General features: G+C 68.2%; 87 protein-coding genes and 1 pseudogene (1 of these 88 running past the window's edge). 47 read left to right on the forward strand and 41 right to left on the reverse strand.

Annotation, left to right across the window (positions count from 1 at the left end; genetic code table 11):
• The 4 genes in view from CBM2588_RS28340 to CBM2588_RS28355 are tightly spaced (at most 54 nt apart) and all read right to left on the reverse strand, a layout consistent with a single transcriptional unit that may run on beyond the window.
• A protein-coding gene (locus CBM2588_RS28340; protein WP_115683550.1) for a tripartite tricarboxylate transporter substrate binding protein crosses the window boundary here: on the reverse strand, positions 1-396 show its 5' portion. The gene continues 633 nt to the left of window position 1, outside the view; the window shows 396 of its 1029 coding nt (coding positions 1-396); its start codon is at positions 394-396; its stop codon lies beyond the left edge, outside the window.
• A gap of 42 nt (positions 397-438) precedes the next feature.
• The gene (locus tag CBM2588_RS28345) at positions 439-2910 is read right to left on the reverse strand and encodes a CaiB/BaiF CoA-transferase family protein (RefSeq protein WP_115683551.1); all 2472 of its coding nucleotides are present in this window, start codon (positions 2908-2910) and stop codon (positions 439-441) included.
• A 45-nt stretch (positions 2911-2955) separates the two neighbouring features.
• Positions 2956-6273, reverse strand: a complete 3318-nt coding sequence (locus tag CBM2588_RS28350; protein WP_115683552.1) for an acetyl-CoA carboxylase family protein — start codon at positions 6271-6273, stop codon at positions 2956-2958.
• A gap of 54 nt (positions 6274-6327) precedes the next feature.
• Entirely contained in the window at positions 6328-7878 is a 1551-nt protein-coding gene (locus CBM2588_RS28355; RefSeq protein ID WP_115683553.1) for an acyl-CoA carboxylase subunit beta, read from the reverse strand.
• A 187-nt stretch (positions 7879-8065) separates the two neighbouring features.
• On the opposite strand from CBM2588_RS28355, the gene CBM2588_RS28360 reads away from it, so the two are divergent.
• The 5 genes from CBM2588_RS28360 (at position 8066) to CBM2588_RS28380 (ending at position 15236) form a co-directional block, all read left to right on the forward strand.
• A complete protein-coding gene (locus tag CBM2588_RS28360; protein WP_231942307.1) occupies positions 8066-9820 on the forward strand; it encodes a sigma-54 interaction domain-containing protein in 1755 nt (584 codons plus the stop codon).
• Positions 9821-10142: 322 nt separating this feature from the next.
• Positions 10143-11741 carry an FAD-binding oxidoreductase gene (locus CBM2588_RS28365; RefSeq protein WP_115683555.1) on the forward strand — a complete coding sequence of 533 codons (1599 nt, stop codon included), beginning with the start codon at positions 10143-10145 and terminating at the stop codon, positions 11739-11741.
• Positions 11742-11769: 28 nt separating this feature from the next.
• The gene (locus CBM2588_RS28370; RefSeq protein ID WP_172583683.1) at positions 11770-12993 is read left to right on the forward strand and encodes a CaiB/BaiF CoA transferase family protein; all 1224 of its coding nucleotides are present in this window, start codon (positions 11770-11772) and stop codon (positions 12991-12993) included.
• A gap of 61 nt (positions 12994-13054) precedes the next feature.
• Positions 13055-14038, forward strand: a complete 984-nt coding sequence (locus CBM2588_RS28375) for a tripartite tricarboxylate transporter substrate binding protein (protein ID WP_115683557.1) — start codon at positions 13055-13057, stop codon at positions 14036-14038.
• A 175-nt stretch (positions 14039-14213) separates the two neighbouring features.
• On the forward strand, positions 14214-15236 hold the full coding sequence (locus CBM2588_RS28380) for a LacI family DNA-binding transcriptional regulator (protein ID WP_115683558.1): 1023 nt from the start codon (positions 14214-14216) through the stop codon (positions 15234-15236).
• 151 nt (positions 15237-15387) lie between these two features.
• Here CBM2588_RS28380 and CBM2588_RS28385 read toward each other — a convergent pair whose 3' ends face one another.
• The 5 genes from CBM2588_RS28385 to CBM2588_RS28405 all read right to left on the reverse strand — a co-directional run bounded on the left by CBM2588_RS28385 (position 15388) and on the right by CBM2588_RS28405 (position 21586).
• The gene (locus tag CBM2588_RS28385; protein WP_115683559.1) at positions 15388-16362 is read right to left on the reverse strand and encodes a Bug family tripartite tricarboxylate transporter substrate binding protein; all 975 of its coding nucleotides are present in this window, start codon (positions 16360-16362) and stop codon (positions 15388-15390) included.
• Positions 16363-16385: 23 nt separating this feature from the next.
• Positions 16386-18071 (reverse strand): dihydroxy-acid dehydratase, encoded by a 1686-nt coding sequence (locus CBM2588_RS28390; RefSeq protein ID WP_115683560.1) that lies wholly within the window; start codon positions 18069-18071, stop codon positions 16386-16388.
• Entirely contained in the window at positions 18068-19402 is a 1335-nt protein-coding gene (locus tag CBM2588_RS28395; protein ID WP_115683561.1) for an FAD-dependent oxidoreductase, read from the reverse strand. The genes CBM2588_RS28390 and CBM2588_RS28395 overlap by 4 nt, the downstream gene beginning before the upstream one ends.
• Positions 19403-19506: 104 nt before the next feature.
• The gene (locus CBM2588_RS28400) at positions 19507-20514 is read right to left on the reverse strand and encodes a LacI family DNA-binding transcriptional regulator (RefSeq protein WP_115683562.1); all 1008 of its coding nucleotides are present in this window, start codon (positions 20512-20514) and stop codon (positions 19507-19509) included.
• 196 nt (positions 20515-20710) lie between these two features.
• Positions 20711-21586: a LysR substrate-binding domain-containing protein gene (locus tag CBM2588_RS28405; protein WP_018008210.1), complete on the reverse strand. Its 876-nt coding sequence runs from the start codon at positions 21584-21586 to the stop codon at positions 20711-20713.
• A gap of 131 nt (positions 21587-21717) precedes the next feature.
• Between CBM2588_RS28405 and argH the strand changes: the two genes are divergently transcribed.
• Positions 21718-23223, forward strand: coding sequence for an argininosuccinate lyase (gene argH / locus CBM2588_RS28410; protein ID WP_115683563.1), 1506 nt, complete (start codon positions 21718-21720; stop codon positions 23221-23223).
• 61 nt (positions 23224-23284) lie between these two features.
• Positions 23285-24253, forward strand: coding sequence for a Bug family tripartite tricarboxylate transporter substrate binding protein (locus CBM2588_RS28415; RefSeq protein ID WP_115683564.1), 969 nt, complete (start codon positions 23285-23287; stop codon positions 24251-24253).
• A 215-nt stretch (positions 24254-24468) separates the two neighbouring features.
• On the opposite strand, the gene nfsB is transcribed toward CBM2588_RS28415, so the two are convergent.
• A complete protein-coding gene (nfsB, locus tag CBM2588_RS28420) occupies positions 24469-25122 on the reverse strand; it encodes an oxygen-insensitive NAD(P)H nitroreductase (protein ID WP_115683565.1) in 654 nt (217 codons plus the stop codon).
• 159 nt (positions 25123-25281) lie between these two features.
• On the opposite strand from nfsB, the gene CBM2588_RS28425 reads away from it, so the two are divergent.
• The 3 genes and pseudogenes from CBM2588_RS28425 to CBM2588_RS28435 all read left to right on the forward strand — a co-directional run.
• Positions 25282-26196: a LysR family transcriptional regulator gene (locus CBM2588_RS28425; protein WP_115683566.1), complete on the forward strand. Its 915-nt coding sequence runs from the start codon at positions 25282-25284 to the stop codon at positions 26194-26196.
• A 165-nt stretch (positions 26197-26361) separates the two neighbouring features.
• Positions 26362-26595, forward strand: coding sequence for a hypothetical protein (locus CBM2588_RS28430; protein WP_115683567.1), 234 nt, complete (start codon positions 26362-26364; stop codon positions 26593-26595).
• Between the two features lie 214 nt (positions 26596-26809).
• Positions 26810-26968, forward strand: a pseudogene (locus tag CBM2588_RS28435) (amino acid ABC transporter ATP-binding protein); the annotation flags it as partial.
• 53 nt (positions 26969-27021) lie between these two features.
• On the opposite strand, the gene CBM2588_RS28440 reads toward CBM2588_RS28435, so the two are convergent.
• Entirely contained in the window at positions 27022-27945 is a 924-nt protein-coding gene (locus CBM2588_RS28440; RefSeq protein ID WP_115683568.1) for a LysR family transcriptional regulator, read from the reverse strand.
• Between the two features lie 161 nt (positions 27946-28106).
• Here CBM2588_RS28440 and CBM2588_RS28445 point away from each other — a divergent pair, with 161 nt between their 5' ends.
• The 7 genes from CBM2588_RS28445 (at position 28107) to metC (ending at position 34281) form a co-directional block, all read left to right on the forward strand.
• Positions 28107-28871, forward strand: coding sequence for an SDR family oxidoreductase (locus CBM2588_RS28445; protein ID WP_115683569.1), 765 nt, complete (start codon positions 28107-28109; stop codon positions 28869-28871).
• Between the two features lie 206 nt (positions 28872-29077).
• Complete coding sequence (locus CBM2588_RS28450; protein ID WP_172583684.1) at positions 29078-29908, forward strand: transporter substrate-binding domain-containing protein; 831 nt, start codon at positions 29078-29080, stop codon at positions 29906-29908.
• A 170-nt stretch (positions 29909-30078) separates the two neighbouring features.
• Positions 30079-30822 carry an amino acid ABC transporter permease gene (locus CBM2588_RS28455; RefSeq protein ID WP_115683570.1) on the forward strand — a complete coding sequence of 248 codons (744 nt, stop codon included), beginning with the start codon at positions 30079-30081 and terminating at the stop codon, positions 30820-30822.
• Positions 30812-31624 carry an amino acid ABC transporter permease gene (locus CBM2588_RS28460; RefSeq protein ID WP_115683571.1) on the forward strand — a complete coding sequence of 271 codons (813 nt, stop codon included), beginning with the start codon at positions 30812-30814 and terminating at the stop codon, positions 31622-31624. Before CBM2588_RS28455 ends, CBM2588_RS28460 begins: the two co-directional genes overlap by 11 nt.
• Positions 31611-32483 carry an amino acid ABC transporter ATP-binding protein gene (locus CBM2588_RS28465; RefSeq protein WP_115683572.1) on the forward strand — a complete coding sequence of 291 codons (873 nt, stop codon included), beginning with the start codon at positions 31611-31613 and terminating at the stop codon, positions 32481-32483. The genes CBM2588_RS28460 and CBM2588_RS28465 overlap by 14 nt, the downstream gene beginning before the upstream one ends.
• The gene (locus CBM2588_RS28470; protein WP_115683573.1) at positions 32480-33103 is read left to right on the forward strand and encodes a cysteine dioxygenase family protein; all 624 of its coding nucleotides are present in this window, start codon (positions 32480-32482) and stop codon (positions 33101-33103) included. Before CBM2588_RS28465 ends, CBM2588_RS28470 begins: the two co-directional genes overlap by 4 nt.
• Entirely contained in the window at positions 33100-34281 is a 1182-nt protein-coding gene (gene metC / locus CBM2588_RS28475) for a cystathionine beta-lyase (RefSeq protein WP_115683574.1), read from the forward strand. The genes CBM2588_RS28470 and metC overlap by 4 nt, the downstream gene beginning before the upstream one ends.
• 83 nt (positions 34282-34364) lie before the next feature.
• Here metC and CBM2588_RS28480 read toward each other — a convergent pair whose 3' ends face one another.
• From CBM2588_RS28480 to CBM2588_RS28490, 3 genes are read right to left on the reverse strand one after another with little or no spacing between them, the layout of a single operon-like run.
• Positions 34365-35210 carry a transporter substrate-binding domain-containing protein gene (locus CBM2588_RS28480; RefSeq protein ID WP_439897472.1) on the reverse strand — a complete coding sequence of 282 codons (846 nt, stop codon included), beginning with the start codon at positions 35208-35210 and terminating at the stop codon, positions 34365-34367.
• 12 nt (positions 35211-35222) lie between these two features.
• On the reverse strand, positions 35223-36305 hold the full coding sequence (locus tag CBM2588_RS28485; protein WP_115683575.1) for a succinylglutamate desuccinylase/aspartoacylase family protein: 1083 nt from the start codon (positions 36303-36305) through the stop codon (positions 35223-35225).
• Between the two features lies 1 nt (position 36306).
• A complete protein-coding gene (locus tag CBM2588_RS28490) occupies positions 36307-38538 on the reverse strand; it encodes a rhodanese-like domain-containing protein (RefSeq protein ID WP_115683576.1) in 2232 nt (743 codons plus the stop codon).
• A gap of 223 nt (positions 38539-38761) precedes the next feature.
• Here CBM2588_RS28490 and CBM2588_RS28495 point away from each other — a divergent pair, with 223 nt between their 5' ends.
• Positions 38762-39748: a tripartite tricarboxylate transporter substrate-binding protein gene (locus CBM2588_RS28495; RefSeq protein WP_115683577.1), complete on the forward strand. Its 987-nt coding sequence runs from the start codon at positions 38762-38764 to the stop codon at positions 39746-39748.
• A 25-nt stretch (positions 39749-39773) separates the two neighbouring features.
• A complete protein-coding gene (locus tag CBM2588_RS28500; protein ID WP_115683578.1) occupies positions 39774-41411 on the forward strand; it encodes a rhodanese-like domain-containing protein in 1638 nt (545 codons plus the stop codon).
• A gap of 60 nt (positions 41412-41471) precedes the next feature.
• Here CBM2588_RS28500 and CBM2588_RS28505 read toward each other — a convergent pair whose 3' ends face one another.
• The 3 genes from CBM2588_RS28505 to CBM2588_RS28515 all read right to left on the reverse strand — a co-directional run bounded on the left by CBM2588_RS28505 (position 41472) and on the right by CBM2588_RS28515 (position 43780).
• Positions 41472-41900 carry a RidA family protein gene (locus CBM2588_RS28505; protein WP_115683579.1) on the reverse strand — a complete coding sequence of 143 codons (429 nt, stop codon included), beginning with the start codon at positions 41898-41900 and terminating at the stop codon, positions 41472-41474.
• Positions 41890-43035, reverse strand: coding sequence for a DSD1 family PLP-dependent enzyme (locus tag CBM2588_RS28510; protein WP_115683580.1), 1146 nt, complete (start codon positions 43033-43035; stop codon positions 41890-41892). The genes CBM2588_RS28505 and CBM2588_RS28510 overlap by 11 nt, the downstream gene beginning before the upstream one ends.
• Positions 43036-43120: 85 nt before the next feature.
• A complete protein-coding gene (locus CBM2588_RS28515) occupies positions 43121-43780 on the reverse strand; it encodes an HAD family hydrolase (protein ID WP_115683777.1) in 660 nt (219 codons plus the stop codon).
• A gap of 111 nt (positions 43781-43891) precedes the next feature.
• Between CBM2588_RS28515 and CBM2588_RS28520 the strand changes: the two genes are divergently transcribed.
• Complete coding sequence (locus tag CBM2588_RS28520; RefSeq protein WP_115683581.1) at positions 43892-44839, forward strand: LysR family transcriptional regulator; 948 nt, start codon at positions 43892-43894, stop codon at positions 44837-44839.
• Positions 44840-44978: 139 nt separating this feature from the next.
• Here the strand turns inward: CBM2588_RS28520 and CBM2588_RS28525 are convergent, their stop codons facing one another.
• The gene (locus CBM2588_RS28525) at positions 44979-45803 is read right to left on the reverse strand and encodes a substrate-binding domain-containing protein (RefSeq protein ID WP_115683582.1); all 825 of its coding nucleotides are present in this window, start codon (positions 45801-45803) and stop codon (positions 44979-44981) included.
• 39 nt (positions 45804-45842) lie between these two features.
• Positions 45843-46805 carry a Bug family tripartite tricarboxylate transporter substrate binding protein gene (locus tag CBM2588_RS28530; protein ID WP_115683583.1) on the reverse strand — a complete coding sequence of 321 codons (963 nt, stop codon included), beginning with the start codon at positions 46803-46805 and terminating at the stop codon, positions 45843-45845.
• Positions 46806-46929: 124 nt separating this feature from the next.
• Between CBM2588_RS28530 and CBM2588_RS28535 the strand changes: the two genes are divergently transcribed.
• Positions 46930-47832: a LysR family transcriptional regulator gene (locus CBM2588_RS28535; protein WP_115683584.1), complete on the forward strand. Its 903-nt coding sequence runs from the start codon at positions 46930-46932 to the stop codon at positions 47830-47832.
• 257 nt (positions 47833-48089) lie between these two features.
• Positions 48090-49034: a DUF808 domain-containing protein gene (locus CBM2588_RS28540; RefSeq protein WP_115683585.1), complete on the forward strand. Its 945-nt coding sequence runs from the start codon at positions 48090-48092 to the stop codon at positions 49032-49034.
• A gap of 271 nt (positions 49035-49305) precedes the next feature.
• On the opposite strand, the gene CBM2588_RS28545 is transcribed toward CBM2588_RS28540, so the two are convergent.
• The 4 genes from CBM2588_RS28545 to CBM2588_RS28560 form a co-directional block, all read right to left on the reverse strand.
• Positions 49306-49470, reverse strand: a complete 165-nt coding sequence (locus CBM2588_RS28545) for a hypothetical protein (RefSeq protein ID WP_172583685.1) — start codon at positions 49468-49470, stop codon at positions 49306-49308.
• Positions 49471-49601: 131 nt separating this feature from the next.
• The gene (locus tag CBM2588_RS28550) at positions 49602-50804 is read right to left on the reverse strand and encodes a hypothetical protein (protein WP_147298451.1); all 1203 of its coding nucleotides are present in this window, start codon (positions 50802-50804) and stop codon (positions 49602-49604) included.
• Positions 50805-50943: 139 nt separating this feature from the next.
• Positions 50944-52872: an adenylate/guanylate cyclase domain-containing protein gene (locus CBM2588_RS28555; RefSeq protein ID WP_115683587.1), complete on the reverse strand. Its 1929-nt coding sequence runs from the start codon at positions 52870-52872 to the stop codon at positions 50944-50946.
• The gene (locus tag CBM2588_RS28560) at positions 52860-54215 is read right to left on the reverse strand and encodes a FecR family protein (RefSeq protein ID WP_172583686.1); all 1356 of its coding nucleotides are present in this window, start codon (positions 54213-54215) and stop codon (positions 52860-52862) included. Before CBM2588_RS28560 ends, CBM2588_RS28555 begins: the two co-directional genes overlap by 13 nt.
• 215 nt (positions 54216-54430) lie before the next feature.
• Between CBM2588_RS28560 and CBM2588_RS28565 the strand changes: the two genes are divergently transcribed.
• Positions 54431-55150 carry a Crp/Fnr family transcriptional regulator gene (locus CBM2588_RS28565; protein ID WP_111516780.1) on the forward strand — a complete coding sequence of 240 codons (720 nt, stop codon included), beginning with the start codon at positions 54431-54433 and terminating at the stop codon, positions 55148-55150.
• Here CBM2588_RS28565 and CBM2588_RS28570 read toward each other — a convergent pair.
• From CBM2588_RS28570 to CBM2588_RS28615, 10 genes are all read right to left on the reverse strand, one after another.
• On the reverse strand, positions 55114-57543 hold the full coding sequence (locus CBM2588_RS28570; RefSeq protein ID WP_115683589.1) for a glycosyltransferase family 4 protein: 2430 nt from the start codon (positions 57541-57543) through the stop codon (positions 55114-55116). The genes CBM2588_RS28565 and CBM2588_RS28570 overlap by 37 nt on opposite strands.
• A 48-nt stretch (positions 57544-57591) precedes the next feature.
• Complete coding sequence (locus CBM2588_RS28575; RefSeq protein ID WP_115683590.1) at positions 57592-58617, reverse strand: glycosyltransferase family 4 protein; 1026 nt, start codon at positions 58615-58617, stop codon at positions 57592-57594.
• A complete protein-coding gene (locus CBM2588_RS28580) occupies positions 58614-60212 on the reverse strand; it encodes a methyltransferase domain-containing protein (RefSeq protein ID WP_172583687.1) in 1599 nt (532 codons plus the stop codon). Before CBM2588_RS28580 ends, CBM2588_RS28575 begins: the two co-directional genes overlap by 4 nt.
• A complete protein-coding gene (locus tag CBM2588_RS28585; protein WP_115683592.1) occupies positions 60202-61482 on the reverse strand; it encodes an ABC transporter ATP-binding protein in 1281 nt (426 codons plus the stop codon). The genes CBM2588_RS28580 and CBM2588_RS28585 overlap by 11 nt, the downstream gene beginning before the upstream one ends.
• Before the next feature lies 1 nt (position 61483).
• The gene (locus tag CBM2588_RS28590; RefSeq protein WP_115683593.1) at positions 61484-62263 is read right to left on the reverse strand and encodes an ABC transporter permease; all 780 of its coding nucleotides are present in this window, start codon (positions 62261-62263) and stop codon (positions 61484-61486) included.
• A 34-nt stretch (positions 62264-62297) separates the two neighbouring features.
• Positions 62298-63797: a mannose-1-phosphate guanylyltransferase/mannose-6-phosphate isomerase gene (locus CBM2588_RS28595; protein WP_115683594.1), complete on the reverse strand. Its 1500-nt coding sequence runs from the start codon at positions 63795-63797 to the stop codon at positions 62298-62300.
• Positions 63784-65283 carry a TolC family outer membrane protein gene (locus CBM2588_RS28600; RefSeq protein ID WP_172583688.1) on the reverse strand — a complete coding sequence of 500 codons (1500 nt, stop codon included), beginning with the start codon at positions 65281-65283 and terminating at the stop codon, positions 63784-63786. Before CBM2588_RS28600 ends, CBM2588_RS28595 begins: the two co-directional genes overlap by 14 nt.
• Positions 65283-66626: an HlyD family type I secretion periplasmic adaptor subunit gene (locus CBM2588_RS28605; protein WP_115683596.1), complete on the reverse strand. Its 1344-nt coding sequence runs from the start codon at positions 66624-66626 to the stop codon at positions 65283-65285. The genes CBM2588_RS28600 and CBM2588_RS28605 overlap by 1 nt, the downstream gene beginning before the upstream one ends.
• A gap of 11 nt (positions 66627-66637) precedes the next feature.
• Positions 66638-68410, reverse strand: coding sequence for a type I secretion system permease/ATPase (locus tag CBM2588_RS28610; RefSeq protein ID WP_231942309.1), 1773 nt, complete (start codon positions 68408-68410; stop codon positions 66638-66640).
• A 739-nt stretch (positions 68411-69149) separates the two neighbouring features.
• Positions 69150-70307, reverse strand: a complete 1158-nt coding sequence (locus tag CBM2588_RS28615) for a glycosyltransferase (RefSeq protein WP_115683597.1) — start codon at positions 70305-70307, stop codon at positions 69150-69152.
• A gap of 124 nt (positions 70308-70431) precedes the next feature.
• Here CBM2588_RS28615 and CBM2588_RS28620 point away from each other — a divergent pair, with 124 nt between their 5' ends.
• The 8 genes from CBM2588_RS28620 to CBM2588_RS28655 all read left to right on the forward strand — a co-directional run bounded on the left by CBM2588_RS28620 (position 70432) and on the right by CBM2588_RS28655 (position 80345).
• On the forward strand, positions 70432-71649 hold the full coding sequence (locus tag CBM2588_RS28620; RefSeq protein WP_231942310.1) for a glycosyltransferase family 4 protein: 1218 nt from the start codon (positions 70432-70434) through the stop codon (positions 71647-71649).
• Between the two features lie 98 nt (positions 71650-71747).
• Positions 71748-71978, forward strand: a complete 231-nt coding sequence (locus tag CBM2588_RS28625) for a hypothetical protein (RefSeq protein WP_172583689.1) — start codon at positions 71748-71750, stop codon at positions 71976-71978.
• Complete coding sequence (locus tag CBM2588_RS28630; protein ID WP_172583690.1) at positions 71975-72412, forward strand: GtrA family protein; 438 nt, start codon at positions 71975-71977, stop codon at positions 72410-72412. Before CBM2588_RS28625 ends, CBM2588_RS28630 begins: the two co-directional genes overlap by 4 nt.
• The gene (locus tag CBM2588_RS28635) at positions 72409-74088 is read left to right on the forward strand and encodes a DUF6311 domain-containing protein (RefSeq protein WP_147298452.1); all 1680 of its coding nucleotides are present in this window, start codon (positions 72409-72411) and stop codon (positions 74086-74088) included. The genes CBM2588_RS28630 and CBM2588_RS28635 overlap by 4 nt, the downstream gene beginning before the upstream one ends.
• A gap of 5 nt (positions 74089-74093) precedes the next feature.
• Positions 74094-75143, forward strand: a complete 1050-nt coding sequence (locus CBM2588_RS28640) for a glycosyltransferase family 2 protein (RefSeq protein WP_115683600.1) — start codon at positions 74094-74096, stop codon at positions 75141-75143.
• 984 nt (positions 75144-76127) lie between these two features.
• On the forward strand, positions 76128-76502 hold the full coding sequence (locus tag CBM2588_RS28645) for a helix-turn-helix domain-containing protein (RefSeq protein WP_115683601.1): 375 nt from the start codon (positions 76128-76130) through the stop codon (positions 76500-76502).
• 286 nt (positions 76503-76788) lie between these two features.
• Positions 76789-79977, forward strand: a complete 3189-nt coding sequence (locus CBM2588_RS28650) for a hypothetical protein (RefSeq protein WP_115683602.1) — start codon at positions 76789-76791, stop codon at positions 79975-79977.
• Positions 79978-80105: 128 nt separating this feature from the next.
• Positions 80106-80345, forward strand: coding sequence for a hypothetical protein (locus tag CBM2588_RS28655; RefSeq protein WP_115683603.1), 240 nt, complete (start codon positions 80106-80108; stop codon positions 80343-80345).
• 83 nt (positions 80346-80428) lie between these two features.
• On the opposite strand, the gene CBM2588_RS28660 is transcribed toward CBM2588_RS28655, so the two are convergent.
• The 5 genes from CBM2588_RS28660 to CBM2588_RS28680 all read right to left on the reverse strand — a co-directional run bounded on the left by CBM2588_RS28660 (position 80429) and on the right by CBM2588_RS28680 (position 85061).
• Entirely contained in the window at positions 80429-81352 is a 924-nt protein-coding gene (locus tag CBM2588_RS28660; protein ID WP_115683604.1) for an SMP-30/gluconolactonase/LRE family protein, read from the reverse strand.
• A 17-nt stretch (positions 81353-81369) separates the two neighbouring features.
• Complete coding sequence (locus CBM2588_RS28665; protein ID WP_115683605.1) at positions 81370-82341, reverse strand: Bug family tripartite tricarboxylate transporter substrate binding protein; 972 nt, start codon at positions 82339-82341, stop codon at positions 81370-81372.
• Between the two features lie 85 nt (positions 82342-82426).
• Entirely contained in the window at positions 82427-83362 is a 936-nt protein-coding gene (locus CBM2588_RS28670; RefSeq protein ID WP_115683606.1) for a hydroxyacid dehydrogenase, read from the reverse strand.
• Positions 83359-84042 (reverse strand): RraA family protein, encoded by a 684-nt coding sequence (locus CBM2588_RS28675; protein ID WP_115683607.1) that lies wholly within the window; start codon positions 84040-84042, stop codon positions 83359-83361. Before CBM2588_RS28675 ends, CBM2588_RS28670 begins: the two co-directional genes overlap by 4 nt.
• Positions 84043-84083: 41 nt before the next feature.
• A complete protein-coding gene (locus CBM2588_RS28680) occupies positions 84084-85061 on the reverse strand; it encodes a Bug family tripartite tricarboxylate transporter substrate binding protein (RefSeq protein WP_115683608.1) in 978 nt (325 codons plus the stop codon).
• A 96-nt stretch (positions 85062-85157) separates the two neighbouring features.
• Between CBM2588_RS28680 and CBM2588_RS28685 the strand changes: the two genes are divergently transcribed.
• The 3 genes from CBM2588_RS28685 to CBM2588_RS28695 all read left to right on the forward strand — a co-directional run bounded on the left by CBM2588_RS28685 (position 85158) and on the right by CBM2588_RS28695 (position 88821).
• Positions 85158-85931, forward strand: a complete 774-nt coding sequence (locus tag CBM2588_RS28685) for an IclR family transcriptional regulator (RefSeq protein WP_115683609.1) — start codon at positions 85158-85160, stop codon at positions 85929-85931.
• 273 nt (positions 85932-86204) lie between these two features.
• On the forward strand, positions 86205-87584 hold the full coding sequence (locus tag CBM2588_RS28690) for an amino acid permease (RefSeq protein ID WP_115683610.1): 1380 nt from the start codon (positions 86205-86207) through the stop codon (positions 87582-87584).
• 76 nt (positions 87585-87660) lie between these two features.
• The gene (locus CBM2588_RS28695) at positions 87661-88821 is read left to right on the forward strand and encodes a glycosyltransferase (RefSeq protein WP_231942311.1); all 1161 of its coding nucleotides are present in this window, start codon (positions 87661-87663) and stop codon (positions 88819-88821) included.
• Between the two features lie 9 nt (positions 88822-88830).
• On the opposite strand, the gene hpnA is transcribed toward CBM2588_RS28695, so the two are convergent.
• On the reverse strand, positions 88831-89838 hold the full coding sequence (gene hpnA, locus CBM2588_RS28700) for a hopanoid-associated sugar epimerase (protein ID WP_115683611.1): 1008 nt from the start codon (positions 89836-89838) through the stop codon (positions 88831-88833).
• Positions 89839-90056: 218 nt separating this feature from the next.
• On the opposite strand from hpnA, the gene ispH reads away from it, so the two are divergent.
• The 6 genes from ispH to CBM2588_RS28730 all read left to right on the forward strand — a co-directional run bounded on the left by ispH (position 90057) and on the right by CBM2588_RS28730 (position 96879).
• A complete protein-coding gene (gene ispH, locus CBM2588_RS28705) occupies positions 90057-91064 on the forward strand; it encodes a 4-hydroxy-3-methylbut-2-enyl diphosphate reductase (RefSeq protein WP_115683612.1) in 1008 nt (335 codons plus the stop codon).
• Between the two features lie 20 nt (positions 91065-91084).
• The gene (gene hpnH, locus CBM2588_RS28710) at positions 91085-92257 is read left to right on the forward strand and encodes an adenosyl-hopene transferase HpnH (protein ID WP_115683613.1); all 1173 of its coding nucleotides are present in this window, start codon (positions 91085-91087) and stop codon (positions 92255-92257) included.
• A 10-nt stretch (positions 92258-92267) separates the two neighbouring features.
• Complete coding sequence (gene hpnI, locus CBM2588_RS28715; RefSeq protein ID WP_115683614.1) at positions 92268-93557, forward strand: bacteriohopanetetrol glucosamine biosynthesis glycosyltransferase HpnI; 1290 nt, start codon at positions 92268-92270, stop codon at positions 93555-93557.
• A complete protein-coding gene (gene hpnJ / locus CBM2588_RS28720) occupies positions 93554-94978 on the forward strand; it encodes a hopanoid biosynthesis associated radical SAM protein HpnJ (RefSeq protein WP_115683615.1) in 1425 nt (474 codons plus the stop codon). Before hpnI ends, hpnJ begins: the two co-directional genes overlap by 4 nt.
• 62 nt (positions 94979-95040) lie before the next feature.
• Positions 95041-95856, forward strand: coding sequence for a hopanoid biosynthesis-associated protein HpnK (gene hpnK, locus CBM2588_RS28725; protein WP_115683781.1), 816 nt, complete (start codon positions 95041-95043; stop codon positions 95854-95856).
• Positions 95857-95865: 9 nt separating this feature from the next.
• Positions 95866-96879: a lysylphosphatidylglycerol synthase domain-containing protein gene (locus tag CBM2588_RS28730; protein ID WP_115683616.1), complete on the forward strand. Its 1014-nt coding sequence runs from the start codon at positions 95866-95868 to the stop codon at positions 96877-96879.
• A 27-nt stretch (positions 96880-96906) separates the two neighbouring features.
• Here CBM2588_RS28730 and CBM2588_RS28735 read toward each other — a convergent pair whose 3' ends face one another.
• Positions 96907-97551 carry an MlaC/ttg2D family ABC transporter substrate-binding protein gene (locus tag CBM2588_RS28735; protein ID WP_115683617.1) on the reverse strand — a complete coding sequence of 215 codons (645 nt, stop codon included), beginning with the start codon at positions 97549-97551 and terminating at the stop codon, positions 96907-96909.
• A gap of 187 nt (positions 97552-97738) precedes the next feature.
• On the opposite strand from CBM2588_RS28735, the gene CBM2588_RS28740 reads away from it, so the two are divergent.
• Together CBM2588_RS28740 and CBM2588_RS28745 are read left to right on the forward strand one after the other, a co-directional pair.
• Positions 97739-100387, forward strand: coding sequence for an MMPL family transporter (locus tag CBM2588_RS28740; protein ID WP_115683782.1), 2649 nt, complete (start codon positions 97739-97741; stop codon positions 100385-100387).
• Between the two features lie 35 nt (positions 100388-100422).
• Positions 100423-101307, forward strand: a complete 885-nt coding sequence (locus tag CBM2588_RS28745; protein WP_115683618.1) for an MlaA family lipoprotein — start codon at positions 100423-100425, stop codon at positions 101305-101307.
• Here the strand turns inward: CBM2588_RS28745 and CBM2588_RS28750 are convergent.
• Entirely contained in the window at positions 101223-101684 is a 462-nt protein-coding gene (locus CBM2588_RS28750; RefSeq protein ID WP_115683619.1) for an FKBP-type peptidyl-prolyl cis-trans isomerase, read from the reverse strand. The genes CBM2588_RS28745 and CBM2588_RS28750 overlap by 85 nt on opposite strands.
• Positions 101685-101893: 209 nt before the next feature.
• Here CBM2588_RS28750 and CBM2588_RS28755 point away from each other — a divergent pair, with 209 nt between their 5' ends.
• From CBM2588_RS28755 to CBM2588_RS28775, 5 genes are all read left to right on the forward strand, one after another.
• Positions 101894-103228 (forward strand): tetratricopeptide repeat protein, encoded by a 1335-nt coding sequence (locus CBM2588_RS28755; protein ID WP_115683620.1) that lies wholly within the window; start codon positions 101894-101896, stop codon positions 103226-103228.
• A gap of 81 nt (positions 103229-103309) precedes the next feature.
• A complete protein-coding gene (locus CBM2588_RS28760; protein WP_115683621.1) occupies positions 103310-103690 on the forward strand; it encodes a DUF6152 family protein in 381 nt (126 codons plus the stop codon).
• Positions 103691-103703: 13 nt separating this feature from the next.
• Entirely contained in the window at positions 103704-104216 is a 513-nt protein-coding gene (locus CBM2588_RS28765) for a DUF6644 family protein (protein ID WP_115683622.1), read from the forward strand.
• 443 nt (positions 104217-104659) lie between these two features.
• Entirely contained in the window at positions 104660-105679 is a 1020-nt protein-coding gene (locus CBM2588_RS28770) for a helix-turn-helix transcriptional regulator (RefSeq protein ID WP_115683623.1), read from the forward strand.
• Between the two features lie 164 nt (positions 105680-105843).
• Positions 105844-107473: Ig-like domain-containing protein (locus CBM2588_RS28775; RefSeq protein ID WP_147298453.1), on the forward strand; the 1630-nt coding region annotated here is incomplete at its 3' end.

Here is a 107473-nt window from a genome sequence, read left to right on the forward strand (position 1 = left end):
GAAGTCCTTCGGCGAATAGGTGCCCTTCTTGTAGATCTGCGGGTTGATGGTGATGCTGCTGGAGTTGGTCACCAGCAAGGTATAGCCGTCGGGCGCAGCCTTGGCGACCTCGCCCACGCCGATCAGTCCGTTCGCGCCCGCCTTGTTTTCCACTACCACAGGCTGGCCGAGGGACTTGGTCAGCCGCTCCGAAAGAACCCGGGCCACGGTATCCGTGAACGACCCCGCCGGAAAGGGAACGATCATCCGGATCGGCTTGTTGGGCCAGCCCGCATTCTGCGCCGCGGCCGGCGCGGCCATCGTCGTGGCCAGGATGCCAAGCGCGGCCGCCGCCACGCTGAGTTTGCCGGCCTTTGCGCCTGCCTGGCAGCGCTGGATCCATGTCGGTTTGTTCATGTCGTCTCCGTATCGTGAATGGTGTGCTGAATGCTTGCCGGCCTATGTCGTTTCCTTCGCGTGCTTTGGTTTCGCGACGGTGCCGGTGATGCCCTGTTGTGCCAGGAGTGCGATCCGGTCCGCGCTGAGCCCAAGCACGCGGCGCAGCACCGTTTCGGTGTGTTCGCCCAGCGTTGGCGCGACATGGCGGATGGGCACGGGGTCCGGCCCGGTCCTGAACCAAGCGGTGCTGGCTGTGTAGGTGCCGATGTGGGCGCGCTCGACTTCGCGCCAGAACCCGCGCGCGCGCAGGTGGGGGTCCTGCAGCACCTGCGACATGGGCCGCACCACGCCCGCGGCGATTCGGGCCTGTTGCAGCTGGTGCATTGCCGCTTCGGCGTCGCGGACCACGCACCAGGACTTGATCGCCTGCTCGATCCTGTCCGCCTCGGCGCGCCGTCCCGCGGCCTGCGCCAGGCGGGGATCGGCGGCAAGGTCCGCCCGGCCGAGCGCCCCGCACAGCGCGGGCCAGTCCGCATCGGTCACCGTCAGCACGATCCATGCATCGTCGCCTGCGCAACGGAAGCACCCATGCGGCGAATGCATCGGATGGCGATTGCCCTGCCGCGGCGACACGGCGCCGGTGACGGATTGCTCCAGCATGAACGGTGCGGCCATCGGCAGCATCGCCTCTACCTGCGACAGGTTGATGTGCCGCCCCTGCCCCGTCGTCTGCTGCGCAAACAGCGCAAGCAGGATCGCCGCGCCGCCGTTCAGGCCGCCGACGGGATCGCCATAGGCGTACGACGTCATGGCCGGCGGACCATCCGGGTGGCCCGTGTACAGCGGCAGCCCGCTGGCCTGCTCGAGCGTGCCGCCGTACGCACGGGTATTGCTCCACGCGTTGCCGAGTCCGAAGGCCGGCATCGACAGCATCACCAGCCGTTCGTTCCTGGCGCGCAGTGCTTCGTAGTCCAGGCCGAGCTTTGGCAGGACCTCGGCGGAGTAATTCTCGATGACCGCGTCGGCGCTTTCGACCAGCTGCAGCAGCAACTGCTTGCCTTCGGGGCGCGTCAGGTCCAGCGTGATCCCCAGCTTGTTGCGGTTCATCAGGTTGAAGTTCGAGTTCTTCTCGTACAGCCTGTCCCGATAGAACGCCTCGGTGAAATTGGCACCGCGCCACCAGTCGGGATAGCCGGTGCTCTCGACCTTGATGATCTCCGCGCCAAAGTCGGCCAGCGTCCGCGCCGCCAGCGGCCCCGCCCAGCCCATGGTCAGGTCGACGACGCGAATGCCCTGCAGCGGCAAGCGCTCGCCGGCCGTGCGCCTGAGGCTCAGGCGCGGGCGATGATCCAGTCCCGCGGTGCGGTAGTGCAGGTCATGCGCGCCCTTCGCCGGCGCATTGCCGCCGGGCAGCGGCCCCGCCGCATCGAGGCGCAGCGGCACCACCGGGCCCTCGAACGAGGCGCCGCCCACGGCGACCGGCACGAAAGCGCCGCGCTGCCGGTGCACTGCCTGGCCAAGCAGGGTCTCCATGGTCGGCACGATCACGGCCGGATGCTTCTTGTCGCCCAGGATCTCGAACCACTGCCGCGCCGTGCGCGTCAGGAAGGCAGGCCTCAGCAGCGCGTCGATCTCGTCGGCGCGTTCCATCCGTTCCGGGCCGCTGGCGTAGCGTGGATCGCTGCCGAGGTCCGGACGCCCGATGGCCTCGCACAGGCCCTTCCACTGCGGCAGCGTGTGCGTAAAGATGCCGATCCACCCTTCGGCGGTCTGGTAGATCCCGGCCGGATGCGTGCCGCAGAACCGGTTGACGCCAAGGCGCCGCAGCGGATGGCGCTGGTCCTGCACCATGCCCGCTTCCATCTCGACCACGCCGAAGACCGCTTCGTGGGCGCTCAGCACATAGCGGCGGCTGCCCTGCCCGCTTCCGATCAGCGCCGCGACGGCGGCCGAGAATGCGCTCAGCCCGACCACGATCGCCGACTGCACGTCGTGCGGCATGTGCGGCGGCCCCTCCGCGGGGCCGCTGCCGTGCACGGCGCCGGCGAGCGCGCGGCACACGGCTTCGGCGCCGGCGTAATGGCTGTACGGCCCGCTCTCGCCGAACCAGGTCAGTGCCACCTCGATCGGCTCGTGCCGTTGCGTGTCGCCGGTCGCCCGCTGCCAGACCGGGGTGCCGAGAATGCCAGGGCCTTCAGCCAGCGCACGGGCGTCCAGCACCACGTCGCACGTCAGCGCCAGCTGCGCCAGCCACGCGGCGTCTTCTACGTCCCGGTCGTCGGTGGCAACGCTTCGCTTGTTGGTATTCAGCCACGCAAACAACGCGCTTTCCGGCTGGCCGGCATCCGCTGCGCTGACCAGCGGCGGCATCCGCCGCCACGCGTCGCCGGCGGGGCTTTCGACCTTGATGACTTCGGCGCCGAAGTCGGCAAACAGCTTGCCCGCGTACGCCAGCGCCGGGCCGCTGCCGACCTCGAGCACGCGCAAGCCGCCCAGCGCCAGCTGCGCCGGGTCAAACCCATGCTTCATCATGGAACCCTCTTGTGCTGTGTGCAGCGATTGGTCGGGCACGGTGCTTTACCACGCATCGATGAATCCGCGGCGCTCCCTGCGGCCGCGCAAGTCCGCCGAGGCGATGCCCTGGGCGATCCACTTGCGGGTCTGCGCGGGGTCGATCACCGCATCGATCTCGACCGCGGCCGCGGTGTTGATCGCGTGGCCGCGCTCGTAGGACTGGGCCACCAGCCTGTCGAACAGCGCCTTGCGCTCGGGACCATCCGGCACGGCCTCGAGCTCCTTCTTGAACCCCAGCCTGACCGCGCCCTCCAGACCCATCGGCCCGAATTCGCCGGTCGGCCATGACACGGTAAAACTTGCCGAGCGGAAGCCACCGCCCGCCATGGCCATCGCACCCAGGCCATAGCCCTTGCGCAGCGTCACCGCCAGCAACGCGACCCGCAGCTTGGCCGCCGTCAGGAACATGCGCGACACGTGCCGCACCTGCGCCCGGGCCTCGCATTCCGGACCCACCATGAACCCCGGGGTGTCGATCAGCGAGATGATCGGCAGGCCGTGCGCGTCGCACAGCTGCATGAAGCGCGACGCCTTGTCCGCGGCGTCCGCATCGATGGCGCCGCCAAGGTGATAGGGGTTGTTGGCCATGATGCCGACGGGCTGGCCTTCCACGCGGGCCAGCGCGGTGTGGATGCCCGCGCCGAAGCCGGCGCGCAGCATCAGCACGCTGCCGACGTCGGCGATGCCCTCGATGGCCTTGCGGGTGTCGTACACGCGCAGCCGGTTCTCCGGCACGACATGGCGCAGCGCCAGCGCTTGCGGCGCGCTCCAGTGTTCCACGCGCCCCTGGAACATCGACAGGTAGTGCTTCGCCGCCTGCACGGCCTGGGCCTCGTTGTCGACCAGGATATCGACCACGCCGTTGGCAACCTGCACCGATGCGGGACCGACCTCCTCCGGACGGAAGACGCCGAGGCCGCCGCCTTCGATCATGGCCGGACCCGCCATGCCGATATTGGCCGACTTGTCGGCAATGATGACGTCGCAGCAGCCAACGAAGGCCGCGTTGCCGGCGAAGCAGCGCCCCGAGACAATGCCCACCACCGGCACATTGCCGCTCAGCTCGGCAAAGGCGGCGAACGACGGCTGGTACAGCCCGGACACCGAAGGGAAATCCACGTCCCCGGGCCGGCCGCCACCGCCTTCGCCGAACAGCACCAGCGGCAGCTCGTCGCGCAGCGCCACCTCGACGATGCGGTCGGTCTTGATGTGGTTGCGCTTGCCCTGCGTGCCGGCCATCACCGTGGCGTCGTAGGCCATCACCGCGCTGCGTGCCCGCTCCTTGCCCACCAGTTCGCCGTTGATATGGCCAATGCCGGTGATCAGGCCATCGGCCGGGGTGTTGACGATCAGGTCCTGCTGGCTGCGGCGCGAAGCCTGCGCGGCAAGCGCCAGCGCCCCGTATTCGACAAAGGTATCCGGATCGCACAGGTCGGCAACGTTCTCGCGCGCGGTGCGCTGGCCGCGCGAGCGGCGCCTGGCGACGGCATCGGGGCGCGCGGCGTCATCCAGGTAGGCATGCCGGTCCAGCACGCGCTGCAGGTCCGCGCGGATCGCATCGGGATCGGCCTGCTGCGCGGCGGCCACGGCGATGCCATCGGCCTCGAGCTGCTCCAGCACGATCAGCACCTGGTTTTCCGCAGCCAGCGCGCCCGGCTCCAGCCGCAGGTCGACCACGCGCCCGCCGCATTCGGCGACGATGGCGTGCTCCATCTTCATGGCGTCGAGCACCGCAACCGTCTGGCCGGGCTTGACGATTTCGTCCAGCGCGACGCCAATCTCCACCACCCTGCCCGTCAGCGGCGCACGGACCGCCACCAGGCCCTCGCCGATTTCCTCTTCCGCATCGGCGGGGCGCGGCGCGTGCGCCTGCGCAGCACGAGCCGCGCCGCCCAGCAAGGCTTCGTGCGCGCGTCCGGCCTGCGCCATGGCCTCCGCCGCCGCAGTCAGTTCGTGCACGATCGCCTCGAAGTGCCGGGTATGGACGTCCTGCGCGAGGAAATCGGCGCGCTGCACCAGCGCACGCAGCAGGTGGAGGTTGGTCGGCACGCCGGCGATGCGGAACTCCGCCAGGCTGCGCTGCAGGCGCCGTACCGCCGCGTCGAATTTCGGCGCTGCGCTGGTGACGATCAGCTTGGCCAGCAGGGTGTCGAAATTGGGCGACGGTTCATAGCCGGTGTAGCCATGGGAATCGACGCGAACGTCCGGGCCCGAAGGCGGATCGAAGCGCTCCAGCCGGCCGTGTGCGGGACGCGCCAGGCCCTGTGCATCGGTCATCTCCGCATTGATGCGCACCTGGATGGCATAGCCGCGGGCTTGCGGCGGCGCAGCGGGATCCAGGCCGAGATCGGCGAGCGCCTGCCCCGCGGCGATACCGATCTGCAGCGCGACCAGGTCGACGCCGGTGACCTGCTCGGTGATGGTGTGCTCGACCTGCAAGCGCGGATTGGCTTCGATGAAGACAAAGTCCTTCTGCTCGCCCGATTCGGTTTCCTCGACCAGGAACTCGAAAGTGCCCAGGCTCTGGTAGTTGACGCGGCGCGCCAGCCTGAGCGCCGCCTTGATGATCTGCTCGCGCAGCTGCGGCTTCAGCACCGGGCTGGGGGCAATCTCGACCAGCTTCTGGAAGCGGCGCTGCAGGGTGCAATCGCGTTCGCCGAGGGCAATCACGTGCGCGCCGTCGCCGGCGATCTGCACTTCGATATGGCGCGCGCGCGCAACCAGCCGCTCGGCGTAGACGGCATCGATGCCAAAGGCCGAGCCCGCCTCGGAACGGCAGCGCGCATAGGCTTCGGCCAGGTCTTCGCGCCGGCGTACCACGCGCATGCCGCGACCGCCGCCACCGCCGACCGCCTTGATCACCACGCCCGCGCCGCCTTGCTGGTCGAAGAAACTGGCGATGTCTTCCAGCGAGGCCGCGCCGCGCGTCGCCGGCATGACCGGCACGTCGCTGTCGGCCGCCAGTTCAAGCGCTCGCCCCTTGTCGCCGAACAGCGCGAGCTGCTCGACGGTGGGGCCGATAAAGCGGATGCCGGTGTCCTCGCAGGCCTGGGCAAAGTCCGCCCGTTCGCTGAGGAAGCCATAGCCCGGATGGATCGCATCGCAGCCGCATGCCTTGGCCGCGGCGATGATGCCTGCCATGTCGAGGTACGCCGCCGGCCCTGCGCCGTCGAGGGCGACGGCCTCGTCGGCCAGGATCCGGTGCAGCGCGCCCTGGTCGTCCTGCGAATAGACCGACACGGTCCCGATCTCGAGATCGCGTGCGGCGCGCAGCACGCGCAGCGCGATCTCCCCTCGATTGGCGATCAACAGCTTCTTCAATGCAGTCTCCTCTCTGTAATTCGATGTCCGTGGGTGCCCGAGTCCAGCGCGCGCTCAGGGCCGGATGCCAAAGCGGCTGATCCCGGCCTCGCGCAGCGGCGCCGCCAGGTTGGCGAACTCGCACAGCAGCGCGCGGGTGTCGCGCGGGTCGATGATGTCCTCGATGACGAAGGCTTCCGCGCTGCGGAAAGGCGAGGTCAGGCTGCGCACGCGCAGCTCGATCTCGGCGCGCTTCTGCACCGGATCGTCGGCGCCTTCGATCTCGGCCTTGTAGGCGACGTCGAGGCCGCCTTCGAGCGGCAATGCGCCCCAGTTGGCGGAAGGCCAGGCATAGCGGAAATTGAAGCGCCCCATGTGCTGGTGGGCGGCTGCCGACACGCCGTAGGCACGGCGCAGTAGCACCGAGCACCACGGCACCGTGGCCTGGTAGAGCGCCGACAGCGCGCGCACGCCGTAGCGCATGATCCCTGCCTTTTCGGCGTCCAGGCCTACCTGGAACCCGGCCGTATCGACCAGGTTGACCACCGGCAGGTGGAAGGCCTGGGCCATGTCGACGAAGCGCGTGAATTTCTCGGCGCTGTCGCTGTCCCAGCTGCCGCCATGGAAGGACGGGTCGCTGGCGATCAGCGCCACCGGCCAGCCATCCAGGCGGGCCAGCGCGGTGATGACGGCGCAGCCCCAGTGCCTGCCGATCTCGAAGCAGGAGTCGGCATCCACCAGGGCCTGCAGGATCGGCCGGATCTTGTAATCCGCCCGGCTGTCCCGCGGAATCGCCGACAGCAGCCATTCGTCGCGGCGCGCGGGGTCGTCCCCGGGCTCCCGGCGCGGCGGCAGCTCAAAGACGGAAGGCGGCAGATAGGACAGGAATTGGCGCGCGCGCGCGAAGGCCTCCTGCTCGGTGCCAACCTCATCGTCCACCACGCCGTTGCGGGTGTGGATCTGGCTGCCTCCCAGCTCGTTCTTGCTCAGCGCCTCGCCCACGCGGGCCACGACCGACGGCGGGCCCTCGCTGAACAGTTGCGAGGTTTCCCTGACCATCACCGAATAGTGGCTGGCGGCCACCCGCGCGGCGCCCATGCCCGCGACCGAGCCCAATGCCAGCGACACCACCGGCACCACCGACATGTTTTCCACCACGTGTTGCCAGACCTTCATGGTGGGGATCAGGGTATGGCCCTTGATCTCGATATTGCGCACCGAACCGCCGCCGCCGGTGCCGTCGACCAGCCGGATCATCGGCAGCCGCAGGTCGTGCGCCATCTTCTCGGCGTGGACCAGCTTGTCGCCGACTGCGCCCTCGTTGGCACCCCCGCGCACGGTGAAGTCGTCCCCCACCAGCACCGCCGGCCGGCCGCCGACCTGCGCGCGGCCCATCACCAGGTTCGACGGCACCAGGTCCACCAGCCGCCCGTTGCTGTCGTAGCGGCCGCTGCCGGTCAGGCCCCCGACCTCGCGGAACGAGCCCGGGTCCGCCAGGGCATCGATGCGCTCGCGCACCGTCAGCTTGCCGGCCGCCTTGTGGCGCTCCACCTTGCCTTCGCCGCCCATCCGGGCGGCGAGCCGTCGACGGTGGGCCAGTTCATCGATTTCGGGCTGCCAGCTCACTGACTTCTCCTGTGTCTTTACGCGGTACATAGTGTCGCCAACACTCCGCATGAGCCGTGCCAGCCACAGAACCGTCAATTACGCATTGATTTCATTGAATAAATACCGGGGCGCCGTTAGGATGTCCGCCACAAGCACACAAACGTGTCCGCAGCAGAGGCACGCATGGAGACATCAAGTGTCCTCAATGACGACACAACACATCGACGGAATAGCGCTCGGGGTGCTGGTCTGTTCTCGCGACGGGGCCCGGCTGGCGGCGATCGGAGCCTGTACGGACCCCGCCATCGCCGATGCGGCGCTCGCAGCATGCGCGCACGCCAAGACGCCGGGCCAGGGGCGCCGGCTTTTCCCCGTCGAGGCAGGCACGCGGCGATTTACTGGCCTGAGCATGGAAGACGGCGACCACCAGCTGATCGTCCTGCATCGCGCCGATACCCAGGCCGTGCTGCTCGACTTCCTCGGCACGGTGCCGTTCGCCGGCGCGATCCTGGACTACTTCCTGAACGACCCGTACCAGGCCATCACCGTGGTCGACAAGGCGGGACGGGTGCGCTTCATCAGCCCCGTCCATGAGAAATTCCTGGGCCTCGACACCGGCGCCGGCATCGGCCGTCCGGCCGCCGAGGTCATCCCCAATTCGCGGCTGCCGCAGGTGGTGGCCAGCGGCAAGGCGGAGATCGGGCAGTTGCAGCAGCTTGACGGCGCCACCCGCGTGGTCAACCGCATGCCGATCCGCCAGGACGGCGAGGTGGTGGGCGCCATCGGGCAGGTCATGTTCAAGGGGCCGGAAGCGCTGGTCCGCATGCACAAGGAACTGGTTGAATTGCGCTCCGAGGTGGCGCGCTACCAGCGCGAGGTCGATGGCCTTCGCCATGGCCTGCACGCACCGCAACCGACGTTCGGCCTGATCGGCGAAAGCGCGCCGATGCAGCGCCTGCGCCGCGAAATCCAGACCGTGGCCCGGCTTGACGTGCCGGTGCTGATCCTGGGCGAAAGCGGCACCGGCAAGGAACTGGTGGCCCGCGCCATCCACGGCGCCGGCGCCGAGCCGGCCAGCGCGCGGCCGCTGGTCAGCCTGAACCTGGCGGCACTGCCCGCAACGCTGATCGAGTCCGAACTGTTCGGCCACGCGCCCGGCGCCTTCACCGGGAGCCAGCGCCAGGGGCAGGCGGGCAAGCTTGAACTGGCGGCGGGCGGCACGGTCTTTCTCGACGAGGTCGCCGACATCCCGATGGAAATGCAGGTCAAGCTGTTGCGCGTGCTCGAAGACCACATGGTCGAACGCCTGGGCAGCCGCCGCGCGCAGCGGGTCGAGTTCCGGCTGGTCTCGGCCACCAACCGCGACATTCCCGAGCTGATCGACGCCGGGCGATTCCGCCTGGACCTGTACTACCGGCTCAGCGGCGTGGTGCTGCGCATTCCCGCGCTGCGCCAGCGGCGCGAGGACATCCCGGCGCTGCTGCAGCATTTCGTCGACGCCTTCTGCACGCGCAACGCCATGCCGGCGCCGGGCATCGACCACGAAGTGGCGCGTTACCTCGCCGGCCAGCCATGGCCCGGCAATGTGCGCCAGTTGCGCCAGCGCATCGAGGAGGCATTGGTGTTCTGCGATGGCCGGACGCTGCGCGTGGCGGACTTTGCCCGCGGCGAGTCGGCGCGCGGGCTAGCGGGACCGCAAAGCCAGCCCGCCGTGCATGCGCCCACGGCTGCGGATCCCTACGAGGCGGCCGCGACGGACGACCTGCCCTTACCCACTGCCGCACAGCGCTCGCCTGCCGAGCCCGCCGCGGGGATGCGGGAACTGGCCTATGCCGCGGTGACCGAAGCCGTCGCGCGCCACGGCGGCAACAAGAAACGCGCGGCCGAGCAGCTGGGGATTTCCCGCTCGCACCTGTACAAGATCCTGGAGCGCGGGCCGCACGCGTTGCGATCGAAATAGGGGCGTATCCGGATCCCAGAGAAAATGTCCCGGCAAGGCCGGGCCCATGCTGTGGCTGAGAGCCTGACTGGCGCAGCTGGCTCTTCTACACCCCGTGCCCTAACCGCTTCCATCCCTTGCCCCCCTTCTCCCCACGTCTTCCATCGTCGTCCCGCTTCCACTGAACATCCCGTTTTTCGCCCTTGACTTCATTCTCCCCTCGCCTACACTGATGTAATCGATTGCATTGCAGGTTTAGCGGTCTATGCTGCGGTTTCGCAGTATTTTTTGTACGAAAATGTAATCGATTACATTGCGCCAAAACCACACAGGAGACATCGACATGCAGGAACGCCGTCGGAAGTTTTATGGCTGGGGCTACGAAGGAGACACCGTCACGCCGCAGGAAATCTCGGAGTTCGAGGCCGCGTGGAGCCGGTTGCTGGGGGTCGAGCAATTCGAGGCCATGCCCTTCCCCACCGCGGACGAAATCGAACTTCGCGCGCCGCGCGTGCAGCCGCCTGCAACGCTGCGTGAGATCTGCACGACCGACCACTACGAGCGCCTTTATCACACCTATGGCGCCGGTACGGTGGACGTGGCGCGGGCCATTCGGAAGGAGTTCCCGAATCCGCCAGACGTGGTAGCGTATCCCCGGACCGAACAGGACATCGTCGATCTCTTCGACTGGTGCGGCCGCCAACAGCTTGCCGTCGTTCCCTACGGCGGCGGCTCCAGCGTGGTCGGCGGGGTGAACCCTCCGGAGCACGATCGCTACCGGGGCGTCCTCACGCTCGACCTGAAACACTTCGACAAGGTGCTGGAAGTCGACCAGACTTCGCAAGCCGCGCGCATCCAGGCCGGCGTGCTCGGGCCAAGCCTGGAACGCCAGCTCAAGCCGACCGGGCTGACCATGCGCTTTTTCCTGCAGGCATGGGAATTCTCGTCGCTGGGGGGCTGGATCGCGACCCGCGCCGCCGGGCATTTCGCCACGGCATACACGCAGATCGACGACCACATCGAAAGCCTCAAGGTGGTGACCCCCGCAGGCAACATCGAGTCGCGCCGCTTTCCGGTATCGGGCTCGGGCCCCAATCCCGACCGGCTGTTCCTGGGCTCGGAGGGCGCGCTTGGCATCATTACCGAGGCCTGGGTCAAGCTGCACCGCCGCCCGGTCTACCGCAAGCAGACCACGGTGCGCTTCCGCGACTATGCCAAGGCCGTCGAGGCGACACGGCTGCTGTCCCAGTCTGGCCTGAACCCCGCGAACGCGCGCCTGGTCGAGCGCGAGGAGGCAGCCTACACCGGCTCCAGCGACGGCTCCTATGACATCCTCGTGCTGGGCTTCGAGTCGGCGGATCACCCGGTCGATGCGTGGATGGCGCGCGCGCTGGAGATCTGCGCGGCGTGCGAAGGCGATTGGGAGACCGCTGCAACCAACGAGGAAGGTGCCGATTCGGCCACGGCAAGCTGGCGCAACAAGTTCCTGCGCGGCCCCTATCTGCGCGAGTACGCCATTGCACGCGGCGTCATGCGCGAAACCATGGAAACCGCCGTCACATGGGACCGCTTCGCCGCACTTCACCAGCACGTCAAGAACGAGACGCATCGCATCATCCGCGAAGTGACGGGGCGCCCGGGCTCGGTGACGTGCCGCTTCACCCACCTGTATCCGGACGGCCCCGCGCCCTACTTCACCTGGTTTGCCTATGGCGACAAGGCCCGCATTCCCGAGCAGTACATGGCAATCAAGCGGGTGGCGGAACAGGCCATGGTGGACGCCGGCGGCACCGTCACCCACCACCACGCGCTCGGACGGGATCATCGTCCCTGGTATGACAAGGAGCGGCCCGAGCTGTTCTGCACCGCGCTCAAGGCGGCCAAGCAAGCGTTCGACCCGAAGCAGATCCTGAATCCCGGCGTGCTGTTCGACCCGAGCTGAAGCCCGGGCATTCACAGGAGGCAAAACCATGGCAGGACCTTTGGAAGGCGTCCGGGTGCTCGACCTGAGCCGCATCCTTGCGGGACCGTGGAGCACCCAGTTGCTGTCGGACCTCGGTGCCGACGTGATCAAGGTGGAGCGGCCCGGCAGCGGGGACGATACGCGCGCCTGGGGGCCGCCCTTCCTTGCCCGGGAAGACGGCACCCTGACGGCGGAGTCGGCCTATTTTCTCTGCGCCAATCGCGGCAAGCGCTCGATCACCGTGGACGTCAGCAGCGAGGCGGGACAGACCGTGCTGCGCGAACTGGCTAAGACGGCCGACGTCTTCGTCGAGAACTACAAGTGCGGCGACATGCGGCGCTATGGGCTGGACTACGACACGCTGGCGGCGCTCAATCCACGCCTGGTGTACTGCTCGATCACCGGCTTCGGGCAGACCGGGCCGTACAGCCACCGGGCCGGCTACGACTTCGTGGTACAGGCCATGGGCGGGCTCATGAGCATCACCGGCGAGTGCGATGACCGCCCCGGCGGCGGGCCGCAGAAATGCGGCGTACCGATCTCGGACCTGATGACGGGGATGTACGCATCCGTGGCCATCGTCAGCGCCTTGTTCGAACGGGTCGGGAGCGCACGCGGCCAGTACATCGACATGAGCCTGCTCGACACGCAGGTCGCGTGGCTTGCGAACCAGGCGTCCAACTATCTGGTAGCGGGTGCCGAGCCACGACGTTGGGGGAACGCCCATCCGAACCTCGCGCCCTACCAGTCGTTCGCGACCAGCGATGGCGCGCTGATCGTTGCCGTCGGCAACGACCGGCAGTTCGGCGCCCTGTGCGACGCACTGGACCTGGGCGAACTGGCACGCGACGAGCGCTACGCGACCAACGCCGCACGCCTGAAGCACCGCGAGAGCCTGGTGTTCTTGCTGGCGGAGCGGTTCCGTGGCCGCGACACGGGAGGCTGGCTGGTCAAACTGGAAGCCGCCGGCGTGCCGTGCGGACCGATCCATACGATTCCGCAGGCCTTGTCGGATCCGCAAGTGCAGTCGCGCGGCATGGTGTTCTCGCTTCCCCATGGAAGCGGAGCGATCGCGCCACAGATCGCCAACCCGATCAAGTTCTCCCGCTCCACTGTCGAGTATCGGCGTGCGCCGCCGGTGCTCGGCGAGCATACGGACGACATCCTGAGCCGCGACCTCGGCTGGTCCGCGGACCGGATTTCGGGATTGCGCCGGGGGGGAACGATTTGAAGCGCAGGTAGCACAAGCGCGATCCCGAAGCAGGATCGCATCAGGAGACAGGAGACCCATCATGCATCGATATCTACGACAAGCGTCCGCCGCCCTGCTTTGCCTGGCAGCGATCTCCGCCTCGCCGCACGCGGCGGCCAAGGACTGGCCCGCCCAGCCGGTCCGGGTGGTCCTGCCCTATCCGCCCGGGGGCGCTTCGGATGTCACCGCCAGGCTGCTGAGCGCAAAGCTTAGCCAGGCTTGGGGAGAATCGGTCGTCATCGAGAACCGGCCGGGCGCCAACGGCATCATCGCCAACGAACTCGTGGCGAAATCGGCCGCGGACGGATATACGGTGCTGATGGCCAACCTTGGACCGAATGCCATCAATCCTGCGGTCTATTCGAAACTGCCTTATGACTCGGTCAAGGATTTCGCGCCCGTGATCCTGGCGACCACGGTTCCGCTGGTCATCGTCACGGCGGCGAACTCCCCCATCAAGGATCTGAAGCAACTGATCGCGATGGCCAAGGATAAGCCTGGCGAGATTACCTTCGGCTCGGCAGGCAACGGGGCGAGCAACCACCTGGCGGGCGAGCTGCTCAATACCATGGCGGGCGTCAAGATGGCGCATGTCCCTTACAAGGGCGACGCACCCTCGCTGACCGACGTGCTGGGCGGGCAGATCCATGTCGCGCTGCCGACGGCCCTGGCCGGCATGCCGCAGGTCAAGAGCGGCAAGCTGCGCGCGCTTGCGGTCACCAGCAAGAAGCGCCTCCCGTCCTTGCCGGATGTTCCCACGGTAGACGAAGCACTGGGCATTAGCGGCTATGAGGCCGTATCCTGGGGCGGCTTCATGGTGCCGACCGGCACCCCGGCGGCCATCATCACCAAGATGAATGCCGAGTTCAACAAGGCGCTGCAATATCAGGACATCCGGGAGAAGCTGCTGGCTCAGGGCGCCGAGATCGTCGGCGGCACGCCGGAGTCGTTTGACGCCTTCCTTCGCGCCGAACTTGCCAAGTGGAAGAAGGTTGCGGACGCTTCGAAGGTGCGGCTCGACTAGCCGCGGCAGGCGCCGGTCGCATGGCCTCGACCGGCGCTTGCATGGCGTTCCTGACCAGCGGACTTGTCCCTCGACGATACAATGCGGCGTCGGGCTGGGCCGCCAGGGCATCCTTGGACGGGCTCATCCTTCACTTCAACCTTGCTCTTCCCTTCGCTTTCGAGGCATGCCGAATATGGTCAACGTGAAACAGGTCGCTCTCCTTGCCGGCGTGTCTTCCGCCACCGTATCGCGCGCGTTGTCGGCACCTGAACTGCTGCGGCCTGAGACGCTGAAGCGCGTGCAGGAAGCGATTGCCAGCCTCGACTACGTGCCTTTTGCCGCTGCCCGGATCCTGCGTTCGGGACGGACCATGTCCATCGGCATCATCGCCCCGACGCTGATGAACGAACTGTACGCCAGAGCCGTGGACAGCCTGGAGAAGCAGCTCGAAGCGCTCGGCTATACCGTTCTTCTGACGTGCCATCGCGACAACAGCGAAATCGAGTTGCGCTGCGCGCGGGAAATGCTGGAGCGGCGCGTGGACGGCATCGCCATCATCGGCTCGCAGCACCACCCCGACGTCTTCTCGCTGATCCATAAGCACAATGTCCCCTATGTGCTGATGTGGGCAACGGATCGCGAAGGCAGCCATCCGACGGTTGGCTACGACAACCGGCTCGCGATGCGGCGGCTGACCGCCTATCTGGTAAACCTTGGGCACCGGGAATTCGCCGTCCTCCCGGGGCCGCTGCACACCCAGCACCTGTCGGTCCAGCGGCTCGAAGGCGTCAAGGACGTGCTCAGCGAACATGGCATTGCACTGCGCGAGGAACTGGTCCTGCCCACGCCCTATGAGGTCGAGCCGGCGCGCGCCGCGGCGCGCGCCTGCCTGACCAGTCCACATCGGCCTACCGCGCTGATCTGCATAAACGACTTCATCGCGGTCGCCGCCATCGCAGAGTGCCGCGCCCTGGGCCGGTCCATTCCGGACGATATCTCTGTGACCGGTTTCGGGGACTGGCAGGTCGCCGAACTTATCACGCCGACCCTGACAACCATGCGGTCGAATCCCGTGCGTATCGGGGAACTGACCGCGCGGAACATTATTGCGCAGATAGAAGGCGGGGCACGGCGGGACGATCTGCAGGACGAATTCGAGCCGGAGCTGATCGCTCGGGAAAGTACTGCTGCGGTGAAAATCATAGCGGCGCCTTAGTCCCGTGCGGGCGCGGAAAACAGCGCCCCAAATCGTAGAGGGGACTTTGGGCTTGCCGCTTTGCCGATGTCCCGTACAGCGCGACGGGACAAACGCAATCGGCCCTTGAGACCAGACCAGGTCTCAAGGGCCGTTCGCATTCCGGGCTGGCTTATTCAGCGACCACCTTTGCCGACTTCGCGACAGCGCCCCACTTGTCGGTTTCGCTCTTGATATAGCGGGCAAACTCGTCAGGCCTGGTTGCCACCACTTCGGCACCAAGCGTCGCCAACTGGCTCTTCACTTCCGGCATGGCAAGCACCTTCATCAGGGCGGCACTCAGTTGCTTGATGATTTCCGGCGAAGTTCCGGCGGGTGCAACGAGACCGCCCCACGAAGAGGCGTCGAATCCCTTAAGCACGGATTCATCGATTGTCGGTGCATCGGGGAACGCCGGCACGCGCTTCTTACTTGCCACAGCGATGAGCTTGAGCTTTCCTCCAGTCACGAAAGGACGCGCAGCAACGGCCGTAGTGAACATCATGGACACCTGCCCGGCCATCACATCGGTCAGAGCCGGGCCATCGCCCTTATAGGGCACGTGCATCATGTCCGTCTTCAGCCCAGCGTTGAACATCTCGCCAACCAGGTGATTGGAGGAGCCATTGCCGGCCGACGCAAAGGTGTACTTACCCGGATTGGCCTTGACTTCTGCCACCAGCCCCTTGATATCCGCCGCCTTGACCTTCGGTCCGGCCACCAGCACGATCGGCACCGTGGTGGTTTGCCCGATTGGGGCGAAGCTCTTGTTGACGTCGTAGCCGAGGTTCGGGTAGATCGACTGGCTGATCGCATTCGGGCCGACGTTCGCCATCAGCAGCGTATAGCCATCTGCCGGCGACTTGGCCACCATCTCAGCCGCGATATTTCCGTTTGCGCCGGGCCGGTTCTCGACCACAAAGGTGGCACCGGTGACTTCCTTCAGCTTCTCGCCCAGCACCCGCGCGGTCGTATCGGATGCGCCACCCGGCGGGTATGGCACAACAATGCGCACAGGCTTATCCGGGTAGGCTGCCATGGCGATGCCTGACGCCAAGGCCGAAGCCGCGATGGCCGCACGACACGCAGTTTTGATCAATGCATTCATGATGTGTCTCCTCCAAGTCTGGTTTATCGAGGATGGATGGGAATCAGTACCGCGCCCCTGGCGAGCGGCTTCACCGTCTTGCTGTAGATGTTCAGCCAGCCTTGCTCCGCAGCCCCCTGGATGGGTGCTGCGTCGACCCGACGCGAAGCCATCTCCTTCTCGTCGACAAGCAAGTTGATCTGCCGTCCGGGAATGTCGATCTCGATCTCGTCGCCATCCTTGACAAGAGCCAAGGGGCCACCGGCTGCGGCTTCGGGGCACACCTGACCGACCGCGACCCCGCGGTTCAAGCCAGATAGCTGGCCATCGGTCACCACGGCGACCTTGCCGTTGAAGCCCGCGCCTTCGACGGCTGCGACGAATGACGACGCCAAGGCCACGCCTGGACCGCCAATCGGCCCCATGCCACGCAGGCACGCTACGGTCCCCGCCGTGATACGTCCCTCCGCCAACGCCGCGATAGCTTCCTCCTGAGAATGAAACACCATCGCTTTGCCACGAAAGCTTTCCGCCTTCTCGCCGGCATTGCCGAGCTTGAGAATGCTACCCTCGGGTGCAAGTGATCCCTTCAGGATGACCAGCGACGGCTTGGTAGAGACGGGGTTGTCCAACGTGCGCAGGATCGACGGCGAAGGCGCCTCGTAATCGTCGAGAATTGCCTGCCACGTCTTGCCGGAGACCGTCAGGCACTCCTGCTCGATCATAGAGGTTAGACGCTTGATCGTCGCAAGGGTGCCACCCGCCGCTTCAAGCTCTTCCGTACGGTGCGGACCGTTGGGCTTGACGGTCGCAAGCAAGGGCACCTCGCGGCCAAGCCGGTCAAAGAGATCGTAGAGATCCACATCCGTTCCGGCTTCCTCCGCAACACCTTGCAGGTGGCGCAGCACGTTGATCGACGTCGACAGTGCCAATGCGACGCGCACGGCGTTCCGGAAGGCCGCCGGCGTCAGAATGCTGCGAGGCGTCAGACCTTCATTGACCATCTCGACAATGCGTGCGCCGGCGGCTCGGGCCTGGTCGACCATCGCCGGAGAGTTGGCCAGGACCGGACTGGCACCTGGCAGCGTCAGACCCAATGCCTCGCAGACGATGTGCATGGAGTTGGCAGTCCCAAGACCCGCGCACACACCGGGACTGCGCACGGCGCGCTTGCACATGCCGTCCAGGTCCTCGAAGGAGAGTTGACCGGTCACGTGCATGCCGACCTTCTCGAACACATCTTCGATGTCCACATGCTCGCCCTTGTACTGACCACTGGCCTGATAGCCGCAAATCACCACCAGTGTCGGAATGTCTAGCCGCGCAGCGGCCATCATTTGTCCGGGCGTCGTCTTGTCGCAGGAAGCCAGGCAGACCATGCCGTCGAGTTGTGCGCCCTCGACCTGCACCTCGATGTCGTTCACGATCAGATCGCGGGACGGGAGGATGTAGCGGCCCTGCTTGCCTGCGCTGGTAATGAAGTCGCTGGGGGCGGCGGTGCGGACCTCGAAGGGTACGCCCCCTGCCTCGCGGATCGCCGCCTTCACGTGGGCGGATACGCCATCGAGGTGACTGAAGCAGCTCGACAGCTCCGACGAGGTGTTGACTACGGCGATCTTCGGCTTGTCCAGATCGGCATCGCTCAGTCCCAGGGCTTGCCACTGGGCCTTGCGCAGTGCCCAACGGGTCGTACCCGGGGCGAAATTGCTACGGTATTTCGGGGAATTCATTGCAAGGCTCCAAGGAAGGCACCATTGTTTTCCAGCACATGCTGGATATCGGACGCCGGCACACGGTGAACGCTGATGCCCCGTGCCGCTGCCGTTGCAGCGGTATGCCCGGCCGCTTCGCCCATGGCGAAGCATTGCGCGGTGACTCTGATCGAGGCCTGCGCGCCATGAGTGGCCGATGCACAACGGCCAGCCACCATCAGGTTGTCGAAGCCTTCCAGCAGGAGCGAACGCAGGGGAATCTGGAAGTACGTGCCGGGCGGCAACCAGATCCATTTGGTCGCCCTGCCCGCAGCATGGTCCTCCATTGGCCATGCACAGCACCCGATGGCATCGTCGAAGCGCGCTCCTTCGAGAACATCCTTGTCAGTGAGGACGTAGCTACCGACGGTACGCCGACTTTCACGGATCCCGATCACCGCGCCCGTATCCATGACGAAGGCCGACTCGAATCCCGGCACGTACTTTCGGAATGCCTTCAGGTATGTGCAGACTTGTTGCCGCCCCGCAATCTCTGCCCGTGACATGACACTAAGGTCGAACGGGTTGGGCGATTTGCCGTCCACCGCCACTTTCGTGATGTTCAGATGCGCAAGCCCTGGCCGTTCGGCAAATATGCCGCCTGCGGTGCGAGGAAGGTCGTAGCCGTCGGCGACAGCCCGCTCAAGCCTTTCGCGAAGAGCCGGACGGCTCAAGCGGGCCAGCGAGTCGGTGTCTACGCCGCCGAACCGCACCATGGTGGTAGGAAACTGAAGATCGCCTTCCGAAATTTCGAAAGGCGCGCCGGCGAAGTTCACCAGGTCGGCATCGCCAGAGCAGTCCACGAACGACTTTGCCCGGATGGCGAGTCGCCCTTCCTTGGTCTCGATCAGCACGGCGTCCAGTTCGCGCGCTTTCATCGCGACCCCAACCACCAGTGCATGAAACAAGACCTCGACCTTTGCTTCCTGGACGAGTTGATCGAGGGCGACCTTCATGGCGAACAGGTCATAAGGCAGCGAAGCTGTCTCGAGCCATCGAGTCGTTTCCCCGAGGCCGTCAAGTGACCGCAGTCGCTCGATGACTTCGTTGCAGAACCCACCCACAATCTGCTGTATCTCTGTATCGGTGACCGCGTAGAGCCCACAGATGCTGCCCAGGCTCACCGAGGTCAGGGTGCCGCCTAAAAAGCCTTCGCGCTCAAGAAGCAGTACCTTGGCACCCGTCCGCGCCGCGGCAATCGCGGCGGCCACCCCGGCAGCGCCACCTCCAACGACGCAGATGTCTGCAGTGCGAAACACGGATGTAGACCGAGCTGGCTCGGACACCGCACCCAATGAATACGTAGTCATTCTATCCTCAAAAAAATGCGTGATGCCGGCTCCGCCCGCCAATCACGCTTCCCAGCTAGTTTGGTTACGTAGTCATTATAGGCGCAATCGGAAAACTGCCAAGCTCAGGATGTTGTGCGTCGCAATACGAGATCATTAGGGAGCACAAAGGTGTACGGGGCCAGGTCCGGCGTAGTCATACGACGCTGGAGCCGGTCTACCACCTGCTCGACCATGGCAGGCAAGGGCTGCTGGACAGTGCTCAAGCTGATGCACTCCCACCTCGCCATGGGAATATCGTCATAGCCGACGATCCAGAGGTCGCCCGGGACTTGCTTGCCACTGCGACGGGCGGCATCCAGCACACCGATCGCAACAATGTCATTGGTGCAGAACACTGCATCGACATCAGGTCGTTCAGCGAGCAGTGTCTGCATTGCCCGAAAGCCATACTCGTAGCTAAAGTCGGCGGCATCGGCCCGCACAAAGGCGTTCCCCTGGCTCAACGCGCCAAGCCCTTCCATGAAGCCTCGCTCGCGTTCGCGGATCGTGCTTGCCTTGGAACTCTTGCTGGACGCGGCCGAGATCAAGCCAATGCACTTTCTGCCCGCGGACACGAAATAGTCTGCAACCCGGCGGCCGCCGGCATAGTTGTCGCTCACGATGGTGTCGAACAAGTCGGTTCCGACAGAGCGATGGATCAGGATGATCGGCTTCTCGGCCGCGACTCGGGCCAGCATCTCCCTGGATTCATCCAGCGCGGCGGCAAAGATGACGCCATCGGTAGCGCTTTCGGCGAGCGCACGCACCGTTGCCTCGTCCATCTTTCCTTCGAGCTCCCAGACCGTTGTGCGGAAGCCCCGACTAGCGAGCCGATCAACCAATAGTTGGAGCAGCATCGGGTACAACGGGTTAGACAGGCTCGCGATCACCACCGCAACCGTCCCGCTGCGACGCGTCTTCATCTGTCGAGCCGCCGCACTGGGCGAATACTCGTAGTCCTGTATGACCTTCAAGACCCGCGCCTTGGTCTCCGGCTTCACCGACGGCAAATCCTGAAGCACACGGGAGACGGTGGTTTGTGAAACCCCTGCCAGGTTGGCTATGTCGATGCTGGTAAGCCGCTTGCTCATGGTGAGGTAGGAACTGCACACATTGCTGTCAATGCCCCGGATTCTAAACGAACCCTTCGAGGCCGCCCCGACACCGGAAGTGCCGCTGGTCCACAGGCCATTTTCACAATGAACTCATGGCGGATCCGGCCCCCACGCACTGGCGATACTGCCATGTACGGGAACGAACGGAGCCATCCCTCCAGCAGTTTTCAGCCTAGCCGGTAACTTTCCGCAAGCACGCCAGGAACCATTGCGCCAGCGCCGGCACCGGCCGCTGCGGATTGAACAGGATGTGGCTCTCGAAAGCGATCACCGGCTCGAACGGGATCGCCTTGACACCCGCCGGCTTCAGGCTGCGCACCACCAGCGGGTTGACCACGCTGACCCCCAGGCCCATGCCCACCATCGTGCAGATGGTGGCGGCGTAAGGGGTCTCCAGGGTCAGCACGCGCCGGTCTGCCGGCACGAACGCGGCGTCGACCGTGGCGCGGGTGCCGTCGCCATGCGTGAGCGAGATAAAGCGCTCGCCATCGAGGTCGCTGGCGTGCAGGCGGCGCTTGCGCGCGAGCCGGTGCGTCGCTGGCACGATGCACACGCCGTCCTCGCGGCGCAGCAACTCGCTGCGGATGCCGGTGGTTTCGGCCAGGTACGACACCAGCCCGATATCGCAGAAGCGCGCCGCGGTCCATTTGGCCACCGTGGGCGAATCATTGGTATGCACGGCGATCGGCACGTCCGGATAGCGCTCGCGGAAGGCCAGGATTGCCTGCGGCATCACGCTCATCGCGATCGACGGCACGGTGCCGATGCGCAGCGTGCCCACGCCGGATTCACGGATCGACCGGGCCGACGCGCGCAGGCTGTCGAGGCCGACGAAGGAGCGTTCGACATCGAGAAACAAGGCTTCGGCTTCGTCCGTCGGCGCGAGCCGGTTGCCGACGCGCTCGAACAGCCGGAAGCCCGCCTCGCGTTCCAGTTGCCCGATCACGCGGCTGATGTTGGGCTGCGAGGTATGCAGCTGCGCGGCGGCTTCGGTCATCGAGCGCGTCAGCATGACGGCGCGGAACGCTTCGATCTGCTTGTAGTTCATGGCTGGCGACGGTTGGGGGCAGCGGCTTCCACGCAGCATATCAAATCCGTATGGGCATGACGGAAATACTGATTTGACGATATATGCGACGGATTTCCATACTGGCTCCATCGTTTCGGAGATCACACAGCATGGAATCCAAAGTCAGCCGACGCCTGACCCAGCCCACCGCCGCCGAGGTATGCGAGCACATCTACCTGCCCCGCCTGATGCGCGAATTCGGCAGCGGCTTTCGCTACCTGACCGATATCAACCAGGCCCACCTGCTGATGCTGCATGGCACCGGGCTGGTCCCGGCTGACGTGGCCGCGGTGCTGGCGCAGTCACTGCTGCGCATCGAAGCGGAGGGGCCTGCCGCCGTGCCGCTGGATCCCGCGCGCGAGGACGCCTACTTCAACTACGAAGCCCACCTGATGCAGATGGCCGGTGCCGACGCCGGCGGCAGGCTGCATGTCGCGCGCAGCCGCAACGACATCCTGGCCACGCATGACCGGCTGCGTGCACGCGACCTGGCGCTGGATATCCTGGAAGCGATGCTTGCAATGCGCACGACGGCGCTGGAGCGTGCCGACGCCCATGCCGCGGTGGTGATGCCCGGCTATACGCACCTGCAGGCGGCCCAGCCGATCACTTATGGCTACTACCTTGCCGGCTTTGCCGAGTCGCTCGGCCGCGATATCGCGCGCATGGAGCAGGCGCTGGCGCGCCTGGATGCCTGCCCGCTCGGCGCCGGCGCGCTGGCCGGCACCGCCTTTGCGATCGACCGCGCGGCGACGGCGCACTGGCTGGGCTTCTCCACCCATGCGCCGAATTCGCTCGACGCCGTGGCCTCGCGCGACTTTGCCTGGGAGATGCTGGCGGCGATCACCGTGGGTGCGGTCAGCTGGGGCCGCGTGGCGCAGGACCTGTATGTCTGGGCCACGCCCGAGTTCGGCCTGATCGACTTCCCGGACAGCGTCGCCGGCACCTCCAGCATCATGCCGCAGAAGAAGAACCCGGTGGTGCTGGAATACCTGAAGGGCAAGGGCGGCCACATGCTCGGCCTGCTGACCGGCGCGCTCGCGGCGCTCAAGGGCAGCCATTTCACGCACTCGGGCGACGGCAACCGCGAGAGCATGCGCGGCTTCTGGGAGGCCGGCGACGAATGCCTGCGCTGCCTGTCCCTGCTGCGGCTGGTGATCGCCAACGCCACGCCGCAACGTGCCGGCATGCTGGCGCGCGCGCGCCGCGATTTCTCCACCGCGACCGACCTGGCCGATGCGCTGGTGCGCGAAGCCGGCATGTCGTTTCGCCAGGCGCATCACATCGTCGGTGCCGTGGTGCGCGACGCGCTCGACCAGCACCTGCCCGCCGACGAGATCAGCGCCGACATGGTCGATGCCGCCGCGATGCGCGTCGCCGGCCGCGCGGCCGGGCTGGATGCCGCCGCGGTCGCCCGCTGCCTCGACCCCGAACAGGGCGTTGCCGCGCGCATGGCCGCTGGCGGACCCGCGCCGGTACTGGTGCGCGCCAACATCGCCGCCCAGCGCGCCGCCACGCACCACGCCCGCGAATCCCTTGACGCCACCCGGGCCCGCCTCGACGCCGCGCGCGCGGCGCTGAAGCGCTCGGTCAACCACCTTGCATCACAAAGCTGAGCCGCGCCGCGCATCGCAGCCGGCATTGCCCTTATCCTTGTCCCACGGAGACCCTGCCCCCATGAAAACCATTGCACATGCCCTGGCTGCCACCTGTCTGACGCTGGCGACGAGCCTGGCCACGGCCGGCCCCTACCCCGACAAACCCATCCGCATGGTGGTGCCCTTCCCGCCCGGCGGCACCACCGACCTGCTCGGCCGCGTACTGGCCACCCGCTTGTCCGAAACCCTCGGCCAGCAGGTGGTGGTGGACAACCGGCCGGGCGCCGGCGGCACCATCGGCTCGGACCTCGTAGCCAAGGCGCCGGCCGACGGCTACACGCTGATGTTCGGCACGGTGGGCACGCAATCGATCAACGCCACCCTCTACCGGAAGCTGCCGTTCGATCCGCAGAAGGATTTCTCGCCGGTGGCGCTGTTCGCCGGCGTGCCCAACATCCTGGTGGTCAATCCGAACGTGCCGGCCAGGAACGTGCGCGAGCTGGTCAGCTATGCCAAGGCCAACCCTGGCAAGCTCAATATGGGCTCGGCCGGCAACGGCACCACCAACCATCTGTCCGGCGAACTGTTCAAGTCGATGGCGGGCGTCGAGATCGTGCACGTGCCGTACAAGGGCAGCGGCCCGGCGATGGCCGACCTGCTTGCCAACCAGGTGCAACTGATGTTCGACAACCTGCCGGGCTCGCTGCCGCATGTGAAGGCCGGCCGCCTGCGCGCACTGGCCGTGACCAGCGCCACGCGCTCGCCGGCGCTGCCCGACGTGCCGACCATGGCCGAGGCGGGCATTGCGGGCTATGAAGCCGACGTCTGGTTCGGCGTGGTGGGTCCGCGAGGGCTGCCGCCCGAGGTATCCACGCGCTTGTCGCAGGAAATCACGCGCATCGCGCAAGACAAGGCGATGCGGGACAAGCTGGTGCAGGCCGGGGCCGCGCCGCTGACTTCGACGCCGGAGCAGTTCTCGGTGCTGATCCGCCGCGATACGGACAAGTGGGCGAAGCTGGTGCGGACGTCGGGGGCGAGTGTGGATTGACGGGGACTGGTGGCGCTGGGTTGCCGGCGCCGGGCCTCATTCCTATATGCCGCGTGGATGATCTTGCCTCCACCATGCGAACTTCCCGCCATTATCTTTCCAATATCAACTCTGCCCGCCGCTGGTGGGCCAGAAGCCCGCCAAGGACGTGACACCTGAAGTTCGATACCGGGCGCGGGCGCAGGCCCAACCAGGCAACGATGGCTGAATCCGCCTCAGATATTGGTGAACACTACCTCTTTCGGCAGACGCGACTTCGGCAGTCCGGCATTGAAGTCCTGTTCGCTGCGGCGGCCCAGCGACACCAGTACGACGCTGGTGAGGCCACGCTCGCGCAGATTGAGTGCCGCATCCAGCGCCGACGCGTCGAAGCCCTCCATCGGCGTCGCATCGATCCCCAGCATGCCTGCGCCCAGCAGCAGACCACCAAGGGCAAGATAGACCTGTTTCTCCATCCATTGCGGCACATCGCGCAGCGCATAGCGATGCAAGTCCACATACGAACGACGGGTCTTGTCCTGACCTTCGCGAGCGCCTTCGATCTTGAACCGGCCGTCGCTTTCCTCCTGCGCCAGGATGGCGCGAAGATGCGCTTCGTCCAGGTCGGCACGCATGCACAGGGCGATCACGTGCGAGGCATCGACGATCTTCGGATGGTTGTAGGAAAACGTGCCAGTGGCCGCCTTGGCGATCGTCTCGCGCCCCTCGGGCGTCGACGCCACCACGAAGTGCCACGGCTGCGAGTTCACCGACGACGGGCTGTTGTGCAGCCAGGCGAGCAGCATGTCGACCTGTTCCTGGGGCAAGGTCTTGCCGCCTTCGTAAGCCTTGACGGTATGGCGGGAAAGTACGGCGTCAGTGAAATTCATGTTCTGCTCCAGTTCATGGTTCGGGAAACAAGGGAATTCGTTCAACTGCGACTGCGTGTCGTCCGGCCGGGGCGGCCCGGACTCGTTTGGCATTTTCGTCGCTGCGGCGCTGTCGAAAAACTGGGAGAATCCGGGAAGACTTTCACTATCAGAGTGAAAATGATCAGACTCGACGATCTGCAACTGTTTTTGCGAACCGCAGCGCTTGGCAGCTTCTCGAACGCCGCTCGCGAGGCCGACCTGCTACCGGGGCAGGTCAGCGCCGCCATCCAGCGCCTGGAGAAAGAGCTCGACATCCGGCTGTTCGCACGGTCCACTCGCAGCCTGCGGCTCACTGCCGAGGGCGAGCAGTACCTGCCGTATGCGGACGAGGCGCTGGCCAAGCTCAAGGAAGGCCGGGACCGCCTGCACGGCGAACAGCATGCATTACAGGGCACGCTGAAGATCGCCGCCCCGTCCGACCTTGGCCGCAATATCCTGCTGCCGCTGCTGACCGCGTTCCGGGAATCCCACCCGAAACTTGTGCTCCGGCTGTCCCTGTCCGACCAGGTCTCCGACGTCTTTCGCGACCCGGTGGACATCGCCTTCCGGTATGGCATGAACGAAGGCGCCACCTATGTCGCCCTGCCGCTCGCGCCCGACAATCGCCGCGTGCTGGTGGCGTCTCCGGACTACCTTCGGCGCCACGGCCGGCCCGCATCACTCGACGACTTGCTCGCGCACCAGTGCTTGCCCTATGTGTTGGGCGGCCGGGTCCATGACCGTTGGAGCTTTCCGAGCGCCGGCACGCGGCGGCAGATCACCGTCAAGGGCACGCTGATGTGCGACGACGCGGAAATCGCGCGGCGCTGGGCACTGGATGGACGCGGCATCGCTTACAAGTCCTGGCTCGACGTCTGCGATGACGTCGAAGAAGGCCGGCTGGAACTGCTGTTGCCTGATCAGCCTGGCGAGCCGGCGCCCCTCAACCTGGTCTGCCCGCATCGCCGTCAGTTCTCGCCCGCCGTCAGATACCTGCATGCCGCGCTGCTCGACCCACTGATGGCCATGAGCGCACGCAGGCGTGAACTGTAGCGATATCTGACCGAGCCCCATCGTGGTGAAGCATTGGCGTCAGCTATCTGGAGCAGCACTATTCCCCGTCCCCGGCATGACGCAGATCTGAAGAGGTTGCGGTAGCTCGAGGCACGAATCTTGCACAACCTTGGAAACCTTGCGACCATACAAAGGAGACGGATCATGATGAGCGAATCCGACTTTCGGCAACGGGTGAGGGAAACTCTTGTAGCCGACGTCCCGGTCGATGTGCGCAGGGCTTGGAGCGAAGCAGAACTGCGGACCTGGTGGGCGACCGTCTCTAGCGAAGATAGCGCGCTGGGCGCTTACCGCCCGCACGGTGATTCACCGCTAATCGAGCACGTCATAGAGATCTGCGAAGACCTGTTAGGCCCAGAGGCAAAGCAGACGTCCTAAATCTGCATCCGTCAGCCGCTACTTCAACAGCTGACGCGTCGGCCTCCCAACCCCACCTCATTCAGTCTTTGCCTTCTGAGTTCGGTCGACTTGCCCGGTTGGAAGCGGCCCAGCGCTTTCGCAAACCTTGCGTCGTCGCTTTCAGCCGTCTCATCGCTTCCAGCGAGGCGAGGAAACGTCGACCGGATTCAGACCCAGATCATCTCGAAGGCAGCTGATGGTGACGCACGAAATGCGCTTCGCGCGCGAGGTGTGCGACCGCGTAGTCTTCATGCATCAGGGCAAGGTCCACGAAACCGGCGCGCCCGATGCAGTGTTCGGCCGGCCACAGACGCACGAACTGCAGCAGTTCCTGGGAATGGTTGAGGCTTGACCTGCCGCGCAAACGCCAAGGGACTAATGGCGTGGGTATGCAGTCGCTCGACCTCAGCCTTGCTCCGGGCTAGCTGCCCACTCGTCCCAATACGGCGGACTTCCGATCGCCGCCCGCACGCATTCCGCAAAGGCGCGCAACCGCGCCGACACGCGGCGCCCTTCAGGATGGGCAATGTAGATGGCTTCCTGCTCCGCCTGCAAGCCGATCTCGATCACCGCCAGCGCGCCGCGCCGGATGGCCTCGCCAACGATAAAGGTAGGCAGCAGCGCGATCCCTACGCCGGCTTCGGCGGCGTCACGCATCATGTCGCCGTTGTTGACGCGCAGCGCGATGTGGGCACGGACGATCTCAATGCCGCTGGAGCCTTGCAGGCGCCAGTCGGCGGCGCCGCGATTGGCATAGTAGATGCCGCGGTGCCGCTTCAGCTCTTCCAGGGTGGCCGGGATGCCCATTTGGGCGAGATAGCCGGGTGACGCCACCAGCAGCCGACGACTGGGCGCCAATTGCCATGCCACCAGCCGTGAACTCTCCAGCGGTCCGTGCCGAACCACGGCGTCGTAGCTGTCGGTGGCGGCGTCGACGCGGCGGTCATCGAGATCGAGCGTCAGTTCCAATTCCGGGTGCTGCGCCACGAAGGGATAGAGTGCCGGCCCCAGGTGCATGCGGCCGAACGTGACAGGCGCGGAAATGCGCAGCGTCCCGGCCAGGCTGCCGCGCCGCTCGGCAACGTCGGTGACTGCTGCCTCCACCTCGCTCAGGATGCGGCTGGCGCGCTCCGCGAAAGCGGCGCCGTCATCGGTCAGCGTCAGGCGGCGCGTGGTGCGGCGCAGCAGGTTTGCGCCCACGGCTTTCTCGAGCTCGGCCAGGCGCTCGCTGACGACGGACTTGGAGAGGTTCAGGCGCCGGGCGGCCTCGCTGATGGAGCCTGCCTCGACCACGGCGGCAAAGCTCGCGACGCCTTCGAGCTTGATCATTGTTCTGGAAATCCGGAAAGTTGTTCCTTGAATTGCAGTCTAGTGCGAACCCAGGCCGTTGCCCATACTGGATCCACAAGGCAGCCGGATGTCCTGGCTGGCCAACACTGACACGGCGCCGCGCCCCTTACCCTGGCCGCGCGCCCGAATGGAGATCCATCATGGGACGCTTGTCTGACAAGGTTGCCCTCATTACCGGCGCCAGCTCCGGCATCGGCCGCGCAACCGCCTTGCTGTTCGCCGCCGAGGGCGCCAAGCTAGTGGTCGGGGCCCGCCGCCAGGCTGAACTCGACAGCCTGGTGGCGCAAATCCGCGAAGCTGGTGGCGAAGCTGTGGCACTGCCTGGCGACGTGCGGAGTGAAGATTACGCCAGCGCACTGGTGGCGTTGGCGGTGGAGCGCTACGGCCGGCTGGACATCGCCTTCAACAATGCGGGCACGCTGGGCGAGGGCGGCGCCAGCACCGGGGTATCCGCCGAAGGCTGGAACGACACCATCGCCATCAACCTGACAGGCTCGTTCCTGGGCGCCAAGCACCAGATCGCGCAGATGCTCAAACATGGCGGCGGCTCGGTGATCTTTACGTCGACGTTCGTCGGCTATACCGTTGCCTTCCCGGGGGTGGCGGCTTATGCGGCAAGCAAGTCCGGGCTGATCGGCCTGACTCAGGCACTGGCGGCCGAATTCGGGCCACAGGGCATCCGCGTCAATGCGATCCTGCCCGGCGCCGTCGATACGGACATGTATCGCAGCATGAACGACACATCGGAGTCGCAGGCCTTTATCACCGGCCTGCATGCGCTCAAGCGCGTGGCACGGCCGGAAGAACTGGCCCGATCGGTGCTGTACCTGGCGTCGGATGATTCGTCGTTCGTCACCGGCACTGCCTCGCTGGCCGATGGCGGGGTGTCTATCACGCGCACCTGAACCCGAACGTTTGCGGCGCGGACCGACCGGCCCGGCTGGGGCGATGCAAGGCCGCTTCAACTTCGACGCGCCCTGGCAACGCCACAGCGCACGCGCCAATGCGCCACGGACTGGCCAGGGCCCTGTATATCCATATCCGAAAGCCTTCTTTGTTTGCTGGGGCGCAGGGCGATAGCATCGTCTCCTCCTTGTTCTTATGCTCAGACATGCCCGCGCTCCCGCTCCTTCGCCTCGCCGCTGCCGCGGCACTGTCCTGCCTTTCCATCAACGCCGCCTGGGCAGATGCCACGCTGGATCGCATCAAGCAGCGCGGCAAGGTCTCCATCGGCGTGCTCGTCGGCGGCAGCCTGTTCGGCTCGATCGATCCCGTCACGCAACAGCCCGTTGGCTGGAATCCGGAGCTGGCCCGTGACCTGGCAAAACGCTTGGGCGTGGAAGCCGAACTGGTTCCGGTGCAGCCTTCCAATCGCGTGCAGTTCCTGCAACAAGGCAAGGTGGACCTGCTGATTGCGTCGATGGAATACAACCCCGAGCGCGGCGAGCTGCTGGGCTATGCGCCAACGCCGTTTTACCGCGTCGGCGGGACCGCAGCGGTGTCAAAGCGCAGCGGTATCGCCAAGTGGGACGACCTGCGCGGCAAGACCGTCTGCGCGTCGCAGGGCAGCAGCTACGTCAAGCCGCTGCAGGAGCAGTACGGCGCGCAGGTACGCGGCTTCAAGACCTCCGCCGAATCCTTGCTGGCTCTGCGAGGCGGCCAGTGCGTGGCCGCGGTCCACGACGCAACGCTGATCCACCCGCTGGTCCGCAGCAATGCCGACTGGACCGACTACGCCGCGCCGATTCCCACCGAGATCCTGCCGGCGCCGTCGGTGGTCTGGACCCGCAAGGGCGAGACGGACACCATCGCCGCCGTGGACAAGATCGTCCAGGAATGGCACCGCACGGGCTGGCTGATCGCCACGGAAAAGCGGCTTGGCATCACGCCGCCGCAGCCTCTGCTGCCCGAACTGCAAGCGCGCTTCAAGAACGCGTCCTGAGTGCGACCCTCGGGCCCGTGCGTTACGGCGCCCTTCTGCTATGAAAAGAGTCTTCCTTCCATCCCCGGCCATCTCGCCGGGCGACTTCGCCGTCTTTGCAGAGCGTAAAAGGCCATGAAGCCATGCCGACCTGGCCATGCGCCGCAGCCGGCGCAAGCGGAGGCGGCCGCATGACCGATATCCTCGCCTCGGTTGTCGCCACGCTCAAGCCGCTGGGGCTTGACTATGCCTTCGTTCTCGACGCGGGTGAACGTTCAGCGTTCCTGCGCGGCCTGGTCGTGACGCTGGAGCTTTGTCTGCTCACCATTCCCTGCAGCCTCGCCGCCGGCATCGTGCTGGCGGCGATGCTCACCTCGGGCCGCCGCGCCCTTGCCGCGCCGGCCCGCGCCTTTGTCGAACTCACGCGCAACACGCCCACGCTGGTGCAGCTCTACTGCGCGTTCCTGGTGCTCAACATGCTGATTACCCAGCAGCTGGCCAGCCGCGGCACCGCCAATCCGCTGACGCCCTTCGTCTGGGTGGTGATCGTGGTCTCGCTGCACAAGGCGGTGTTCCATGCCGAGGCGCTGCGCGCCGGTATCGAGGCGGTGCCGCGCATCACGCTGGAGGCGGCGCGTTCGCTGGCCTTCTCGCGGCGCCAGTTGCTGCTCCAGGTCGAACTGCCGCTGGCGGTGCGCTTTGCCTTGCCGGCACTGGTCAACAACGTGGTGGACCTGGTCAAGATGACTGCCGTGGCGTCGGCCATCGCAGTCGGCGACGTGACCTATGAATCCATCATGATCTGGACCCAGCGCGACAACGTGCTCGAACTGCTGTTGCTGATCCTGGCCTGGTTCGGCCTGCTGACCTGGCTGGTCAGCCGTGCAGGTCGCTGGCTGGAAAGCCAACTGAGGATGCCCGGCTATGGCCAGTGAATCGATTCTCCCGGCCGGCAGCGGCCGCCCGCCACTGCCGGCGCGCGCGCTGCGCGCCCCCTGGTGGCTCGCATGCGCCGCGGTGGCGGCATTGCTGCTGTTCTGGACCCTGGCCGGCAGTACCCCGGTGGCGCTGCGCAGCCTCTGGACCTGGACTCCTGCTCTGCTGCGCGGGCTGCTGGCCAATATCGAGATCAGCGTGTTCGCCATGGCGCTCGGCACCGTCGCCGGCCTGCTGATCGGCGCGCTGTCCTTGTCGTCGCAGGCAGCGCTGCGCGGGTTCACGCGCATCTGGGTGCAGGCGTTTCGCAACGCGCCGGTGCTGGTACTGGTCTATTTCACCACCTATGTGTTCCCGTTCGAGCTGCACCTGGTGCACTGGACATTTCCGTTCCCGGACTGGGTCAAGGTCGTGCTGGGCCTTGCGTTGCCGGCGAGCGCCAACGTTGCCGAGATCTTCCGCGGCGCGATCCAGTCGATCCCGAGCGCGCAATGGGAAGCGGCGCAGTCGCTCGCATTGCGCCGCCGCCAGATCTTCCGCCTTGTGGTGCTGCCGCAGTGCCTGCGGCGCATGCTGCCACCATGGATGAACCTGTACGCCAGCATCACGATGAGCACGTCGCTGGCATCGCTGGTCGGCGTCCACGACGTGGTCGACACCGCGCAGGTTGCCAGCAACACGGTGGCGCGCACCGACTTCACGATCCTGGTCTACTTCAGTCTGCTGGTCCTGTTTTTTGCTTACTGCTACCCGATCGCGCGCGCGACCCGTGCGCTGGAACGCCGCCATGAACGCCACTGAGTCCTTCCTGCGCCGGGACACCGGCAGCCACGCCGCGCCCCCGCTGGTACAGCTGCGCGACGTCCACCTGAGCTTTGGCGCGAACGCGGTGCTCAACGGCATCGACGTGGACGTGCGCCGCGGCGAAGCCGTCACCATCATCGGCCCGTCCGGATCCGGCAAGAGCACGATCCTGCGCTGCATCACCGGCCTGCTGCGGCCGCAGCGCGGGCAGATTCGCGTCGGCGACACCGCCGTCGAGACCTTGCGCGGCGAGGATGAGTTCATCGCATTGCGCAAGCGGGTCGGCTTTGTGTTCCAGCAGTACAACCTGTTCCCGCACCTGACGGTGCTGGAGAACCTGGTGCTTGCCCCGACCCGGGTCATCGGCCGGCCGCGCGCAGATGCCGAGCGCGAGGCGCGGGCGCTGCTCGCCAGGGTGCGGCTGTCGGACAAGGCCGGTGCCTACCCGGGCGAGCTCTCCGGCGGCCAGCAACAGCGCGTGGCGATCGCGCGCGCGCTGGCGATGCAGCCCGAGCTGATCCTGTTCGACGAGGTGACCTCGGCGCTCGATCCCGAGACCGTCGGAGAAGTGCTGACCGTGATCCGCGAGCTTGTCGAAGATGGCATGACCTGCGTACTGGTGACGCATGAAATGCGCTTCGCCGCCGAGATCAGCAACCAGATCTACTTTACCGAGGCTGGCCGCATCGTCGAGCACGGCCCGCCGGCCCAGATCTTCGGCAAGCCGCAGCACGAACGCACGCGCGCGTTCCTGCGCCGCGCGCTGGGCGCGATCCCCCGCCTGCCGGCCGAATTCGATGCCGCCTTCGCGCCGGCGCCTTCTCTCTACCCTGCTGACGGACTCTCCGCACCATGAGCCATTCCTCTCCCGCCGAACGCCAGGCCGCCCGCCGCAAGGCCGTGGCCGATGCACTGACCGACATCCGCCGCCTGGCTGCGGGCCAGCCCGACCGCGCCGCGCTCGATGCCGTTGCCAAGCGCCTGCAGGCGCTGGCCGTGCAGCGCGAACTCTTCACCCGCGAGGATTTTCCGCCGCCGGAGGAGACGGCCAGCGGCGCTTCGACGCGCTACCGCCTGAACCCCGATGACGGCGACGACGCCGCCGCGCTGTACCTGAACTCGATCCGTCCGGGCAAGACCACCATCCCGCACAACCACGACACCTGGGCCGTGATCGTTGCCGTGGAAGGCCGCGAGTTCAATCGGGTCTACCGCCGCACCGACGACCGCAGCGACCCGGCCTTCGCCCGGCTGGAAGTCGCGCGCGAACTGACGGTCGAGCCCGGCACGCCGATCGCCTTCCTGCCTGACGACATCCACAGCATCCATGTGGTTGGCGATGCGCCGACGTTGCATTTCCACTGCTATGGCCGCCCGCTTGAAACGCTGACGGGCCGTTACGGCGTGCATCCGGAAACTGGCGAAATCGTCAATTACAACGCCACGCAGATGCAGCCGAGCAAGGTGGTGGCATGAGCGAAGCGGGCAGACATACGCGCTTGCTGCATGCGGGGGCGCCGACGCTGCGCGACGGCGCAGGCCCGGTCAATGTACCCGTGGTGAGAACCAGTACGGTGCGCTTTGCCAGCCAACAGGCGCTGGAATCGCGCCAGCACCGCCGTGCCGCGGGCGAACGCATCGCCTCCTACGGCCGTCACGGGCTGGACACGCATGAGGCGCTGGAAGACGCGCTGACCACGCTCGAAGGCGGGCATCGCGCATTCCTGGCGCCTTCCGGGCTGTCGGCGATCACGCTGGTGCTGCTTGCCCTGGTTGGCCCCGGCGACCATGTACTGGTCTCCGACAGCGTCTATGCGCCCGTGCGGCGCGTCGACAAGACGCTGCTGCGGCGCCTGGGGGTCTCCGTCGAATACTTTTCGCCTGCGCATGACGACCTGGCCGCGCTGATCCGGTCGGAGACCAGGCTCGTCTACCTGGAATCGCCAAGCTCGTTGCTGTTCGAGGTGCTGGACCTGCCAAAGCTGGCCGCGGTGGCGCGCGATCGGGGCGTGCCGGTGGCCGTGGACAATACCTGGAGCGGCGGGTGGTTCCTGCAGCCCCTGAAGCTCGGCGCCAATATCTCGATCCAGGCCGCGACCAAGTATATTGCCGGGCATTCCGACGTGATGCAGGGCGCGGTGGTGGTGGACAGCCCCGCGCTGGCGGAACGCGTCGCCACCGCGCACGAGGCGCTGGGCCTTGCCATCGGCGCCGACGACGCCTACCTGTCGCTGCGCGGCCTGCGCACGCTGCCGTTGCGCCTGGCCCAGCACCAGCGCAATGCCACCGAGGTCGCGCAATGGCTGCAGCACCATCCCCAGGTGGGCCGCGTATTTTACCCGGCGCTACCCGAAGACCCTGGCCATGCGCTGTGGCAACGCGACTTCAGCGGCGCCAGCGGGCTGGTGTCGTTCGCATTCCGGAACGCCGGGGCCAGCGCGGCCAGTGCGTTCGTCGACGCGTTGCGGTGGTTCTCGATCGGCGCCTCCTGGGGCGGGTATGAAAGCCTGGCGCTGGTCGCCCCGCCGGAACGGCTGCGCGAACACCGTGCCTGGCAAGGCAATGCACCGGTGGTGCGGCTGCACGTCGGACTCGAAGACACACAGGACCTGCTGGCCGATCTGGACCGGGCCTTCCACCTCACACTGGCGTGATATGGGCTGCGCGCCGTGGTTGGACGCGCTCCACGTGTACAACCCGGCCGGGGCGCTCCGGCTATAGCCCCGGTCGCTGCAAGCTAGCGCTTGCCGGCATACTGCTGCTGCAGTTCCACCAGCAGCGGCGAGCGCGGCTCCAGGTCGAGGCGCGCCTCGAGCCCGATCAGCCAGCCGGAGCCGTGCAGGCGCTGCAGCACCCGGTCCACCGCCGCGGCGGTGTCCTTCTCGCCTTTGCGTACCCATGCCACCTGCGGCGCAGGATCGACCTCGTCGGGCAGCACGGCGTAATCCCGCCATTGCGGATCGCGGGCCACGAGCTGGTTCAGGGTCAGGCTCTCATGGACCGCGGCCACGCATGACGCGCCGCCGCGCAGTGCCAGCAGCGACTCCGCCATGCCCTTGAAGCCCTTGAGTTCGGCGCCGTAGGTGGCCGCCAGCGGCTTGGCGTAGCTGCTGCCCTGCGACAGGCACACCGATTTGCCGCGCAGGTCTTCCCAGCGGCGAATACCGCTGCCCTTCAGGAAGATCGCGGTGCCGCCGTTGCGGTAATAAGGGGTTGGAACATGGTCGAGCAGCGTGGTGCGCTCCGGCGTCAGCAGCATGCTGGCCACCAGCAGGTCGACCTTGCCTTGCTGGAGGAACTGCACGCGATTGGTGGGCAGCACCGGCACCAGCTCGGCCTGTACCGACAGTTCACTGGCGATCTTGCGCGCGAGTTCAGGGTTGAAGCCAACCGGCTTGCCGGTGCCCGGGTCGATCGAGCCGAAGGCGCTGTTGCCATTGACAATCACGCCGATGGCAATCTTGCCGCGCTCGCGGATGCGATCGAGGGTGGCGTCCGCCCTGGCGGCCGGCATCGCGGCACAGAAGGCGAAGGGCAGCATGGCGAGCGCCATGCGGCGCCCGAATGGTGGCGTCTGTTTCATCAGGAAGCCGGTTCAGGAATGAGGTGGTGGAAGATCGTCGGCGAGCTGATACAGGCAGTCGCCGCGTTGCGTCAGCGCGGGAACGCGCTTGCAGATGACCAGGCCGCCCGCCGGGAAATACACGGTCACCGGCTCGCGTTCGGGCCGCTCGGGTGTGTGCAGCCTTGCCGCAGGCTGCCCCGCTTCGACCCGTTCTCCGAGCTGCACGAGCGGCTCGAAGATACCGTCGTCGTACGCGTAGACATAGTGCCGCCCACGGTCCACCCGCAGCAGCCGCGTAGCATGCGGCGGGCCCGGCGGCACCAGCGGTCCTTCCAGCACCCCCAGATGCCCCAGCAGATGCAGCAGGCCTTGCCAGGCGCTGCCAAGCACGGCCGCGTCCACCGTGCCTGCACCGCCCAGCTCGGTCAGCAGTCCGAGCACGCCGTTGCGTCGCGCCGCGGCAAGCAGGCCTACCGGGTTGGGACTCTCGTTGACCAAGCCATGCGGCAGGCCAAATGCCGCCACCGCATCCAGCACGCGCCGATGGCGCACCGGATCGGCATCAGCCTGGGCGAACAGCGTCGCGCCGTGGTACTGGAGCGAGCTGCCGCCCGAATGCAGGTCGATCACCACATCCACGCGCGGCAGCAGGCTGCGCTCGATATAGTCGGCAATGACCTGCGTCGGGGTCCCGCGCGGATCGCCGGGAAAGCTGCGATTCAGGTTGCCGCCATCCAGCGGCGAGGTGCGCTGGCCGGCTTGCGCGGCCGGGTAGTTCGCCATCGGCAGCAGGATCAGGCGGCCCCGCACATGCTCGGCGGCCACTTCGCGAATCAGGCGCGACACCAGGATCTGGCCTTCGTATTCGTCGCCGTGATTGCCGGCCATTACCAGCACGGCGGGACCATCGCCCCTGCCGATCGATGCAGTCGAAGAAGGCGATGCAGTCGATGCGATCGATGCGATCGATGCGACCGGAACCGGCAGCCAGCCGTAGGCCGACCGGTGCACCGAATGCGGCAGGCGCAGGTAGCCCGACTGCTTGCCTGGACGTTCGAAATCGATCTCGCTATGGATCGGCGATGCGATCGGGGGGACATGCTCCGCGCTCATTTCAGTGCGCCAGCAACCGGATGCCGATGTCCCCCTCGCGCTCGAGCTGCGCAACCAGGCCGATCTCCCAGTCCAGGTACGCGCGGAAGCCCGCGTCGCGCTGCGCCACATCGGTATGGTGGTACGGGCTGTACCAGTAATCGTCCTCGCCGGTCAGCACGCCCTGCGCGCCGCTGCCGGTGGATAGCCCAGCGGCCGTCCAGGCCTGCGTGCCGCCGGCCAGGAAGCGCACGTCACGGCCGCTGCGCGCCGCCAGCTCCGCCGCCACGATGCGTGCGAGGACGCCGTCCGACGACGTGATCAGCACTACGTCATCGGCGCGAATCCGGGCAATCAGCGCCTCCAGCCGGTCTGGCACGGCGAACTGGGCGCCGGCAACATGGCGCTTCTCATAGGCGGCGCGGCGCTCGACGTCGAAGATGCGCGCACGGCCCGCCTGCAACAGCGCCTCGGCCTGCTGCACGGACACCGGCTGGGCTGCCGGCCGCGACGACAACACGCGCAGCGGCTCCGGGCCGGTGTCCACCGCGGCATCGGCCGGCGGGGCATACACGAACACCTCGTGCGCGCCCAATTGCGCCAGCCATGCGCCGGTGGTCAGCGCCCGCACACCATCCCAGTCGGCAAGCACGACCCGCGCATGGCGCGTTGCCGCGTATTCGTCCGTCGCCTGTACCAGTTGCCCGCCTGGCGCCCAGCGCCAGCCCGGCAGGTGGCCCGCCTCGTATTCGCCTCGCGTGCGCACATCGAAGCGATACAAGGTGTGCTCGCCGGCTTCGCGTTCCAGCCGCGCCAGGCCGGCATCATCGAGACGGCGCACGCCGGCGCGGGAGGCCACGGCCTCGGCACGGGCCCGGGCGGCGTCACGGGTCGCGCGGGCCGGCTCGGGCAGCGGCGTATGGCGTCCGTGCGCCAGCGTGCGGCCATTCAGCAGCCAGGCCATGGTGCCGTCCTTGAGCGAGACCACGGGGTTGGGCACCCCGGCGTCGATCAGCGTCTGGGCACCAACGATGCTGCGGGTGCGTCCCGCACAGTTGACCACGACCAGCGTTTCGGGGCGCGGCGCCAGCTCGCCGATGCGGTAGACCAGTTCCGCGCCGGGCAGGCTGTGCGCGAACGGCAGGCTGAAGTCGGCAAATTCCTCGGTGGTGCGGCTGTCTACCACCACCAGGTCATCGCCGCGCTCGAGGCGCTGCTGCAGTTCTTCGGCGCTGATCCATGGCGTGTGCTTCTGGTGCTCGATCACTTCGCCGAAGGCCTTGCTGGGCACGTTGCTGCCGCTGAAGATCTCGAACCCGGCCGCCGCCCATGCCTGCGTGCCGCCGGTCAGCACCGACACGTTGCGCCAGCCCAGGCGCAGCAGCTTGGCCGCGGCCTGGTGCGCCAGACTATCTCCGCCGTCGCCGCCATCGCCGCCATCGGTCAGCACGATGCGGGTGTCGCGGCGCGGCACCAGCCGGTCGGCCAGCAGCTCCAGCCGCCACAACGGGGCGGAGGCCGCAAGCAGCAGATGCCCGCGCACGAACACCCCGGTCTCGCGCACATCCAGCAGCGCGATCTCGTCGCCGTCGGCCAGCGCCGCCTTCAGCGCGAAGGCGTCGATGGCGGCATGGGCGATATGCCTGGGCGGCCCGAAATGCCGATAGCTGCCGCCCGCGGCGCCTTCGAACACCACGCGCCCGCTCAGCCGGTCCAGCGCCAGGCCATAGAAATGCAGGTGCAGGCCGGGCTCGTTGCCAACCAGCTCGATGGTATGGACGTCGTCGGGCAACAGCGTGACGGAGCGGCCGCTGACGACATCGCTGCGGCCGGTCTCGGTCAGGCGATCGCGTGCGGGGTCGTCGGTGGCCTCGCGACGATAAAAGACATTGCGCTCGTTGCCGGTGATGCCGGCAATGATGGCCCAGGTGGTGTGGTCATGCGGTGGCTGCGCCTTGCCAGGCAGCCCGGCCGACACGTACAGCGCATAGCGGCCATCGAGATCTTCGGAAAGGCGATAGACCTGCGCGGGATTGTCGGCCGAAACCGGAAACTGCGCCGAAGGGAACAAGTCGCGTTGCGCGCCCAGCCGCTCCAGCGCCCGCGCCACCGTTTGCAGCGTCTCGCGGTCGGCATGCGGGGCGCCCTCCAGGAACTGTCTTGCCTCGGCGATGAATGCGGCCACGGCCGCGTGGCGCCGGCTGGCAACGTCGCTGCCCGGCACAGCTGATGGGGAAAGGTTCGGTTGGGTCATGCGGCGACTGTAACGCCGCGACCAAAGCGGTGCCAAAGAAGGCTTTCGCGTATCGACATGCTGTCCGCTTCCACCCCGACCGGCCGTCGCCACCACGCACACCGCATATCCATAGGCTCAAACATTCGTTGGTGCGGTGCGGCCGGCTTCGTAAGCTTGACGGTCCGATTGGCCGTCATGCAAGCACCCACGACGGCCTGCAGGCTCTCCCCAGGTCATCACCATGCTCCGCCGCAACGTTCTCCGCGCCCTTCTTGTCTTTTCGCCAGCGGTGCTGGCTGCCCAGCCGCTTGCGGCAACCGCCGCCGACGCCGCGTTTCCCGCGCGGCCGGTGCGCATCGTGGTACCGGTGGCGCCCGGCGGCAGCGCTGACAAGCTCGCGCGCACCCTTGCCACCCGGCTCAGCGAAGTGTGGCAGCAGCCGGTGGTGGTGGACAACGTGGTCGGCGCCAGCGGCACCATCGGCGCGGCGCAGGTGGCCAAGGCCCGTCCCGACGGTCACGTGCTGCTGCTTGGCGGCGAAGGCGTGACGCTGAACGCCTCGCTGTACAGGAACCTGCCGTATGACACCAGCCATGCCTTTCGGGGCGTCACCAAGGCCGTGGTGAACCCGCAGGTGCTGGTGGTCAGGCCGGACCTGGGGGTAAGGAACTTCCAGGATTACCTGGCTCTGGCGCGCCGCAAGCCGGGGGAACTGGCACTCGGGCTGCCGGGCAATGGCGGCATCGCGCACGTCGCGCATGAGATGCTGTCGCGTCAGCTGGGCTTCAAGGTCAACTACATTCCCTATGCCGGTGGCGCGCCGGCTACGGTGGACCTGCTCGGCGGCCACATCGACGCCACCTTGATTACCCTGGCTGCCGTGACCGACTATGTCAGGGCAGGCAAGCTCACGGCGCTGGCGGTCACGACGCCCTATCGCTCCAGGGCACTGCCGCAGGTACCCACGCTGGCCGAAGCCGGGGCTGCGGGATTCTCGGTGGAGAGCTGGCAGGGACTGCTGGCCCCGGCTGCAACCCCGGCCGCCGTGGTGGACCGTATCAGCCGCGATGTGGCGGCGGTGCTGCACGCACCCGCCACGCGCAGCCAGCTCGAAGACGCGGGCTATGTCGTGGTCGCGTCGTCGGCGCAGGAACTGGACGCCACGCTGTCGCGCGACCTGCCCCGATACGCCGCCGTGATCGCCTCGTCGGGCATCGCCTTGCGCTGACAGCGTACATCCCCCATTGACTGACATGATCCATACCATCGACGCCACCACGCTGCGCAAGTGGCTGAATGACGGCCAGTCGCTGGCCCTGTTCGACGTGCGCGAGCATGGCCAGTACGGCGAAGGCCATCCCTTCTTCGCCGTGCCCCTGCCCTATAGCCGGCTGGAACTGGAAGCTGGCCGCCTGGCCCCGCGCCGCACCGAGCGTATCGTCCTGTTCGACGACGGTGCCGGCGACGTGGCAACGCGCGCGGCGCGGCGGCTTGCGGCACTCGGCTACGCTGACGTGACGCTGCTGGCCGGCGGTGCACCAGCGTGGGCGGCTGCCGGATACACCTTGTTCAAAGGCGTGAACGTGCCATCCAAGACGTTTGGCGAATGGGTCGAGCATATCCAGCACACCCCGCATCTGAGCGCCGATGCGCTGGTCGCACGCCGTGCCGCCGGTGAACCGTTCGTGCTCGTCGACGGCCGTACCGACGAAGAACACCGCAAGATGACCATCCCCGGCGCGCTGGGCTGTCCCAACGGAGAGCTTGCGCTGCGCCTGCCGGCGCTGCTGGCTGATCCGAACACGCCGGTCGTCGTGCATTGCGCGGGGCGCACGCGCAGCATCATTGGCGCGCAGACGCTCTTGAACCTCGGCCTGCCCAACCCGGTGCTCGCGCTCGAGAACGGCACGCAGGGCTGGTATCTCGCCGGCCATGCGCTGGAACACGGCAGCGAGCGGTTCGCCGACGCCGTACCCTCCGCCCCGCTCCTGCAGGCTGCGCGCGATCGATCCGCCCGGCTGCTGCAGCGCTTCGACCTGCCGTCGCTGTCGACGGCACAGGCCCAGCAATGGCTGGATGACGAGCGCCGTACGACCTACCTTTTCGATATCCGCACCGCGGAAGAATTCGCCCGGCGCTCGATCGACGGCGCCGTCCACGCCCCGGGCGGGCAACTGATCCAGGCCACGGACCGCTACATCGGGGTGCGCGGCAGCCGTGTCATCGTGTTCGACGATGACGGTGTGCGCGCCCCGGTGACCGCCAGCTGGCTGCACCAGCTTGGCTTTGAGAGCGCCGTCCTTGCGGCAGGGGTCGATGCCGCGGTCACGGTGCCGGCGAGGCCGCAGCCGGATCTTGGTGCGGGCCCGCGTGTACTCGGCGCCGAACAGCTGCGCGCGCTGCACGGCGAGGCCGCGGCGCTGGCGGTCATCGATCTGCGCGAGAGCGCTGCGTTCGATCAGGGCCACGCGCAAGGCTCGGTCTGGTCGATCCGGCCGCGCCTGCTGCAAACCTTGCAGTCGCTCGGTACAACGCCGGACGATCCGGTGGTATTGCTGGCGAGCGAGGCCGAGGTGGCCGCCCTGGCGTGGAAAGATCTGCTGGATGCGGGCTATGCCAATGTGTTCCGCACCGAGGCGGGCTACCAGACGTGGCTGTCGGCCGGTCTGGCGCAAGCCGTCGAGGCCGAGCCGTTGCCGCCGGCGGCGCGCATCGACTATCTGTTTTTCGTCCATGACCGCCACGAGGGCAACCAGGATGCCGCCAGGGCGTACCTGGCCTGGGAGACCGGGTTGATCGCCCAGTGCGAGGCTGATGAACTGCAAGGGTTCCGCGTTCCGGGGGATACGCGCAACCCGTCGTCCGAGAAGGGCGGGACAAAGCGCGCATAGCAAAAACCGGAATGCGTCACGCTTCGTCGACGTTTTTCCTCGCCAGGCCAGCCGCTCCCATCAAGCGTTCACGGCATCGCGCAACACGACCGCCACCGCTTCCACCTCGACCTTCAAGCCGAAGTGCAGCGCGCCAGTCGGCACCACGGCCCGCGCGGGCCGCGCCGCTCCCGCCCACGCGGCATAGACTTGGTTGAAGGCCGGCCAGTTCTCGATGCTGTCGATATAGACGCGCACCTGGGTCAGGCCCTCGATGCCGCTGCCCGCGGCAACCAGTGCTGCCTCCACATTGGCCAGCGCCTGTTGCGCCTGTGCCTCGAATGAGGCGTCGGCGAGCTTGCGTCCGTCCGATGCGAGCGGGAGCTGGCCGGAGACGAAGACCATACCGTTAGCGACCGTGGCGTGGCTGTAGTGCCCCGCGGGCGCCGCCAGCGTGGGGGGCTCAATGGTCCGTACCGCGCCATTCCGTTCGTTGCGATCACCAGCCATGCAATCGGCTCCATTGGGTGATCTCGCCATCCCCGGCGAGAGCCTGATACGTCGGGAACTGCGCACCGGTGGCGCAGGCATGGTTGGGCAGGATGCGCAGCAGCGTGCCGACCGGAAAGCGCGTGGCGATGTCGGCGTCAGTGGCGCCGTCGCGCGACACGATGCCATGTTCCTGGTTGGCGCCGCTGAGGATGTAGCCTGGAATCACCGCGCCATCGACTCCGCACACCTGGCCATAGCCGAAGTCGTGTTTCTGCTTCTGCGTGCCGCGGTCGCGGCTCATGGCCATCCAGCCAGCATCGACGATGGCCCAGCCTTTTTCGGCCTGGTGGCCGATCACGGTGGTCAGCACGCTGAGCGCGACGTCCTCGGTCGCACAGACGCCCACGTTGCGCATCACGAGGTCGAAGAAGACATAGACGCCGGCGCGCACTTCGGTCACCGCTTGCAAGCTGTTTGCGCTGAGGGCCGTGGGTGTCGAGCCCACGCTGACCACCGGGCACGGTAGACCGGCGTTGCGCAGCCGCTCGGCGGCAAGCACGCAGCCGGCCCGTTCCTGCTCGGCCATCGCGGCCAGTGCCTCGGGCGTGTCCAGGTCGTAGCTGGAACCGGCGTGGGTCATCACGCCACCGAGGCGCGCACCACCTTCATGCAATACGGCTGCGACGTCCAGCAGCGCCGGCTGGTCCGGGCGGATGCCGGAGCGGTGGCCGTCGGTATCGATCTCGATCCAGACTTCGAATGCTTCGCCATGCTCCGCACCGAAGGCAACGATGGCGCGTGCCGAGTCCACGCTGTCGGTCACGAGCTTGAGGTCACAGCCCCGCCGGCGCAGCGCCAGGACTTGTGGCAGCTTGCTGGCAACCATGCCTACGCCGTAGAGGATATCGGTGATGCCGTCGTCAAAGAAATGCGCCGCTTCTTTCAGCGTCGACACAGTGATGCCGCTGGCGCCCGCCAGGATCTGCGCGTGCACCACCGGCGAACACTTGCTGGTCTTGACATGCGGGCGGAAACGCACGCCAAGCGCATCCATGCGTGCCTGCATGCGATGGATATTTCGGTGCATGCGCACGGTGTCGATGATTGCTGCGGGGGTTTCCAGGGTCGTCAGCGATGCGGCGGAATGGGTCATATCGTCCTTGACGCGTTCAGTGCAGGAACTGCCTCTTTGCCTTCAGCGGCTCATCGTGGAAGGCATGCCTGTCATGTCGGCCTCCTTAGCGGCTTGCAGCATGAAAGGAGCGCAGCCACGGCAGGGCGGGCGCCAACGTCGAAAACTCGGCTTCCGGCGCCGGCGCGCCGGCGGGCAAGGCCAGGCCGACGCGGTTGTGCCAATACGTGCGCAACCCCACCGCCGCCGTACCGAACATGTCGTAGCCGGAACCCGCGACGAAGGCCGCATCCGCTGCCTGCGTGCCGAGCTGCGCCAGGGCCAGTCGATAGGGGCGCGGATCCGGCTTGTAGTACCCGGCTGCTTCGGAAGTGACCACGACATCCCAGTCGATGTCCAATAAGGCGGAAGCGCGGCGACCCAGGTGTTCGGAGCAGTTGGTCACGACTGCCAGCTTGCAATGCGGCCGCAGCGCCTGCAGCAGCTCGCGGGCGCCTTCCCACGGCGGCAATGCATCCCAGTGCGCTTCCAGCGCCTGTGGCGCGGTCCCCGGCAGGCCGACCTGTTCGGCTGCTTCCCTCACCAGCTGTTCGTAGCCCACGTAGGCGCCACAGCCGTAGGTCCTGCGCAGGTACTCGGCACGCCAGGCCCGGCCTGCGGCTTCAGAGCCGGCGGCGGCGTTCCATACGGTCCACGAGTCCAGCAGCGCGGTGAGAAGGTCGAACAGCACGGCACGAGGCCAGGCGGGCGCAGTGTTGGGGTCCATGAGTTCCTTTTGCGAAGGCGGCTTGCGCATGGTTGTCAGAGGTCCCCAATGTAGAAGCGATAAGGTGACTTGTGGTTAAATTTTGGAACATCAATCGTTAAGCTGAAGTGAATGATCCAGATCGAGGACTTGCGGCTGGTCGAGGCGCTCGCCCAGTCGCCTTCGCTCAGTGCCGCGGCGCGCGCGCTGAACGTGACGCCGCCGGCGTTGTCCGCGCGCCTGCGCAAGCTGGAGTCGACGCTCGGCCTCGCGCTGGCCACCCGCACTGCTCGGCGGCTGAGCCTGACGCCCGAGGGCGAACGCTTCGCGCGGGAGGCCGCGGCGCTGCTGGCTCAGCTCAATGCGCTGCCTGAGTCTTTCCGGCGCGAGGACAGCCGCCTCACCGGCACGCTGCGCATTGCCGCCCCCTTCGGCTACGGACGGCAACATATCGCGCCGCTGCTGGCGCGCTTTGCGCAGGCCCACCCTGGGTTGCGCTTGCAGCTGGATCTGCGCGAGACCCCCTGGCCCGACCGACACGACTCGGATGCCGTGATCCACATCGGCGCCGTGCGCGATTCATCGTGGATCGCCCGCACGCTCGCGCCCAATGCGCGCTGGCTGTGCGCCAGCCCGGCCTACCTGCGCCAGCACGGCACCCCCGCAGCGCCGCGCGAGCTGCTTGCGCACGCCTGCATCTGCATCCGCGAGAACGACGAGGACGTGACCCTGTGGCGCTTCCGACGACCCGGTGCCGGCGCCGGGCGGCGCCCATCGGCGCGCGAGACCGTGCGTGTAGTGCCCGCCTACACCAGCAATGACGGCAGCATTGCACGCCAGTGGGCGGAACAGGGCCTGGGGCTGGTGCTGCGTTCGGAATGGGACACGGCCGACGCGGTCGCGCACGGCCGGCTGGTGCGGGTGCTGGCCGACTGGGAATGCGACAGCGCGCCGGTGACATTGCTGGTGCCGACACGGCGCGGACGTACGGCGCGCGTGCAGGCCCTGATGCAGTTCCTGGAACAGGCGTTGGGAGCCGGGAAGCGGGAAAAGGCGCGCAGGGGCGCGCCCGAGGCATGACGAGCGAGCCGGCCGACGTCCGCCTCCGGCCGGCTAGCGCAAATACGTGCACGCGCACGGCGCGCACTTCGAGGCGGACATCACTGCGCTGGGGTACGGCCAGGACTGCATCGGGTCCCTGCCCGGAAGGCAACCTGGCTCAACGCTTCTGCCCCTGCCCCAGCTCCGGGGGCGCCGGGGGCGGCAGCGGCGTGGCCACGGGCTCCAGCCCGGTGCTGCTGACGATCGATGCCGCCGCCGGCGAGGCCAGGAATCGGATGAAGCGGGACGCTGCCGCGCTTTGCCGGCCCGCGACCGTTCCCGCGGAAAAGAACACCCTCTGCTGCAGCTCGGCGGGCAGCGGCCCCACGTAGTCCAGTTCCTTGAAGGGCAGCAGCTCGCTGACCTGCTGGAAGCCGATCTCGGCATCGCCCCGCGCCACCACGGCGCCGACGCGCTCGCTGTAGATCTTGCGCGCCTTGCCCTGGACCTGCTCGGCGACGCCAAGCCGGGCGAACAGCTCGGTGGAGAGGTAAGTCCCGCTGGCACTGGCGGAATAGGCGATGGACTTCGCGTTGAGCAGGGTCTGCTTCAGCGCCTCGGCCGTGCTGATATCCGGCTTGGGCGTGCCCTTGCGCACCGACATGCCGATCAGCGAGCGCGCCAGGTCGACCCGGCTGCCGGCGGCCACCTTGCCTTGCTCGACCAGCTTGTCCAGGCCCGAGTCCGCCAGGATCACGACATCGAAGCTCTCGCCGCGCGCCAGCCTGCTGGGGATGGAGTCGGGCGCATTGCCCATCGACGCGCCATAAGCGGTGATGACACGGTCCTGCGTGGCGGCCTCGTACAGCGGCACCAGTTGCTGGTAGGCCGCGGTAAAGCCGCCCGAGGTGATCACGCGGATCTCGTCGGCCCAGGCTGGCGCGGCCAGCCATAGCATGCATACCAGCAACGCGTGCCTGCCGGCAAGGATGTTCAGTTTCATGTGGTCTCCTCTGGTTCAGTATTGCGGCGCTGCCGCGCGTCAGTCTTCTTTCATGTTGGCGGCGCGCGCAATCGGGCCAAGCCGCGCTTTCTCACCGGCAAGGAACTTGGTGAAGTCGGCGCGGGTCCCGCCCATCGGCTGGATGCCTTGCGGAATCAGCCTGGCCCGCAGTTCAGGCGACTTGATGGCGGCATCGATGGCCTTGTTCATCTTGTCCAGGATCGCGTCGGGGGTACCGCGCGGCGCGAAGACGCCGGACCAGTGACCGATGAAGACGCCGGGATAGCCGAGTTCCGCGGTGGTGGGCACGTCCGGCATGGCGGCAATGCGCGTATTCCACGTCGACGCGATCGCTCGCAGCTTGCCCCCCTTGACCTGCGGCAGCACCACGACGCTGGCTTCGGAGGTCGCGTCCACCTGCTTGCCCACCACGGCGACCATGCCTTCCGAGCCGCTCTTGTAGGGAATGATCTCGAGTCTTGCGCCAGTGGCCAGTTTCAGCATTTCCGCCACGAAGTGCGGCGTGCTGCCGGTTCCCGCCGTGGCGAAATTCAGGCTCTTTGCGCTTTTGCTGCTGGCCACCAGGCTCTTGAGGTCCTTGATCGGCGAGTCGGCGGACACCACGATGACGGACGGGCTGACGGCCAGCATGGCCACGGGCACCAGATCCTGCTCCTTGTACGGGAGGTGGGACTTGATCATGGCGTTGGTGATCACGCCGGCGGCCGGTGCCAGGAAGGTGTAGCCGTCCGGGGCGGACTTGGCTACGTAGTCGGCACCCAGCACCGAGCCGGCGCCGGGCTTGTTCTCGACAACGATGGGCTGGCCAAGCTGCTTCGACGCCGCTTCGGCCACGGCGCGTGCCACCAGGTCGTTGGCGCCGCCGGGACCGAACGGCACCACGAACTTCACAGGCTTTGCGGGCCAGGCATCAGCCCAGGCGGAAAGGGTGCATGCGCTCAGCGTCAGGGCGAGCGCGAGATGGCGGACGGCGGGTTTCAAGGCAGGTCTCCGGGATGCGTATTGTGTCTGCGCTTTTCGGCACGACACGACGTCCCGATCAGGCATTGCAAGGGTAGTCACGCGCGACTATTCTGTGAATTGCAATGTTCTGATGATTTCATGCATGTCGCGCATCAATTTCGCCCTTGAAGATTTGCAGGCCTTTGTCGCAACCGCTGAAAAGGGCAGTTTCCGCATGGCGGCCGAGGCGCTGCATATTTCGCAACCCGCGCTGAGCCGGCGCATCGAAAAGCTGGAAACAACGCTGGGTTCGCGCCTGCTGGACCGGACCACGCGTCGGGTGGAGGTGACCCATGTCGGCCGCAAGTTCCTGGAAGAAGCCCGTGCCGCGCTCGATATCCTGGACCACGCTGTGTTCCGGCTCGGCGACGAAGCAGCGCTGCAACGCGGCCTGGTGACCGTGGCCGCGATACCGTCTGCTGCCCTGCATTGCCTTCCCCACGCGATCCGCGCGTTTGCCGGGCGGCATCCCGGCGTGCGCGTGCGCGTGGTCGACGAAAGCGCCAGCAGCGTACTGGCCAGCGTGCTGTCCGGAGAATCGGATTTCGGCCTTAACTTCATGGGCGCGCAGGAGCCCAATATCGACTTTCTCGCCATCCGCGCCGAACGCTACCGGCTGGCAATGCGCCGCGACCACGCATGGGCCGGCCGCGAACGCGTGGCCTGGCAGGAACTGGCCGGACAACGGATGGTCAGCGTGTCCCGGCACAGCGGCAATCGCGCCCTGATCGAAAACGCCATCGCCCATCTGGAACAGCGGCCGACCATTCACTACGAGGCCAACCACGTCGTGGGCGTGCTCGCGCTGGTCGAGGCCGGCCTTGGCATGGCCGTGCTGCCCGGCATGGCGGTGCCGCCAGATCATCCACGGCTTTGCGCCGTGCCGCTGGTCGAGCCGGATGTAGACCGCGTACTGGCGCTGATACGCCGTCGGGACAAGCCACTGCAGCCCGCAGCGCAGGCGTTGTACGAGACCATCGCGTTGTCGATGGCGGGTGATGCATGACGAAGGGGCCGGCCGGCGAGGTGCTCGCCGGTGCCGGACCGAACCCGTGTTCTACAATCTCGCCGGCTGCACCGGAAACCACACGGTACCGACGGCCCGCCCATGCGTCATGGCCACCATCGCCGACGCCAGGCGGCGAGCCGCTCAACCGGCGGCCGGTACGAAACCTGCTTGCACGACCCACGACACCGAGGAGCATGACCTGATGACAAACCGGCTGCATGAGCGGCAGCACTGCCGCGCGCGGAGGCCCTGACATGGCTGGTTCGAGCTTGCTGGTATTGATCGACGACATCGCCACCATCCTGGACGATGTCGCGGTCATGAGCAAAATGGCGGCCAAGAAGACCGCGGGCGTGCTGGGCGATGACCTGGCGTTGAACGCGCAGCAGGTCAGCGGCGTCAGGGCGGAGCGTGAACTGCCGGTGGTATGGGCGGTTGCGCTCGGGTCGATCCGCAACAAGGTGATCCTGGTGCCGGCGGCGCTGGCAATCAGCGCCTGGGCGCCCTGGGCCGTGGTGCCATTGCTGATGGTGGGCGGTGCGTTTCTTTGCTACGAAGGCTTTGAAAAACTGGCACACCGGTTCCTGCACAGCAAGGCCGAGGACGCCGCACACCACGCACGGGAAGTCCAGGCCGTCTCGGATCCCGCCGTCGACATGGTGGCGTTCGAGAAAGAGAAGATCAAGGGCGCGGTCCGCACCGACTTCATCCTGTCGGCGGAGATCATCGTGATTTCGCTGGGCACCGTCGCCAACGCGCCCTTCGGCCAGCGGCTCGCCGTCCTGTGCGCGATCGCGGTCATCATGACGGTCGGCGTCTATGGCCTGGTGGCCGGCATCGTCAAGCTCGACGACGCGGGCCTGTACCTGAGCAAGCAGGCGTCGGCGGGGCTCCGCGCGCTGGGCCAAGGCTTGCTCCGGCTGGCACCGTGGCTGATGAAGATCTTGTCGTTTGCCGGGACGGCGGCAATGTTCCTGGTGGGCGGCGGCATCCTGATGCACGGCATTCCGGCGATGCACCACGTGACCGAAGCCACGGCGCTGGCGGCGGCAGGAGTGGCGGCAATCGGCGGTGTGCTGGCGGTGCTGGCGCCGGTGTTGCTGGACGGCATTGCCGGCATCGTCGCCGGCGGGGTGGTGCTGGCGGCGGTAAGCGTGGTGAAGGCCGGCATGCGGGCGTTGCGGCCTTCGGCGCGCTAAGTGCGGCGGCCGGGCGCACTGTCGATGCGGCGGTTGACCCCACCTTGGTGGGATCTCGCACAGAACTGCCTGACGGTGTGACAGGTATCACCGACGTGGCCGGCATCCCCGCCTAGAATGCCGCGTAACGGTCGTCTACACGGCCGTTAATCCCCGCATTTTCCGCCAGTTGCTCCCCGGGCACTGGCGGCATTTTTTGCGTGCTGCGCCAGCCTGCCCTGAGGATGGAACCCGTGGCAGCCACGCCGCCGAGCGCACGGCAGCGTCCGGCTCAGTGCATCCAGTAGCCAGCAGCCAGCGCCACGGCAACGGCAACGGCAACGGCAACGGCAACGGCCAGCACGATAAGGACAGGCACGGTGCGGTTGCGGCGGGCCCGCCGCGGATAGCGATGGAATTCGCCCAGGCCGCCGTTGGTCAGTTTTTCCCAATCCATGAGACGCGCAAAGTTTCCATGTCAGGCGCAGCAGGCGATTGTGGCAGCGCGGGCCGCATGAAAATGTGTCCGCCGGCACAATCTCCGCCAGAACCGACTCTGCCTGCGGCATCGCATATTGCCCGCGCCGCTCAGAAGTCCATCAGCACGCCGGTGCTGACGGTGCCGGCACGATAGCGGAACAGGGGGATGGAATCGTCAGATTGCTGGTACAGGCCCTGGATATAGAACGAGAGATCCGGCGCATGGCGATAGGTGTAGCGCAGCAGGACCTGGCTGAGCACCTGGCGGCGGCGCGTGTCGCCGAACAGCGCGCGAAAGTACGGCTGGCGATCGCGCAGTTCCTGGCGCTGCGCGAGCGCCACCACCAGGTGGCGCGGTTGTGGCAGCCATGTCAGGGTCGCCAGGATGGCGTAGCCATCGCGGTCGCCGCCAGCGCGCTCGTAGCGCGCGAGGTCGCGGATGACGCCGACGGCGGCCGACACCTGCAGGTTCGGAGCGAGGTCCAGGCGCCCGCGCAAACGCAGGTCGTGGCGGCGCGCATCGAAGGCATGGCCGTCGGGATAGCGGTCGAGCGCCATGCTGGTATCGATGCCGACCCGGTAGGGCTTGCCGGCCAGCTGGCGCTCCGGCAGCCAGTAGCCCAGCAGCCCGCTGGCGCCATACTGGTAAGGCCGCCCGCCTAGCCAGGTATAGCCGAGCGCGGCCTGCCCCTCCACCAGGCCGGCGCCGGTTTCGCGGCCATAGTGGGCGGCCAGGCTTGCGCCGTACTGGCTATAGTCCTGCCGCTGGGCGTATTGGCGGAGCGAGGCGCCAACGGACACGTTCAACCCTTCGACCCCGCCGGTTCCCCAGTTCACGCTGCCGTCCATGCCGGCAAAGCGGTCGGCCTGTGCCAGCTGGGACGGCTGCAGCAACAGGTATGGCACCGGCGCCCCGGGCGCCAGCGGCACCAGCGGATCCCCCGGGCCATAGTTGGCGTTGGTGGTGTAGCCGGCCAGCAGTGAAATCTGGCCGCGCAGGCGCGGGTCCGGGCGCTTGCATCCGCCCCGCACGTAGGAGTCGATCAGCACCCGGATGGCCGGCGGCACATCGGTGCCCGCCTGCAGCTGGGAGAACTGCGTGAAAGCGCGTTCGCGCTCGCCCAGTTCGCACAGGGCAATGGCGATATCGAGCCGTGCGCCGGCGTGCGGCAGGGGCAGCCGCTCGACATCGAGCAGCAGCTGCCGCGCCGCGTCGAAGTCGCCGTCGCGCATCGCGCCATGGACGCGCTGGTAGAAGGACTCGTAGGCGCCGCCCGCGTCGAAGGCCGCCGCCGGCAAATCTGCCCCCATGCCCGCGGGGGATCCCGGCTGGTGCGGCGCCGCCCGATCGGGCATGGCCGGCCGCGCGGGAAGCAACGGCTGGGCCGCGGCACCGCACGCCCACACCAGCATTGCGCACAGACTCGCCCGCGTGCACCGGGCACGCGCATCACGCAACAGCCGGCTCCGACAGGTCGAAAGGCTGTGGGCACGGCCGCCCGCGGACCGCGTAGATCTGCTCGGCCCGGCTGCGTCCGCGCAGGCGCGCGCGACCAACCGGCTTCAGTACGTGGCCTTGTGCCAGGGCCGCGGTCCCCTCGCCCACCAGGAGGTCGGCCGAGACCGCCTTGCACAGGTCCTGGAGCCGCGACGCGATGTTGACCGTGTCGCCGATGGCCGTATAGCTCTTGCGCAGCGGCGAGCCGATCTCGCCCACCACAGCGTCGCCGCTGTGCAGCCCGATGCAGACCCGCACCGGCGCCAGCCACGGGCATGCCGCCTGCAGCCGCGCGTTCAGCGCCGGCATGCCGGACAAGATGGCGCAGGCGCAGGCCAGGCCGCGATCCGCGTGATCGGGCTGGTCGAGCGGTGCGTTCCAGAACGCCATCACCGCATCCCCGATGTACTTGTCGACCGTGCCGCCAGCGGCATGGATCTGCGCGGTCAGCGCTTCCAGCACGATCTCGGTCACCTTGACCAGCCGTTCCGGGGCCATGGTTTCGGCCAGCGCGGTGTAGCCCTCCATGTCGGCGAACAGCACGGTCACGGTCCGGCGCATGGGCAGCATCGCCTCGTAGCCGCGTTCGCGTAGCAGGGCTTCCATCACCGCCGGCGGCAGGTAGCGGCGGAAGCGGCGCTGGAACTGCCGCGCCTGCGCGCGCGCCAGCGCCCACTCAGCGGGCGCTTGCAAGACCAGCAGCAGGATCGCGGCCACCACGGGCAACACCGCTGCGCGCCCCGCGGCGCCCGGCGGCAATCCCAGCAGCACCAGCAGCCATAACCCGGCCATGCCGGTCAGGGCGCCATAGCTTGTCAGCAGGTTGCCGCCGCGCGACAGCCACGCTAGCCCGAGCACGGTAGCCACGGTCCAGGCCCAGCCCAGCCACGGCAACACCAGCCGCGGCGAGGGCGCGGCGGCCTCGGCCAGCAGCCAGTCGAGCATTTCGGCATGCGCCATCACGCCCGGCAGACGAGGGTCATGCGGGCTGACGACATGGTCCGACAGGCCCAGCGCCGATGCGCCGACCAGCACATAACGTCCCGCCAGCGCCTGCGCCGGCACGCGTCGGGCCAGCACGTCGACCGCGCTGAATACCGGGAACCCTTCGCTCGCATGGCGCCACGGGATGGGCACGAAGCCATCCGCCTCCCTGGCCTGCGCCAGCAGCGGCGCCAGCGTGGTCCAGGGCAGCGCCGCGGGCAAGCCGGGCCTTGCGCACAGCAAGGCGGCCGCGGCCAGCATCGGATACTGCTGCCCGGCATAGCCGATCACCGGCGCCATGCGCCGCACCACCCCGTCGGCGTCCACCTGGGGCGTGATATGGCCGACGCAATCGCCAGGAGCGGCGGCGAAGAAGTTGCCGAGATGGCCCGTCGCCGCCGGGGCCTCTGCCAGCCCGCCCCGCGCCGACGGCTCGGCGGGTCCCGGCAGCGCGCCGCCGGGGTGGCCGGCGCGTGCCGTTTGCTGCGTCAGGTAGAAGGCCTGTGAAAACACCATCCGGTGCCGTCTGGCAAGCGCAAGCAAGGCGGCATCGGCGGCGGCGTCCCGCGGTTCGGGGAACACCATGTCCAGGGCGACCACGCGGGCTCCGTGCCGGGTGAAGAGTTCTCCCGCCAGCCCGGCCACGACTTCGCGCGGCCATGGCCAGGGCCCGACGATGTCCAGGCTGGCCTCGTCGATCTCGACCACCGCGACATGCGCCGACTGGCCCGCGGACGGTCCCAGCCGCCAGCGCAGGTCGGCCATCAGGTCCTCCAGGCGGTGAAACCAGCGCGGCGACCACATGCCGCTGCCGAGCAGCGCGCAGGCGCCCAGTACCACGGCAAACAGACCCGGACGCAGCCAGCCGCGCGGCGTGGCCGCGCCTAGCGCCCCCAATTTGTCGCCCCGACAGCGGTCTGCCCGGAGGCGCCGATCTCGCTGCTGAACAGGTAGCCGGCCTGCGCCGCATCGGTGCCGGCCAGCGCGCCGCGCACGGTGGCGTTGCCCGCCGCCTGGTCGCTGCGCAGGATGCCGTCGCCCGTCACCGAGCCTTGCGCACGCATCTGGTGGCGGAGCTGGCCGGTGCTGACGGTCAGGCTTGTGTCGAAGCGGCGCTTGGCGAAATCGATCACCAGCGAGGGATCGGCGACGGTCGCCGCGGTCGCCTTGCCGTCGCCCACCACGTAGGCCTCGGCCCCCTTCAGCTGGAAGCCGAACACGCCCGTGACCGGCATCGTCATCGGCTCGCGCGTGTCGCGCACCATGGCGAAGGGGCCGAAGCCGCCCATCGCCACAATGTCGCGCACGCCGGCGCGCAGGTTGTCCAGGCTGGTATCCGCGGGCAGGTTGGCCAGGGCCTGGTAGCGGCCCCAGAACAGCTTCTGCGCCTCCGGCGGGGCGGGCGGCGGCGGGCGCACCACCGGCGGCTCCGGCACGGGCGCGGGAGCCGGGCGCGGCTCGGGCAGCGACCTGACGGCGTCGCCGAATGCGATCTCGTTGGCGGTGACCACCGCCGGGGAGCTCACCGCCGAGGTCTTGACCTGTCCGCCGGCGACGCTCCCCTCGTCCTTGCCGGGGGGCGCCACCGCCTCCGGCGACAGGTGCTGGAACTGCGGCCCGAGCAGCGTCGGCTGGGTCTCGCCATGGCGCAGCTGCAGGATGCTGCCGCCGGCCTGGCTCGACAGCCCCATGCCGCCATCGCACGGGCCCATGTCCGCGGGCCGGCAGCCTGCAAGGAACGGGGACATCACAATGCCGCCGGAACGCACGCTGGCACGCGTGGTGCGGGCGTCGGTGAAAACCGAGAAGTCAGTGCCGCGGATGCCGATCGCCGCCACCGGGGTGTTCATGCGGAAGCGCTCCCGCGCCGCCTGGGCGCCTTCGCCGGAGATGGTGCGCACCACGCCGCGGTTCAACCTGAGCTTGATCCGGGTATTGGCGGGCGCGGCGCTGTCGTAGGCGTAGGCCTCGATGGTCAGGCTGGAGTTCGGGCGCAGGCTGACAAAACCGCGGTCCACCGTGTTGACGTAGACATAGCCGTCGCTGCCGGTCTCCAGCGTCACGCCTTCGTGCAGCGCGCTGCCGGCCTGCAGCGGCTGGCGCTGGCCATGCGCCTCGACCCAGGCGCTGCCGGCCACCACCGCGATCTTGCCCACCTCGGCCGGTCCCTGCGCCCATGCCAATACCGCCCAGCCGATCGACAGGCAGCCGATCAGCATTCCCCGGATCATCGTTTTCATTGCAACCCCTTCTGACTTCGGTGCGGCCCTGGGGACGCACGCCGGCCCCTGTGCGGGTCGCCCCGGGGGCTCCCGCATCGTCGACAGGCTGGCGATGATGATGACCGAGCCATGCCCGGTGCTTTGTGACAGGAGTCACAAACGCGGCCAACGCGGACGTGTTAGCTTGGATGTGGGGTGACAGCTATGTAACGTCCATGTCTAGAATTTCAGCAATGAAGCCGCTTGAGCTGCTCAGGCGACAACGTCTCCTGGCCGGCCTGGATGACGAAACGCTGCTCGAGCTGCAGGCCGAGATCCGGATCCAGCGGTTTCGCAAGCGGGAATTTGTCGTTCACCACGGCGCCGCCGGCGATTCGCTGATGATGCTGCTGAGCGGCCGGCTGCAGGTCATCGCACTGGCGGAGGACGGGCGCGAAGTGGGGCTAGATTTCGTCGAGCCCGGCGACTATTTCGGGGAGCTGTCCATCATCGACGGCCTGCCCCGCTCCGCCTCGATCGTCGCCAGCGTCGATTCGCTGGTCGGCTTCCTGCCCCGGCAGAAGGCGAAGTGGTTGTTCTACAACCACCCCAGCGTGATCGAAACACTGCTGCAGAAGCTGTGCAACACGATCCGCCAGGCCTCCAGCTACCGTTCGATGCTCGGCATGAACCGGGCGTACTCGCGCGTCTATGCGATCCTGATGAGCGCCGCGCGCAACCCGACCGGCAACCTGGTCACGATCGAGAACCTGCCCAACCAGCAGGGCATCGCGATCATGGCCAATGTCAGCCGCGAGACCGTGTCGCGCGCGATCCACGCCCTGGTCAGCACCGGTATCGTCCAGAAAGACCTGCGCCGGCTGATCGTGCGCGAGCCGGTCATCCTGGAAAAGCTGGCCAAGGGCGAAGCCGAGATTCAGGTACGTAAGAAGCCCGAGGCAAAGGCGGCGTAGCGTTCGCCGATCTTGCGCCAGTCGCCGCTCGCGGCGACCTTGGCGCGCGCCGACGCAACCAGCGCGCCGTGGCGGCCGGCGTCGAGCGCGTGCGCGGCGCACAAGGCGCCGGCGAGGTCGTCGGCCTCGATCGGCACGAAGTCCTCCCACGCGGTCAGGCCGCTGCCGCGCGCGCCGAACGCCGTGCTCAGCACCAGCAGGCCGCTGGCCGTGTACTCGGCCAGCTTCAGGTTGGTGCCGGAGCCGGCCCGCACGGGATTGAGGCCGTAATCGGCCAGGCCGAGCCACAGCGACTTCTCGGCCGCATCGACCACCCCGAGCATGGCGACATTGCCGGGCCGCGCATCGGCGTCGATCATGCCGCAGACCGAGCCCATGATGGCAAAATCCAGCGCCGGGCTGCGCGCGGCGGCCGCCAGCACCAGCAAGGCGGCTTCGAGATTGGGTCCATGGGCACTGCCCATGAACAGGGCCAGTGGCCGTTCCTTGCCCAGGCGGTGCCCGCGGGCGTGGCGCTCGGCAACCGCCACGAACGGCGTCTCGGCGATCTCGATGCCGTTGGCCAGCACCGCCACCGGCGTTCCGTCGAGCTGGTACAGCTCGCGCAGCCGCTCGGCATCGAGCTCGCTGCAAGCGGTCACGCCGCACGCCTGCTCGGCGCACTGGCGCTCGAAGTGCCGCACCAGCTGGGCCGCCCACGCGTGCCGGCCATACATGCCCGCCTTCAGGTCGTACTCGACATTGTGCGCCTCGTACAGGTGCGGACGCGGCGCGCCGGCAGCCTGCAAGGCGGGGAAGCCGTACGGATGCGCGCAAACCGACAGCTCCGCGGTGCGCAGCTGCTCGCGCAGCGCCTCGAGCCACTGCGGCACGCTGTCGGGGTGCATGGCGGCGGCCAGGTCGCCCGCCGACACGCCAAGCTTTTGTTCGAGGTCGCGGGCCTGCTCGCGCAGGCGCGGCGTCACCGGCACCACCTCCTCCACCACCCCCGGCGCCAGCGGCCTGGCATGGCGCGGCATGGCGGTGTCCGCCAGGTTGACGAAGCGCACCTCGAACGCCTGCGCCAGGTGGCGGTACAGGCCGAACAGCCGCAGCTTGCCGCCGCTGACCACCGGCTCGACCGGGAACGTATTGACCACCACGATGCGGGGCTTGGCCGGGCGTGCCACATGCGCCGCGCAGGGCGCCGGCGCGCACGCCGAAGCAGCAGCGGGGGCGGCACCGGACAGCAACCAGTCGCCAAAAGCCTGCCAGTGGATCGCCGCCGCGCGTTCGCGCGCGCGCCGGCCCATCGCGGCGACGCCGGCCGGGTCCGCCGCAAGCCGCGCGATGGCCGCGCCTAGCGACTGCGCGTCGGGGGCCGCGATCACGCCATTGACGCCATCCTCGATCAGCTCGGTGGGTCCGCCGCTGTCGCTGACGGTCAGCACCGGCCGCCCGCACAGCATCGCCTCGAGCGTGATCAGGCCATAGTCCTCCTGGTACGGCACGAAGGGCACGAATGCCGCGCCAGCATAGGCCCGGGCCAGTTCCGCATCGGTCAGCCGGCCCAGGAACTGAATGCCGTCGTGGCACGCCGCGCGCGCGCGCAGGGCCTTTTCTTCCGGGCCGGCGCCGGCGATGCGCAGCGGCAGCGTCGCGCCGCTGCGCTGATAGGCATCGATCAGCAAGTCGATACGCTTGCCACCCACCAGCCGGCTCGCGGTGAAGATGCCGGCGTCGTCCGGCAGCGCGGCGGGCGCCAGTCCTTCCAGCCCGGTCGGGTGATGGCACACCTCGACCTGGCAGCCGGCCGGAAAATGCGACGCACGCTCGCGCACCGTGCGCGAGATCGCCGCGTAGCGCCGGATATGGCCGGGCTGCATGCCGATGCGGTCGAGCAGGTGCACCACCGCGCGCGCGAACGTGCCGGGAAAATGCAGCAGTTCCGGCGGCGCATCCGCGCGCGTCAGGGCGGCCAGCAGGGTCTCGGCCACCTCCGCGGCATCCAGGTTTTCGCCGCCGTGGCCCGCCAGCAAGGCGGCCTCCAGTCCCGGCGGCAGCCGCAGGCGCGCCACCGTGGCGGCGTCCGGCGGGCGCGCCAGGTGCGCCGGGCAAGTGTCATAGAGGCCGCGCAGCTTGTGCTGCAGGTAGACCATATGGTTGGGATGCCGGACCATCCACGCCGGGTACTTGGTGCTGATGACGAGGTCGAAATGGCTCAGGTCCAGGCGGGCGAAGGTGCGGTAGCTGCCGATCAGCTCGATCAGGTTGCGCTCCGGGCTCGGCAGCTTGATCAGCTCGGCCACCACGCCCGCACGCCGGTTCAGTTCGCGCAGCATGCCCCACCAGAGGTTCTCGGCGCCGCCGATGATAAAAGGCACCGGACTCGGTGCCACGATCGCTACTCTCATGTGTTCCGCTCTACCATGATGTGGTCAGTTGTCTTCACGGTGGGCCACTCACGAGGTCAGCGTCGCGACCACGTGTTCCCAGCCGATGCCGCGCGCCAGCAGCATCTGGCGGCCGGCCACGCCCATCTCGGCGGCCTGCTCCGGACGCGCCGCGATGGCCTCCAGCGTCGCGGCCAGCGCGTCCGGGTCCGGCGGCACCACCCAGCCGTTTTCCCCGTGCCGCACGAACTCGAGCGGCCCGCCGCCGTCGCTGCAGACCACCACCGGCTTGGCGGACAGCATCGCCTCGAGCGGCACATAGCCGTAGTCTTCGTCGCGCGCGGGAAAGCACACGGCAAGGGCGCGGGCGTAGAAGTGCAGCTTCTCCTGTTCGCTGATCTCGCCCAGCAGCGCCACGCGGTGGCCCACGCCCAGCGCCTCGATCCGCTGGCGCAGCATTTCCATCTGGCCGCCGGTGCCGGCCAGCACGATCGACAGGCCGCCACGCAGCCGCGCGGCGGCCTCGACCAGCAGCGCCTGGCGCTTGAGCGTCTCAAGCCGGCTCGGCATGAAGATGAACGGCAGCGCCGCTTCGCAGCGGAACTGCCCCACCAGCGGCGGCGGGTGATAGAGCGGCTCGGCTTCGATCTGGTTGTACTGCCACAGCCGCTGCGCCACGCGCTGCGAGTTGGCAAAGCGCCGGCGGGTGCGGGCAAGGCTGGCGTTGTCGAAGGCGATCACACGCTCGCGCAGGCGCCGCAGCGGCGGCGTGGCCGCGGCTTCGGCATACAGGTCGTACACGGCGCGATGCTGGTGCATCACCCACACGTGGTGATCCGGGTGCGCAAGCCCCCAGCCCGGGAACTGCAGGCTGATCACGCGGTCGATCTCGACGCCGTTGGGGCGATGCATATCGAGCGCGGCTGCGTGCGCCATGGCCTGCTCCACGGCGTGCTCCGGCCCGAAGCGAAACGGCAGCCGCAGCACCTCGAGCGTGTGCCCGGCCTCGCGCAGCGCGGCGGCGAGATTGGCGATGTGGTACTCGGCGCCGCCGTGCAGGAACGGCACCAGGTTCGCGGTCAGCAGGATCTTCACGGTGCGGCGGCTTCGTGCGGCGGCGCCGGCGTGGCCTTCGGCAGCAGCGGCTTGCGCGCGATCATGGCGTAGTCCTGCGGTCCGCACAGGTGGCCGTTGACACGTTCGGTCAAGGGGTCGTCGCCGGGCACCTTGGCCGCTGCCGGATAGGGATTGAGCCGCAGCACCTGCGGCGCCTCGAAGCCGTGGAATGCCAGCAGGAACGACAGCGACGTCGGCGTGACCGGATTGCGGTGGGAGAAGTCGTGATAGAAGGTATGGCTGCCCACCAGCAGGTTCTCCGGATTCGGCGTCTCGATCAGGATCGAGCCGCCCGGCGCCAGCACCCGCGCCGCGTTGGCGATCATCGCGTACAGCACTTCGAAAGGCAGATGCTCGACCACATGGAACGCCGTCACCGCGCCCAGCGCGGCGGCCGGCATGCGGGCCATGGCCTCAACGCCATCGCAGGCGTCGACCTCCAGGCCGCGGCCGCGGCAGAACGCCACCATGGTGCTGTTGAGATCGACGCCGCGCGCCGGAATGCCGCGCTCGGCCAGCAGTTCCAGCCATTCGCCGCGTCCGCAGCCGATGTCCAGCACCGGGCCGGGTGCCGCCTTGCGCAGGGCCTCGATCCAGTCGTCATAGGCGGACAGCTTGCGGCGGATCTCTTCGCGCGAGCCGCGGTTCGCGTTCTCGAAGGCCATGTAATAGGCTTCGATCTGCGCGCGCAGGTCCGCGCCGGGCGCGGCCTCGCCATGCACGTTGTCGCCACCGCCGTGGTGGGGCAGCAGGCCTGGCACGGGCGGCGCGGTGCGGCGCTCGCCCATGCGCGACAGGCGCTCATGGGTCAGCTCGGCCGAGAGCTTGTCGAGCTGGTCTTCCAGCACGTCGAGGCGCGCGCGCGCGTCGCGCTGTTCGCGCAGGGCATTCAGCACGCTGCCCGCGACCGCCTCGATCGGCTTGCGCCAGGCGCGCTGCGCGCGCAGCATGCCGTCGCGTTGCCGCTGCAACGCATCGGCAAGCCAGATCCCCGCCGCCTCGCGGCTGGCCAGGCGCTGCTCGTAGCGGCCGAAGGCGCGCCGCGCCGGTCCGCCCAGGCCCAGCCGTACCGCGACGCGGGCCGCCAGGTACCGTGCCAGCAGTCCGGCGCCGCCGGCCAGCCGTACGCCGCGGCGACGGCCCTCGGCCGAGCCGCGCAGCTGTGCCACGACCCACAGCCGGCTGCCAGTCAACGCCAGCACCGCCGCGTAGTGCGCGGCGCCGGCTTCGTCGGGCTCGCGTCCCAGCAGCAGGCGGTAGGCCTGCCCGACAAACTCCGCGCGCGGGATCGACAGCAAATGGACCGGGTGCAGCACACCGTCCGCGCCGGCATAGCCCAGTTCCGGCAGCGCCGGCTCGGGCAGGCTCAGGTAGTCCGCGGACAGCGGATCGAGCGCGCTGGCCTTGCCATCGGCCGCGGCGGCCTCGGCGCGCACGCGGGCGACCAGCGCCTCCAGCGCCGCGCGCGCCTGCTCCCGCGCCTGGTCCGCGCAAGCGGCGTCCGCACCTGGCGCGGGCCCGGCCGGCGCGACCGGTTCAGTGGGCTCGGATGGCGCATATCGCTCATGAAGCAAAGGGAATCTCCTTGTCGGCACCGGCACCGGCGCGCACGCCCTGCGGCGTCTGGCTGAAGCTGACCGGCAGCTCGCACACCCCGGCGAAGGCGCAGGAACCAAATGCCGACACTTCGAACTCGAGTGCGTTGTCCAGCCAGTGCTGGCAGTTGTGAAGGTGGGTCAGCTCCGAGTGCACCGCGAGCGTGACCGAATAGCTGCCCGGCGCCAGCCGCACCGGGAAATCGAAGCGGCATTCCGACACCGTGCCGCGGCGGAACTCGACCCGGCGCCCCAGCAGTCCGGTATTGGTGCCGAACATGTCCTGGCCGAAGCGGTCGCGCAGCAGGAAGCCGACGTTCAGCGCCACATTGTCGTCCGAGGCCACGGCAAGCCGCAGGCTGACCGCATCGCCGCAGACAAACTTGCGCGATGCCCGGCCTTGTCCGTCATGCAGCGTGGCGGCCACGATGCGCGTGCGCCGTTGCCCGTAGTCGCGGTCGCCATCGCCGTCGTCGTCGCGCGCCGTCATCTGCATGTCGGCGGGCACCCCGGCGATCAGCCGGAAATAGCGGCTCACGGCCTGCTCCGGCGGGCCGTCGAACAGCAGCCGGCCCGCTTCGAGCACCACCGCGCGATTGCAGACCAGCTTGATCGCGTTGACATCGTGCGAGACAAAAAGAATGCCGCCACCCTGCTCCCGGTACTCGCGGATCCTGGCGATGCACTTCTGCTGGAAGCGGGCATCGCCTACCGACAGCGCTTCGTCGACGACAAAGCAGTCCGGATCCGCGTGAATGGCGATGGCAAAGCCAAGGCGCATCGTCATCCCTGACGAGTATGTGCGCACCGGGGCATCGATGAACGGCCCCAGCTCGGAGAACGCGATGATGGCATCGCGCTTGCGCCGCACTTCCGCCGCGTCCATGCCCAGCAGCCGGGCATTGACGTCGATGTTGTCGCGCCCCGACAGGTTGGGATCGAACCCCGTGCCCAGTTCCAGCAGGCCGGTGACCCGGCCCGCATGCCGGACCGTGCCGGCATCGGGCAGCAGTACCCCGGTGACCAGCTTGAGCAGCGTGGACTTGCCCGCGCCGTTGCGCCCGATCACCCCGACTGCGTCGCCCGGCCGGACTTCCAGGCTGACGCCATCGAGCGCCTGGTGGTCGCGGTGGCAGGCCCGTCGCAGCAGCGCCTCCCTGAGCCGGTCCGCGGGGGTTGCGTAGAGGCGGAACGCCTTGCTGACGCGCGTCAGCGCGAGCAGCGGCGCCGTGGATGCAGTGCCCGGCATGTCAGAGCAAGTCCCGTAGTTCACGTTCCAGCCGCCGCTTCATCCAGCGCGCGGCCAGCAGCAGCGCGGCCGCCAGCAGCGCCAGTGCCGCCAGCGGGGCCGGCGCCGGCAAGCGGCCGCCGAGGATGATGACGTGGACCGCGTCGATGGCCCAGTACGCCGGGTTGAGCACCAGCAAGCCGCGCGCCCATGGCGGCAGGATCTCGGGCAGGTAGACCACCGGAGTCATCCAGAATCCGAACTGCAGCGCGACCACCACGATATGGCGCACGTCCGGCAGGAACACCTCGAGCATGCCGAGCACGATGCCGACACCGTAGGCGAACGCGCCCAGCAGCCCGACCACCGCCGGCAGCGCCAGCCAGGCCGGGTTGAACGGAAAGCCGATCACGGCCAGGTAGGCGGCATAGAGCGCCATCGATATGCCGTAGACCACCAGTTCCACCGCGACCACGTGCAGGGGCATCAGCCCCAGGCTTACCGGTACCTTGCGGATCAGGTGTGCCTTGGCGGTGTAGACCGTGGACAGGCGCGACAGCGTGTTGGCGAACAGGTTCCACGCCAGCATCCCGCCGATCAGGTACACGGTATAGGCGTAGGGGCTGCCGTCGCTGCCGAGCCGCGCCCGCATCAGGTGCGAGAACACGGTACTGAACACGATGATAAGGCACAGCGGGTGGATGATCAGCCAGGCCATGCCGAACAGCTGGCCCTGCTGGCGGTCCACCAGCTCCTGCCGCGCGAACAGCAGCATCGTTGAAAGTGCCTCGCGTCTTGCCATGGTCCTTGTTCCCTCGTCTGCGCGACCGGCCACTTCAGGCGTGGTGCGCCGAAGCCGGCGCCGTGCCGGCTTGCGCCGGCGCACGGCCATAGTTGTCCTCGAAGCGCACGATGTCGTCCTCGCCCAGATAGTTGCCGCACTGCACTTCGATCAGCACCAGCTCGCCGCTGCCGGGGTTGTGCAGCCGGTGCTTCTGTCCCGCGGGAATGTAGGTGGACTGGTTGGCCAGCAGCCGCGCGTGCTGCGTGCCGTTCTCGACCAGCGCTTCGCCGGACACCACGATCCAGTGCTCGTAGCGATGCGCGTGCAGCTGCAGCGACAGCGACTGGCCGGGCGCGACCACAATGCGCTTGACCTTGAAGCGCTCGCCCTCCACCAGCACGGAATACGCGCCCCAGGGCCGCCGCACCGTCCGATGGTGCCGGTAGGCGTCATGCCCTTTGCGCTGCAGCGCGGTGACGATGTGGCGTACATCCTCGGCATGCTCGCGGTGCGCGACCAGCAGCGCGTCCTCGGTGTCGACGATCATCAGGTTGTCCAGGCCGACGGCACCGACCACGCGCTCGCTGCGGATAAAGCAGCGGCGGGTGTTGTGCAGCACGGCCTCGGCGCTCACGCTGTTGCCCTCGCCATCCTGCGGCAGCAGCGCGCTCACGCTCGACCACGAACCGACATCGCTCCAGCGCATGGTGTTGCGCACCACGGCCACGCGCTGGGAGCGCTCCATCAAGGCAAAATCCAGCGACTGGGCGCGCACCGCCTCGAACGCCGCCGGGTCAAGCTCGAGCGACAGCTGGTCGCCGGCGCGCAGTTCGCGGCCGCCGCGGACACTGCCGGCGGCCTGGTCGACGATATCCGAGGCGTAGCGCTGCAGCTCGGCCAGCACGGCGCCGGCCGAGAAGCAGAACATGCCCGAGTTCCACAGGTAGTCGCCGCTGGCCAGGTAGGCCTTGGCCAGCTCCAGCGCGGGCTTCTCCACGAAGCGGCACGCCAGGTGCGCCGACTCGCCCGCCGCGCCGATGCGCGGCCCGGCCTGGATGTAGCCATAACCGGTTTCCGGCGCGGTAGGCGCCACGCCGAACGTGGCCAGCCACCCCTGGCGCGCCACCGCCGCCGCCGCCGTCACCGCTTCGACGAAACTCTCCAGCGGCTCGATCAGGTGATCGGCGGGCAGCACCAGCATCAAGGCATGATCGCCGTGCCGGCGCGCCACCCAGCTCGCTGCCGCGGCAATGGCCGCGGCGGTGTTGCGGCCGACCGGCTCGAGCAGGAAGCTGCATGGCATGGCTCCCGCGGCGCTGCGCGCGAACGTGTCGCGAGCGAGAAAGTAGATGTCGCGGTTGATGACGGTCACCACCTCCTGCACGCCCGGCAGGGCCGCCACGCGGTTGAACGTCTTCTGCAGCAGGCTTTCGCCATCCGCCAGCGTCATCATCGGCTTGGGAAAGGTCTCGCGCGAGACCGGCCAGAGCCGGGTTCCGGCGCCGCCGGAGATCACCACCGGGACCAGTACCGGCAGGTCAGTGTTGTCCATGTCTGGGTTCTCCAAAGGGCTTGGTGATGACGGCCGACGCATCCGGGGCGCGGCTTGCTGTTCTGCGCGCTTGCCGCTCGGGCCGCTCGGGCCGCTCCAGCTGTACCGTCGCGGCGTGGCCCGAAAACTGCGCACTGGCTTCGCGCACGTCCTGCTCGGTAAGCAGGCCCGCCGCAAACCGCAGCCGCAGCCGCGTGACGACGTTGGTATAGCGGGCGCGGGCCAGGTTGCGGCGCGCGGTATGCAGCTGCTGCTGCGCATTGAGCAGGTCCAGGTTGACGCGCATGCCCGCGGCGATGCTCAGGCGCGTCGCGCGCAGCAGTTCCCGCGCGGCCTGTTCCGCCTGTTCGTAGGCGCCGACCTTGACCACGCTGCTGAGGGCCAGGTCGAACTGCTTGCGCACTTCGTCCGTGACCTCGGTACGACGCCCGTCGAACTCCGCCATCGCCTTGCGGTAGCCGGCCTCGGCCTGGCTGACCTGGGCGCTGACGGCACCGCCGCTGAACAGCGGCACGGCCACCTGCAGGCCGACGTACGCGGTGTCGTACTTGGTGTTCAGCGTGTTGACGGTTTCCGACTTGTTCTCGCCGTAGCTGGCCACCAGGTCGACCCTGGGCAGGTGGCCGGCACGCGCGCGGCCGATATCCTGCCGCGCCGCCTCCACGCCGTGCTCGCGCGACTGCAGCTCGGGATTGTTGGCGATGGCGGCATCGGTCCAGTACCCGATATCGGCCGGCACCGGTCCCAGCGCGCGGAACTCCGGCGACAATGTCGCCAGCAGCCGGTCCTGGCCGCCCTCGCTGGCTCCGAGGATCGCGTCCAGGCGCTTGCGCGCGGCGGTCAGGCCGTCGCGTGCCTCGATCACCTGCGCCACCGCGAGGTCGAGCCGGGCCTGCGTCTCGACGATGTCGGTGCGCGTACCCTCGCCCTTGTCGAAGAAGCGGTAGTTCTGTTTCAGCTGTTCCTGCAGCGCGTCGCGCTCCGCTTCGGCCAGTGCGATCACGTCGTAGGCCTCCAGCACCTCGGTGAAGGCCGTGGTCACGCGCAGCGCCAGTTCCTGGCGCCGGCTGTCGAACAACGCCGCGCTGGCCTGCGACTGCGCTTCGCCCTGGCGGAAGCGCGACCAGTAGTCCCAGTTGAACAGCGGCTGGCGCAGCTGCACCGCGCCGCTGTAGCTGCGATAGAACTCGGTGGTGGTCTGGTCGCCGAGGCGCGGCCCGGCATAGCGGGTGATGTCCGAACGGTTGCGCGCCCAGTTGTAGGTGAACTGGATCTGCGGCAACAGGAAGGACCGCCCGATCACGCGGTACTGCTCGCCGGCGGCGGCCTCTTCGACCGCCGCGCGAAAGCGGGGATCCTGCGCGAGCGCCAGGTGATAGGCATCGAACAGCGACATGGCCTGCGCGGCGGCGCCACCTGGCGCGCACAGCAGGCAAGCGGCGGCGAGCGTGGCCAGCACGCCGGTTCCAGCACGAACGAGGCGCATCATTCCTCCGTCAGCGCCGTTCTCGCGCGATCGGCCACCGGCTTGAACAGATAGCTCAGCATGGTGCGCTCGCCGGTCTTGATGAAGACTTCCACCGGCATGCCGGGCCGGACCTGGTGGCCGGCGAGCCGGTCCATGCCGTCCGGCGTCACCTGCGCGCGGATCTTGTAGTACGGCGCGCCCTCTTCTTCGGTCAGGCGGTCCGCCGACACCACCGAGACCGTTGCCGGGATGCGCGGCGTGCGGCTCTGGTTGAACGCCGTGAACATCAGTTCCACCGGCAGGCCGCTGGTGACCTTGTCGATCAGGTTGACCGGCACCCGCGCCTCGACTTCGAGCGGCTCGCCGTCCGGCACCACGTCCATCAGCCGGGCGCCGGGCGCGACCACGCCGCCCTGGGTAAAGATGGCCAGCCCCACCACCGAGCCCGACACCGGCGCGCGCACCTGCGTGTTGGCGACGTCGAAGTCAAGTCCCTCCAGCCGGCTGCGCAGCATGCGCACATCGCGCTGGGCTTCGCCCAGCAGCGTCCGCACCTCCTTCTGCTCCTGCTCGCGGCGAAGGCTGGCGCGTATGCGCAGTTCGGTGAGCTGGCTTTGGGTGCGGCCGATGGTGCCAAGATCCGCCGAGATCTCGCCATTGACCTGCGCGTAGAGGCGCTCGGTGTCGAGCAGACGGTTGCGTGGCATGTAGCCTTCGCGCGCCAGCTCACGCATGTTTTGCAGCTGCTCGCGCAGTGCGGCCAGCTGCTGCTGCTTGTTCTGGCGCGCATCGCGCAGCCCGCTCAGCTGTGATTGCAGCCCGGTGATGCCCTCGGCAATGGTGCCAAGCTCCTTCTGCAAGGCCTGCCGGCGCGAGGCAAAGAGTTGCCGCTGCACGGCGATCACCTCGGCCACGCCCGGATCCGATGCCGCCTCGCGACCGATCTCGCCGAAGTCGATGTCGGCAAGGCCGTCGCGCTCCGCCAGCAGGCGCACCTCGACCGCACGCGCGGTGAGCAGCTGCGCACGCGTCGCCTCGGCCTGCGCGCGCGCCTGCGTATGGTTCATGGTGACGAGGACCTGCCCGGTCCTGACCTTGTCGCCGTCCCTGACCAGGATCTTCTCGACAATGCCGCCGCTCGGGTGCTGGACCACCTTGCGGTTGCCCGAGACGATGACGGTACCCGCCACCGGCACGCCCTTGTCCAGCGGCGCCAGCGCCGCCCACAACAGGAAGCCTCCCAGCCCGGCGGCGATGACGGTCCAGCCGATGCGGCTGTAGCGGCGCGCGGGAACCGCGGGCGCAGATGGCTGCGCGGCGGCGACGGCCGGCGGCAGCGACGATGCATGATCGAAAGGCATGGCGATTCAGGTCAGGAATGTGAGCCGGCGGCACGCGCGGGCTCGCCGCGGCTCGCCAGGACTGGCTCGGCGCCGCGCGCCGGCTTGCCGCCCGCTTGCGGCTGTGCCCGCTGCTGCATCGCGCGCAGCACCTCTTGCGTCGGGCCGAATGCATGCGAGGTACCGTCCTGCAGCACCAGCAGCCGGGTCGTCACGGCCAGGACGCTGCTGCGATGGCTGACGATGACGACCGTGGCGCCGCGTTCGCGGCACAGCGTGATCGCCCGGGCCAGCGCCGCCTCTCCGGCTTCGTCCAGGTTGGAGTTCGGCTCGTCGAGCACGATCAGCGCCGGCGAGCCATACAGCGCGCGCGCCAGCGCGATGCGCTGCTTCTGCCCGCCCGACAGTCCGGCGCCATCCGGTCCAAGCTCGGTGCCGTAGCCCTTGGGCAGTTTCAGCACCATGTCGTGCACACCGGCAAGGCGCGCGGCTTCGACAACAGCCTCGGCATCGAGCTCGCCGAAGCGCGCGATGTTCTCCGCCACCGTCCCCGCGAACAGCTCGATGTCCTGCGGCAGATAGCCGACGAACGGTCCCAGTTCATCCTTGTTCCATTGCCAGACATCGGCCCCGTCGAGCCGCACCTCGCCCGCCAATGGCGGCCATACGCCGACCAGCAGGCGCGCCAGCGTGGATTTGCCCGAAGCGCTGGGACCGATCACGCCAAGCACCTCGCCTGGCGGCAGCGCGAAGTTGACGTTCTTGAGCACCGGCGCGGTGCCCGGCGCGCCGCCGACCAGCCGCGCCACGGCGAGCTGCCCGCGCGGGCGCGGCAGCGACATCGCGCTGCGCCGCGCCGGATTCGCCGCCAGCAGCTTGTGCAGGCGCTCGTAGGCCGCCCGCGCCGCGCTCCACTGCTTCCAGCCGCCGATCACCCCTTCGACCGGGCTCAGGGTCTTGCCCATCAGGATCGAGGCCGCGATCATCATCCCGGCGGTGATCTCGTTGTCGAGCACCAGCAAGGCGCCCACGCCCAGCACCATCGATTGCAAGGCGATGCGCGCGAAGCGGGTCCACGCGCCGACGATCGACGCCTTCTCGCTCGCCTCGCCCTGCTTGCCGAGAAAGGCTTCGTGAATGCGCAGCCAGCGCGACTGCAGCGGCCCCAGCATGCCCATTGCCTCGATGGCCTCGGCATTGCGCAGCGTCACCGTGGCCGATTCGGCGGAACGCAGCGACAGCCGGCCCGCTTCGTCCAGCGGCTGGCGCGAGATGCGCTCGTTGATCACGGCCAGCGCAATCAGCACGGCGGCGCCGCACAGCGCGAACAGTCCGAGATGGAAGTCGAACAGGAAGATCACGCCCAGATAGAGCGGGAACCACGGCGCGTCGAAGAATGCAAACAGCGTCGAGCCGGAAATGAACTGGCGCAGCGTGGTCAGGTCGTTGAGCGCCTGGCCGGCGATGTAGCCGCCCTGGCGCAGGTTGGTTTCGAAGGCGGCGGTGTAGACGCGCCGGTTGAGCTGGGCGTCGAGCTGGGCGCCGACATGGATGGCCACCTGGCTGCGCACATACTCGAGCACGGAGATCAGCGCAAACAAGCCCAGCGTGATGGCGCTGAGCATCCACAGCGTGGTCTCGCTGCGGCTTTGCAGCACGCGGTCGTAGACCTGCAGCATGTAGAGCGACGGCACGAGCATCAGCAGGTTGATCACGGCACTGAACACGCCGATATTGCGCAGGGCACTCTTGTGCGCGCGCAGGGCTGTCAGGATTTCACTGCCGGGAGGCGCGGATTGGCTCATATGGATTGCGGATACACCTTAAGCACTGCGGAGAATGGCACCTGCCGGGGGCTGGTCGCGTTGTGACGTGGTGTCACAAAGCAGGTGCGAATTCTGGATGAGGGATGGGGTGGTGCTTGTGACGTTCATCACAAAATTGTGTGAGGTGGGTCACGGTTGGTTTTGTTTTGGTGGGTGAGAGGTTTTCTTTAGGCAATGCGGATGGCTGTCGTGCTTGGCGGGCGTGGCTGTTTCGCCGGCGCAGCCGGCGACCTCCTTTCTGTCCGAGCGACAGAAAGGAGGCAAAGAGCGCGTCGCCTGGGCGGCTGGCCAAGGCGGTGTCGGAGGTTCGAACGGTGGTGACTTACGGTGAGGCAGTTGGTGGTTCGGCCCTGCTGACGCTACCTGGATGTGCCTGACGTTCGAGGTTGGATGGACGAACCCGACTTTAGGTCGGTGGCCGCCTGCTAACGGCGTTATTGGTGGGACGCCTTCGGCTGCGCTGCGCGCGCTCACTAGCTCAGGCCTACGGCTCGGGCACGGAGTGCATCGCTGCGCTCGCACGCGTTGTCGCTTGCGAGCCCTCTGACTTTTGTTGCCCGCTGGTTTTCTCCCTCTCCCGCTTGCGGGAGAGGGGCGGGGGAGAGGGCCGGCGCATCCACGAAGTCCGACACAAAAACCTGCCGAGCACTCGTCATCCCGCCGAGCCGCGATCAGCCCCTGCTCCGCCGCAGGCTGCCTCCCTTCCCGCGCCCCACGTTCACCAGCGCCGGAACTCCGGTTCGCCCGCCGGCGTTGTCACCGCGCCATCGCGCAGCACGCTCTCGTAGAGCGCGTGGTAACGCCGCCGCATCGTGCTGGCGCTGAATTTTTCAACGAAGCGGGCGCGGGCGTTACGGCCGAGGGTTGCGGCCAGGCTGGCGTCGGCGTGCAGGCGCGTGAGCGCGGCACGCAGGGATGTGGGATCGGCCGGCGGCACAACGTAGCCGGTGTGATCGTGCACGTTGACGTAGCTGCTGCCGGTGCCGATCTCGGAAGACACCAGCGGCTTGCCGAACATTGCCCCTTCGAGCAGCGTGACGCCGAAAGCCTCGGCCCGCAGGTGCGAGGGGAACACCACACCCCGGCACAGCGACAGCAGCGCATGCTTGTCGGCATCCGGCAGCACGCCGAGGAACGTCACGTTGTCCAGCCCCAGCGCGACGGCCTGTTGCCTCAGGGCGTCTTCCTGCGGCCCGGTGCCGACGATGACGACGCGGAACGCCGCGTCGCGGCACGCCTGCATCAGGATATGCAGGCCCTTGTAGTAGCGGATCACGCCGACGAACAGGAAGAAGCCCTCCCCCACGCGCTCGCGCCACATGGCGACGCGGGCGGGGTCCGCCTCGCATTCGCTGGCATCGAGGCCGATCGGGATGGTGTGCACGCGCGCGCGATGGCGACGCAGTACGTCGCTGGTTTCGAGGTAGTTGGGCGAGGTGGCGACGATGGCCTGCATGCTGCCCAGGAAACGATGCATCAGCGGCGCATACAGGGGCATCAGCAGGCGCTGGCGCACGATGTCGGAGTGGTAGGTGACGAGCGCCGGCACGCGCACGCCCGCGGCAAAATGCAGCACGTCGCCAAAGGGCCACGGGAAGTGGTACTGCACGACATCGGCCCACGCCACCGCGCGCCGGAACTGCGCCAGCGCACTGAACGAGATCGGCGTCGAGGCTGGCGACAGGTGCGCACGCGCGCGCGTGACGCGCACGCCGTCGATCTCCAGCTCGCGCTGCGCGCCACCGCCATGCCGGCTCAGGGTGAACACCTCGTGCGCCAGGCCGTCGGGCTGCCTGCGCGCGAGCTGGCGGATGACCTGTTCGATGCCCCCGTACGAGTCCGGGTAGTACACCTTGAAGACGTGCAGAATATTCATGTCAGTGTGTGGCTTGGCATCCGGTCCGGGTCGGCGCTGGTGGCAGAGTCTCTCGTGGCGCGCACCGGCGCAGTGTGATGGCTGTCACAGAACGGCGGCCACCGGCTCGCTATGGTTGCGCCTCATGCCCCTGTCCTCCTGCTTCCTGGCCCAGCCGCTGTGCGTCGCGGTGGGTGCCGTTTCGCTGTCATCCCCGCTGACCGGGATCGGCCAGTACACGCGTCACCTGGTGCGCGAGCTGGCGGCGCTTGGCGCGGCGCCGCACTGTTTCCTGGGCACAGGCTGGAGCGAGGCTCGCGGCGCCAGCGCTCACGCCGGGGCCGATGGGCTGGCGCCGCACAATGCCGCGCGCCCCGCCGCATGGCGTACCGCGGGGCGAGGCCTGCTGCGCCGCTCGGGGCTGGCGCATGCCGCCTCGCGCGCGTGGCAGGCGCACCGGTTCCGCGCGGGCCTGCCGCGCGAGGCGGCGCTCTACCATGAGACCAACTTCCTGCCCTTCTGCTACGGCGCGCTGCCGACCGTACTCACCGCGCACGACGTATCGTGGCTGCGCTATCCGGAGACCCATCCCGCTGCACGGGTCGACCTGATGCGCCGGCGGTTTCCGCGCGCGCTGGCCAGGGCCGACCGCGTCATCGTGGTGTCCGACTTCGTGCGCGCCGAGTTGCTGGCACTGTGCGAGGTCGACCCCGGCAAGGTCAGGGTGGTCCACAACGGCGTCGCGCCGGCGTTCCGGCCCCTTGCGGCCGACGTGCTTGCGCCGGTGCTCGCACGCCAGGGTCTGCTGCCCGGCGGCTATCTGCTGGCACTGGGCACCCTGGAGCCGCGCAAGCGGCTTTCCACGGCGCTGCGCGCGCACCAGCGGTTGCCGGCCGCGCTGCGACGCCATATGCCGCTGGTGCTTGCCGGCATCAAGGGCTGGCTGACCAGCGAGCTGGAGCGCGAGATGGCACCGGCCGTGGCGCGGGGCGAGGTTCGCGTGGCGGGCTACGTGCCCGACGCGGATCTGCCGAGCCTGGTCGCCGGCGCCTGCGCCATGGTCTACCCGTCCATCTACGAAGGCTTCGGCCTGCCGCCGCTAGAAGCCATGGCCTGCGGGGTACCGGTCATCTGCTCGGACCGTTCGGCGCTGCCGGACGTGGTGGGTGATGGCGGGGTTTTGCTGGACCCGGACGACATCGATGGCTTCAGCGCGGCAATGTTGCGCGCCTGCGAAGACGCGCACTGGCGTGCGGCCATCGGCGCACGCGCCCTGCGCCGCGCCGCCGGCTTCAGCTGGCAGCGCTGCGCGCGCGAAACCCTCGAGGTCTATCGCGAACTGCTCGCCACGGGGCGCGGGTGACGGCACGCGGAGGAATGTGACACCCATCACGGAACGGGTGCAGTCCGCCGGCTACGCTAGCCGCTTTGAGTCAGCGAGAAAAGCAAGGCAGCCAGAGCATGAGCCACGCCATTCAGTTCGACATCATGGTGGACGGGGTCCGCATTCCATGCACGGCTTCCGCCGAGGCCGGTTCGCAGGCGCGCCGCGCGGCCGGCGGACCGGCGGCGGATATCGACATCGCGCTGGCCCGGCTGCAGCACGCCGCGCGCCTGCGCTTCCTGCGGGGTGCGGCACCGCCGGTAGTCGTGCTGCGCGAGCATCTGCATGCCACCGGAGCTTGCCCATGACGCGTCAGCACCGGCACGGCGGCGTGCATGCGCTGCCGGTGCGCACGACCTTCGGCCGCTACGTGGTGACCGGCTGCGCGCTGTTGCTCGCGGATATCGCGCTGTTCCTTTCGCTCACGCACGCCGGTGTCGCGCCGGCGGCGGCGCAGGCGGCGAGCCGTGGCGCCGGCGCCATCATCGGTTTCGTCGCGCACAAGGGCTATTCCTTCCGCCATGGCGGGTTGGATGCGCACGGGCTGCTTTGCCAGGGCGGTGGCTACGGCGTGCTGACGCTCGCCGGCGTGGCGCTCTCGCCAGTGGTGCTGACACTGGCACTGCGACTCTGTGGCGAGCGGCTGCTGGTGGCCAAGCTGGCGGCGGAAGTGGTGATGGCCGTCGTCAACTTCGTTGCGATGCGCTGGCTGTTCCGTGCGCGTGCGGCCGGTACGCCATGATGGCCAGCGCCTTGCGCGTGGCTCTCCAGCGTGCGTCAACTGAATTGTCGCTCGGCCGGCGCATCGCCGTTGCGCTGCTCACGGCGCTTATCCTTGCGCCCGCGGTGCTGTCGCCGGCAGTGATGCTGGGCACGGATCCGGCCCTGCGTTTTCCGCAAGGCGACCAGGCACAGGCGCTGGCCGGCGCCTGGTACTACTACGCCGATAGCTGGCGGCTGCCGCTGTTCTCGATGCGCGTGCCCGGCCTCGACGGCGTGCGCAGCGTGATCTTCACCGACAGCATTCCGCTCTTTGCCCTGGCCGGCAAGCTGTGGTACCGGGCCGGCGGCGCGGCGCCGGAACTGACGCCCGCCTGGCTCTGGATCTGCATGCTGGGACAAGCCTGGGCAATGACGTTGCTGCTGGACCGGTTGGGCCTGCGCCAGGCCGTTCACGTTGCCGCCGGCACGGTGCTGGCCCTGGTCATGCCTGCCCTGCTGTTCCGTTACTGGATGTGGCATCTGGCGCTGTGCGGCCAGTTCGTCCTGATCCTCGCGCTGGCGCTGGCACTGCGCCCGCCCGTGGCCATGGTGCGCGCGCAGCTGGACTGGAGGTGGCCAGCCCTGCTGGTCGTGGCACTGGGCATCCATCCCTACCTGCTGGCCATGACCTTGCCGTTCTTCCTGCTGAGCGCACTGCGTGCGGCGTTTGCGCGGCAGCCTGGCGCGGCGCGCAGCGCCCTGGCGGCCGTCGGCCTGACTCTGGGCACGCTTGGCTTTGCGCTTGCGCTCGGCGGCTATCTCGGCCAGGGCCTGGTGCGCGGCAGCGAGGGTTTCGGCATCTACTCGATGAACCTGCTCGCGCCGTTCGGCGCGATGGGGAAGAGCGGCCTGCTGCCGGGCAGCGGGCATTTTGCGCGCGGCACGCCGGGCCAGATGGAGGGATTCAACTACCTCGGCCTGGGCCTGCTGGCAGGCCTGCTGCTGGTGGCGGGAGCCGCCTGCGCGGGCCGCGGCGCTCCGCTGCGCGCCGCGGCCCGGCGGCAATGGCCGCTGCTGGCGCTGCTGGCCTGCCTGACGCTCTACGCCTTGTCCACCACTGTGTATGCCGGCGGCTATCGCCTGTTGCGCTACGACTGGCCGGCGGGCCTGCAGGGCCTGAGCGCGACCTTCCGCGCCTCGGGGCGCTTCTTCTGGCCGGTGGGCTATGCCATTGCCGCCTTCGTGCTGTATGGGCTGGCGCGCTGCTACCGTCCGCGCACGGCCGCTGCCTGCATGGTGGCCGTCGCCGCGCTGCAGTGGCTCGACACCGCGGTGCTGCGCTCGGTCGTCGTTGCCGAGAAGCCCATGGACCCGGTGTCATCCGACCCGCTGGTCGGCGCGCTGGTCGGGCGCCATGCCGCGCTGGCGTTCCATCCGCCAGTGGGCTGCTCCGACGACCGAGCCGCCATGCATGGCGGATTCGCCCTGCAGCTGCTGGCCGCGCGTGGCGGCCTCGCCATCAACAGTCTCTCCGGCGCACGCCAGCAGACCGACTGCACGCGCTTCGCCGCGGCCCTGTCCGGACAGGGGCTTGCGCCAGGCGTGCTGGTCGTGCTCGGGCCGCCGTATGACGCGCAGTACATTGCCGGGCGCGGGTGGACCACCCATTGCCTGGCCCGGCATGGTCTGCACTTCTGTAGCTCCGGCACCAGGTGATTCCCATGCACGCCAGCGAACCGACGGAGCTGTCCGTCATCATCCCCGCGTACAACGAAGCGGCCAGCCTGCCGCTCGCGCTGCCCCGTATCGTCAGCGAACTCGCACAGGCCGTCTCGCGCTTCGAGATCGTGATCGTCAATGACGGTTCCAGCGACCAGACCGCGGCGGTTGCCGACGAGCTGGCACGGCGCCACCGGTTCGTGCGCGCCATCCATTTTTCGCGCAACTTCGGCAAGGAGGCGGCACTGGAAGCGGGGCTGGCCTGTGCCCGCGGCCGCGGCCTGCTCTTCATCGACGCGGACCTGCAGCATCCGCCCGCGCTGATCCCGCAGATGATCAGTGCCTGGCGCGCCGGCGCCGACGTGGTCAATGCGCGCAAGCGGCATCGCGGCGAGGAGCACGCTGCCTATGCCACGGCGTCGCGCCTGTTCTACCGGATGTTCGAGCGCGCCACCGGCTTTTCCTTCGAAGGCGCCAGCGACTACAAGCTGCTCGACCGCCAGGTAGCCGATGCGCTGCTGCGCTGCCCGGAGCGCGACCGCTTCTTTCGCGGGCTGGTGGCGTGGGTGGGATTCCGTCAGGTAGATATCCCCTTCGACGTGGCGCCTCGGGAAGCGGGGCATTCCTCATGGTCGGTGGCCGGCTTGCTGCGCTATTCGCTGCGCAGCCTGGTGGCATTCTCGTCGCTGCCGCTGCAGGCGGTCGCCATCGCGGGCTTCGCCGGCGTGGTGCTGAGCTTCCTGCTGATCGTGCAGACCGTGGCGCGCTACCTCAGTGGCAATGCCCTGGACGGCTTTACCACCGTGATCATTGCGCAGGCAGCGTTCAGCAGCCTGTTGCTGCTCGCAGTGGGTGTGCTGGCCGTCTATCTGGCACGCGTCTATGACGCGCAAAAACAGCGCCCGTCGTTCTTCGTGCGCGAGCCTGACGAAGGTTTGCGAAGTGGCATCGTGTTGCGGGACATGGAGATTCAGCCGGCACCGCCGCGCGCGCGGGCGCCCGTAGGGGCTTGTGATACCGATCACAGCCGGGTGGATCGCGAGCTTCTATAGTGGGTCCTGTTGGCGCAATGACCCCGCCAACTTTCCCGTTATCGCCAGGCTGCCCCCGCACGCCTGGCATCTTTTTTTGTGGGAAGGGAGCGGTGGCGCGGTGGGTCGCCTGCGGCTGCGCCGCACGCGCCCATCATCTCGGGTCAAGCGCACGGGCACGGAGCGCATCGCTGCGCTCGCACGCGTTGTCGCGGGTGAGGCCACGGGTCTGCTCTCTTGCTAGTTTGCGCCCCTCTCCCGCTTGCGGGAGAGGGGCCGGGGTGAGGGCAGGCGCATCTGCGAAATCATGCGCCCGCCATGCTCAGTGTGTACCCCGCCTTGTTCGTCGCGTTGGCCTTGGCTTGGCAGCCGGCCCTGAATGTGGATGCCGGCTGACCGGCGCGACTGTGACATGCTGATTGGGGAAGAGCCGCTCGGCTGCCTCTTTGGCCTGCATGCAGCTCAGGTACTCCCCATTGAAGACGACGGCAAATTCTCCGACATGCTGCTCGATCGCCCAACCCGTTTCCGTACGAACCACTATTGTTATTCGTTCAACCACCTTCATTCCCCGTCGAGCCGTGCTTTGCATCACGGTCTTTTTCGTTGGTAAAGCAAAAACCTCAATACACAGACCAAGGCAGTATTGCTATCGATGCGCCCATGCCCCGGACACATCGTTCGGACATTGCCGGCACAACATGGTGCCCGCAATCGCGGCCCCGCTCATCACCCAAACATGGGTAACCTGCGCGTCGCCGAAATTCGGTATTGACATGGCATGTTTGCCATAACAGATGAATTTGCAATAAATCTCAGACGAATTATTAAAGTCATTTCGTCAGAAAAGCAAGACAACTTGCCGCGAGTTCGATAGACACCCCACCAAAGGGGACGGCGGCGGCAATGCTGTGACACCTGTCACATCCCCGTGCGCATGCCATCGGCTAGCCTTGCCTTTCGACAGGTACGCACCACCCGGTGCGCTTCTCAGGGCAAGACGACATGCATGAGGTGGAGTTCATCGAGTACGAGGGCCGGCGCTTCGTGCTGGTTCCCGAGCGGACGTGGAAGGACATCAGGGGCTGCATCCAGCGGCTGCTGGAGGAAGCGGGAAAGGATGCCGGTACCGCGGCTTCGTTCTGCCCGCCACTGCTGGTGCAGGCCGCGATTTCCGCCGGCAGCTCCGAGCTGCGCGCATGGCGCCGCTTTCGCGGCTTGCCGAGTTCTCAACTGGCCGAGCGCGTCGGTGTAACGCGCGCCTATATCTCGATGATCGAGACCGGCCGCCGCCGGCCCGCCGCCGACTTGCTGAGCCGGCTTGCGCGCGAACTCGAGATCCCGGTCTGCGCACTGGCAACGAGCCACGGCGCCGGGTAGCGCGTCACGCCAACGGCGCGTTGGCGTCGTTCTCCACCGCAAGCGTTTCGGCGCACCGATGCACGGCCTCTGCCTTTGCGCGTTTTTGTGGCCCCAGTCACTGATTCGACGTGCGCATTTCCGGATACTGCCCCCGACGCGTTTTGCAGCGTGTCGCAGCCTGCACTGCCAATGTCGTTGACCTTGCAGGCTGCAACGGAAGCGAGATCCGGATTTCGTACTGGCCCGCGCCGCGGGACGGCAGGCCGAAGTCCAGATCGCTTGTTTTTATTCCCAGGAGAACACTATGGCAGCATCTGCCTACTACGATCAGGTACAGAAGGTCTACGTCGCCTACTACGGCCGCCCGGCCGATCCGACGGGCCTGGAGTTCTGGGCCACCAAGCTGGACGGTGTCGGTGGCAATCTGAACGCGATCATCGATGCCTTCGGCAACTCGGCCGAGTCGACTGCGCTGTATGGCGGCCAGACCCACGGCGAGAAGATCAACGCGATTTACCAGCAGATGTTCGGCCGTGACGCCGAACCGGCCGGCCTCGCCTTCTATACCGGCCTGCTCGCGGCAAACCCGCCCAAGGCCACCCTGGCGAGCATCGCGCTGGACATCGTCAACGGCGCGCAAGGCAGCGACAAGGTCGCCATCGACGCCAAGCTGGCCGCGGCCGAAGGCTTCACCGCGGCCCTCAACACCACCACCGAAATCCTGAAGTACAGCGGCGACTGGGCCGCGCAGCAGGCGCGTGACTGGCTCAAGCCGGTCGACCAGCCTGGCGAGGGTGGCAACCCGCAAGCCGCGATCGACAAGATCGTTGCTGGCCCGGCGCCGCAACCGGGCAGCAAGGTGCTGACCACCGCCATCGACACCATCACGCTCGGCGCCGCCGATACCGTGACCGGCGGCACCGAGACCCTGACCCAGGGCGACTCGATCACCGGCCCGGGCAAGGTCGTGCTGAGCCTGGCTGCCAAGCAGGATCTCTACTCCGGCACCACCATCGCCGGCGCCAGCAAGGTCACCATCCAGCCGACCGGCGATGTCGCCGTCACCACCAAGAACTGGACCGACATCCAGCAGGTCGTGGTCGAGAAGGTCAAGGGCGACGTGAGCCTGGAAGACCTGCAGGGCGCCGCCACGCAGTATGACCTCGTCGACGCGATCCAGGCCGAAGACAAGATCACGCTGAACTTCGACGGCCAGCAGATCCAGGGCAAGGAAGCCAACGTCTCGGTCAAGGAAGTCAACGCGACGGTCGAGATCAACACCGATGCCGGCTTCGACGTCGAGACCATCAACCTGACCATCAACGATGACAAGGCTGGCTTCGAGTCGAACCTGACCGACCTGATCGGCGACGGTACCAAGACGCTGAACATCAAGGGCGGCCAGGCCGGCCTGAACTTCGGCATCAAGGGCGCGCTGGACTCGACCCTGACCACCATCGACGCCTCGGGCGCACTGGCCAACCTGAACCTGAACATCTCGGAATCGGACCAGCAGGTCAACGTCAAGCTGGGCTCGGGCAACGACGTGCTGAACGTCGGCGACTCGCTGCGCACGGGTGACGTGATCGACGGCGGTGCCGGCGCCGACAAGGTCGTCGCCGTGTTCGACGCCAACGCCACGGTCGCCGAAGCCAACCGCGCGCCGACCATGAGCCGCGTCGAGACGCTGGACGCCACGTTCCTGAACGCGGTCCACCTGGACGGCACCAACATCAACGACCTGGCCACGATCAACCTGAAGGCCTCGACCGGCCGTGCCGACTTCAACAACTTCGACAGCACGCTGAAGACCCTGAACATCCAGGGCAACCTGGCGCAGGGCGTCGAAGTGGACTACGACGGCCAGGCGCTGACCACGCTCGATATCAACATCGAAGGCACCACCAGCGCGATCGGCAACGCCGGCAATCCGTCGGGCATCCGCGTCATCAACGCCGACAAGGTGGCGCTGAGCCACAACGGCAGCGAGAGCGTGGTGATTTCCCGCGGCCTGCAGGTGGACGACTCGTTCTCGGGCCGCTACACCACCGACCTGTCGATCACCAACAACTCCGCTGGCAACCTCACCATCGATGGCAACAACTTCACGGACAGCGTCATCCTCGATGGCGACACCGTGCAGCGCCTGAGCATCAAGTCGACCGGCCTGGGCGACCTGTCGCTGGGCAGCCAGTTCGAAAGCCTGATGGATGAAGCGACCAACCTGCAGCACCTGGTCGTGGAAGGCGCCACCGACAGCGACATCGAGATCGGCCGCGTGGGTGATGCCCGTGCCGCCGGCGACCTCGAAACCGTGAAGCTCAGCACCGGCATCAGCACCGAGTTCACCTCGTGGGGCATCGATGCCGCCGGCGCTGACAAGCGCGCCACCATCACCAGCATCGACATTGCTGCCGCGGCTTCGGGCCATATGCACCTGCTCGGCGGCTTCGAAGGCGGCGAATGGCTGCAGGCTGCCTCCGTCAACCTGATGAAGGTCGACGTGGCTGCCGGCGCTTCGGTGAACGGTGACGCCAGCGGTACGGTGTGGGCGAATGGTCAAGGCTATGCCGGCCTCGACATCCCGGTCGGCTACTCCAGCCTGGTGCGCCTGGACCTGGACGAGCAGGCCGGCGCCGACAGCAAGCTGATCCTGTCGGGTTCCGGCGAGGTCACCGGCTTCGCGTTCGAGGACAACAACTTCGCCACCATCGACGCATCGGCCCTCAAGGGCAGCGGCGTGACGATCGTGATGGAAGATCCGTCCGACGCGGCAGCGTTCACCTTCATCGGCTCGGGCCAGCGTGATGTGGTCTACGCCTCGAACAGCGCCGATACGCTCAACGGTGGCGCCGGCGACGACACGCTGTTTGGTAACGGCGGTGCCGACGTGATCAACGGCGAAGCGGGCGACGACGAGCTGTTCGGCGGCGAAGGCAACGACACGCTCGACGGCGGCGCAGGCGATGACTTCATCGCCGGCGGCCTCCACGCCGACGTGCTGACCGGCGGCGCGGGCGCGGATTCGTTCTACTTCAACTTCGACCAGAACCACCTGGCCGAGGCTGGCAAGTCGACGAACCCGGGCGCGGCGGCCAAGCAGGACGTCATCACCGACTTCAAGGTGGCCGAGGACACCATCCTGGTCGACGTGTCGAACCCGCTGGCCCAGGGCGACTACGCCATGTACGTGACGAACGCCCCGGGCGGCAACGGCCTGCCGGCATTCGCCTTCTACATCGGCGACGGCCTGGATCCGGTCAACGTCGTGATCCGCGTGGGCACGTACAACGAAGACGGCTCGTTCAACTACAACGCCAGCGGCACCGACCTGCAACTGCTGTTCAACACCGAAGGCGAGGCGTTCAACCCGCTCGACTTCACGCTGAACAACGGCGCCCAGGCCTTCGTACAGGCCGAGCACGAAGTCGCGCTGCTGGGCGCGGCGAACCAGCTGGGCAGCCTGTCGACGTCGGACCTGGTCTGGGTCTGATCGTTACCCGGTAGTTGTAGCTTGCAGTGGGAAAGGGCTGGCCGCGGGCCAGCCCTTTTTTCCAGTCGGATTGCCGCGCACTGGTCCCCATGCGTCCCGCGACCGTATGCGCCCGCTCGCCTTATCGTATGAATGTCCGCTTCATCATGCCCGATGCCGCTCCCGCGCAGCCCCCTTTCGTCCTGGTCATGCGCGAAGACGACGGCGGATGGCACGTCCGGATGCTGACGGATGGCTTCGTCGTCTCGCTGACCGAGACTTTTTCCACCAGGCAGGAAGCTGTCGCCGCGGCGGCCGAGGCCTTTCCCAGCCTGCAAATCGATATCGGTGCGCCGCCGCCCAAGGCACAGGGTCGAACGGACCCCTGAGACCCTGAGACCCTGAGACCCTGTGACCCTGTGACCCAGAGGCGCCCGCTTCCCGACGATGCGCCGGGCAACCATGGCAATCGTCAGGCCACAATCCCGCCATGCACCGGCGCACCGCCTTCGGGCACCTCCGCACTCAGAATCGTCCCCGTGGTGGATTCCGTCATCAGCAGCGTCTTGCCGTCGGCGCCGCCGAAGCACAGGTTGGTCAACGATGCGCCGACCGGCGTGCGGATGACTTCGACCGGCTCGGCGCGATGGTTCAGCACCCAGACATAGCCAAGCCCCGGATTGGCCACCAGCAGGAATCCGTCGGCACGCATGGCGAGCCCGTCCGGACCGCTCGGTCCGTATGACGTGAAGAACCGGCCCACCTTGCTGACGGAGCCGTCGGCCTGCAGCGGCACGCGCCACACGCAGTTGCCACGCGTCATGGCGACGTACAGCACCTTCTCGTCGGGCGACAGCACCAGGCCATTCGGGCTTGGCGCATTGTTCAGCAGCACATCGAGCTTGCCCGCGGGCGACAGGCGGTAGACGCGGCCGGTGGGATCGTGCATCCCGGTCTGGCCCTGGTCCGTGAAGTACAGGTTGCCCGCCGAATCGAAGGTCAGGTCGTTGACACCGCGGAAGCGCTCTGAATTCCTGCGCTCAAGGAACGGCGTCACGGCGCCGGTCTCCGGGTCCAGCCGCATCAGCCCGTTGCGGTAGTCCGTGATCAGGAAGTCGCCGCTGGCCAGGCGCTTCATGCCGTTCGGCTCGCCGTCGTACTCGGCCACCAGTTCCCAGCTGCCCTGCAGCGATATGCGGAACACGCGGCCATAGGGAATGTCGGTCACCCACAGGTGGCCTTCCGACCAGACCGGGCCTTCCAGGAATGACTCCGTGACCGCACCGCCGCGATTGGCCAGCGACCACGCGTTGTCCCGATCCTGCCGCCGGAACGATTGCGGTAGGCGGGTAAGCACCGTGGCGTCGCGCACGGTGGGTTGCTGAAGCAGGATCATCGTGGTTGCCAGTGCGATTACTGCTTTTCGATATTGGCCTTCTGCGCAACGGCCGCCCATTGCTCGGTTTCCCGCTGGATCAGCTGTGCAAACGCGCTGCTGTCCAGGCTGCCCGGTTGCGAGCCCATTTGCGCCAGGAACTGCTTCATGTCAGGCGACTGCAGGGCCTTCTGCACCTCTGCCTGCAGCCGGGCGATCACTTCCGCGGGCGTTCCCTTCGGGGCTGCCAGGCCTGACCAGTTGAACAGGCTGAATGTCGGCAGCCCGGCTTCCGCGAAGGTCGGCACTTCCGGAAACACATCGAGCCGGCGCTTGCCGCTGATGGCAAGCAGGCGCATCTGGTTGCCCTTGACCGGCGCCAGCGCGGTCGGCGTGGACACCACCAGCAAGTCGACGCTGCCGCCCAGCAGGCCGACCATGGCGTCGCCGGCACCCTTGTACGGAACGTGCATCAGCTTGATGCCGGCGGCCTGCTGAAAGGCTTCCGCGGAAAAATGGGGCGAGCTGCCCGGACCGCCACTCCCGAATGTCACCTCGCCCGGATGCGCCTTGGCATGTCGGATCAGTGACTCCAGGTCCTTGAAGCGCGAATCGGCCTTGACCCCGACCACCACCGGCGAGAACGCGAACGGGGCGATCGGCACCAGCGCGGTCTGGTGGTCCCAGTTCAGTTTCTTGAAGACGTAGGGCAGCGTGGTGTAGGAGTTGTCATTGGCCAGCAGCGTATAGCCGTCGGCCGGCGCCTTGACGACCAGCGTGGTGCCGATGGTGCCGGAAGCGCCCGGCTTGTTCTCGACCACGAAACTCTGGCCGGTCTGCTCGGTAAGCTTCTGCGCCACCTTGCGGGTCACCACGTCGACGGCGCCGCCCGGGGGATTCGGCACGACAATGCGCACAGGCTTGTCGGGGTAGGCCGCCAACGCCGGCGCCGCACTGGCGGTGGCGATCGCGGCGAGCACTGCAAACAGACCAAATTTGCGATGAATCATCGTTGTCTCCTGGCAGCGGCCGGTCCGACTGCCCGCCGGCCGCCATGCCTGTATTGTTTTGACTGGTGAAGCGTCGAAGCCTCGCCTAGACCGTCGCGGCAGAGCCCTGCAGCACGGCAAGCACGTTGTTCGCGGCCCCCACCCCCATGTTCACGTACGCCGCATCGCTGACACCGCCGATATGCGGCGACAGGATGACGTTGGGCAGCGTCTGGAACGGATGCGGCACGGCCATCGGCTCGACGGCGAAGCTGTCGAGGCCGGCCGCGTAGAGCCTGCCGTCGAGTGCCTCGGCCAGCGCCGGCTCGTCGATCAGGCCGCCGCGGGCGGTGTTGACCAGGATGGCGCCGTGCTTGAACAGGGCCAGCGTCTCGCGGTTGAGCATGCCGCGGTTTTCGTCGGTCAGCGGACAGTGCAGCGACACCACGTCCGCTGCCTGGTAGAGCTGCGCCAGCTCGCTGACCAGCGTGACGCCGGCGGGTGGTGTCTTCGCATAGGGATCGAAGGCGATCACGCGCATGCCCATGGCCACCCCGGTCACCGCGACGCGGCGGCCGATCTCGCCCAGGCCGACGATGCCCAGGGTGCGGCCATTGAGTTCGATGGTCTTGTGGATCGACTTGTCCCAGTGGCCCGCGCGCATGCGCGCGTTCAGCTGCGGCACCGCCTTGGCACAGGCGAGGATCAGCGCCCAGGCATGCTCGGCCACCGCGGCGGCATTGGCGCCGACCGCGGCCTTCACCGCGATGCCGCGCGCGGCCGCGGCCTTCTGGTCGATCACGTCGATGCCGCTGCCGTGCTTCGAGATCACCTTCAGGGCCGGCGCCGCATCCATGACTTCGGCCGTCACGCTGCCATAGCGCACGATGATGCCGACCGGGTTGTGCTGCCGCGCCAGCGCGACGAGCTCGTCGGTCTGCGGCTTCTTGCCCGCGAACACGATCTGGTAGTCACCAAGCAGCGCGAGCGCTTCCGGTGCCAGGTCCGCACCCGTGACGATAATGACGTCCTTGCTGGTCACAGGGCTTCTCCCTGCTTCAGGACGCCGGCCGTCACCAGCGATGCCAGCAGCCACGGGGCGGTGGTATTGCCCTCCTTGATCTGCGCGATGCGCATGGCTTCGGCCTCTTCCTTCTTCGCCGCGGCATCGAGCAGCGCCTCGATCTTGCCGCGCTCGACCACGACCAGGCCGTCGGCATCGCCGCAGATATAGTCGCCCGGGTTCACCGTGACGCCGCCGACGGAAATCGGGTGGCCGATGCGGCCGCCGACTTCCTTGGTCGGGCCATTGGGATTGGTGCCCACCGAGAAAACCGGGAACTGCATGTCCTCCAGCTCGAGGCTGTCACGCACGGCGCCATCGATCACGACCCCGGCGATCCCCCGCTGGCGGGCGGCATGCATCATGATCGTTCCCATCAGCGCGGAGGTCTGGTCGCCCTTGCCGTCCACCACCAGCACATCGCCGGGCTGCGCCAGCGCCAGCGCGGCGTGGATCATCAGGTTGTCGCCGGGACGGACTTCGACGGTGAATGCCGGGCCGGCGACCTTCATGGTCGGGCGCAGGGCGCGGATGCGGCCATGCAGCGCGCCGCGGCGTCCGCCGACATCCGACAGGATCGCCGGCTGGAAGCGCGCGGCACGCTCGACCACGGCGGCGGGCACGCGTTCGAACGATTTGATGATGTTGGGCAAGCTCATGGAAAACTCCAGCAAGATGAGAGGGATAGGGTCGAAGTCGATCAGTCCAGCTTGGTGCCGGAGGCCTTGATGACCGCGGCCCAGCGTCCGATGTCCTGCCTGATCAGCGTGGTGAAGGCTTCGGGCGTGCCGACCAGCACCGAGGCGCCCTGTTCGTTCAGCTTCCTGGCCAGCGCCGGGGACTGCAGCGCCTTGTTGAACTCCGCATTGAGCCGCACGACGATGTCCTTCGGTGTCGCGGCCGGCGCGACGAAGCCGAACCAGGTCGCCGTCTCGAAGCCGGGATAGCCGGACTCGGCCACGGTCGGAACCTGGGGCAGGTCGGGCAGGCGCTTCGCTGACGTCACCGCCAGCGGCCGCAGCTTGTTGTTCTTGATGTGGCCGAGCAGCGTCGGCACGGACGCCATGTACAGGTCCACCTGTCCGCCCATCAGGTCGTTGACCGCCTGTGCCGCGCCCTTGTACGGGACGTGGGTAAATTTGACTTTCGCAGTGCTTTGCAGCTGCTCGCCACCCAGGTGGGCAACGGTGCCGTTGCCTGGCGAGGCAAAGTTAAGCGATGCGGGCTTGGCCCGGGCGGCCTGGATCACGTCCTTCATGGTCTTGTAGGGCGAGTTGACGTGCGTCACCAGCACCAGCGGCGCGGAGGCGACCAGGCTGACCGGCGCCAGGTCCTTCAGCGGGTCATACGGCAGGTGTTCGTACAGCGAGGCGTTGATGGCCAGGTTGCTGGTCTGCCCCATGGCGATGGTGTAGCCATCGGCCGGCGCTTTGGCCGCCGCGTCGACGCCGAGGTTGCCGCCGGAGCCCGGCTTGTTTTCCACGACAAAGACCCAGCCGGTCGACTTCGCCACGGTATTGGTCACCTCGCGCGCGATGATGTCGGTGCCGCCGCCGGCCGGGAACGGAACGATCACGCGGATGGGCTTGGCGGGATATGGCGACGCGGCATGGACGCTGGCGGATGCCATCAGCAGGCCGGCAATGGCCAGGAGGACGCGACGGGATGTGGACTGCATGGATGTCTCCGAATCTGGTTTCGTTGTGATTCGGATTGTGGTGCATCGTTTCACGGCATACAATGCCGTTTCATACCGTGCACCGCATTTCGTGCCATGAACCCTAAAAGTGATTCCCTCAACGCGTCAGTCGCTGAGGAGGGCTCCGGCGCCGTGATCGCCGTGACGCGCGCGTTGCGCGTGCTGGAAGCCTTCGGCGTCAACGATCCGCAGCTGTCGCTGGCCGAACTGAGCCGGCGCACCGGCATCCACAAGACCACGGTGCTGCGGCTGGCGCGCACGCTGGCGGCGGACAACTACCTGGTGCAGAAGGAAGACGGCAACTGGCGTCTCGGCCGCGCGGCCGGCTGGCTGGGCGCCTGCTACCAGGCCACCTTCAACGTGCAGGAAGTGGTCGAGCCGGTGCTGCGCGAACTGACCATCAAGACCGGTGAAAGCGCTTCGTTCTATGTGCGCGAGGGCCAGCAGCGTACCTGCCTGGTCCGTGTCGAAGGCCCGCAGGCGATCCGCCATCACGTCAGGATCGGTGCGGCGCTGCCACTGGACAGCGGCTCGCCGGGGCGGGTCATCCTGGCGTTTTCGGGCGAGCCGGGCGAGCTTTATGAAATGATCCGGCGCCGCGGCTTTCACCTGTCGCTCGGCGAACGCGAGCCCGAGGTCTCCAGCGTGTCGGCGCCGGTGTTCGGATTGCACTGGCGCCTGCTGGGGTCGATGTGCATTTCCGGGCCGACTTCCCGGCTTGGCGAAGCGCGGCTGCTGGAGCTGGCGCAGACCGTGGTCGACGCCGCGAACAAGCTTTCGTATGCGATGGCGGGCAGTCAGCGGCCCGCGCTGCCAGGCGACAGGCAGCCGGCAACCTGGCATCCCTGACCGGCCCGTCCCGCATTCCCCGCCGGCCACCGTGCCGCCCCCCTGCGCGCCTTCCCCGGCCCGTGCCATGTCATTGCGCGCGGCCGCCGGCATCCCGCGGCGCCAGCAACTTTTCCTGCATTTCGGCACGAATTCAGCAACAAATATCCCCGCTATCTGATTAACCTGCCCGCTCTTTTCCGTTTGCGTGCGCCGCAAACGCAAAAGTTCTCTGCCCCCGCCAGCCCCACAAGGGCTGGCGCGGCCATTCAGATCACACGGAGACAACGAACAATGAGTGCAAGCGCAGAACATCTGCAACGCGGCCTGGGCGAACGCCATATCCGGCTGATGGCGCTGGGATCGGCCATCGGCGTGGGCCTGTTCCTGGGCGCCGGCAATCCCATCAAGATGGCGGGCCCGGCAATCATGCTGGCCTACCTGATCGGCGGCGCGGTGATCTTCCTGATCATGCGCGCGCTGGGCGAGATGGCCGTGCACAACCCGGTGGCCGGCTCGTTCTGCCGCTACGCGCAGGACCACATGGGGCCGCTGGCGGGCTACCTGACCGGCTGGAACTACTGGTTCCTGTGGCTGGTGACCTGCGTGGCCGAGATCACCGCCGTGGCCATCTACATGGGCATGTGGTTCCCCGACGTGCCGCGCTGGATCTGGGCGCTGGCGGCGCTGGCGGCGATGGGCTCGGTCAACCTGATGGCGGTCAAGGCCTATGGCGAGTTCGAGTTCTGGTTCGCCATGATCAAGATCGTCACCATCGTGCTGATGCTGATCGGCGGCGGCGCGATGATCGTGTTCGGCTTCGGCAATGGCGGCGTCGCCACCGGCATCTCCAACCTGTGGGCGCACGGCGGCTTCATGCCAAACGGCGCCTCGGGCGTGCTGATGTCGCTGCAGATGGTGATGTTCGCGTACCTGGGCGTCGAGATGATCGGCCTGACCGCCGGCGAGGCGCGCAACCCGAAGAAGTCGATTCCGGACGCGATCAACTCGGTGTTCTGGCGCATCCTGATTTTCTACGTGGGCGCGCTGTTCGTGATCCTGGCGCTGTACCCGTGGAACGAGATCGGCGCGCAGGGCAGCCCGTTCGTGCTGACCTTCGAGCGGCTGGGCATCAAGACCGCCGCCGGCATCATCAACTTCGTGGTGCTGACCGCGGCGCTGTCGTCGTGCAACGGCGGCATCTTCAGCACCGGGCGCATGCTGTACAACCTGTCGCTGCAGGGCCAGGCGCCGGCGGCCTTCGCCAAGGTGGACCGCAACGGCGTGCCGCGCCGCGCGCTGCTGGTGTCGATCGCCGCGCTGCTGGCCGGCGTGCTGCTCAACTACCTGGTGCCGGAGAAGGTCTTCGTCTGGGTCACCGCGATCTCCACCTTCGGCGCGGTCTGGACCTGGGCCATCATCCTGGTCACGCAGATCCAGTTCCGGCGCTCGCTCGCGCCGGCCGCGCGCAAGGCGCTGGCGTTCCGCATGCCGTTCTGGCCGTATGGCTCGTATATCGCGCTGGCCTTCCTGGCGCTGGTGGTGGCGCTGATGGCCTACTTCCCCGATACGCGCGTGGCGCTGTACGTGGGGCCGGGCTGGCTGGTGCTGCTGACGATCTGCTACTACGCGCTCGACATGCGCTCGCGCGGGCCGGTGAGCTACCGCGCCTGAGCCAACGGCGGGCCCGCGCCCGCCGGCTGGCCATCGCCTAAAATGGCCCCCGAACCATGCCACCGCAGGGGGCCGCATGACCGAGACCACCGTGCCCGGCGCCGCCATGGCGCTGTCGCTGCTGTCGCTGGCGATCTGGAGCGTACTGCTGTTCGGGCGCGCCGGCTTCTGGCGCGTGCGCAAGCCACCGGCCGCACCGGCGCCGGCGCATTGGCCGCAGGTAGTCGCCATCATCCCCGCGCGCGACGAGGCCGAGGTCATCGGCAGCGCGGTGGCGGCAGTGCTGGGCCAGCGCTACCCGGGCCCGCTGGCGCTGGTGGTGGTGGACGACCACAGCGCGGACGGCACCGCCGATATTGCCCGCGCCGCCGCGGCCACCACCGCGCGCCCCCACTCGCTCACCGTGATCGGCGCGCGCGAATTGCCGGCCGGCTGGAGCGGCAAGGTCTGGGCGCAGTCCGAGGGCCTGGCCGCCGCCGACCGCATCGCGCCGCAGGCACGCTATGTCTGGCTGACCGATGCCGACATCCGCCACGGCCCGGGCGTGCTGGCCGGCCTGGTGGCGCGCGCCGAAGCGGAGCGGCGCGACCTGGTCTCGCTGATGGTGCGCCTGCGCTGCGTCTCGGCGTGGGAACGGCTGGTGGTGCCGGCCTTTGTCTTCTTCTTCGCCAAGCTCTACCCCTTTGCCCGCGTGCGCGATCCGCGCAGCCGCGTTGCCGCCGCGGCCGGCGGCTGCATGCTGGCGCGCCGTGCGGCGCTGGCGCGCATCGGCGGCTTTGCCGCGATCCGCGGCGAGCTGATCGACGACTGCAGCCTGGCCGCGCGCATCAAGCCCGGCGGCGCCATCCGCCTGGACCTGGCCGACGACAGCGTGTCGCTGCGCCCGTACGACGACTGGCGCAGCCTGTGGGACATGATCGCGCGCAGCGCCTACACGCAGCTGCGCCATTCGCCGCTGTGGCTGGCGGGCGCGGTCGCCGGCATGGTGCTGACCTATTTGGTGCCGCCGGTGCTGGCGCTGGGCTGGCGGGTATGGCCGGCATGGCTGGCCTGGGCCGCGATGGCGCTGGCCTACCTGCCGATGCTGCGCGAGTACCGCCAGCCGTGGTGGCTGGCGCCGCTGCTGCCGGTGACGGCGCTGTTCTACCTGGGCGCGACGCTCGACTCGGCGCGGCGCTACCGGCTGCGGCGCGGCGGCCAGTGGAAGGGCCGCAGCCAGGCCCCGTTGCGCCCCTGAGCCAGCGGCTCAGGGATGGCCCAGGTATCCGTGCGCGCGGAACCACGCCAGCGCGTCGCGCAGCCCCTCCTGGTACGGGCGCGGCTGATACCCCAGCTCCTTGCGCGCCTTGTCCGAGGTAAAGAACATCCGGTAGCGGGACATATTGAGTCCATCGACAGTCAGGAAGGGCTCCTTGCCGGTCAGCCGCGCCGCCGCTTCCGCGCCGTAGGCGAGCGGATACAGCGGCCAGCGCGGCAGCTGCAGGGTCGGCGGGCGCCGGCCGCACAGCTGGGCGATATCGCGCAGCATCTGCTGCAGCATCACGTCCTGCCCGCCCAGGATGTAGCGCTCGCCGGTGCGGCCGCGCTCCAGCGCCAGCAAATGCCCGTGGGCCACGTCGTCGACGTGGGCCAGGTTCAGCCCGGTATCGACAAAGGCCGGGATCTTGCCGGTAGCGGCCTCGACGATGATGCGGCCGGTCGGCGTGGGCCGCACGTCGCGCGGGCCGATGGGGGTGGACGGGTTGACGATGACCGCGGGCAGGCCGTGTTCGGCGATACGTTGCTCGACCACGCGCTCGGCCAGGACCTTGCTGCGCTTGTAGGCGCCAATGGCTTCATGCGGGCGCATCGCCGCGGTCTCGTCCACCGGCGCCTGCGCGCCGGCGACGCGCAGCGTCGCCACGCTGCTGGTATAGATCAAGCGCTCGACCCCGGCCCGCTGCGCGGCTTCCATCACCGCCAGGGTGCCGTCGACATTGGTGCGCACGATGTCTTCCGGGTCGCGCGCCCACAGCCGGTAGTCGGCGGCGACATGGAACAGGTAGCGCACGCCCTGCAGCGCCGCGGCCACCGCGGCGGCATCGCGCATGTCGCCCTGTGCCACGGTCACCGGCAGCCCCGCGAGGTTGGTGCGGGGGCTCTGCGGGCGCACCAGCACGCGCACGCGCCAGCCGCGCGCCAGCGCCTGGCGCGCCACAGCCGAGCCCAGGAAACCCGCTGCACCTGTCACCAGCACGTCATCGTTTTTGGTCATCAGCCCGTTTCCCCGTAAGGCGGCGTCGCCATGGCCGGCCCGGCGCCGGCCATGGCGACGCCAGACAAAGCCGGCGTGTCGGGTATATAGTAACCACCGTGCGAGGAAAATGTGATCCGCGGCGGATCTCCGGTGGGTCTGGCTCGATACCGGCATCGTTTTCCGTTGCGCGATCCCAAACACTGAAACCCGTAGCAAAAGGGTCGGGGGCCTACTCCATGCAGGTGATTCTTGCTCAGCCCCGGGGCTTCTGTGCCGGCGTGGTGCGCGCGATCGAGATCGTCGACCGCGCCCTCGTCAAGCACGGTGCGCCGGTGTTCGTGCGGCATGAGATCGTGCATAACAAGCACGTCGTACAGGGACTGAAGGACAAGGGCGCGCGTTTCGTCGAGGAACTGGACGAAGTGCCGGCCGGCGCGGTCACCATCTTCAGCGCGCACGGAGTGTCGCGCGAAGTCGTCGCCGACGCCCGCCAGCGCCAGCTGCATGCCATTGACGCCACCTGCCCGCTGGTGATCAAGGTCCACACCCAGGGCCGCCAGTACGCCGCCAGCGGCCGCACCGTGATCCTGATCGGCCATGCCGGCCACCCCGAGGTCGAAGGCACCATGGGCCAGATCCCCGGCAAGGTGATCCTGGTGCAGAACGAGGCCGACGTCGCCAAGCTCGACCTGCCCGACGACACCCCGGTCGCCTACGTCACCCAGACCACGCTGAGCGTGGACGACACCCGCAATATCATCGCCGCGCTCGGACGGCGCTTCAGCAACCTGGTCGGTCCCGATACGCGCGACATCTGCTACGCCACGCAGAACCGCCAGAGCGCGGTGCGCGACCTGTGCAAGCTGGCCGACGTGATCCTGGTGATCGGCGCGACCAACAGTTCCAACTCCAACCGCCTGCGCGAGATCGGCACCGAAAGCGGCGTGCCCAGCTACCTGATCGCCGAAGGCAGCGAGCTGGACCCGGCCTGGGTGCGCGACGCCAACGTGGTCGGCATCACCGCGGGCGCCTCGGCCCCCGAGGCCATGGTCGAAGACGTGATCGCGGCGCTGCGCCGGCTGGGCCCGGTGGAGGTCACCACCATGGCCGGGCGCGAAGAGCATGCCGAGTTCCGGCTGCCGGCCGAACTGGCCGACGTGAAGCCACCGGCGGCATCGGCGGAGGCCGGCACGAACACCGCGCCCGACTGCAGCGATGCCGCCAACGAGAACATTGCAGGCTGAACCAACCAGAGGAAGCTGTCGTGGCCATTCCGCTCCTGCAGGTTGCCCGCGTGGGCGCCTATATCGTCGGCAAGCACCTGTCGCGGCAGAAACGCTATCCGCTCGCGCTGATGCTCGAACCGCTGTTCCGCTGCAACCTGGCGTGCTCGGGCTGCGGCAAGATCGACTACCCGGATCCCATCCTGAACCAGCGCCTGTCGGTGCAGCAATGCCTGGAGGCAGTGGACGAGTGCGGCGCCCCGGTGGTGTCGATTGCCGGCGGCGAGCCGCTGCTGCACAAGGACATGCCGCAGATCGTGCAAGGCATCATCCGGCGGCGCAAGTTCGTCTACCTGTGCACCAATGCGCTGCTGATGGAAAAGAAGCTGGACCAGTACCAGCCCAGCCCGTATTTCATCTGGTCGGTGCACCTGGACGGCGACCGCGAGATGCATGACCGCTCGGTGTGCCAGGAAGGCGTGTACGACCGCTGCGTCGAGGCCATCCGCGCGGCCAAGGCGCGCGGCTTCCGCGTCAATATCAATTGCACGCTGTTCAACGATGCGCAGCCCGAGCGCGTGGCCAGGTTCTTCGACTCGGTCAAGGCGCTGGGCGTCGATGGCATCACCGTGTCGCCGGGCTATGCCTATGAGCGCGCGCCGGACCAGCAGCATTTCCTGAACCGCGGCAAGACCCGCCAGCTGTTCCGCGACATCCTCGGCCGCGGCCGCGCGGGCAAGAACTGGGCGTTCAGCCAGTCGACGCTGTTCCTGGACTTCCTCGCCGGCAACCAGACTTACCACTGCACCCCGTGGGGCAACCCGGCGCGCACGGTATTCGGCTGGCAGCGGCCGTGCTACCTGGTGGGCGAAGGCTATGCCGCGACCTTCCGCGAACTGATGGAAGAGACCGACTGGGACGCCTACGGCACCGGCAACTACGAGAAATGCGCCGACTGCATGGTGCACAGCGGCTATGAAGCCACCGCCGTGGCCGACACCTTTGCCCATCCGCTCAAGGCGCTCGGCGTCAGCCTGCGCGGTGTGCGCACCAGCGGCCCGATGGCGCCGGACATTGCGCTGGACCGGCAGCGGCCGGCCGAATACGTGTTCTCGCGCCACGTCGAGATCAAGCTCGAGGAAATCCAGCGCGCCCGGCCGCCCGCGCAGCAGCCGCGGCCGGCCGAGGCGCCTGCCAGCGCCGCCACGCACTGAAGCCATTGCCATGGCCGCCGGACTTGCCAGCATCCTGCCCGGCGCAGCGCTGGTCTGCGTGGCGGCTGGCTATGCACTGGCCGCGGCCTGGCTGTCGCGACGCAAGCCTGCGCCACGCGGCGCCATGGCCGCCACGCCGGTCAGCGTGCTCAAGCCGCTGTGCGGCGCCGAACCCCGTCTCCACGCCAACCTGGCCAGCTTCTGCCGGCAGCGGCATCCGTGCTTCCAGCTGGTGTTCGGCGTGCGCGCCGCGGACGATCCCGCGATCGCGGTGGTGGAGCGGCTGCGGCGCGACTTCCCGGACTGCGACATCGCACTGGTGATCGATCCGCGGGTGCACGGCAGCAACCTCAAGGTCAGCAACCTGATCAACCTGTCCGGCGCGGCCCGGCACGATGCGCTGGTCATCGCCGACAGCGACGTCGCGGTGGCGCCGGACTACCTGGCCCGCGTGACGGCGCCGCTGGCGGATGCCGGCGTCGGCGTGGTCACCTGCCTGTACCGTGGCCATGCCATCGGCGGCTTCTGGTCGCGCCTGGGCGCGCAGTTCATCGACGACTGGTTCGTGCCGGCGGTGCGCATCGCCCACGCGGGCGGCTCGCGGCGCTTTGCCTTCGGCGCGACCATCGCGCTGCGCCGCGATGCGCTCGCGGCGATCGGCGGTTTCGAGGCCTTGCGCGACCGGCTGGCCGACGATTTCTGGCTGGGCGAGCTGACGCGGCGACTGGGCTTGCGCACGGTGCTGTCGGAGGTAATGGTGTCGACCGATATCACCGAAGACAGCTTTACGCTGCTGTGGCGGCATGAGTTGCGCTGGATGCGCACGATCGCTTCGCTGAACCCGGCGGGCTATGCGTTCAGCTTCGTCACGTTCACCTGGCCGATGCTGGCGCTGGGCGTGTGGCTGGCGCCGCTGCCGCTGGTGATCGCCGCGGCGGCCGTCGGCGTGATGGCGCGCAGCGTGCTGGCGGGTGGCGTCGCGGGGGCACTGCGGGCGCCATTGCGCGATGGCTTGTTGCTGGCCTGCTGGGCGCTGGCGTTGGCTGGCAAGCGGGTGTGGTGGGGGGAGCAGGTGCTGTCGGTCCATGACAGGCAGCGCTCCGGTCAAGCGCCTGCCCTCTCCCCCGCCCCTCTCCCGCAAGCGGGAGAGGGGAGAAAACAGGCAGGCGCGGAAATCCCGATGGTTCGCTCCCCTCTCCCGCGCGCGGGAGAGGGGCTGGGGGAGAGGGCCGGCGCCGCCACGAAGTCCTCACCTGACACCCCACATTTCACCGGCATCCATACCAAGAGGCCGTTATGAAAAAAACCCTTTTTCTGCAGGCCCCGTCCTTCGACGGCTTCGATGGCGGCGCCGGTTCGCGCTACCAGGCCAAGCGCGAGATCAAGTCGTTCTGGTATCCCACATGGCTGGCACAGCCGGCCGCACTGGTGCCCGGCAGCCGCGTGCTCGATGCCCCGGCCGACGGCCTGACCGCGCAGCAGACGCTGGAGATCGCCGCGGACTATGAACTGGTGATCATCCACACCAGCACGCCGTCGTTCCCCACCGACGCAAAATTCGCCGAGGCGCTCAAGCAGCGCCATCCCGGCGTGATGATCGGCATGGTCGGTGCCAAGCCCGCGGTCGATCCGGGCGGCACGCTGGGCGCGAGCGACGCCATCGACTTCGTCTGCCGCGAGGAATTCGACTACACCTGTCAGGACGTGGCCGCGGGCAAGCCGCTCAAGGACATTCTCGGGCTGTCCTATCGCCTGCCGGACGGCTCGCTCGAACACAACGGCCAGCGGCCGATGATCGAGGACATGGACGCGCTGCCGTTCGTGGCGCCGGTCTACCAGCGCGACCTCAAGATCGAGAACTACTTCATCGGCTACCTGAAGCATCCTTACGTGTCGATCTACACCGGCCGCGGCTGCCGTTCGCGCTGCACCTTCTGCCTGTGGCCGCAGACCGTGGGCGGGCACCGCTACCGCACGCGCTCGGCCGCAAGCGTGATCGCCGAGGTGAAATGGATCAAGGAGAACATGCCCGAGGTCAAGGAGATCATGTTCGACGACGACACCTTCACCGACTTCAAGCCGCGCGTGGAAGAAATCGCGCGTGGGCTGGGCCAGCTGGGCGTGACGTGGTCGTGCAACGCCAAGGCCAACGTGCCGTACAGCACCCTCAAGGTCATGAAGGAAAACGGGCTGCGCCTGCTGCTGGTGGGCTATGAGTCCGGCGACGACCAGATCCTGCTGAACATCAAGAAGGGCCTGCGCACCGACATCGCGCGCCGCTTCACCGAAGATTGCCGCAAGCTCGGCATCCAGATCCACGGCACCTTCATCCTGGGCCTGCCGGGCGAAACCCGCGAGACCATCGAGAAGACCATCGAGTACGCCAAGGAAATCAACCCGCACACCATCCAGGTCTCGCTGGCCGCGCCCTACCCCGGCACCACGCTGTACCGCCAGGCGGTGGAGAACGGCTGGCTCGAGGAGAACAAGGTCATCAACCTGGTCAACGACCAGGGCGTGCAGCTGGCGGCGATCAGCTACCCGCACTTGTCGAAGGAGGACATCTACCACGGCGTCGAGACCTTCTACAAGCGCTTCTACTTCCGCCCCGGCAAGATCTGGGAAATCGTGCGCGAGATGCTCGGCAGCTGGGACATGATGAAGCGGCGCCTGCGCGAAGGCGTGGAGTTCTTCCGCTTCCTGCGCTCGCACGAGGCCTGATCCTGGCCCGGGCCCTTTCCGGTGCGGCACCCGGTGCGGCACCCGCTGCTGCACATCGCGCGCTGATCGTCACCGCCGACGACTTCGGGCTGCACCCGGCCGTCAACGAAGCGGTGGAACTGGCCCATCGCGACGGCGTGCTCAACGCCGCCAGCCTGATGGTGGGCGCGCCCGCGGTGGCGGATGCGGTGGCGCGCGCGCGCCGGCTGCCGGCGTTGCGCGTGGGCCTGCACGTGGTGCTGGCCGATGGCCCGGCCACGCTGCCGCGCGCGCGCATCCCGGCGCTGGCCGATGCGCACGGCCGCTTCGGCTCGGCCATGGCGCTGGACGGGTGCCGCTTCTTTTTTCTGCCCGCGGTGCGCCGCCAGCTTGCCGCGGAGATCCGCGCGCAGTTCGAGGCCTTTGCCGCCACCGGCCTGGCGCTGGACCACGTCAATGCGCACAAGCACTTCCACCTGCATCCGACCGTGCTGTCGCTGATCCTGTCGATCGGGCGCGACTACGGGCTGCGCGCGATGCGGCTGCCGCGCGAGGCGGGCGCGCCCTGGCTGCTGCGCCCGTGGCTGGCGTTGCTGCGCCGCCGGCTGGACCGCGCCGGCATTGCGCACAATGACTACGTGGTCGGCATCGCGCGCAGCGGCCAGATGGACGAGGCCGCGCTGCTGCAGGCGCTGGCGCAACTGCCCGCGGGCGTGGGCGAGATCTACCTGCATCCGGCGGTGGTGTCCGGCGCCGCCATCGCCCCGTCGATGCGCGACTACCGCCATGCCGACGAACTGGCCGCGCTGCTGTCGCCGCGCGTGCGCGCGGCGCTGGAGCAGGCTGCCCACCGGCGCGGCGGCTTTGCCGATGTGCTCGGCGACAGGACGTTGCGCTGACGATTGCCGATGAAACGCCTGGCCTACCTGACCGGACTGCTCGGGCTGCTGGCGCTGATCGCGCTGGTGATCCACCAGGGCGCCGGCGATATCGCCGCCGTGATGGCCCGGGGCGGCTGGCCGCTGCTGTTGCTGGTGCCGCTGCACGCGCTGCCGCTGCTGCTCGACGCGCAGGGCTGGCGCGTGCTGCTGACCTCCGCCGATCCCGACGAACGAGCCGGTGTCGGCTTCCTGTGGTGGGTCGCCGCGGTGCGCGAGGCGGTGGGCCGCCTGCTGCCCACCGTGGGCGTGGGCGGCGAGCTGGTCGGCATCCGCCTGACGCGGCTGCGCATCCACGACACCACCGCGGTCACCGCCAGCGTGGTGGTCGAAGTGATGGTGACGATGTTCTCGCAATACCTGTTCGCCGCCAGCGGCGTGCTGATGCTGGTCGTTGCGCTGCAGCAGCGCGCCGGCGCGTGGATCATCCTGGCCGGCCTGCTGCTGTCGCTGCCGGTGCCGGTGCTGTTTGCGCTATCGCTGCGCCACGCCGCCTTGTTCGAGAAGCTTGAAGGCGCGGCGCGCCGGCTGTTCGGCGCCGACCACCGCATCGTCGCGCTGATCGACGGGGCCAGCCTGGACGCGCATATCCGCGCGCTCAACCGGCGCCACCGCGAACTGGCCAAGGCCCTGGGCTGGCAACTGGCCGGGCTGCTCAGCGGCACGTTCGAGGTCTGGCTGGCGCTGTGGCTGCTGGGGCATCCGGTGCCGTTCTGGCAGGCGCTGGCGATCGAGTCGCTGACGCAGGCCGCGCGCCACGTGGCGTTCTTCGTGCCGGCCGGGCTTGGCGTGCAGGACGCGGTGGTGATGCTGCTGGGCCAGGTGCTGGGGATGAGCGCGGAGGTGGCGCTGGCGCTGGCGCTGGTCAAGCGCGCGCGAGAGATCCTGTTCGGGGTGCCGGCGCTGCTGTCATGGCAATGGGTGGAACTGCGCCGCTGGCGGCGCGGCAGCGATAGCAGCGATGGCGGACAGCCCGCGCGCTAGCGTGCGGCCGCGGCTCGCAGAGGTGGCTCAGATCTCCGACGCCTGGCGCGCGTTGTGCGTGGTCAGGTACTTCACCAGCCCGTCGACCCCGTTGCGCGCGACGATGTCGGCAAACTGCTTGCGGTACACCTCGATCAGCCACGCCCCCATCATGTTGATGTCATAGATCTTCCAGCCGGTCGCGGTGCGCTGCAGGCGGTAGTCGATCTGCATCTCGTCGGCATTGTTGATCACGCGCGTCTGCACCACCACGTCGGTGGCGCCGCTGGCGGCTTTGGCCGGCTGGTAGCGGAACCTGACGTTCTGCTCGCGCAGTTGCGCCAGCGAGACCGCATAGCTGCGCACCAGCAGGGTCTGGAACTGCTCGTACAGCTGTTGCTGCTGCTCCGGCGTGGCCGTGCGCCAGGCGCCGCCCAGCGCCAGCCGCGTGGTGCGCTCGAAATCGGTGTAGGGCAGGAATTGCTGCTGCACGACCGCGGTGATCTTGCCGAGATCGCCGGCGCGGGTCTCCGGCCGCGACTGGATGGTGCCGATCACGCCCTCCACCGCGGCCTGCACCAGCCGCTCGGGGTTGGCGCGCAGGTCGCCGGGCTGGACTGCCTGGGCGTGCACGACGGATGCCATGGCCATCGCCGCAAGCGGCGCCACGGAAAGCAAACGGTGAATCGTCATGGATGCAAGAGCGGGGAAATGACGGAAGTCGGTGCGGCGGTGGCGCCGCGCCATACGACGCCCCGGCCGGCACCGGCTGACAGTGTATAGCGGATCGGCCCGCATCGCGGCCGCGCCGTGCCGCATGGCGCATGCGGCACGGCGCCAGCCGATATACTCGCGGTTCGTGCTCCTTCCGGATCCGTCCATGCTGACCTCGCTGCTGACACGCATCGTCCGGCTTGCCACCGCCTGGCCGTGGCGCGTCATCCTGCTGGCGGCACTGCTGACGGCTGCCAGCGGCGTCTACGTGGCCCGCAACTTTGCCATCAACACCGACATCGGCCGCCTGCTGGATTCCGACGCGCCCTGGGCGCTGCGCGACGAAGCCATCGCCAAAGCGTTTCCGCAACGCGGCCAGATGATCCTGGCGGTGGTGCAGGCGCCGGCCGCGGAGCTGGCCGATGCCGCCGCCGATGCGCTGGCCGATGCCTTGCGCCGGCAGCCGGCGCGCTTCAACGCGGTCAGCCAGCCCGGCGGCGGCGCCTTCTTCGCGCGCAACGGCCTGCTGTTCGCCGGCATCGATGAAGTCAACCAGCTGACGCAGCAACTGACGCAGGCGCGCCCGCTGCTCAACGCCCTGGCACACGATCCGACGCTGCGCGGCCTGTCCGATGTGCTCGCCACCACGCTGGCGCTGCCGCTGCAGATGGGGCAGGTCAAGCTGGGCGACATGGCCGGGCTGATGGGCAGCAGCGCGCGCACGCTGGACCAGGTGCTGGCCGGCAAGCCCGCCGCGCTGTCGTGGGCGGGGCTGCTCGACGACAGCCTCAAGCCCGGCCCCGACGGCCAGGTCTACCGCTATGTCGCGCTCAGCCCGGTCCTCGACTACAGCGACCTCAAAGCCGGCGCCGCGGCCGCACGCGCGATCCGCCACGCCGCGGAAGAACTGCAGCTGGCACAGCGCTACCAGGCCTCGGTGCGCCTGACCGGCCCGCAGGCGCTGGCCGACGATGAATTCGCCTCGGTCAGCGACGGTGCCGTGCTCAACGGCGTGCTGACGGTGCTGGCAGTAGTGCTGATCCTGTGGCTGGCGCTGCGTTCCGCGCGGCTGATCGTGGCGGTGCTGGCGAGCCTGTTCGCCGGGCTGCTGATCACCGCCGCGCTGGGGCTGGCGATGGTGGGCGCGCTGAACATGATCTCGGTGGCGTTCGCGGTGCTGTTCGTCGGCCTGGGCGTGGACTTCGGCATCCAGTTCGGCGTGCGCTACCGCGCCGAGCGCCACGACCGCGACCATATCGTCGATGCGCTGGGGCTGGCCGCGCGCGGCGTCGGCGCACCGCTGGCGCTGGCCGCCGCGGCCACGGCGGCGGCGTTCTTCTGCTTCCTGCCCACCGACTACCGCGGCGTGGCCGAACTGGGCCTGATCGCCGGCGTCGGCATGGTGGTGGCGTTCGCCACCACCTTCACCCTGCTGCCGGCGCTGATCGCGGTGCTCAGGCCCGGCGGCGAATCCGCATCGCCAGGCTTTGCCTGGCTGGCGCCGGCGGACCGCTTCTTCGACCGCTACCGCAAGCCGGTGCTGCTGGTTACGCTGCTCGCCATCCTCGCGGGCGCACCGCTGCTGCCGCACCTGCGCTTCGACTTCGACCCGCTGCACCTGAAGGACCCGCAGTCCGAATCGATGGCCACGCTGCTGTCGCTGCAGGACGCGCCGCAGGCCGGCACCGACGATGTCAGCGTGCTGGCGCCATCGCTGCCGGCCGCGCACGCGCTGGCGGGCCAGCTCGCGGCGCTGCCCGAAGTGGCGCGCGCGGTCACGCTGCAGAGCTTTATTCCCGACCACCAGCCGCCCAAGCTGCAGGCCATCGCAGCGGCCTCGGCCGCGCTGATGCCGGCACTTACCCAGGCCCCCGCAGCGCCCGCCACCGACGGCGCACGCGTCAATGCGCTGCGCAATGCCGCGCGGCAACTGGTCATCGCCGCCGACGAACATCCCGGTCCCGGCGCTGCCGAAGCGGCGCACCTTTCCGCCACGCTGAAAAAGCTGGCCAGCGCCGATGCGCCCATGCGCGACCGCGCCGAGCGCGCCATCGCCCTGCCGCTGCAGCTGGCCCTGGCAAAACTGAAGCTGGCGCTGACGCCGCAGGCGGTCAGCCTGCAGACGCTGCCACCCGAGCTGGTGCGCGACTGGATCGCCCCGGACGGGCGCGCGCTGGTCAACGTCAGCCCGAAGCTGCCGCCGCCCGCCAGCGCACAGCGCGAAGCCGCGCTGGCACGCTTTATCGCCGCGGTGCAGCGCGTGGCGCCCGCCGCCACCGGAGGGCCGATTTCGATCCGCGGCTCGGCCGATACCATCATGACCGCGTTTGCGCAGGCAGGGGCCTGGGCGGTGCTTTCGATCACCATCCTGTTGTGGATCACGCTGCGCCGCTTCGGCGACGTGCTGCGCACGCTGATCCCGCTGCTGGTGTCGGCCATCGTCACGCTGGAACTGTGCGTGGTGTTCGGCATTCCGCTGAACTTCGCCAACGTGATCGCGCTGCCGCTGCTGCTGGGCGTGGGCGTCGCCTTCAAGATCTACTACGTGATTGCCTGGCGGCACGGCAAGACCCAGCTGCTGCAGTCCAGCCTGACGCACGCCGTGCTGTACAGCGCCGCCACCACCGCGGTCGCCTTCGGCAGCCTGTGGCTGTCACAGCATCCCGGCACCGCCAGCATGGGCAAGCTGCTGGCGCTGGCGCTGGCGTGCACGCTGGTCGGCGCGGTGTTCTTCCAGCCGATCCTGATGGGCCGTCCGCGCGCGGATGGCCACGAAGGCGGCCATCAGGGACCGGACCAGCCGGCCCGGCCCTGAACGCGCATTGCGCCCGCGCGACCCTGGTTGTCTCGATGCCCGTTCCGCTTCGCTTACCAACGCTCGCCACAGCCGCCATCGCAGCGACCGTGCTCGCGGGCTGCGCCGCCGGCCCGCAAGCCAGTCCGGACGATCCGCTGGAGCCGATGAACCGCGCCATCTTCAGCGTCAACGACAAGCTCGACCAGTATGTCGCGATGCCGGTGGCCAAAGGCTACAAGGCGGTCACGCCGGAGCCGGTGCGCGCGGCGGTCAGCAATTTCTATTCGAACCTCGCGGACATCGGCAACCTTGCCAACAACCTGCTGCAGGGCAAGGGCGTGGCGGCGGCGGAGAGTTTTATGCGGGTGGCGATGAATTCCGTGCTGGGCCTGGGTGGGCTGATCGATATCGCCACGCCTGCGGGGCTGCCGAAGCACTCGCAGGATTTCGGGCTGACACTGGGCACGTGGGGCGTGCCGTCCGGGCCCTACCTGGTGCTGCCGCTGTTCGGCCCCAGCTCTTTCCGCGACGGCGCGGGCCTGTATGTGAATTTCTGGTTCGATCCCACCACCTATGCCGAGCCGGCGGTGCGCAACCCGGTGTACGGCATGAACGTGGTCGACGTGCGCACCAACCTGCTCGGCGCGACCGATCTGCTCAAGCTGGCGGCGCTGGACAAGTACGCCTTTGTGCGCGACGCCTACCTGCAGCGGCGGCGCTACCTGCTCGGTGAGAACACCGCGTTGCCGGACTACGGGGATGACGAGGACGCCGGCGCGGAGCCGGTGCCGCCAGCGCCGGCCCCCGCCGGGACGCCGGCGCCCGCGCAGCCGCAGGCGCCGCGCCGAGGCGCTCAGCTACCGATGCCCAGCAGCACCACCTCGAAGGTCAGCGTGGCGTTCGGCGGGATCGTGCCCGGCACGCCGCGCGCGCCGTAGGCGGTGCCCGGCGGGCAGGTCAGGCGCGCCTTGCCGCCCACCTGCATGGCCTGCACGCCTTCGGTCCAGCACGGGATCACACGATTGAGCGGAAACGAGATCGGCTGGCCGCGCTTGTACGAGCTGTCGAATTCGGTGCCGTCCGCAAGCGTGCCGCGGTAGTGCACCTGGACCGTGTCGGTGGCCTTGGGCGAGGCGCCGGTGCCCTTGATCAGGTGCTGGATGGTCATGCCCGACGCCAGCGTCTGCGGCGCCGCGGCAGGGGCAGCAGGGGCAGCAGGGGCGGCGGAGGCGGCAGGCGCCGAAGCGGCCGGCCCGGCAGCGCAGGCGGCGCCGGCAAGGGTCAGGGTGCCAAGGAAAAGCGCGAGTGTTTTCATGGAAGGGCCTGCTCTCGAGGTCGTGATTGGGGATGCGGCAGTTTAACCGACCCGCGCCGCCGGTATGGCGGCGGCAGCATATCGCGCATCGCGGCCGCGCCGCCCGCGGGCATGGTGCGCCGCACCGCGCCGCGTCCGTTACACCGGCCGTTTTGCCGTCTACGATGGTTCGTGACAGCCCGCTGCCGCGCGGGCGCACGGAGACGGTCATGGCACTGACGGATTCCAGGGACCTCGCGGTCTCGACCCTGAACACGCGCTCGGTGGCGCAGTACGAGACCGCCCTGCGCCTGCTGAACGGCTACTACGGCGACCCGCTCGCCGTGATCGACGCGGCGCTGGCCGACGACCCCGGCTTCGCCATGGGCCACGCGCTGCGCGCCGCGCTGATGGTGACCTCCGGCGACGGCACCGCCGAGCCCATGCTGCGCCAGAGCGTCGAGGCCGGCGAGGCCCTGCATGCCCGCGCCAACGAGCGCGAGCGCCGCCATATCGCCGCGGCTCGCGCCTGGCTCGACGGGGACTTCGAGCGCGCCGTGCGCTGCTATGGCGACATCGTGATCGATTATCCACGCGACCTGCTGGCGCTGCAGACCGCGCACCTGGGCGACTTCCTGCTGGGCCAGTCGACCATGCTGCGCGACCGCGTGGCGCGGGCGCTGCCGCACTGGGACGCCGCCATGCCCGGCTACGGCTACGTGCTCGGCATGCACGCGTTCGGCCTGGAAGAGACGCAGCTCTACGAGCGCGCCGAAGAAGCCGGGCGGCGCGCGCTGGAATGCCAGCCGCGCGACCCGTGGGCCGTGCATGCGGTCGCGCACGTGATGGAGATGCAGGGCCGCACCGACGACGGCATTGCCTGGCTCGAAGGCCGGCGCCAGGACTGGGCCGACGACAACATGCTGGCGGTGCATAACTGGTGGCACCTGGCGCTGTTCCTGCTGGAAGACGACCGGACCGACGAGGTGCTCGCGCTGTACGACCGCGCCATCAGCCGGCCCGCGCCGGCGATCGCGCTGGACCTGGTCGATGCCTCGGCGCTGCTGTGGCGGCTGCAGCTGCGCGGCGTCGACGTGGGCCGGCGCTGGCATGCAGTGGCGGATGACTGGCTCGGCCGCGGTGCGGCCGGTTATTACGCCTTCAACGACGTGCATGCGGTGATGGCCAGCCTGGGCGCGCAGCGCCCCGCCGCGGCCGACCAGGTGCGCGCCGCACTGGAGCGGGCCGCGCTGGGCAACGGCACCAACGCGATGATGTCGCGCGAGGTGGGGCTGCCGGTCGCCGATGCGCTGATCGCGTTCGCACAGGGCGATTACGCCACCGCCATCGAGCTGCTGGTGCCGGTGCGCCTGGTGGCCCACCGCTTCGGCGGCAGCCACGCGCAGCGCGACGTGATCGGCCTGACCCTGCTCGAAGCGGCGCTGCGCAGCGGCAGCGGCAACCTGGCGCTCGCGCTCACCGCCGAGCGCGCCGCGCTCAAGCCCGTCAGCCCGAGCCTGCGCCGGCTGGTGCAGCGCGCCGACACCTGCCGCGCGCAACCCTGAGGCGCTGGCCGGCGCGGCGGCAAGGGCCGCAAGCACGGAAACGGGCGCCTATACTGCACCTGTCCTGACCGGAGACCCGCCATGCCCAGCATCCGCGCCCTGTTCCGTCCCGCCCTGCTCCGCCCCATCCTCGGCGCCGCCGCGCTGGCCATGGCGACCGTGCCGGCCATCGCCCACCACGGCTGGTCGACCTACGACGAGACCAAACCGATGACGCTGACCGGCAAGATCGTCGAAAGCCATTACGAGAACCCGCACGCGCATATCCGCATCGACGCCGGCGGCAAGCGCTGGCTCGCGGTGCTGGCGCCCGTGTCGCGCATGGAAGCGCGCGGCGCGACCTCGGACAAGGTCGCGGTGGGCCGCGAGGTCACGCTGGTCGGCTACGCCAGCAAGGAAAAACCGGACGAGCTGCGCGCCGAGCGCATCACCGTGGACGGCAAGACGGTCGAGCTGCGCTGAGCCGGCACGCCGCATGCCGGCGCTCTTCACCACCTGGACGGAATGGGCCGGCGCGCTGGCGCGGCTGCCGTTCGCGACGGCGCTGCGCAGTTCGGCGTGGGCCTATCCCGCGGTGGAGATCGTCCACCTCGCCGGCATGGCGCTGCTGTTCGGCTCCATCGTCGTGGTCGACATGCGGCTGGCGGGGCTTGGCCGGCGCCTGCCGGTCAGCCTGCTGCTGCGCCATGCGCTGCCCTTCACCATCGGCGCCTTCATCGCCGTTGCGGCCAGCGGCGTGCTGCTGTTCGTGGCCCATGCCGACGAACTGGCCGCCAACCCCGCATTCCTCGCCAAGCTGGGGCTGATCGTGCTGGCGCTCGCCAACGTGTTGTGGTTCCACGCCGGGCCCAGCCGCAGCCTGCATGACCGTGAACGCGGCTGGGACGCCGACGCCCCGCCGCCTGCCGGCGCCCGCCTGAACGCCATCCTGTCCATTGCCGCCTGGCTGCTGGTGATCTGCGCCGGACGGCTGATCGCTTATGTCTGAAGCGGCACGCCGCCGCTAACCATGCCCCGCCGACTGCGCGTAAACGCCAATCCCCGGCGGTTTTGCCGGCAAGCACAATGTATTCACAATTCCACAATTCGATTAAAGTGATACACATTGTCGTAAATGTGAATTTCACAGCCAGATATTATTTTTATTTAAATCTGATGTGCCGATAAAAAAGACCGGCGACGATCTTGCCTGGCAATACCTGGCTCCCGCGGATGCGGCCTGTCATTGGGCCGCGGCGAGCCTTGCTGGCAGGTCCGTATGCCGCGGCGCATGGGGAACCCCTTTGCATGGCGTTGACCGGCAAGGGCGCGGGATCATCATGAGGACCGGTTTGCCATCACGGCCTTGCCGTGGTTTTCGTGGGGGAAACCTGGCGGCGCATCCGCGCCGCCAGGCCGGCTTCGGCCATCACCCAGGAAAGGCATCGGCACATGACCAAAGCCACGATCCAGACCGCGCGCGTCGCGGGGAACAGCCCGGACCAGATCCACGCAGCGCTGTCGCAGCTCTATCCCGGGGTGGCGGTACACACGGCGTCGCCAGCATTGGACTTCGAACTGCAGCAACACCAGTTTGGCGAACTTGCGGTGATCCGGCTGTCGACCACAGCCGTGATCCAGCTGGACCTGGTTCAGCGCCTTGACGGCTACCTGCTACTGACAGCCGCGCAAGGCGCGGGACTGGAGACCGGCAAGAGCGCGTCGGCGCCGCTGGCGCCAATGCCGCCATCGTTTGTGCTCGACATGCAGCAGGTGGCGGTCTGGAGGTGGCAGCCCGGCAGCTACGACATGGTCATGATCGACGGCGCGCGCCTGCACAACCGGCTGCGGCACCTGCTGGAGCGCCCGCTGGTGCAGCGCGTGCGATTCCAGCCGTCGATCCCGGCCGATGCCCCGGCGCTGCAGCTGGCGCGCGCGCTGGCCGGCGCCGCCCCGGGCTTGCGGCGCGATGACGTGCGCATGCGCGCCTGCGCGGCGGAGCTGGCGCTGAGCCTGGCCGATGCCCTGGCCTACGCCGTGCTGGACGATATCCCGCACAACTATTCGCTGCGGCTGGAGCAGCGCCACGCGGGCCCGTCGCCGCGCCACGTCAAGCGCGCGATCGACTATATCCATGCCAATGCGCACGCCGTGCCGGCGCTGGACGACATCGCCCGCGCGGCACGCGTCAGCGTGCGCACGCTGCAGGCGGGCTTCGCGCGCTTCCAGGGCTGCTCGCCGATGCAGTATGCCAAGCGCGTGCGGCTGGAGGGCGTCTACAGCGCCCTGCGCGGCGGCGAGCTCGAGCATTCGGTGGCGCAGATCGCGCGGCAATGGGGCTTCAGCCACCTCGGCCAGTTCGCCCATGACTACCGCCTGGCCTTCGGCGAAACACCGTCGGAAACGCGGCGCACGCGCCAGAGTGCGTCCAACGACGAGGCCTTCGCCAGCCGCGGCGGCATGCCCGGCTGAGCCGCGCGCGCCGCACCGGGCCTGCCGCTATCGGGATTGCGCAGCGCCTATCAAACCGGCGCACTGTATCGATTCTGAAACAGATCACGCATGGACGAACGTGTGTGCGCGCGAATACTGTGCATGCACCACCTACCGGTCACTCAGGATGAAGGAGACTCAGCATGGCTTCGTCAGGCGTTCTGCTCAACCACACGGATGTACCTGTCGCCCCCGGCACCCGCACCGTTGCCTCACCTGACGGCCCCGCCAACTTCCTGATCGCGGCGCAGCGCGACAGCGTCGCCAACTTCGCGCGCGAAGGCAACGACCTGCTGCTGACGATGCGCGATGGCAGCACGCTGCGCATCCAGGGCTTCTTCACCAACGGGGCCCAGTACAACAACCTGGTGTTCGTGCAGGAAGACGGCCAATGGCTGGCCGACTTCAGCCAGGCGCTGGGCGCGCAGGGCGATGGCGTGGCCGAGGCGGCCATGCTGTTCGAGCCGATCGGCGACAGCGCGTCCACGGCCTTGCTGCTGGGTCTGCTGGGCGCCGCGGCCGGTGCCGGCATCATCGCGGCCGCTGCCAGTGGTGGCGGCGGGGATGGCGGCGGCGGCGTTAGCGGCGGCGCCCCGCTGGCCACACCCAAAGTTGCGCCCACCAACGGCGCCACGCTGTCCGGCACGGCCCCCGCCGGCAGCACGGTCGGCCTCGACTTCAACGGCGACGGCAAGGCCGATGCCACGGTTACCGCCGACGCCGCGGGCAACTGGACCTATACGCCGGCGCAGCCGCTGGCCGACGGCACCGTGGTCAGCGTGACCGCCACCGACGGCTCCGGCAACACCAGCCCGCCGGCCACGGTGACCGTCGACGGCGCGGCCCCGGCAGCGCCCGCGATCAACGCGGCCAGCAACGATGCCGGCACGGCAATCGTTGCCGGAGGCAGCACCAGCGACACCACGCCCACGCTTTCCGGCAGCGCCGAGGCGGGCAGCACCGTCAGCATCTACAGCGGCACCACCCTGCTCGGCACCGCCATCGCCGACGCGAACGGCCGCTGGAGCCTCACGCCGCCGTCGGGCCTGGCCGACGGCAACCATGCGCTGACGGTCACCGCCACCGACGCGGTCGGCAATACCGGCCCGGCAAGCGCGCCGTTCCTGCTGACGGTCGATACCGCAGCGCCCGCGGCGCCAACGATCACGCCCGGCGACGGCAGCGTCATCGCCGGCACCGCCGAACCCGGCAGCACCATCCATATCGACCTGAACGGCGACGGCGCGCCCGATGCCACCGTCACCGCCAACGACAGCGGCAACTGGACCTATACCCCCTTGCCGGCACTGGTCGATGGCGCGGTGGTCAGCGTCACCGCCACCGACGCCGCCGGCAACACCAGTGCGCCGGCCACCGCCACCATCGATGCCAGCGCACCGGCCGCGCCGGTGATTGGCAGCGTCACGGACGACGCCATCCCCTCGACCGGCCCGCTCGCCGACGGCGACAGCACCAACGACGCCACCCCGACCCTCTCCGGCACCGCCGAAGCCGGCAGCACCATCAGCGTCTACAACGGCGCCACGCTGATCGGCACCACCACCGCCGACGCCACCACCGGTGCCTGGACCTTCACGCCCACGTCACCGCTGCCCGACGGCGCCGTGAGCCTGACCGTTACCGCTACCGATGCCGCCGGCAATACCAGCGCACCCAGCACCGCCTTCACACTGACGCTGGATGCCACGCCGCCTGCGATCCCGGCCATCACCGGCGCGACCGACGACAACCCGGTCAGCAGTCCGCTGAACT

This window comes from Cupriavidus taiwanensis, assembly GCF_900250075.1.
In the GTDB taxonomy this organism is placed as follows: Bacteria; Pseudomonadota; Gammaproteobacteria; order Burkholderiales; family Burkholderiaceae; genus Cupriavidus; species Cupriavidus taiwanensis_C.

What these genes read in the sequence shown, in the direction of transcription:
- hpnA (WP_115683611.1), bottom strand. Translation starts at nt 89,838, where the DNA reads ATGACCAAAAACGATGACGTGCTGGTGACAGGTGCAGCGGGTTTCCTG.
- CBM2588_RS28520 (WP_115683581.1), top strand. Translation starts at nt 43,892, where the DNA reads ATGATCCAGATCGAGGACTTGCGGCTGGTCGAGGCGCTCGCCCAGTCG.
- CBM2588_RS28385 (WP_115683559.1), bottom strand. Translation starts at nt 16,362, where the DNA reads ATGAATGCATTGATCAAAACTGCGTGTCGTGCGGCCATCGCGGCTTCG.
- CBM2588_RS28390 (WP_115683560.1), bottom strand. Translation starts at nt 18,071, where the DNA reads ATGAATTCCCCGAAATACCGTAGCAATTTCGCCCCGGGTACGACCCGT.
- CBM2588_RS28675 (WP_115683607.1), bottom strand. Translation starts at nt 84,042, where the DNA reads ATGAGCTTGCCCAACATCATCAAATCGTTCGAACGCGTGCCCGCCGCC.
- CBM2588_RS28600 (WP_172583688.1), bottom strand. Translation starts at nt 65,283, where the DNA reads ATGCGCCTCGTTCGTGCTGGAACCGGCGTGCTGGCCACGCTCGCCGCC.
- CBM2588_RS28545 (WP_172583685.1), bottom strand. Translation starts at nt 49,470, where the DNA reads ATGGATTGGGAAAAACTGACCAACGGCGGCCTGGGCGAATTCCATCGC.
- CBM2588_RS28570 (WP_115683589.1), bottom strand. Translation starts at nt 57,543, where the DNA reads ATGAGAGTAGCGATCGTGGCACCGAGTCCGGTGCCTTTTATCATCGGC.
- CBM2588_RS28450 (WP_172583684.1), top strand. Translation starts at nt 29,078, where the DNA reads ATGCCCGCGCTCCCGCTCCTTCGCCTCGCCGCTGCCGCGGCACTGTCC.
- CBM2588_RS28690 (WP_115683610.1), top strand. Translation starts at nt 86,205, where the DNA reads ATGAGTGCAAGCGCAGAACATCTGCAACGCGGCCTGGGCGAACGCCAT.
- CBM2588_RS28620 (WP_231942310.1), top strand. Translation starts at nt 70,432, where the DNA reads ATGCCCCTGTCCTCCTGCTTCCTGGCCCAGCCGCTGTGCGTCGCGGTG.
- CBM2588_RS28770 (WP_115683623.1), top strand. Translation starts at nt 104,660, where the DNA reads ATGACCAAAGCCACGATCCAGACCGCGCGCGTCGCGGGGAACAGCCCG.
- CBM2588_RS28430 (WP_115683567.1), top strand. Translation starts at nt 26,362, where the DNA reads ATGATGAGCGAATCCGACTTTCGGCAACGGGTGAGGGAAACTCTTGTA.
- CBM2588_RS28660 (WP_115683604.1), bottom strand. Translation starts at nt 81,352, where the DNA reads ATGATCCTGCTTCAGCAACCCACCGTGCGCGACGCCACGGTGCTTACC.
- CBM2588_RS28470 (WP_115683573.1), top strand. Translation starts at nt 32,480, where the DNA reads ATGAGCCATTCCTCTCCCGCCGAACGCCAGGCCGCCCGCCGCAAGGCC.
- hpnI (WP_115683614.1), top strand. Translation starts at nt 92,268, where the DNA reads ATGGCCGCCGGACTTGCCAGCATCCTGCCCGGCGCAGCGCTGGTCTGC.
- CBM2588_RS28605 (WP_115683596.1), bottom strand. Translation starts at nt 66,626, where the DNA reads ATGCCTTTCGATCATGCATCGTCGCTGCCGCCGGCCGTCGCCGCCGCG.
- CBM2588_RS28415 (WP_115683564.1), top strand. Translation starts at nt 23,285, where the DNA reads ATGAAAACCATTGCACATGCCCTGGCTGCCACCTGTCTGACGCTGGCG.
- CBM2588_RS28540 (WP_115683585.1), top strand. Translation starts at nt 48,090, where the DNA reads ATGGCTGGTTCGAGCTTGCTGGTATTGATCGACGACATCGCCACCATC.
- CBM2588_RS28610 (WP_231942309.1), bottom strand. Translation starts at nt 68,410, where the DNA reads ATGAGCCAATCCGCGCCTCCCGGCAGTGAAATCCTGACAGCCCTGCGC.
- CBM2588_RS28635 (WP_147298452.1), top strand. Translation starts at nt 72,409, where the DNA reads ATGATGGCCAGCGCCTTGCGCGTGGCTCTCCAGCGTGCGTCAACTGAA.
- CBM2588_RS28440 (WP_115683568.1), bottom strand. Translation starts at nt 27,945, where the DNA reads ATGATCAAGCTCGAAGGCGTCGCGAGCTTTGCCGCCGTGGTCGAGGCA.
- CBM2588_RS28515 (WP_115683777.1), bottom strand. Translation starts at nt 43,780, where the DNA reads ATGGACCCCAACACTGCGCCCGCCTGGCCTCGTGCCGTGCTGTTCGAC.
- CBM2588_RS28550 (WP_147298451.1), bottom strand. Translation starts at nt 50,804, where the DNA reads ATGGGGGCAGATTTGCCGGCGGCGGCCTTCGACGCGGGCGGCGCCTAC.
- CBM2588_RS28505 (WP_115683579.1), bottom strand. Translation starts at nt 41,900, where the DNA reads ATGGCTGGTGATCGCAACGAACGGAATGGCGCGGTACGGACCATTGAG.
- CBM2588_RS28745 (WP_115683618.1), top strand. Translation starts at nt 100,423, where the DNA reads ATGCCCGTTCCGCTTCGCTTACCAACGCTCGCCACAGCCGCCATCGCA.
- metC (WP_115683574.1), top strand. Translation starts at nt 33,100, where the DNA reads ATGAGCGAAGCGGGCAGACATACGCGCTTGCTGCATGCGGGGGCGCCG.
- CBM2588_RS28565 (WP_111516780.1), top strand. Translation starts at nt 54,431, where the DNA reads ATGAAGCCGCTTGAGCTGCTCAGGCGACAACGTCTCCTGGCCGGCCTG.
- CBM2588_RS28405 (WP_018008210.1), bottom strand. Translation starts at nt 21,586, where the DNA reads ATGAACTACAAGCAGATCGAAGCGTTCCGCGCCGTCATGCTGACGCGC.
- CBM2588_RS28655 (WP_115683603.1), top strand. Translation starts at nt 80,106, where the DNA reads ATGAATGTCCGCTTCATCATGCCCGATGCCGCTCCCGCGCAGCCCCCT.
- CBM2588_RS28465 (WP_115683572.1), top strand. Translation starts at nt 31,611, where the DNA reads ATGAACGCCACTGAGTCCTTCCTGCGCCGGGACACCGGCAGCCACGCC.
- CBM2588_RS28500 (WP_115683578.1), top strand. Translation starts at nt 39,774, where the DNA reads ATGATCCATACCATCGACGCCACCACGCTGCGCAAGTGGCTGAATGAC.
- hpnJ (WP_115683615.1), top strand. Translation starts at nt 93,554, where the DNA reads ATGAAAAAAACCCTTTTTCTGCAGGCCCCGTCCTTCGACGGCTTCGAT.
- CBM2588_RS28640 (WP_115683600.1), top strand. Translation starts at nt 74,094, where the DNA reads ATGCACGCCAGCGAACCGACGGAGCTGTCCGTCATCATCCCCGCGTAC.
- CBM2588_RS28425 (WP_115683566.1), top strand. Translation starts at nt 25,282, where the DNA reads ATGATCAGACTCGACGATCTGCAACTGTTTTTGCGAACCGCAGCGCTT.
- CBM2588_RS28525 (WP_115683582.1), bottom strand. Translation starts at nt 45,803, where the DNA reads ATGAAACTGAACATCCTTGCCGGCAGGCACGCGTTGCTGGTATGCATG.
- CBM2588_RS28485 (WP_115683575.1), bottom strand. Translation starts at nt 36,305, where the DNA reads ATGAGCGCGGAGCATGTCCCCCCGATCGCATCGCCGATCCATAGCGAG.
- CBM2588_RS28460 (WP_115683571.1), top strand. Translation starts at nt 30,812, where the DNA reads ATGGCCAGTGAATCGATTCTCCCGGCCGGCAGCGGCCGCCCGCCACTG.
- CBM2588_RS28615 (WP_115683597.1), bottom strand. Translation starts at nt 70,307, where the DNA reads ATGAATATTCTGCACGTCTTCAAGGTGTACTACCCGGACTCGTACGGG.
- CBM2588_RS28360 (WP_231942307.1), top strand. Translation starts at nt 8,066, where the DNA reads ATGACGACACAACACATCGACGGAATAGCGCTCGGGGTGCTGGTCTGT.
- CBM2588_RS28590 (WP_115683593.1), bottom strand. Translation starts at nt 62,263, where the DNA reads ATGGCAAGACGCGAGGCACTTTCAACGATGCTGCTGTTCGCGCGGCAG.
- CBM2588_RS28345 (WP_115683551.1), bottom strand. Translation starts at nt 2,910, where the DNA reads ATGATGAAGCATGGGTTTGACCCGGCGCAGCTGGCGCTGGGCGGCTTG.
- ispH (WP_115683612.1), top strand. Translation starts at nt 90,057, where the DNA reads ATGCAGGTGATTCTTGCTCAGCCCCGGGGCTTCTGTGCCGGCGTGGTG.
- CBM2588_RS28510 (WP_115683580.1), bottom strand. Translation starts at nt 43,035, where the DNA reads ATGACCCATTCCGCCGCATCGCTGACGACCCTGGAAACCCCCGCAGCA.
- CBM2588_RS28395 (WP_115683561.1), bottom strand. Translation starts at nt 19,402, where the DNA reads ATGACTACGTATTCATTGGGTGCGGTGTCCGAGCCAGCTCGGTCTACA.
- CBM2588_RS28740 (WP_115683782.1), top strand. Translation starts at nt 97,739, where the DNA reads ATGCTGACCTCGCTGCTGACACGCATCGTCCGGCTTGCCACCGCCTGG.
- CBM2588_RS28490 (WP_115683576.1), bottom strand. Translation starts at nt 38,538, where the DNA reads ATGACCCAACCGAACCTTTCCCCATCAGCTGTGCCGGGCAGCGACGTT.
- nfsB (WP_115683565.1), bottom strand. Translation starts at nt 25,122, where the DNA reads ATGAATTTCACTGACGCCGTACTTTCCCGCCATACCGTCAAGGCTTAC.
- CBM2588_RS28760 (WP_115683621.1), top strand. Translation starts at nt 103,310, where the DNA reads ATGCCCAGCATCCGCGCCCTGTTCCGTCCCGCCCTGCTCCGCCCCATC.
- CBM2588_RS28370 (WP_172583683.1), top strand. Translation starts at nt 11,770, where the DNA reads ATGGCAGGACCTTTGGAAGGCGTCCGGGTGCTCGACCTGAGCCGCATC.
- CBM2588_RS28750 (WP_115683619.1), bottom strand. Translation starts at nt 101,684, where the DNA reads ATGAAAACACTCGCGCTTTTCCTTGGCACCCTGACCCTTGCCGGCGCC.
- CBM2588_RS28695 (WP_231942311.1), top strand. Translation starts at nt 87,661, where the DNA reads ATGACCGAGACCACCGTGCCCGGCGCCGCCATGGCGCTGTCGCTGCTG.
- CBM2588_RS28495 (WP_115683577.1), top strand. Translation starts at nt 38,762, where the DNA reads ATGCTCCGCCGCAACGTTCTCCGCGCCCTTCTTGTCTTTTCGCCAGCG.
- CBM2588_RS28560 (WP_172583686.1), bottom strand. Translation starts at nt 54,215, where the DNA reads ATGAAAACGATGATCCGGGGAATGCTGATCGGCTGCCTGTCGATCGGC.
- CBM2588_RS28585 (WP_115683592.1), bottom strand. Translation starts at nt 61,482, where the DNA reads ATGCCGGGCACTGCATCCACGGCGCCGCTGCTCGCGCTGACGCGCGTC.
- CBM2588_RS28365 (WP_115683555.1), top strand. Translation starts at nt 10,143, where the DNA reads ATGCAGGAACGCCGTCGGAAGTTTTATGGCTGGGGCTACGAAGGAGAC.
- CBM2588_RS28535 (WP_115683584.1), top strand. Translation starts at nt 46,930, where the DNA reads ATGTCGCGCATCAATTTCGCCCTTGAAGATTTGCAGGCCTTTGTCGCA.
- CBM2588_RS28625 (WP_172583689.1), top strand. Translation starts at nt 71,748, where the DNA reads ATGAGCCACGCCATTCAGTTCGACATCATGGTGGACGGGGTCCGCATT.
- CBM2588_RS28480 (WP_439897472.1), bottom strand. Translation starts at nt 35,210, where the DNA reads ATGAAACAGACGCCACCATTCGGGCGCCGCATGGCGCTCGCCATGCTG.
- CBM2588_RS28455 (WP_115683570.1), top strand. Translation starts at nt 30,079, where the DNA reads ATGACCGATATCCTCGCCTCGGTTGTCGCCACGCTCAAGCCGCTGGGG.
- argH (WP_115683563.1), top strand. Translation starts at nt 21,718, where the DNA reads ATGGAATCCAAAGTCAGCCGACGCCTGACCCAGCCCACCGCCGCCGAG.
- CBM2588_RS28755 (WP_115683620.1), top strand. Translation starts at nt 101,894, where the DNA reads ATGGCACTGACGGATTCCAGGGACCTCGCGGTCTCGACCCTGAACACG.
- CBM2588_RS28650 (WP_115683602.1), top strand. Translation starts at nt 76,789, where the DNA reads ATGGCAGCATCTGCCTACTACGATCAGGTACAGAAGGTCTACGTCGCC.
- CBM2588_RS28630 (WP_172583690.1), top strand. Translation starts at nt 71,975, where the DNA reads ATGACGCGTCAGCACCGGCACGGCGGCGTGCATGCGCTGCCGGTGCGC.
- CBM2588_RS28375 (WP_115683557.1), top strand. Translation starts at nt 13,055, where the DNA reads ATGCATCGATATCTACGACAAGCGTCCGCCGCCCTGCTTTGCCTGGCA.
- CBM2588_RS28595 (WP_115683594.1), bottom strand. Translation starts at nt 63,797, where the DNA reads ATGGACAACACTGACCTGCCGGTACTGGTCCCGGTGGTGATCTCCGGC.
- CBM2588_RS28400 (WP_115683562.1), bottom strand. Translation starts at nt 20,514, where the DNA reads ATGAGCAAGCGGCTTACCAGCATCGACATAGCCAACCTGGCAGGGGTT.
- CBM2588_RS28645 (WP_115683601.1), top strand. Translation starts at nt 76,128, where the DNA reads ATGCATGAGGTGGAGTTCATCGAGTACGAGGGCCGGCGCTTCGTGCTG.
- CBM2588_RS28730 (WP_115683616.1), top strand. Translation starts at nt 95,866, where the DNA reads ATGAAACGCCTGGCCTACCTGACCGGACTGCTCGGGCTGCTGGCGCTG.
- CBM2588_RS28445 (WP_115683569.1), top strand. Translation starts at nt 28,107, where the DNA reads ATGGGACGCTTGTCTGACAAGGTTGCCCTCATTACCGGCGCCAGCTCC.
- CBM2588_RS28680 (WP_115683608.1), bottom strand. Translation starts at nt 85,061, where the DNA reads ATGCAGTCCACATCCCGTCGCGTCCTCCTGGCCATTGCCGGCCTGCTG.
- CBM2588_RS28765 (WP_115683622.1), top strand. Translation starts at nt 103,704, where the DNA reads ATGCCGGCGCTCTTCACCACCTGGACGGAATGGGCCGGCGCGCTGGCG.
- CBM2588_RS28380 (WP_115683558.1), top strand. Translation starts at nt 14,214, where the DNA reads ATGGTCAACGTGAAACAGGTCGCTCTCCTTGCCGGCGTGTCTTCCGCC.
- CBM2588_RS28685 (WP_115683609.1), top strand. Translation starts at nt 85,158, where the DNA reads ATGAACCCTAAAAGTGATTCCCTCAACGCGTCAGTCGCTGAGGAGGGC.
- CBM2588_RS28735 (WP_115683617.1), bottom strand. Translation starts at nt 97,551, where the DNA reads ATGACGATTCACCGTTTGCTTTCCGTGGCGCCGCTTGCGGCGATGGCC.
- CBM2588_RS28665 (WP_115683605.1), bottom strand. Translation starts at nt 82,341, where the DNA reads ATGATTCATCGCAAATTTGGTCTGTTTGCAGTGCTCGCCGCGATCGCC.